105 protein-coding genes, 1 tRNA gene and 1 pseudogene (2 of these 107 cut by a window edge) are annotated in these 114,557 nt (G+C 71.1%); 63 read left to right on the forward strand and 44 right to left on the reverse strand.

Annotated features, from left to right (window positions below; all coding sequences use genetic code 11):
• Positions 1–1,261 carry the 5' portion of a hypothetical protein gene (locus tag ASC56_RS19090; protein WP_055492675.1) on the reverse strand. It extends 56 nt beyond the left edge of the window, so the window shows 1,261 of its 1,317 coding nt (coding positions 1–1,261); the start codon lies at positions 1,259–1,261; the stop codon falls past the left edge of the window.
• 226 nt (positions 1,262–1,487) lie between these two features.
• Here ASC56_RS19090 and ASC56_RS19095 point away from each other — a divergent pair, with 226 nt between their 5' ends.
• Genes ASC56_RS19095 through ASC56_RS19105 form a run of 3 tightly spaced genes read left to right on the forward strand, consistent with a single transcriptional unit; the run spans position 1,488 to position 4,527 of the window.
• Positions 1,488–2,252 (forward strand): SDR family oxidoreductase, encoded by a 765-nt coding sequence (locus ASC56_RS19095; RefSeq protein WP_055492676.1) that lies wholly within the window; start codon positions 1,488–1,490, stop codon positions 2,250–2,252.
• Positions 2,249–3,907 carry a class I adenylate-forming enzyme family protein gene (locus ASC56_RS19100; protein ID WP_055492990.1) on the forward strand — a complete coding sequence of 553 codons (1,659 nt, stop codon included), beginning with the start codon at positions 2,249–2,251 and terminating at the stop codon, positions 3,905–3,907. The genes ASC56_RS19095 and ASC56_RS19100 overlap by 4 nt, the downstream gene beginning before the upstream one ends.
• A 26-nt stretch (positions 3,908–3,933) precedes the next feature.
• Positions 3,934–4,527: a TetR/AcrR family transcriptional regulator gene (locus tag ASC56_RS19105; RefSeq protein ID WP_055492991.1), complete on the forward strand. Its 594-nt coding sequence runs from the start codon at positions 3,934–3,936 to the stop codon at positions 4,525–4,527.
• A 57-nt stretch (positions 4,528–4,584) separates the two neighbouring features.
• Here ASC56_RS19105 and ASC56_RS19110 read toward each other — a convergent pair whose 3' ends face one another.
• From ASC56_RS19110 to ASC56_RS19140, 7 genes are all read right to left on the reverse strand, one after another.
• Entirely contained in the window at positions 4,585–5,799 is a 1,215-nt protein-coding gene (locus tag ASC56_RS19110) for an acyl-CoA dehydrogenase family protein (protein WP_055492677.1), read from the reverse strand.
• A 6-nt stretch (positions 5,800–5,805) separates the two neighbouring features.
• Complete coding sequence (locus ASC56_RS19115) at positions 5,806–6,828, reverse strand: phosphotransferase family protein (protein ID WP_055492678.1); 1,023 nt, start codon at positions 6,826–6,828, stop codon at positions 5,806–5,808.
• A gap of 362 nt (positions 6,829–7,190) precedes the next feature.
• Positions 7,191–7,487, reverse strand: coding sequence for a hypothetical protein (locus tag ASC56_RS19120; protein ID WP_055492679.1), 297 nt, complete (start codon positions 7,485–7,487; stop codon positions 7,191–7,193).
• 136 nt (positions 7,488–7,623) lie between these two features.
• Positions 7,624–7,947 (reverse strand): DUF202 domain-containing protein, encoded by a 324-nt coding sequence (locus ASC56_RS19125; protein ID WP_055492680.1) that lies wholly within the window; start codon positions 7,945–7,947, stop codon positions 7,624–7,626.
• Positions 7,944–8,336, reverse strand: a complete 393-nt coding sequence (locus tag ASC56_RS19130) for a YidH family protein (RefSeq protein ID WP_055492681.1) — start codon at positions 8,334–8,336, stop codon at positions 7,944–7,946. Before ASC56_RS19130 ends, ASC56_RS19125 begins: the two co-directional genes overlap by 4 nt.
• A gap of 67 nt (positions 8,337–8,403) precedes the next feature.
• Positions 8,404–8,922 (reverse strand): NUDIX hydrolase, encoded by a 519-nt coding sequence (locus ASC56_RS19135; protein ID WP_055492992.1) that lies wholly within the window; start codon positions 8,920–8,922, stop codon positions 8,404–8,406.
• Positions 8,923–9,104: 182 nt separating this feature from the next.
• Complete coding sequence (locus ASC56_RS19140) at positions 9,105–9,998, reverse strand: DMT family transporter (RefSeq protein ID WP_055492682.1); 894 nt, start codon at positions 9,996–9,998, stop codon at positions 9,105–9,107.
• Between the two features lie 244 nt (positions 9,999–10,242).
• Here ASC56_RS19140 and ASC56_RS19145 point away from each other — a divergent pair, with 244 nt between their 5' ends.
• From ASC56_RS19145 to ASC56_RS19155, 3 genes are all read left to right on the forward strand, one after another.
• Positions 10,243–11,898, forward strand: a complete 1,656-nt coding sequence (locus tag ASC56_RS19145; protein ID WP_055492683.1) for an FAD-binding dehydrogenase — start codon at positions 10,243–10,245, stop codon at positions 11,896–11,898.
• 221 nt (positions 11,899–12,119) lie between these two features.
• Entirely contained in the window at positions 12,120–12,893 is a 774-nt protein-coding gene (locus ASC56_RS19150) for a molybdopterin-dependent oxidoreductase (RefSeq protein WP_055492684.1), read from the forward strand.
• The gene (locus tag ASC56_RS19155; RefSeq protein WP_055492685.1) at positions 12,877–13,509 is read left to right on the forward strand and encodes a cytochrome b/b6 domain-containing protein; all 633 of its coding nucleotides are present in this window, start codon (positions 12,877–12,879) and stop codon (positions 13,507–13,509) included. The genes ASC56_RS19150 and ASC56_RS19155 overlap by 17 nt, the downstream gene beginning before the upstream one ends.
• A gap of 184 nt (positions 13,510–13,693) precedes the next feature.
• Here ASC56_RS19155 and ASC56_RS19160 read toward each other — a convergent pair whose 3' ends face one another.
• From ASC56_RS19160 to ASC56_RS19175, 4 genes are all read right to left on the reverse strand, one after another.
• Positions 13,694–14,719 (reverse strand): L-idonate 5-dehydrogenase, encoded by a 1,026-nt coding sequence (locus ASC56_RS19160; RefSeq protein ID WP_055492686.1) that lies wholly within the window; start codon positions 14,717–14,719, stop codon positions 13,694–13,696.
• Positions 14,720–14,733: 14 nt separating this feature from the next.
• Positions 14,734–15,492 carry an SDR family oxidoreductase gene (locus tag ASC56_RS19165; RefSeq protein WP_055492687.1) on the reverse strand — a complete coding sequence of 253 codons (759 nt, stop codon included), beginning with the start codon at positions 15,490–15,492 and terminating at the stop codon, positions 14,734–14,736.
• Positions 15,493–15,502: 10 nt separating this feature from the next.
• A complete protein-coding gene (locus tag ASC56_RS19170) occupies positions 15,503–16,900 on the reverse strand; it encodes a GntP family permease (protein ID WP_055492688.1) in 1,398 nt (465 codons plus the stop codon).
• 226 nt (positions 16,901–17,126) lie between these two features.
• Positions 17,127–17,657, reverse strand: coding sequence for a gluconokinase (locus tag ASC56_RS19175; protein WP_055492689.1), 531 nt, complete (start codon positions 17,655–17,657; stop codon positions 17,127–17,129).
• A 130-nt stretch (positions 17,658–17,787) separates the two neighbouring features.
• On the opposite strand from ASC56_RS19175, the gene ASC56_RS19180 reads away from it, so the two are divergent.
• Positions 17,788–18,489: a FadR/GntR family transcriptional regulator gene (locus ASC56_RS19180; RefSeq protein WP_055492690.1), complete on the forward strand. Its 702-nt coding sequence runs from the start codon at positions 17,788–17,790 to the stop codon at positions 18,487–18,489.
• 181 nt (positions 18,490–18,670) lie between these two features.
• On the opposite strand, the gene ASC56_RS19185 is transcribed toward ASC56_RS19180, so the two are convergent.
• Positions 18,671–19,045 (reverse strand): YchJ family protein, encoded by a 375-nt coding sequence (locus ASC56_RS19185; RefSeq protein ID WP_055492691.1) that lies wholly within the window; start codon positions 19,043–19,045, stop codon positions 18,671–18,673.
• Positions 19,046–19,254: 209 nt separating this feature from the next.
• Between ASC56_RS19185 and ASC56_RS19190 the strand changes: the two genes are divergently transcribed.
• From ASC56_RS19190 to ASC56_RS19200, 3 genes are all read left to right on the forward strand, one after another.
• On the forward strand, positions 19,255–19,566 hold the full coding sequence (locus ASC56_RS19190) for a dsRBD fold-containing protein (RefSeq protein WP_055492692.1): 312 nt from the start codon (positions 19,255–19,257) through the stop codon (positions 19,564–19,566).
• A gap of 12 nt (positions 19,567–19,578) precedes the next feature.
• Positions 19,579–20,883 (forward strand): phosphoribosyltransferase family protein, encoded by a 1,305-nt coding sequence (locus tag ASC56_RS19195; RefSeq protein WP_055492693.1) that lies wholly within the window; start codon positions 19,579–19,581, stop codon positions 20,881–20,883.
• A gap of 71 nt (positions 20,884–20,954) precedes the next feature.
• Positions 20,955–22,085 carry a CapA family protein gene (locus ASC56_RS19200; protein WP_055492694.1) on the forward strand — a complete coding sequence of 377 codons (1,131 nt, stop codon included), beginning with the start codon at positions 20,955–20,957 and terminating at the stop codon, positions 22,083–22,085.
• 12 nt (positions 22,086–22,097) lie between these two features.
• Here ASC56_RS19200 and ASC56_RS19205 read toward each other — a convergent pair whose 3' ends face one another.
• Both ASC56_RS19205 and polX read right to left on the reverse strand, forming a co-directional pair.
• Positions 22,098–22,559: a DUF5709 domain-containing protein gene (locus ASC56_RS19205; RefSeq protein ID WP_055492695.1), complete on the reverse strand. Its 462-nt coding sequence runs from the start codon at positions 22,557–22,559 to the stop codon at positions 22,098–22,100.
• A gap of 102 nt (positions 22,560–22,661) precedes the next feature.
• Entirely contained in the window at positions 22,662–24,389 is a 1,728-nt protein-coding gene (gene polX, locus ASC56_RS19210; RefSeq protein WP_055492696.1) for a DNA polymerase/3'-5' exonuclease PolX, read from the reverse strand.
• Between the two features lie 132 nt (positions 24,390–24,521).
• Between polX and ASC56_RS43145 the strand changes: the two genes are divergently transcribed.
• The 4 genes from ASC56_RS43145 to ASC56_RS19230 all read left to right on the forward strand — a co-directional run bounded on the left by ASC56_RS43145 (position 24,522) and on the right by ASC56_RS19230 (position 26,741).
• Positions 24,522–24,809 carry an SDR family oxidoreductase gene (locus ASC56_RS43145; RefSeq protein ID WP_055492697.1) on the forward strand — a complete coding sequence of 96 codons (288 nt, stop codon included), beginning with the start codon at positions 24,522–24,524 and terminating at the stop codon, positions 24,807–24,809.
• Entirely contained in the window at positions 24,806–25,213 is a 408-nt protein-coding gene (locus ASC56_RS19220; protein ID WP_055492698.1) for a helix-turn-helix domain-containing protein, read from the forward strand. Before ASC56_RS43145 ends, ASC56_RS19220 begins: the two co-directional genes overlap by 4 nt.
• A 185-nt stretch (positions 25,214–25,398) precedes the next feature.
• On the forward strand, positions 25,399–25,812 hold the full coding sequence (locus ASC56_RS19225; RefSeq protein WP_055492699.1) for a DUF6640 family protein: 414 nt from the start codon (positions 25,399–25,401) through the stop codon (positions 25,810–25,812).
• A gap of 137 nt (positions 25,813–25,949) precedes the next feature.
• Positions 25,950–26,741, forward strand: a complete 792-nt coding sequence (locus ASC56_RS19230; RefSeq protein ID WP_055492700.1) for an alpha/beta fold hydrolase — start codon at positions 25,950–25,952, stop codon at positions 26,739–26,741.
• A 64-nt stretch (positions 26,742–26,805) separates the two neighbouring features.
• On the opposite strand, the gene ASC56_RS19235 is transcribed toward ASC56_RS19230, so the two are convergent.
• Positions 26,806–26,893 (reverse strand) — tRNA-Leu (locus ASC56_RS19235).
• Positions 26,894–27,080: 187 nt separating this feature from the next.
• Here ASC56_RS19235 and ASC56_RS19240 point away from each other — a divergent pair.
• The 3 genes from ASC56_RS19240 to ASC56_RS19250 all read left to right on the forward strand — a co-directional run bounded on the left by ASC56_RS19240 (position 27,081) and on the right by ASC56_RS19250 (position 29,891).
• Positions 27,081–28,406, forward strand: a complete 1,326-nt coding sequence (locus ASC56_RS19240) for a M20/M25/M40 family metallo-hydrolase (protein WP_055492701.1) — start codon at positions 27,081–27,083, stop codon at positions 28,404–28,406.
• Between the two features lie 254 nt (positions 28,407–28,660).
• Entirely contained in the window at positions 28,661–28,894 is a 234-nt protein-coding gene (chpH, locus tag ASC56_RS19245) for a chaplin ChpH (protein WP_055492702.1), read from the forward strand.
• 169 nt (positions 28,895–29,063) lie between these two features.
• Positions 29,064–29,891: a chaplin gene (locus ASC56_RS19250; protein ID WP_055492703.1), complete on the forward strand. Its 828-nt coding sequence runs from the start codon at positions 29,064–29,066 to the stop codon at positions 29,889–29,891.
• Positions 29,892–30,006: 115 nt separating this feature from the next.
• On the opposite strand, the gene ASC56_RS19255 is transcribed toward ASC56_RS19250, so the two are convergent.
• A complete protein-coding gene (locus tag ASC56_RS19255) occupies positions 30,007–30,195 on the reverse strand; it encodes a DUF5703 family protein (protein WP_005485166.1) in 189 nt (62 codons plus the stop codon).
• 47 nt (positions 30,196–30,242) lie between these two features.
• On the opposite strand from ASC56_RS19255, the gene ASC56_RS19260 reads away from it, so the two are divergent.
• Positions 30,243–30,932 (forward strand): hypothetical protein, encoded by a 690-nt coding sequence (locus ASC56_RS19260; protein WP_055492704.1) that lies wholly within the window; start codon positions 30,243–30,245, stop codon positions 30,930–30,932.
• Between the two features lie 135 nt (positions 30,933–31,067).
• Here ASC56_RS19260 and ASC56_RS19265 read toward each other — a convergent pair whose 3' ends face one another.
• Together ASC56_RS19265 and ASC56_RS19270 are read right to left on the reverse strand one after the other, a co-directional pair.
• Complete coding sequence (locus tag ASC56_RS19265; protein ID WP_055492705.1) at positions 31,068–33,392, reverse strand: helix-hairpin-helix domain-containing protein; 2,325 nt, start codon at positions 33,390–33,392, stop codon at positions 31,068–31,070.
• Positions 33,389–34,372: an aldo/keto reductase gene (locus ASC56_RS19270; protein ID WP_055492706.1), complete on the reverse strand. Its 984-nt coding sequence runs from the start codon at positions 34,370–34,372 to the stop codon at positions 33,389–33,391. Before ASC56_RS19270 ends, ASC56_RS19265 begins: the two co-directional genes overlap by 4 nt.
• Before the next feature lie 241 nt (positions 34,373–34,613).
• On the opposite strand from ASC56_RS19270, the gene ASC56_RS19275 reads away from it, so the two are divergent.
• Complete coding sequence (locus ASC56_RS19275) at positions 34,614–35,669, forward strand: LLM class F420-dependent oxidoreductase (protein WP_055492707.1); 1,056 nt, start codon at positions 34,614–34,616, stop codon at positions 35,667–35,669.
• Between the two features lie 214 nt (positions 35,670–35,883).
• Positions 35,884–36,672, forward strand: coding sequence for a hypothetical protein (locus tag ASC56_RS19280; RefSeq protein ID WP_055492708.1), 789 nt, complete (start codon positions 35,884–35,886; stop codon positions 36,670–36,672).
• Between the two features lie 42 nt (positions 36,673–36,714).
• Here ASC56_RS19280 and corA read toward each other — a convergent pair whose 3' ends face one another.
• A complete protein-coding gene (gene corA / locus ASC56_RS19285; RefSeq protein ID WP_055492709.1) occupies positions 36,715–37,713 on the reverse strand; it encodes a magnesium/cobalt transporter CorA in 999 nt (332 codons plus the stop codon).
• Between the two features lie 285 nt (positions 37,714–37,998).
• Here corA and ASC56_RS19290 point away from each other — a divergent pair, with 285 nt between their 5' ends.
• The 4 genes from ASC56_RS19290 to mshC all read left to right on the forward strand — a co-directional run bounded on the left by ASC56_RS19290 (position 37,999) and on the right by mshC (position 41,536).
• A complete protein-coding gene (locus ASC56_RS19290; RefSeq protein WP_055492710.1) occupies positions 37,999–38,682 on the forward strand; it encodes a histidine phosphatase family protein in 684 nt (227 codons plus the stop codon).
• Between the two features lie 109 nt (positions 38,683–38,791).
• Positions 38,792–39,382, forward strand: a complete 591-nt coding sequence (locus ASC56_RS19295) for a DUF3090 domain-containing protein (protein WP_055492711.1) — start codon at positions 38,792–38,794, stop codon at positions 39,380–39,382.
• Positions 39,346–40,164: an SCO1664 family protein gene (locus tag ASC56_RS19300; RefSeq protein WP_079102603.1), complete on the forward strand. Its 819-nt coding sequence runs from the start codon at positions 39,346–39,348 to the stop codon at positions 40,162–40,164. Before ASC56_RS19295 ends, ASC56_RS19300 begins: the two co-directional genes overlap by 37 nt.
• A 142-nt stretch (positions 40,165–40,306) precedes the next feature.
• Positions 40,307–41,536 carry a cysteine--1-D-myo-inosityl 2-amino-2-deoxy-alpha-D-glucopyranoside ligase gene (mshC, locus tag ASC56_RS19305; protein ID WP_055492713.1) on the forward strand — a complete coding sequence of 410 codons (1,230 nt, stop codon included), beginning with the start codon at positions 40,307–40,309 and terminating at the stop codon, positions 41,534–41,536.
• A 222-nt stretch (positions 41,537–41,758) separates the two neighbouring features.
• Here the strand turns inward: mshC and ASC56_RS19310 are convergent, their stop codons facing one another.
• The 8 genes from ASC56_RS19310 to ASC56_RS19345 all read right to left on the reverse strand — a co-directional run bounded on the left by ASC56_RS19310 (position 41,759) and on the right by ASC56_RS19345 (position 50,241).
• On the reverse strand, positions 41,759–42,733 hold the full coding sequence (locus ASC56_RS19310; protein ID WP_055492714.1) for a PAC2 family protein: 975 nt from the start codon (positions 42,731–42,733) through the stop codon (positions 41,759–41,761).
• A 180-nt stretch (positions 42,734–42,913) separates the two neighbouring features.
• Positions 42,914–43,585 carry a FadR/GntR family transcriptional regulator gene (locus ASC56_RS19315; RefSeq protein WP_055492715.1) on the reverse strand — a complete coding sequence of 224 codons (672 nt, stop codon included), beginning with the start codon at positions 43,583–43,585 and terminating at the stop codon, positions 42,914–42,916.
• An 83-nt stretch (positions 43,586–43,668) separates the two neighbouring features.
• Complete coding sequence (locus ASC56_RS42815; protein ID WP_055492716.1) at positions 43,669–44,049, reverse strand: hypothetical protein; 381 nt, start codon at positions 44,047–44,049, stop codon at positions 43,669–43,671.
• Entirely contained in the window at positions 44,046–44,798 is a 753-nt protein-coding gene (locus ASC56_RS19325) for a purine-nucleoside phosphorylase (RefSeq protein WP_055492717.1), read from the reverse strand. The genes ASC56_RS42815 and ASC56_RS19325 overlap by 4 nt, the downstream gene beginning before the upstream one ends.
• Before the next feature lie 195 nt (positions 44,799–44,993).
• Positions 44,994–46,601 carry a glycerol-3-phosphate dehydrogenase/oxidase gene (locus tag ASC56_RS19330; protein ID WP_055492718.1) on the reverse strand — a complete coding sequence of 536 codons (1,608 nt, stop codon included), beginning with the start codon at positions 46,599–46,601 and terminating at the stop codon, positions 44,994–44,996.
• 6 nt (positions 46,602–46,607) lie between these two features.
• A complete protein-coding gene (gene glpK / locus ASC56_RS19335; protein ID WP_055492719.1) occupies positions 46,608–48,146 on the reverse strand; it encodes a glycerol kinase GlpK in 1,539 nt (512 codons plus the stop codon).
• An 85-nt stretch (positions 48,147–48,231) separates the two neighbouring features.
• Positions 48,232–49,020: an MIP/aquaporin family protein gene (locus ASC56_RS19340; protein WP_055492720.1), complete on the reverse strand. Its 789-nt coding sequence runs from the start codon at positions 49,018–49,020 to the stop codon at positions 48,232–48,234.
• 456 nt (positions 49,021–49,476) lie between these two features.
• A complete protein-coding gene (locus tag ASC56_RS19345) occupies positions 49,477–50,241 on the reverse strand; it encodes an IclR family transcriptional regulator (RefSeq protein WP_055492721.1) in 765 nt (254 codons plus the stop codon).
• 266 nt (positions 50,242–50,507) lie between these two features.
• Here ASC56_RS19345 and metH point away from each other — a divergent pair, with 266 nt between their 5' ends.
• The 4 genes from metH (at position 50,508) to ASC56_RS19365 (ending at position 58,747) form a co-directional block, all read left to right on the forward strand.
• Complete coding sequence (gene metH, locus ASC56_RS19350; RefSeq protein WP_055492722.1) at positions 50,508–54,032, forward strand: methionine synthase; 3,525 nt, start codon at positions 50,508–50,510, stop codon at positions 54,030–54,032.
• Between the two features lie 245 nt (positions 54,033–54,277).
• The gene (locus ASC56_RS19355) at positions 54,278–54,979 is read left to right on the forward strand and encodes an HAD family phosphatase (protein WP_055492723.1); all 702 of its coding nucleotides are present in this window, start codon (positions 54,278–54,280) and stop codon (positions 54,977–54,979) included.
• Positions 54,980–55,398: 419 nt separating this feature from the next.
• The gene (locus tag ASC56_RS19360; protein WP_055492724.1) at positions 55,399–57,003 is read left to right on the forward strand and encodes an ABC transporter substrate-binding protein; all 1,605 of its coding nucleotides are present in this window, start codon (positions 55,399–55,401) and stop codon (positions 57,001–57,003) included.
• A 160-nt stretch (positions 57,004–57,163) separates the two neighbouring features.
• Complete coding sequence (locus tag ASC56_RS19365; RefSeq protein ID WP_055492993.1) at positions 57,164–58,747, forward strand: ABC transporter substrate-binding protein; 1,584 nt, start codon at positions 57,164–57,166, stop codon at positions 58,745–58,747.
• A 73-nt stretch (positions 58,748–58,820) separates the two neighbouring features.
• Here the strand turns inward: ASC56_RS19365 and ASC56_RS19370 are convergent, their stop codons facing one another.
• Together ASC56_RS19370 and ASC56_RS19375 are read right to left on the reverse strand one after the other, a co-directional pair.
• Positions 58,821–59,492: a response regulator transcription factor gene (locus ASC56_RS19370; protein WP_055492725.1), complete on the reverse strand. Its 672-nt coding sequence runs from the start codon at positions 59,490–59,492 to the stop codon at positions 58,821–58,823.
• Between the two features lie 14 nt (positions 59,493–59,506).
• On the reverse strand, positions 59,507–60,427 hold the full coding sequence (locus ASC56_RS19375; protein WP_055492726.1) for a RecB family exonuclease: 921 nt from the start codon (positions 60,425–60,427) through the stop codon (positions 59,507–59,509).
• Positions 60,428–60,655: 228 nt separating this feature from the next.
• Here ASC56_RS19375 and ASC56_RS19380 point away from each other — a divergent pair, with 228 nt between their 5' ends.
• The 3 genes from ASC56_RS19380 (at position 60,656) to ASC56_RS19390 (ending at position 63,914) form a co-directional block, all read left to right on the forward strand.
• Entirely contained in the window at positions 60,656–62,164 is a 1,509-nt protein-coding gene (locus ASC56_RS19380) for a site-2 protease family protein (protein ID WP_055492727.1), read from the forward strand.
• Positions 62,165–62,220: 56 nt separating this feature from the next.
• Complete coding sequence (locus tag ASC56_RS19385) at positions 62,221–63,123, forward strand: tRNA (adenine-N1)-methyltransferase (RefSeq protein WP_055492728.1); 903 nt, start codon at positions 62,221–62,223, stop codon at positions 63,121–63,123.
• Between the two features lie 215 nt (positions 63,124–63,338).
• The gene (locus ASC56_RS19390) at positions 63,339–63,914 is read left to right on the forward strand and encodes a hypothetical protein (protein ID WP_055492729.1); all 576 of its coding nucleotides are present in this window, start codon (positions 63,339–63,341) and stop codon (positions 63,912–63,914) included.
• A 114-nt stretch (positions 63,915–64,028) separates the two neighbouring features.
• Here the strand turns inward: ASC56_RS19390 and ASC56_RS19395 are convergent, their stop codons facing one another.
• Positions 64,029–64,334 (reverse strand): ferredoxin, encoded by a 306-nt coding sequence (locus ASC56_RS19395; protein WP_055492730.1) that lies wholly within the window; start codon positions 64,332–64,334, stop codon positions 64,029–64,031.
• A gap of 245 nt (positions 64,335–64,579) precedes the next feature.
• Here ASC56_RS19395 and arc point away from each other — a divergent pair, with 245 nt between their 5' ends.
• The 6 genes from arc to prcA all read left to right on the forward strand — a co-directional run bounded on the left by arc (position 64,580) and on the right by prcA (position 70,632).
• Positions 64,580–66,346 carry a proteasome ATPase gene (gene arc, locus ASC56_RS19400; protein WP_055492994.1) on the forward strand — a complete coding sequence of 589 codons (1,767 nt, stop codon included), beginning with the start codon at positions 64,580–64,582 and terminating at the stop codon, positions 66,344–66,346.
• A gap of 235 nt (positions 66,347–66,581) precedes the next feature.
• On the forward strand, positions 66,582–68,093 hold the full coding sequence (gene dop / locus ASC56_RS19405) for a depupylase/deamidase Dop (RefSeq protein WP_371330120.1): 1,512 nt from the start codon (positions 66,582–66,584) through the stop codon (positions 68,091–68,093).
• Between the two features lie 181 nt (positions 68,094–68,274).
• Positions 68,275–68,493 carry a ubiquitin-like protein Pup gene (locus ASC56_RS19410; protein WP_030744708.1) on the forward strand — a complete coding sequence of 73 codons (219 nt, stop codon included), beginning with the start codon at positions 68,275–68,277 and terminating at the stop codon, positions 68,491–68,493.
• Between the two features lie 137 nt (positions 68,494–68,630).
• Positions 68,631–69,011, forward strand: a complete 381-nt coding sequence (locus tag ASC56_RS38190; protein WP_234377004.1) for an endonuclease VII domain-containing protein — start codon at positions 68,631–68,633, stop codon at positions 69,009–69,011.
• Positions 68,963–69,808, forward strand: coding sequence for a proteasome subunit beta (gene prcB / locus ASC56_RS19415; protein ID WP_055492732.1), 846 nt, complete (start codon positions 68,963–68,965; stop codon positions 69,806–69,808). The genes ASC56_RS38190 and prcB overlap by 49 nt, the downstream gene beginning before the upstream one ends.
• A gap of 65 nt (positions 69,809–69,873) precedes the next feature.
• On the forward strand, positions 69,874–70,632 hold the full coding sequence (prcA, locus tag ASC56_RS19420) for a proteasome subunit alpha (RefSeq protein WP_055492733.1): 759 nt from the start codon (positions 69,874–69,876) through the stop codon (positions 70,630–70,632).
• 93 nt (positions 70,633–70,725) lie between these two features.
• On the opposite strand, the gene ASC56_RS19425 is transcribed toward prcA, so the two are convergent.
• Positions 70,726–71,742, reverse strand: coding sequence for a LacI family DNA-binding transcriptional regulator (locus ASC56_RS19425; RefSeq protein ID WP_055492734.1), 1,017 nt, complete (start codon positions 71,740–71,742; stop codon positions 70,726–70,728).
• A 149-nt stretch (positions 71,743–71,891) separates the two neighbouring features.
• Here ASC56_RS19425 and ASC56_RS19430 point away from each other — a divergent pair, with 149 nt between their 5' ends.
• From ASC56_RS19430 to ASC56_RS19480, 11 genes are all read left to right on the forward strand, one after another.
• Entirely contained in the window at positions 71,892–73,151 is a 1,260-nt protein-coding gene (locus ASC56_RS19430; protein ID WP_055492995.1) for an MFS transporter, read from the forward strand.
• A 9-nt stretch (positions 73,152–73,160) separates the two neighbouring features.
• Complete coding sequence (gene pafA, locus ASC56_RS19435; protein ID WP_004002535.1) at positions 73,161–74,522, forward strand: Pup--protein ligase; 1,362 nt, start codon at positions 73,161–73,163, stop codon at positions 74,520–74,522.
• Between the two features lie 128 nt (positions 74,523–74,650).
• Positions 74,651–75,655 (forward strand): FKBP-type peptidyl-prolyl cis-trans isomerase, encoded by a 1,005-nt coding sequence (locus tag ASC56_RS19440; protein ID WP_055492735.1) that lies wholly within the window; start codon positions 74,651–74,653, stop codon positions 75,653–75,655.
• Positions 75,656–75,725: 70 nt separating this feature from the next.
• Positions 75,726–76,097, forward strand: a complete 372-nt coding sequence (locus tag ASC56_RS19445; RefSeq protein WP_055492736.1) for an FKBP-type peptidyl-prolyl cis-trans isomerase — start codon at positions 75,726–75,728, stop codon at positions 76,095–76,097.
• A gap of 195 nt (positions 76,098–76,292) precedes the next feature.
• A complete protein-coding gene (locus ASC56_RS19450) occupies positions 76,293–77,246 on the forward strand; it encodes a YafY family protein (RefSeq protein WP_055492737.1) in 954 nt (317 codons plus the stop codon).
• 17 nt (positions 77,247–77,263) lie between these two features.
• A complete protein-coding gene (locus ASC56_RS19455; protein ID WP_055492738.1) occupies positions 77,264–78,292 on the forward strand; it encodes a YafY family protein in 1,029 nt (342 codons plus the stop codon).
• An 11-nt stretch (positions 78,293–78,303) separates the two neighbouring features.
• Positions 78,304–78,630: a hypothetical protein gene (locus ASC56_RS19460; RefSeq protein ID WP_055492739.1), complete on the forward strand. Its 327-nt coding sequence runs from the start codon at positions 78,304–78,306 to the stop codon at positions 78,628–78,630.
• 10 nt (positions 78,631–78,640) lie between these two features.
• Positions 78,641–78,835, forward strand: coding sequence for a hypothetical protein (locus ASC56_RS19465; RefSeq protein ID WP_055492740.1), 195 nt, complete (start codon positions 78,641–78,643; stop codon positions 78,833–78,835).
• A 292-nt stretch (positions 78,836–79,127) separates the two neighbouring features.
• Positions 79,128–79,409 carry a Sec-independent protein translocase subunit TatA gene (tatA, locus tag ASC56_RS19470; RefSeq protein ID WP_055492741.1) on the forward strand — a complete coding sequence of 94 codons (282 nt, stop codon included), beginning with the start codon at positions 79,128–79,130 and terminating at the stop codon, positions 79,407–79,409.
• 47 nt (positions 79,410–79,456) lie between these two features.
• A complete protein-coding gene (tatC, locus tag ASC56_RS19475) occupies positions 79,457–80,404 on the forward strand; it encodes a twin-arginine translocase subunit TatC (RefSeq protein ID WP_055492742.1) in 948 nt (315 codons plus the stop codon).
• A 90-nt stretch (positions 80,405–80,494) separates the two neighbouring features.
• The gene (locus tag ASC56_RS19480) at positions 80,495–83,347 is read left to right on the forward strand and encodes an RNA helicase (RefSeq protein WP_055492743.1); all 2,853 of its coding nucleotides are present in this window, start codon (positions 80,495–80,497) and stop codon (positions 83,345–83,347) included.
• A 73-nt stretch (positions 83,348–83,420) separates the two neighbouring features.
• Here the strand turns inward: ASC56_RS19480 and atzF are convergent, their stop codons facing one another.
• Genes atzF through ASC56_RS19500 form a run of 4 tightly spaced genes read right to left on the reverse strand, consistent with a single transcriptional unit; the run spans position 83,421 to position 90,100 of the window.
• Entirely contained in the window at positions 83,421–85,070 is a 1,650-nt protein-coding gene (atzF, locus tag ASC56_RS19485; protein WP_055492744.1) for an allophanate hydrolase, read from the reverse strand.
• A gap of 58 nt (positions 85,071–85,128) precedes the next feature.
• The gene (locus ASC56_RS19490) at positions 85,129–88,650 is read right to left on the reverse strand and encodes a 5-oxoprolinase/urea amidolyase family protein (protein ID WP_055492745.1); all 3,522 of its coding nucleotides are present in this window, start codon (positions 88,648–88,650) and stop codon (positions 85,129–85,131) included.
• The gene (locus ASC56_RS19495) at positions 88,647–89,279 is read right to left on the reverse strand and encodes an urea amidolyase associated protein UAAP2 (RefSeq protein WP_055492746.1); all 633 of its coding nucleotides are present in this window, start codon (positions 89,277–89,279) and stop codon (positions 88,647–88,649) included. Before ASC56_RS19495 ends, ASC56_RS19490 begins: the two co-directional genes overlap by 4 nt.
• Complete coding sequence (locus ASC56_RS19500; RefSeq protein ID WP_055492747.1) at positions 89,276–90,100, reverse strand: urea amidolyase associated protein UAAP1; 825 nt, start codon at positions 90,098–90,100, stop codon at positions 89,276–89,278. The genes ASC56_RS19495 and ASC56_RS19500 overlap by 4 nt, the downstream gene beginning before the upstream one ends.
• A gap of 283 nt (positions 90,101–90,383) precedes the next feature.
• Here ASC56_RS19500 and ASC56_RS19505 point away from each other — a divergent pair, with 283 nt between their 5' ends.
• The 6 genes and pseudogenes from ASC56_RS19505 to ASC56_RS19530 all read left to right on the forward strand — a co-directional run bounded on the left by ASC56_RS19505 (position 90,384) and on the right by ASC56_RS19530 (position 96,176).
• A complete protein-coding gene (locus ASC56_RS19505; RefSeq protein ID WP_055492748.1) occupies positions 90,384–91,010 on the forward strand; it encodes a TetR/AcrR family transcriptional regulator in 627 nt (208 codons plus the stop codon).
• A gap of 339 nt (positions 91,011–91,349) precedes the next feature.
• The gene (locus ASC56_RS19510) at positions 91,350–92,972 is read left to right on the forward strand and encodes an ATP-binding protein (protein ID WP_055492749.1); all 1,623 of its coding nucleotides are present in this window, start codon (positions 91,350–91,352) and stop codon (positions 92,970–92,972) included.
• Positions 92,969–93,376 (forward strand): roadblock/LC7 domain-containing protein, encoded by a 408-nt coding sequence (locus tag ASC56_RS19515; RefSeq protein WP_055492750.1) that lies wholly within the window; start codon positions 92,969–92,971, stop codon positions 93,374–93,376. Before ASC56_RS19510 ends, ASC56_RS19515 begins: the two co-directional genes overlap by 4 nt.
• 233 nt (positions 93,377–93,609) lie before the next feature.
• A pseudogene (locus ASC56_RS41990) lies at positions 93,610–93,951 on the forward strand (DUF742 domain-containing protein); the annotation flags it as partial.
• Positions 93,932–94,552, forward strand: a complete 621-nt coding sequence (locus ASC56_RS19525; protein WP_055492752.1) for an ATP/GTP-binding protein — start codon at positions 93,932–93,934, stop codon at positions 94,550–94,552. The pseudogene ASC56_RS41990 and the gene ASC56_RS19525, both read left to right, overlap by 20 nt.
• Positions 94,553–94,667: 115 nt before the next feature.
• Positions 94,668–96,176, forward strand: coding sequence for a cytochrome P450 (locus ASC56_RS19530; RefSeq protein WP_055492996.1), 1,509 nt, complete (start codon positions 94,668–94,670; stop codon positions 96,174–96,176).
• 13 nt (positions 96,177–96,189) lie between these two features.
• Here the strand turns inward: ASC56_RS19530 and ASC56_RS19535 are convergent, their stop codons facing one another.
• Together ASC56_RS19535 and ASC56_RS19540 are read right to left on the reverse strand one after the other, a co-directional pair.
• Positions 96,190–97,131 carry an RluA family pseudouridine synthase gene (locus ASC56_RS19535; RefSeq protein WP_055492753.1) on the reverse strand — a complete coding sequence of 314 codons (942 nt, stop codon included), beginning with the start codon at positions 97,129–97,131 and terminating at the stop codon, positions 96,190–96,192.
• A 57-nt stretch (positions 97,132–97,188) separates the two neighbouring features.
• A complete protein-coding gene (locus tag ASC56_RS19540; protein WP_055492754.1) occupies positions 97,189–97,551 on the reverse strand; it encodes a DUF5335 family protein in 363 nt (120 codons plus the stop codon).
• A 291-nt stretch (positions 97,552–97,842) separates the two neighbouring features.
• Here ASC56_RS19540 and ASC56_RS19545 point away from each other — a divergent pair, with 291 nt between their 5' ends.
• Positions 97,843–98,061, forward strand: coding sequence for a hypothetical protein (locus ASC56_RS19545; protein WP_055492755.1), 219 nt, complete (start codon positions 97,843–97,845; stop codon positions 98,059–98,061).
• A 278-nt stretch (positions 98,062–98,339) separates the two neighbouring features.
• Here ASC56_RS19545 and ASC56_RS19550 read toward each other — a convergent pair whose 3' ends face one another.
• Positions 98,340–98,543 carry a cold-shock protein gene (locus tag ASC56_RS19550; protein WP_055492756.1) on the reverse strand — a complete coding sequence of 68 codons (204 nt, stop codon included), beginning with the start codon at positions 98,541–98,543 and terminating at the stop codon, positions 98,340–98,342.
• Between the two features lie 686 nt (positions 98,544–99,229).
• Positions 99,230–100,789, reverse strand: coding sequence for an amino acid permease (locus tag ASC56_RS19555; protein ID WP_055492757.1), 1,560 nt, complete (start codon positions 100,787–100,789; stop codon positions 99,230–99,232).
• Between the two features lie 244 nt (positions 100,790–101,033).
• Between ASC56_RS19555 and ASC56_RS19560 the strand changes: the two genes are divergently transcribed.
• The 3 genes from ASC56_RS19560 (at position 101,034) to ASC56_RS19570 (ending at position 103,678) form a co-directional block, all read left to right on the forward strand.
• Positions 101,034–101,675 carry a PadR family transcriptional regulator gene (locus tag ASC56_RS19560; protein WP_055492997.1) on the forward strand — a complete coding sequence of 214 codons (642 nt, stop codon included), beginning with the start codon at positions 101,034–101,036 and terminating at the stop codon, positions 101,673–101,675.
• Between the two features lie 216 nt (positions 101,676–101,891).
• Positions 101,892–102,905: an ATP-binding cassette domain-containing protein gene (locus tag ASC56_RS19565; RefSeq protein ID WP_055492758.1), complete on the forward strand. Its 1,014-nt coding sequence runs from the start codon at positions 101,892–101,894 to the stop codon at positions 102,903–102,905.
• On the forward strand, positions 102,902–103,678 hold the full coding sequence (locus ASC56_RS19570; RefSeq protein ID WP_055492759.1) for an ABC transporter permease: 777 nt from the start codon (positions 102,902–102,904) through the stop codon (positions 103,676–103,678). Before ASC56_RS19565 ends, ASC56_RS19570 begins: the two co-directional genes overlap by 4 nt.
• A gap of 62 nt (positions 103,679–103,740) precedes the next feature.
• On the opposite strand, the gene ASC56_RS19575 is transcribed toward ASC56_RS19570, so the two are convergent.
• Together ASC56_RS19575 and ASC56_RS19580 are read right to left on the reverse strand one after the other, a co-directional pair.
• Positions 103,741–104,583: a siderophore-interacting protein gene (locus ASC56_RS19575; RefSeq protein WP_055492760.1), complete on the reverse strand. Its 843-nt coding sequence runs from the start codon at positions 104,581–104,583 to the stop codon at positions 103,741–103,743.
• 103 nt (positions 104,584–104,686) lie between these two features.
• On the reverse strand, positions 104,687–105,616 hold the full coding sequence (locus ASC56_RS19580; RefSeq protein WP_234377005.1) for a 5'-3' exonuclease: 930 nt from the start codon (positions 105,614–105,616) through the stop codon (positions 104,687–104,689).
• Positions 105,617–105,810: 194 nt separating this feature from the next.
• Here ASC56_RS19580 and ASC56_RS19585 point away from each other — a divergent pair, with 194 nt between their 5' ends.
• The 4 genes from ASC56_RS19585 to ASC56_RS19600 all read left to right on the forward strand — a co-directional run bounded on the left by ASC56_RS19585 (position 105,811) and on the right by ASC56_RS19600 (position 111,477).
• Positions 105,811–106,896: a glycine betaine/L-proline ABC transporter ATP-binding protein gene (locus ASC56_RS19585; protein WP_055492761.1), complete on the forward strand. Its 1,086-nt coding sequence runs from the start codon at positions 105,811–105,813 to the stop codon at positions 106,894–106,896.
• Positions 106,889–109,501, forward strand: a complete 2,613-nt coding sequence (locus ASC56_RS19590) for an ABC transporter permease/substrate binding protein (RefSeq protein WP_055492762.1) — start codon at positions 106,889–106,891, stop codon at positions 109,499–109,501. The genes ASC56_RS19585 and ASC56_RS19590 overlap by 8 nt, the downstream gene beginning before the upstream one ends.
• A gap of 530 nt (positions 109,502–110,031) precedes the next feature.
• On the forward strand, positions 110,032–110,607 hold the full coding sequence (locus ASC56_RS19595; RefSeq protein WP_055492763.1) for a helix-turn-helix domain-containing protein: 576 nt from the start codon (positions 110,032–110,034) through the stop codon (positions 110,605–110,607).
• Between the two features lie 147 nt (positions 110,608–110,754).
• Positions 110,755–111,477, forward strand: a complete 723-nt coding sequence (locus ASC56_RS19600) for a helical backbone metal receptor (RefSeq protein ID WP_055492764.1) — start codon at positions 110,755–110,757, stop codon at positions 111,475–111,477.
• Here ASC56_RS19600 and ASC56_RS19605 read toward each other — a convergent pair.
• On the reverse strand, positions 111,401–112,561 hold the full coding sequence (locus ASC56_RS19605) for a TDT family transporter (protein ID WP_055492765.1): 1,161 nt from the start codon (positions 112,559–112,561) through the stop codon (positions 111,401–111,403). The two genes, ASC56_RS19600 and ASC56_RS19605, sit on opposite strands and share 77 nt — an antisense overlap.
• A 70-nt stretch (positions 112,562–112,631) precedes the next feature.
• Here ASC56_RS19605 and ASC56_RS19610 point away from each other — a divergent pair, with 70 nt between their 5' ends.
• Entirely contained in the window at positions 112,632–113,555 is a 924-nt protein-coding gene (locus tag ASC56_RS19610; RefSeq protein WP_055492766.1) for a LysR family transcriptional regulator, read from the forward strand.
• Between the two features lie 351 nt (positions 113,556–113,906).
• Here ASC56_RS19610 and ASC56_RS19615 read toward each other — a convergent pair whose 3' ends face one another.
• Positions 113,907–114,557: the 3' portion of a gamma-glutamyl-gamma-aminobutyrate hydrolase family protein gene (locus ASC56_RS19615; protein WP_055492767.1), read on the reverse strand. It continues 39 nt past the right edge of the window; only the last 651 of its 690 coding nucleotides appear in the window; the start codon falls outside the window, past its right edge — the gene reads right to left on this strand; its stop codon occupies positions 113,907–113,909.

The following is a 114,557-nucleotide window of genomic DNA, read 5'->3' on the forward strand; positions in this document are numbered from 1 at the left end:
CGCTGTGCGCGCCCGAGGGCGGGTCGCCGTGGCAGACCACCGCGGCGGCGTCGATGTTGACGCAGCCGGACGTGGGCAAGGGGGAGACCAAGGCCTGTTGCAGGGACAGCGCGGTCGTGCCCGGCACCGCCTGCACCCCGTCGTGCCCCATGGCGCCCCACCGGACGCCCAGCAGCCCGCCGATGTCGAGGCCGGCGAACGAACGGTCGTCGTCGGCCATCCGCGAGGCCAGCGGGTACATCGTGCCCAGGGCGCTGTCGAAGCGGGAGTAGCAGCAGACGAGGGGACCGTCGACGCGGTTCTGCTGCCCCTGCAGAACACCGCCGGTGTGGTCGTCGTCGGGCACCCGGGCGGCGAACGCGTAGTGGGAGAAGGCCCCTTGGAGCAGGGTCACGGACTTCACCGTGCGCACTCCGGCGGGCAGCCCCCGCAGCGCGAACGACACCAGCCGCCCGCCGAAGCTGTGCCCCACCAGATGTACCCGCACGTCCGTCGCCGCGTTCGCGAGCCGTCCGATGGCCGGGCCGAGCCCGCGCTCACCGACCGTGCCGGCGCGCTGTTTCATCGCGTAGTACGTCGCCTGCCGCAGCAGCTCGCGGGCCCCGTCCCATGGGTTGGGCAGCGTGAACGACTCCTGGCCGCCCGGCGATTCCAGCCCGGCCAGCGCTTGCGCGAGGACTTGGCAAACCTCTGCGGCGGACCCGGTGAACATCGCGGGCTCGCTCTGGGGCACCCCCTCCGTCACCGTGTCCGCCGTGAACCGCGCCGGCCCTCCCGTCGGCACCACCTCGACGAGCCCCCGCACCAGCCGCCCGAACTCCTCCAACTCGGTCTGGCCGCCAGTGTGTCGATCCAGCATCAGGGCGATCCGGTCGATGACCGCCGCCCGGCCCGGAAAGGTCTTCAGCAGTGCCTGCCGGGTGTCCTTGTCGAGCGCCTGCCGCGGCGGCAGCTCGGCGACGACGGCACGCGGGAAGTCGGGGATCGGCTCGTCCGAGAACAGCATCGACGGCCAGATCACGCCGACGTAGCCGATCCTGGCCGCGGGTGCGAGCTGCGGAAACGGTGCGAAGAAGTGGCCGTAGAGACTGGTCGCTCCCGACCGGTCGTTGTTCCAGCCGTGTGCGAAGACGATCAGGTCACGGACGTCGTGCCGCGTGACCTCGGCGATCAGCCGGTCCCGCTCGGCGGCGTCCACGTCCCCGTCCGCGTCGAAGGTCAGCTCCCAGTAGGGACTCACGCTCATTGCCGATACCGCCATGACAGGCCCCCTTCGCCCCGAGGTCGAGTGCGCTGTGGGGCGCATCGTCCTGCCGGTGGGGGAGGTTGGCCATATGTCATGCCGCATCCGTACACGAGACCGGCGGAGTCCGTGACCGGGTCCATACCGAGGCAGCCTTCCCTCGCTACATACCGACTGGTTAGTCTGACGCTCGCAGCAGAGCCGACTGCAGCAGAGCCGATTCGCGTCGCGTCGAAGGAGACCGATGGTGGAAGCCGTGCAGGATGCGGGAGTGGTCGTCACCGGAGCGGGGGGCGGCATCGGAGCCGCGCTGGCCCGCCGCTTCGCCGCCGAGGGGGCCCGGGTCGTCGTCAACGACCTGGACGCCGGCCGGGCGCGGGCCGTGGCCGACGAGATCGGCGGCATCGCGGTCCCGGGCGACGCCTCCGCGATCGTGACCGAGGCGCGGGAGGCCCTCGGCGGCACGGTGGACGTCTACTGCGCCAACGCGGGCCTCGGCTCCGGCGGCACCGAGGCCGCCGACGAGGAGGTGTGGGCGCAGGCCTGGGACGTGAACGTCATGGCGCACGTACGGGCCGCCCGCGCGCTCCTGCCCGCCTGGCTGGAGCGCGGCCGGGGCCGGTTCGTCTCCACCGTCTCCGCCGCCGGACTGCTCACCATGATCGGCGCCGCCCCGTACAGCGTCACCAAGCACGGGGCCTACGCCTTCGCCGAGTGGCTCTCGCTGACGTACCGGCACCGCGGCCTCAAGGTCCACGCGATCTGTCCCCAGGGCGTGCGCACCGACATGCTGACCGCCTCCGGCAGCGCCGGTGATCTCGTGCTCGCACCCACCGCGATCGGGCCCGAGGACGTCGCCGACGCGCTCTTCAAGGGCATCGCGGAGGACCGGTTCCTGATCCTGCCGCACCCCGAGGCCGCCGCGTACTACCAGGCGCGCGCCACCGAGCCGGACCGCTGGCTGACCAATATGAACCACATCCAGCAGAAGTGGGAGGCGGTCCGGTGACCGCCTCCCGTTACGCCGCCAAGCCCTGGCTCGCCCTTCTCGACGACGCCCAGCGCGCCCCGATCAGCCCCGCCGAGTCCCTGGTGCACGCCCTGCGCGAGGCCCCCGCCGACCGCACCGCCCTCGCCTACTTCGACGGCCGGATCACCTACGCCGAACTGAACGAGCTGACCGACTCCGTCGCCGGGTACCTGGCCGCCCACGGCCTCCGGCGCGGCGACCGCGTCGCGATCCTGCTGCAGAACTCCCCGCACTTCGTGCTCGCCCTGCTCGGTGCCTGGAAGGCCGGCGCGACCGTCGTGCCCGTCAACCCGATGTACAAGTCGGGCGAGGTCACCCACATCCTCAAGGACGCGGACGTGACGGCCCTGGTCTGCTCCGACCGCGCCTGGGAGTCGTATCTGCGCCGGACGGCCGCCGGCTCGCCGGTCCGTATCGTGCTCACCGCCTGCGAACGGGACCTCCAGACCCGCGACGACACACGCGTACTGGCCTTCGAGCGGCTGCCGGTGGCCGCCGACGCCGACGATCTCGTGACCGTCGCCCGCCAGGGGGACAAGGCTCCCGAGGGCCGCGCCCCGAGCCCGTCCGACATCGCGCTGATCAGCTACACCTCGGGCACCAGCGGCACCCCCAAGGGGGCCACCAACACGCACGGCAACATCATGTACAACGCCGAGCGGCAGCGGACGGGCCTCGGCCTGCCCGAGGCGCCGGTCTACTTCGCGCTGGCGCCCCTGTTCCACATCACCGGGATGGTCTGCGAGCTCGGGGCCTGCCTCACCAGTGGGGGCACGCTCGTCCTGGCCTACCGCTTCGAGGCGGGCGTCGTCCTCGACGCGTTCGCCGAGCACCGGCCGCACTACACCGTGGGCCCGTCGACCGCCTTCATGGCGCTGGCCGCCCACCCGTCCGTCACACCCGACCACTTCGCCTCCTTCCGGATCATCTCCTCCGGCGGGGCCCCGCTGCCGCCCGCCCTGGTGGAGAGGTTCCGGTCCGGCTTCGGGCCGTACATCCGCAACGGGTACGGCCTCACCGAGTGCACCGCCCCCTGTGCCTCCGTGCCGCCCGGCCGGGAAGCCCCCGTGGACCCGGTCTCCGGGACGCTGGCCGTCGGCGTGCCGGGTCCCGACACGGTCGTGCGCATCGTCGACGACCAGGGCGCGGAGGTGCCGTTCGGCGAACAGGGCGAGATAGTCGTACGAGGTCCGCAGGTCGTCCCCGGCTACTGGCGGCGACCCGAGGCCACCGCGGAGACCTTCCCGGACGGCGAGCTGCGCACCGGCGACATCGGCTTCATGGACGAGCGGGGCTGGCTGTACGTCGTCGACCGCAAGAAGGACATGATCAACGCGTCCGGCTTCAAGGTGTGGCCGCGCGAGGTCGAGGACGTCCTGTACACCCACCCGGCGGTGCGCGAGGCGGCCGTGGTCGGGGTGCCGGACGGTTACCGCGGGGAGACCGTCAAGGCGTACATCAGCCTGCGGCCCGGCGCCGAGACGGACCCGGACGCGCTGGCCGCGTACTGCAAGGAGAGACTGGCCGCTTACAAATACCCCCGTCAGGTGGAGATCCTGCCCGACCTGCCGAAGACGGCGAGTGGGAAGATCCTCCGTCGGGAACTGCGATCCCGGTCGCAGCCGAGCCAGTAGACATCGAGGAAAGGCAGGTGGCGGCAGTGCCCAGAACGACGGACGGGGACGGTACGCCCGTCCCGCAGCGGCTGCTGGCCGCCGCCACCCGGCTCTTCGCCGATCAGGGGTACGACCGCACCTCCGTACAGGAGATCGTCGAGGCGGCCGGCGTCACCAAGGGCGCGCTGTACCACTACTTCGGGTCGAAGGACGATCTGCTGCACGAGGTGTACGCGCGTGTGCTGCGTGTGCAGCAGGAGCGCCTCGACGCCTTCGCGGACGCCGACGAGCCGGTCGAGAAGCGGCTGCGGGACGCGGCCGCGGACGTCGTCGTCACCACGATCGAGAACCTCGACGACGCGATGATCTTCTTCCGTTCCATGCACCATCTCAGCCCCGAGAAGAACAAGCAGGTACGGGCCGAACGACGGCGCTATCACGAGCGCTTCCGCGCCCTGATCGAGGAGGGCCAGAAGGCGGGCGTGTTCTCCTCCGCCACGCCCGCCGACCTGGTCGTCGACTACCACTTCGGCTCCGTGCACCATCTGTCGACGTGGTACCGCCCGGACGGGCCGCTCAGCCCCCAGCAGGTCGCCGACCACCTGGCGGACCTGCTGCTGCGCGCGCTGCGTCCGTAGCGGGTCGATGCACACGCGCAAGGGGCGGCCGCCGGTGCGGCCGCCCCTTGCCCAGGCTCAGAGGTACTTCTTCAGCTCCCGGCGCGCCAGCGACCGCTGGTGCACCTCGTCCGGACCGTCCGCGATCCTCAGCGTCCGGGCGCCCGCCCAGAGCTCGGCCAGCGGGAAGTCCTGGCTCACACCACCCGCGCCGTACAGCTGCACCGCCTTGTCGATGATGTCGACGACCGTTCGCGGAGTGGCGATCTTGATGGCCTGGATCTCGGTGTGGGCGCCCTTGTTGCCGACGGTGTCCATCATCCACGCGGTCTTCAGGACCAGCAGCCGCAGCTGCTCGACGGCCACGCGCGCGTCGGCGATCCAGTTGTGGACCACGCCCTGCTGGGCCAGCGGCTTGCCGAACGCCGCCCGGGTCACCGCCCGCCTGCACATCAGCTCGATCGCCCGCTCGGCCATGCCGATCAGACGCATGCAGTGGTGGATGCGCCCGGGGCCGAGACGGGCCTGGGCGATGGCGAAGCCGCCGCCCTCCTCGCCGATCAGGTTCGACAGCGGCACGCGCGCGTGGTCGAGGACCACCTCGGCATGACCGCCGTGATAGTGGTCCTCGTAGCCGTACACCTGCATCGCACGCCGGACGTGTACGCCGGGGGTGTCGCGCGGGACCAGCACCATGGACTGCTGACGGCGGATGTCGGACCCGTCCGGGTCCGTCTTGCCCATCACGATGAAGATCCTGCAGTCCGGGTTCATCGCCCCGGAGATGTACCACTTGCGGCCGGTGATGACGTACTCGTCGCCGTCCCGCTCGATGTGCGTGGTGATGTTGGTGGCGTCCGAGGAGGCCACCTCGGGCTCGGTCATCGCGAACGCCGAGCGGATCTCACCGGCGAGCAGGGGCTGGAGCCACTGCTTCTTCTGCCGCTCGTCGCCGAACTGCGCGAGCACCTCCATGTTGCCCGTGTCGGGCGCCGCACAGTTCAGCGCGGTGGGCGCCAGCTGCGGCGAGCGGCCGGTGATCTCGGCGAGCGGGGCGTACTGGAGGTTGGTGAGGCCCGCGCCATACTCGGAGTCCGGCAGGAAGAGGTTCCACAGGCCCTGCCGGCGGGCCTCGGCCTTCAGCTCCTCGACGATCGCGGGGGTGTCCCACGGCGAGGCGAGCTGCGCGCGCTGCTCGTGGGCGACGGCCTCCGCCGGGTAGACGTACTCGTCCATGAAGGTGAGCAGCTTGGCGCGCAGCTCCTCGGTGCGCGCGTCGAATGCGAAGTCCATGGCGGATCAGCCCTCCTGAAGGGTGGTCAGGCCGTGTTCGATGAAGACGGGCACCAGTTCGCCGATGCGGTCGAAGCCGGCACCGACCGTCTGGCCCAGCGTGTAGCGGTAGTGGATGCCCTCCAGGATCACGGCGAGCTTGAACCAGGCGAACGCCGTGTACCAGGGCACGGCCGTGACGTCACGCCCCGAGCGGGCGGCGTACCGGTGGATCAGCTCGGCCGGGTCCGGGTGCCCCGCGGCCGTGGCGGTGGTGGAGATGGGGGAGTCGGGCAGCCTGAGCGGCACGCTGTACATCACCAGCAGGCCCACGTCCGTGAGCGGGTCGCCGAGCGTGGACATCTCCCAGTCGAGGATGGCGGCGATCCGGTCGTCGTCGCCGAGCAGCACGTTGTCCAGGCGGTAGTCCCCGTGGATCACCGTGGGCGCGGGAGAGGCCGGCAGTTCGCGGCCGAGTGCCGCGTGCAGCTCGTCGATGCCGGGCAGCTCGCGGTTGCGGGACGCGTCCAACTGCTTGCCCCAGCGGCGCAGTTGACGGTCCAGGAAGCCCTCCGGGCGGCCGAAGTCCGCGAGCCCCACCTCGCCGGGGTCCACCGCGTGCAGCTCGACCAGCGTGTCCACCAGACCGAGGATCGCCTCCCTGGTGCGCTGCGGGCCGAGGGGGTCCAGCTGCTCGGCGGTGCGGTAGGGGGTGCCCTCGACGAAGTCCATCACGTAGAAGGGGGCGCCCAGCACCGAATCGTCCTCGCACAGCAGCACCGGACGCGGCACCGGAACGGCCGTCGGGTGGAGCGCACTGATCACCCGGTGCTCACGCTTCATGTCGTGCGCGGTGGCCAGGACGTGCCCGAGCGGGGGACGCCGTACGACCCACCGGTCGGTGCCGTCCGAGACGGCGTAGGTGAGGTTCGACCGCCCGCCCTCGATCAGCCGGCCGGTCAGGGGGCCGTTCACCAGTCCGGGCCGCTCGGTGTCGAGCAGGCCGCGCAGCCGGTCGAGATCGAGACCTGGCGGGTGGTCTGGGCTCATCGTTGCTCCTACGGGCATGGAAACAGGACCTGCCTCATGATGCCGACCGGTCGGTATGTCGTCCAGTGCGCGGAGCAAACGTGATCGGCGCCACCACGCCATCGTGGCGCCGATGTCCCGGGACGGCACGGCGGCGCGTCGCCGCCGTGCGCTGTGTTTCAGGCGTGGCTGACCATCATCTCGTCAGGCATGGCTGACCATCATCTCGCCGCCGTTCATCACGGCCATGTCCCGGAAGGGGGGAAGCGGATCGAGGGGCGCGCCCTCGGGCAGCCCGTCCAACTCGGCCTACACGCGGTGCAGATTGGCCACCAGCCGCTCGCTCTCGCGCAGCCGTGCTCGCCGCTGGTCGTCAGTGGTCGTCAGTGGTCGTCCCAGTGCCCCTCGTGCTCGGCGTGCCGATGCCCGTCGTGCAGATAGTCGACGTGGTCACCGTGCTGCACCCGGCGGTGGCCGCAGCCCTCGTCGTGGTGGTGGCCGTGCTCCTGGTGGGTGACGTGCTCACCGGGCTCGCACTCGTCCCAGTGGCCGCTGTGCTCGCGGTGCAGGTGCCCGTCGTGGGCGTAGTCGACGTGGTCCCCGTGGGGTACGGCGTCATGCCCGCAGGCCGGTCCGTGGCTGTGCTGGTGCGCGGTGTGTTCCTGGTGCGGCGTGCTCATGGCGCTCACCTTCGGGGGTGTCGTGCGATGACGGCTCAGGCTAACGGGATATATCGGTGCATTTCCGTTTCATTCAACCTGTGTACCATCCGGGTACCCCGAGTGCCTTCCGAGCGCCTTCAGCGCTTCAGCACCTTCAGAACAGCAGCGCCACCGCGCACACCGCAACCGCGGCCGTGCACAGGGCCGCGGCGGCGGCGTGGCGGGGTGCGAGGGGCGGCGGGCCGTCGGTGTCCCCGCCGGCCAGGGCGCGGATGCGCAGGTGGGCGAGGACCAGGAAGCCGAACCAGAGCAGGCCGCAGACGGCGACGACCGTGAAGCCCGCCGCCGTCCTCCCGTGCAGCGCCGCCTTCACCGCCAGCACGGAGGCGACGGTGCACGCAAGGGTCGTACGCCGCCATGCGAGCCGGGTGCGCTCCGGCTGGAGCCCCGGGTCGCGCGGCCGGTCCTGGTCGCTCATCCTTCCCAGCCGACGAGGACGACCGCGACCATGGCGATCGCCACCACCGCGACGGCGATGCCCAGCATCGCCGGGAAGCGGGACACGGGAAGGTCCTCGCCGCGCCGCATCGCCCGCTCGCAGCGGACCCAGTGGTTGACGGCCCGCAGCGAGCACAGCACCCCGGCGGCGAGCAGCGCGAGGGCGAGCCCGACACGCCAGGCCCAGCGCAGGTCCGGCAGGAACTGGTCCACGGCGAAGCCGCCGCCGATCAGCGCGAGCGCGGTGCGCAGCCATGCGAGAAAGGTGCGCTCGTTGGCCAGCGAGAAGCGGTAGTCGGGTGTACGGCCTTCCTGCCTGACTTCCTGGGGCGCGAACCACAGCCGGACGTTCCGTACGAATTCGCTCACGCCCAGGACCCTACCGGGCCGCTGTGCTCGGTTCGCCGCCGGGCGTCCGCGTGGGCCTCGGGGGCGGTCAGCCCGTGGACCGGCGGTAGGCCTTGAGCCGTTCGTACGCGGCGAGCCCGTCCGGGACCCACTCCCAGTCGGAAAGCCGGCGATCCACCTCGTCCTCCGTCAGGAAGTCGTGCCAGGCGACCTCCTCGGCCTGGGGACTGACGGGCAGGTCGCAGCGGACCTGGTAGACCGAGGACCACCAGGTCCGGGCGGCGCCGTCGTCGTACAGGAACTTGAACAGCGGCTCGGGGCGGGGCAGACCGCTGACGCCGAGTTCCTCCTCGGCCTCCCGCAGGGCGGCGTCGTCGTAGGTCTCGCCCGCGCCGACGACCCCGCCGACGAACATGTCGTACAGGGAGGGGAAGACCAGCTTGGTGTGGGTGCGGCGGTGCACGAAGACACGGCCCTCGGCGTCCCGCGCCTGGATGAACACGCACCGGTGGCGCAGCCCGCGCGCGTACGCCTCACCGCGCGGCGACTGGCCGACGACCCTGTCGTCCTCGTCCACGATGTCGAGAAGCTCATCAGCGGCACTCATGGAACCCATCCAAGCATTCCGGGTCCCCGGGCCCACCGCGCGGTCCCCGAAGCCCTACCGAAGTGGGCTGCGGCGGGGACCCGCGCTGGGCGGAGCTCCGGGGGCCCATGGCATCAGGCGACCGGTTGCGAGGTCGCGGCCCGGCGGTCGCTGACCCACCCCCGCCGCAGCGTCCCGAGCCCTCACCCAGGTTGCAGGTCCCGCTCGCGCTCGGGCTCCGACGATCCCCGCGGCATGGCCGGGTGCAGCCCGAGCAGCACGATGCCGAGGACGATCGCCGCCAGCCCCGCCGCCTCCCAGGCCAGCGCGCCCGTGTCGGTGCGAAGCCGGTCACCGAGGAAGCCCACCCCGCACAGGATTCCGGCCAGCGGCTGGGCCGCGGTCAGCGCGGGCAGGGACATCCGCAGCGGCGCAGTCTCGAAGGCGCTCTGCACCAGGATCAACCCGGTCACCCCGAGAGCCAGCACCCCGTACGGCTGCCAGCTGGTGAAGAACTCGGCCCAGCCCCCCTCCGTGAGCCGCTGCCCGCTCACCCGGGTCAGCGCGTCCTGCACGCCGTACAGCAGCCCCGCCGCAAGGCCCAGCAGCATCGGCCCGATGATCAGCCGTGACTTCTTCGCATACGTCGTCAGCAGCAGCGCGAGGCCGACCATCACACCGATGATCACCCAGTGCCGTACGGGATCCGTGATCGCGACGCCCCCTTGGGGCCTGCCCGCCACGATGAACGCCGTGACGCCACCGGCGAGCAGCGCCAGTCCGGCCCACCCCTGTCGGCCCAGGGACTGCTTGGTCTGGCGGCGGGACTCGGCCATCGCGAACAACAGGTTCGTGGCGACCAGCGGCTCCACCAGGGAGATCTCGCCGTGGGCCAGCGCGATGGCACTGAGGATCATGCCCGCCACCATCAGGCCGATACCGCCGAGCCAGCGAGGCATCTTCACCAGGTCCAGCAGCAGCCGGGGGGAGAGGAAGTCGCTCAGCGGTGCCTGCTGGGCGGCGTTCTGCTGCAGCACGAATCCGGTGCCCAGGCAGAAGGCCGCGCTGACGGCGAGAGCCAGAACCAGTACCGACACGCTGTACCTCAATGATTCAGCGGGGTCACGGGATGCGTATCACGCTGACTGTAACGCTCCCGTCTGTGACCCGCCCGCACTTGTCCGCTTCCCGGCAAGCCCCGGCCCGCAGCGGGCCACGTGAGTTCGCCGACGGCAACGAGTACCCGGAAACAGGCGGTTGACTCGGTCACTCTTCTGTCGAAGGATTCTGACCCGCCAGTAACAACATGGCGACGGGTAGTCGCGGCGAGAGGACGGGCGCATGGCCTACGACGCTGATGTCATCGTGATCGGGGCAGGCCTCGCCGGGCTCACGGCCACCGCGGAGCTGGTGGACGCCGGCCGCAAGGTGATCCTCCTCGACCAGGAGCCGGAGCAGTCGATGGGCGGCCAGGCGTTCTGGTCCTTCGGCGGCCTCTTCCTCGTCGACTCGCCCGAGCAGCGCCGGCTGCGGATCCGGGACAGCCATGCGCTCGCCCTCCAGGACTGGATGGGCACGGCCGCCTTCGACCGGCCCGAGGACCATTGGCCGCGCAAATGGGCGCAGGCGTACGTCGACTTCGCGGCCGGCGAGAAGCGGGCCTGGCTGCACGGGCAGGGCGTGCGCTTCTTCCCCGTGGTCGGCTGGGCCGAGCGCGGCGGCTACGACGCCACCGGGCACGGCAACTCCGTCCCGCGCTTCCACATCACCTGGGGCACCGGCCCCGGCGTCGTCGCACCCTTCGTGCGGCGGGTACGGGCCGGGGTCGCGCGGGGACTCGTCCAGCTGAGGTTCCGCCACCGGGTCACCGGCCTGACGCGCAGCGCGGGTTCCGTCGACACCGTCACCGGGGAGATCCTGGAGCCGTCGGACGTGTCGCGGGGCAGGGCCAGCAGCCGCGCGGTCACCGGCGCCTTCGAACTCGGGGCCCAGGCGGTGATCGTCACCACGGGCGGCATCGGCGGCAACCACGACCTGGTGCGCGCCCACTGGCCGCAGCGCCTCGGCACCGCGCCCGAGCGGATGGTCTCCGGCGTGCCCGCCCATGTCGACGGCAGGATGCTCGGTGTCGTCGAGGAGGCCGGCGCCCGGCTGATCAACCGCGACCGCATGTGGCACTACACCGAGGGCCTCCACAACTGGAACCCCATCTGGGACAACCACGGCATCCGCATCCTGCCGGGCCCGTCCTCCCTCTGGCTCGACGCGCGCGGACGGCGACTGCCCGTTCCGCTCTTCCCCGGCTTCGACACCCTCGGCACGCTCGAACACATCATGCGGACCGGGTACGACTACACATGGTTCGTGCTCGATCAGAAGATCATCGGCAAGGAGTTCGCGCTCTCCGGCTCCGAGCAGAACCCCGACCTGACCGGCAAGTCGGTCAGGGACGTCATAGGACGGGCCCGCGCGGATGTGCCCGGGCCGGTCAGGGCGTTCATGGACCATGGCGTCGACTTCGTCGTGGAGAAGGACCTGGGTGCGCTGGTGCGTGGTATGAACGCGCTCACCAAGGAGCCGCTCATCGACGAGGCCGAGCTCCGGCGCGAGATCGTCGCGCGTGACCGGGAGGTCCTCAACCCCTTCACCAAGGACCTCCAGGTGACGGCGATCCGCGGGGCCCGCAGGTTCCTCGGCGACCGGCTGATCCGTACCGCCGCCCCGCACCGCATCCTCGACCCCAAGGCCGGCCCGCTGATCGCGGTGCGCCTCAACATCCTCACCCGCAAGACGCTGGGCGGCCTGGAGACCGATCTCTCCTCCCGGGTGCTGACCGAGGGCGGCGATCCGCTGGCGGGCGTGTACGCGGCCGGGGAGGCGGCGGGCTTCGGCGGTGGCGGCGTGCACGGCTACCGCTCCCTCGAAGGCACCTTCCTCGGCGGCTGTCTGTTCTCGGGACGCACGGCAGGGCGGGCGGCGGCCGAGGCGGTCGGATAGCGCACCGGTCGGACCGTCGCGGACCGTGGCGCACGGGCGATCCGGCGGGAGACCGGGGCGGCGGCCCGGACGGCCGCCGCCCCGCCCCGCCCGTCCGATCCGTGGCACCGGGTGAGAGGGTTCCCGGATGAGAAGGGTTCCTGGGTGAGAAGTGGTTACGGAATCCTGACGGGCACCCGTCGCCCCTGGCACCGAGGGGCGGCGGGTGCTCGAATCATGCTGTGAACCCTGAACGACCCGAAGAGCGGGACGCGGCGCGGCCCGCGGACCGGGAGACGCCGGAGCCCTCGGCGAGCGGCACCCCGATCGGCCGCCGGCTCCTGCTGGGCACCCTGGGACTCGGCGCGCTCGGTGTCGTCGCCGCGCCCACGCTCCAGCGCGGTCTGGAGGCCTTCCTGGGCAGCGTCTCCGGCAAGGACCCGACGGGCCTGACCGGACTGCTGCCCAACGGCGGCGGCTTCCGCTACTACTCGGTGACCGCGTCCGTCCCGCGCCGGGACGAGAGGAGCTACCGCCTCACCGTGGACGGCCTCGTCGACCACCCGAAGACGTACACGCTCGCCGACCTGCGCGCCCTGCCCCAGACCCGGCTCGTGCACGACGTCCAGTGCGTCACGGGCTGGCGGGTGCCGAAGACGGCGTTCGAGGGTGTGAGGCTCGGCACGCTGCTGGACGCCGCGGGCGTCCGCTCCGCCGCGGGCGCCGTCCACTTCACCTGCTTCGACGGGGCGTACACCGAGAGCCTCACCCTCGAACAGGCGCGCCGCAGCGACGTCCTGGTGGCCTTGACGATGCAGGACAAGCCGGTCAGCCATGACCACGGCGGCCCGGTCCGCCTCTATGTCGCCCCCATGTACTTCTACAAGTCCGCGAAGTGGCTCTCCGGCATCACCGTCACCCGGAGCGTACGGCCCGGGTACTGGGAGGACCGCGGCTACGACGTGGACGCGTGGGTGGGCCGGTCGAACGGACGGGACGATGCACCCACGAGCTGACGCCGCACAGACCGTCTCCGCCCCCGCCCGGGTGCGGCGCTTCACCCGCGCCGAGCGCTGGGTGCACCGTGCCACGGCCGCGCTCATGGGCGTGTGCGTGGTCACCGCGGCCTGCCTGTACATCCCCACGTTCGCGGAACTGGTGGGGCGCCGTGAACTGGTGGTCACGGTCCACGAGTGGGCCGGACTGCTGCTCCCGGTCCCGGTCCTGACGGGCCTGGTCTCCCGCGCCTTCCGCGCCGACCTCGGGCACCTCAACCGCTGGGGGCCGCACGACCGGGTCTGGCTGGGTGCGGCCCTGCGCCGCGACCGTCGCCGAGCGTCCCGGCCCGCGGGCAAGTTCAACGCGGGCCAGAAGACGTACGCGGCCTGGATCGCGGGCGCCACCCTGGTGATGCTCGGCACGGGGCTGCTGATGTGGTTCACCCACCTCACCCCGCTGATGTGGCGCACCTCGGCGACCTTCGTGCACGACTGGCTCGCCCTGACGATCGGCGTGGTCGTCGCCGGTCACATCGGCATGGCCCTCGGCGACCCGGAGGCCCGGCAGGGCCTGCGGACCGGCCAGGTCAGCCGGGCCTGGGCGGAGCGGGAGCATCCGCTGTGGCGGCCGTAGCGGCCACGAGGCGGGCCGGCCCGGCCTCACCGTGCCCGTCGACGACGGCCCGGTCGGCCGCCGCGAGGCCCCCCGCAGCGGCCGCTCCTGGCGGCTGGCCGATGCCTGCGCCGCCTGCGCCGCGGCCACCAGCGTCCACGCCGTGTGCCATGACGGCCGGACTCCTGGCCGGGCGCCCCGGTAGTCAGGCCCCGAAGTCCAGCAGCACCTTGCAGGACCGGCCCCGGTCCGCCGCCAGCGCGAACGCCGACTCGGCCTCCCGGACCGGTACCACCGCGCTGACCAGCGCGTCCAACGCGGGCTCGGCCGCGAGCAGCTCGATCGCAGCGTCGAACTCCCCGTCGAACCGGAACGCCCCGCGCAGCTCGATCTCGCGGCTCACCACCAGGTTCCCGGGGAAGGGACTCCGCCCCGGCGGCAACATGCCGAGCTGGACCACGACCCCGCCCCGCCGCACCAGCCGCAGACAGGTGTCGAGCCCGGCGGCGACCCCGGACGCCTCCACCGCCACGTCGACCTCGCCGGGCCACCCGGTGTCGTGCGGGTCGTCCGCCCGTACGAGCGTGTCCGCGCCCGCCGCCGCGGCGAACCGCAGCGCCCGGGGCAGGAGGTCCGTGACCGTCACCGAAGCCGCGCCCGCGGCCTTCGCGGCCGCCACCACGAGACAGCCGATCGGCCCGGCGCCGGTCACCAGCACATGCCGCCCGGCCACCTCACCGGCACGTCGCACCGCGTGCATGGCCACCGCCAACGGCTCGGCGAGCGCGGCCCGGCGCGGTTCGAGGCCGTCCGGCAGCTGTCGCAGCTGCTCGGCGGGTACGGTCACCTGGGTCGCGAACCCGCCCTGGACGTGCGGGAAGCGGGCCGCGCTGCCGAGGTAGCGGGTGTCCCGGCACACGTTCCGCCGACCGCCCGCGCACTCCGGGCACACCCCGCAGGGAGTGGCCGGGTGCACGGCGACAGCGGTGCCGACGGACGGACCTGACGTACCGTCGCCGTAGGAGACGACCGTCCCCACCACCTCGTGGCCGAGCACCATCGGCTCCTCGAGCCGGAAGTCGCCGACCCGGCCGTGCCGCCAGTAGTGCAGATCCGAGCCGCACACCCCGCCGTAGCGGACGGCGACCAGCGCCTGCCCCGGCCCGGGCTGTGGAACCGGCCGCTCCTCGACCCGCAGGTCGCCCGGACCGTGGATCACACATCCCAGCATCGCCAAGTCCCTTCCTACAGCACGCTCGTCATGCCGCCGTCGACGTACAGCACCTGCCCGCCGACGAAGTCCGCCGCGGGGGAGGCGAGGAACAGCAGCCCGCCGACCAGGTCGTCCGTTCGGCCCCAGCGCCCGGCCGGGGTGCGCCGCCGCACCCAGGCGCTGAACTCCTCGTCGTCGACGAGCGGCCGGGTCAGCTCGGTCTCGATGTAGCCGGGACCGAGCCCGTTGACCTGCACACCGTGCGGGCCCCAGTCCGCGCACATGCCCTTGGTGAGCATCTTCAGGGCGCCCTTGGTCGCCGCGTAGGGGGCGATGCCGGGACGGACCACCTCGCTCTGCAGCGAGCAGATGTTGATGATCTTCCCGTGCCCGCGTTCCGTCATCCGCCGGGCCGCCGCACGGCCGACCAGGAACGCGCTGGTGAGGTTGGTGTCCAGGATGCGGTGCCAGTCGGAGTCGGTGAACTCCAGCAGCGGGGCGCGCAGTTGCATCCCCGCGTTGTTGACCAGGATGTCCAGTGGACCGACCCGCTCCTCGACATCCGCGATGCCGGCTGCGACCGAGGGGCCGTCGGTCACGTCGAAGACGGCCGTGTGCACGTCCCCGGGCAGTTCCGTGGCCGCCTTGGCGAGCCGTTCGGTGTCGCGTCCGTTGAGGACCACCGTGCAGCCGGCTTCCAGCAGACCGTGGGCGAGCGCGAGCCCGATGCCCCGGCTGGAGCCGGTCACCAGCGCCGTACGGCCGCGGATGTCGAAGAGAGGGTGGCTCACTTCCGTCCTCCTAGATCACGAGCGACAGCAGCAGGACCAGGCCCCCGGCGACCACGGAGATGATGCACTCCATGACCGACCAGGTCTTCAGGTTCTGGCCGACGCTGAGCCCGAAGTACTCCTTCACCAGCCAGAATCCGGCGTCGTTGACATGGCTCAGGAACAGCGATCCGGCGCCGATGGCCAGCACCAGCAGGGCCGTGTGGGTGGTCGACATGTCGGCCGCGAGCGGCGCGACCAGACCGGCGGCCGAGACGGTGGCCACGGTCGCGGAACCGGTCGCCAGCCGGATCGCCACCGCGATCAGCCAGGCCAGCAGCAGCGCGGGGATCGACCAGTTCTTGGACATGTCCAGGACCATGTGGCCGACGCCGCAGTCGATCAGCGTCTGCTTGAAGCCGCCGCCTGCACCGACGATGAGCAGGATGCCCGCGATGGGCGCGAGTCCCTTCTCGACGGTCGCCGTGATCCGCTCCTTGCTGAACCCGGCCGGACGGCCGAGCGTGAAGATGCCGACGATCACGGCCGCGAGCAGGGCTATCAGCGGGGAGCCGATCACGTCGAAGACCCGCTGCACCTGGTCCTTCGGGTTGTCGACGACGATGTCCACCAGCGCCTTGGACAGCATCAGAACGACCGGCAGCAGCACGGTGGCCAGGGTGGCACCGAAGCCGGGGCGCCGCTCGAGCTCCTCGGAGGCACGGGGAGGGAGCATCCGCTCGGGGACCGGGGCGTCCACCCAGCGGGCCGCGACCTTGGAGAAGAGCGGACCGGCGATGATCACCGTCGGGATGGCGACCAGCACGCCGAGCGCCAGCGTCACACCGAGGTTGGCCTTGACGGCGTCGATGGCGACCAGCGGGCCGGGGTGCGGGGGAATCAGACCGTGCATCACGGACAGGCCCGCGAGCGCCGGGATGCCGATGCGCATCAGGTTGTAGTTGCCGCGCTTGGCGACCATCAGTACGACCGGGATCAGCAGCACGATGCCGACCTCGAAGAACAGCGGCAGACCGATCACGGAGGCGATCAGCACCATCGCCCACGGCATCGCACGGCCTCCCGCCTTGGCGAGGATCGTGTCCACGATCTGGTCCGCGCCGCCGGAGTCCGCGAGCAGCTTGCCGAGGACCGCGCCCAGCGCGATGAGGACGCCCACACCGGCGACGGTCGAGCCGAGCCCGGTGGTGAAGCTGAGGATCGCCTTGTCCAGCGGCGCCCCGGCGAACGCGCCGAGGGCGAGCGAGCCGATGGTCAGGGCCAGGAAGGCGTGGAGCTTGAACTTGGTGATGAGCAGCACGATGACGGCGATGCCCGCCAGTACCGCGATGCCCAGTTGAGCGTGGCCCGCCGAAGTGATCGGTGCGACGGTGTCCGCTGCCAGCATCTCGACGCTGAGTCTGGTCACGGGGGTTCCCTAGGGTGAGGAGAGGAACTCTCGGTTTCGGGTGAGGAGACCCCCGGCACGACGGCCCCTGGGGAGGGGGTCCGCCGCGAGAGCCGGGGGGCGTTGCGGGGTGCCGGCGCCTACGGGGAGGGCCGGGGTATTCGGTGCCGGCGCCTACGGGGAGGGCCGGGGTACTGCGGGGTCGGCGCCTACGGCGAGGGCCGGTGGCTGTCGCTGCGGCCGAGGCCTAGCGCGCAGGCCGGGCGGGGGACCGCTCGAGGTTGCGCAGGGCGTCCATGGCGCGCGCGGTGATCTCCTCGGGGCTGCCCGAGACGTCCACCGCCACCCCCGCCTCGTCCGGCTCCAGCGGCTGGAGCGTGGCGAACTGGGAGTCCAGCAGTGCCGTGGGCATGAAGTGCCCCTGCCGGTGCGTCATACGGTCCTCGATGAGCGTGCGGTCGCCCGTGAGGTGCACGAAGACCACGTCGGGAGCCACGGCCCGCAGACGGTCGCGGTACGCCCGCTTCAGCGCCGAGCTGCTGACCACCCCGCCGAGCCCCGCCCGCCCGTTCGCCCAGGCGCCGATGGCGTCGAGCCAGGGCCACCGGTCCTCGTCCGTGAGCGGGGTACCGGCCGACATCTTGGCGATGTTGGCCGGGGGGTGGAAGTCGTCGCCCTCGGCGTACGGAACGCCGAGCCGGGCCGCAAGCAGGGGACCGATCGTGGTCTTGCCCGTGCCCGCGACGCCCATGACCACGACGACGTGGGGGGTACTCATCGCTTCCTCGCTGTCTTCGTCGACATCTGGTGTCGACGTCACTGAAACCGATTAGGTACGACCAATTCAAGACTCTGTGACAAATAAGTCTGACTTTTTCGCCCGGTGACCCGCCTCGTACGCTGAGTGCATGACCACACCGGGCCGGGGGCTGCACGGCCGTGTACTGGACACCCTCGGCCCCGCGATCACCGCGGGCGAGTACCCGCCTGGCAGCGTGCTGCGCACCGACGAACTCGCCCAGCACTTCGAGGTGTCACGCTCCGTCATGCGCGAGGCGGTGCGCGTGCTGGAATCGATGCATCTGGTGGAGTCCCGCCGCCGGGTGGGCGTGACGGTCCGCCCCAGGTCGGAGTGGAACGTCTACGATCCCCAGGTCATCCGGTGGCGCCTGGCCGGCGCCGACCGCCCGCACCAACTGCGCTCGCTGACCGTGCTGCGCTCGGCGGTCGAACCGGTGGCCGCGGGCCTGGCAGCGCGCAACGCCACGCCCGAACAGTGCGCCGAACTCACCGAGTGCGCACTGGGCATGGTCGCGAACTCACGCGGCCACAAGCTGGAGGCCTATCTGTTCCACGACGTGGCCTTCCACCGGGTGATCCTGAACGCGTCGGGCAACGAGATGTTCGCCCGCCTCGGGGACGTCGTCGCGGAGGTCCTCTCGGGCCGCACCCACCACGACGTCATGTTCGAGGACCCCGACCCGGCCGCGGTCACCCTGCACGTCCAGGTCGCCGAGGCCGTACGGGAGGGCGACGCGGCCCGCGCGGAGGAACTGACCCGCGAGATCACCGTCGGGGCACTGCACGAACTGGACATCCTGGCGCCGTAGCCACAGGCCCCACACCCCCCGCCGACCGGCGAGGCCCGCCGGTCGAGGACGAGTCGGGTCGGGGAGCGCGGGTCGGTCGGGCGTCGGCTGTTGGTCTCGGGCACCCGGTCGGTCGGGGAGCGCGGGTCGGTGGCGCGTCGGCTGTTGGTCGACGGCGCCCCGGTCGGTCGGCGAAGCCTCCTCAGGCGAGGAGGCTCCCGTCGACGTACACCCAGGCCCCGTCGAGCCGTTCGAACCGGCTGCGCTCCTGCAGGGTGCCGCCCCGGTAGGAGGCCCGGAAGGTCACCGTTCCCGTGGCGTGGAAGGCGGATCCGTCCGTCGTCTCCAGCACCTCCAGCCCCGTCCAGCGCATCCCGGGGTCGAGGTCGAGCCGCGCGGGCCGGGTGCGCGGATGCCAGGTGCGCAGCAGATACCCCGCGTCCCGCTTCACGAACGCGCTGTATCGCGACCGCATGAGCGCCTCGGCGGTCGGCGCGAGGGAGGTACCCGAGTGGAAACGGCCGCAGCACTTCTCGTACGCCTCGGGCAGCCCGCACGGGCAGGAACGCGTGGTCATGACCGCTATTCTGCCCGCTCCGCCGAGGCTCCCGCGCGGGCCCGGGGCGGGACGCCCGCCGCCCGTCATCGCGGGCGCGCCCCGGGGCCGTTGGCGCCGTGCGGCACGCGCCCATCGGAGTCACAGTGGAAGGGACCGGAGCCACCGCGGCCAGGGGCCGCGCACGCCCGTGTCCCGTGGCCTCGCGCTGGCGTCAGGAGGAACCGAAGATGACTCGAGCCGTCGGCGACCGGCCTCCGTCCGGCAAGGAGTGGAGGCTGAACCTGTATCTGTCCGAACACGACCCGGCCACCACGGCCCGGGTGGTCCTGGACACCGGCGACAACGTGCTGGAGAGCTGTGCGGAGGCCCACCGCAGCCCGTACGACGTGGCGGTGCCGGAGATCGGCGACGAACTCGCCGCCGGACGCGCGCTGATCTCACTGGGCCGGGAGCTGCTCCGCAGCGCCGCCGATGACATCGCGGCGGCCGGGGCCTCGGAAGAGCCCGCGCCCGTCGCCCTCTGGTCACCTCAGGAGTGAGGAGGCCCCATCGTGGTCTTCACGGATCGTCTCGAAGCGGGACGGCAGTTGGGCGCACGCCTGCGCCACCTCGGGGGCGAGGACGTCGTGGTGCTGGGCCTGCCCAGGGGAGGGGTTCCGGTCGCCGCGGAGGTCGCCGACGCGCTCGACGCGCCGCTGGACGTCTGCCTGGTCCGCAAACTGGGCGTGCCCTTCCAGCCGGAACTGGGCATGGGGGCGCTCGGCGAGGACGGCGTACGGGTGATCAACGACGAGGTGGTGCGCCGGGCCCGGGTCACGGAGGAGGAACTGGCCCAGGTCGAGGAACGCGAGCGCGAGGTTCTGGAGCGAAGGGGCCGGCGCTACCGGGGTGAGCGGGAGCCGGTCGCCGTCGCGGGGCGGACCGTGGTGGTGGTCGACGACGGGGTGGCCACCGGGTCGACCGCGCGGGCGGCCTGCCGGATCGCGCGGGTCCGGGGAGCGGACCGGATCGTGCTGGCGGTCCCCGTCGCGCCCTGGGACTGGACCGAGCGGCTGGGCGACGAGGCCGACGACCTGGTCAGCCTGGACACGCCGCGGGACTTCTACGCGGTGGGCCAGTTCTACGCCGACTTCTCGGAGGTCGACGACGAGGAGGTCGCCGCCTGTCTGCGACGTGCGGCGAACCGTCCCCACGGATCCGCCGCCACCGGGACCCCGGACCCAGAGGTGGAGATCCTGGCCGGTGGCGTGCGGCTGGGTGGACGGCTGACCGTGCCCGAGGGCGCGGCCGGGATCGTGGTCATCGCGCACGGCGGCGGCAGCGGCCGCCACAGCCCGCGCAACCGGTTCATGGCCGACGCGCTGCACCGGGCCGGGCTCGGCACGCTGCTGCTCGACCTGCTCACCGAGGAGGAGGAGCGGGACCGGGCCACCGTGCTCGACGCGGGTCTGCTGGCCGGACGGCTCACCGACGCCACCCGCCGGCTGCGTCGACATCCCGCGGCCGAGGGAGTGCCGATCGGTTACCACGGAGCCGGCACCGGCGCGGCCGCCGCCCTGTGGGCCGCCGCGGAACCGGAGGCCCGCATCGCAGCGGTCGTCTCGTGCGGCGACAGGCCCGATCCGGCCGGGCCGCGGCTGCCCGCGGTGACCGCCCCCACACTGCTCATCGCCGGGAGCGCCGACCCGGTCGTACTCGACCTCAACCGGCAGGCGCAGGCCCGGCTGCGCTGCGAGAACCGGCTCGCGATCGTCCCCGGCGCCACGCACCTGTTCGAGGAGCCCGGCGCACTGGAGGCGGTGACCGAACTGGCCCGCGACTGGTTCACCGACCACATGGCCCCCGCCCACGTGTAGCGGCGGGAAGCCGCGCAGCCGCCGTGCGAAGATCCTTCCCCCGCACCCCGCTTCCGCCTTAGCTTGGGAGGGTGCACCACGGCGTGGTCACCCTGTTCCTCGGCGGTGACGTCATGCTCGGCCGGGGCGTCGACCAGATCCTTCCGCACCCGGGTGACCCGGCGCTGCGCGAGACGTACGTCCACGACGCCCGGGCCTATGTCGGCCTGGCCGAGGCCGCGAACGGGCCGATCCCCCGGCCGGTCGACTTCCGCTGGCCCTGGGGCGAGGCGCTGCCGGTCCTGGACGAGGCCTCGCCCGACGTGCGGGTGATCAATCTGGAGACCGCCGTCACCCGGCAGGGGCACTTCGCACCCGGCAAGGGCGTCCACTACCGGATGAACCCGGCCAACCTGCCGTGCCTGGCCGCGGTTCGCCCGGACGTCTGCGTGCTGGCCAACAACCACGTGCTCGACTTCGGCCGGCGGGGCCTCGACGAGACGCTCGACTCCCTGGTCGCGGCGGGGCTGCGGACGGCCGGGGCGGGCCGGGACGCGGTCGCGGCGAGGCGGGCGGCGATCGTCCCCGTGGGCGCGGGCGGACGGGTACTGGTGTTCTCCTGCGGAATGCCGTCCAGCGGCATTCCCGAGGACTGGGCCGCCACCGAGGAGCGGTCCGGCGTCGACTACGTCCCGGAGCCGTCCGTGGCCGCCGCGGCGGCTCTCGCCGACCGCTTGCGCCAGGTGAAGCGCCCGGGCGACATCGCCGTCGTCTCGGTCCACTGGGGCTCCAACTGGGGTTACGGCGTCTCCCGCGCCGAGGTCCGCTTCGCCCGCGCACTCGTCGACGCGGGCGCGGACATCGTGCACGGCCACTCCTCGCACCACCCGCGTCCCCTGGAGGCGTACCAGGGCAAACTCATCCTGTACGGCTGCGGTGACCTCGTGGACGACTACGAGGGCATCGGCGGTTACGAGCGGTACCGGGACGACCTGCGGCCGCTGTACCTGGTCTCGGTCGAGCGGGAGACCGGCCGGCTGGCCGGCGTCCGGATCGTCCCCCTGCAGGCCCGCAGGATGCGGCTGGAGCACGCGTCGGCCGAGGACGCCGGGTGGCTGCGCGACGCGCTCGACAGGGTCAGCCGGGACTTCGCCACCCGCGTCGTCCAGGAGCCCGACGGCACGCTCTCGGTCCGGGCCCTGCGCCAGGGGCAGCACACCTGACCCGACGGCGCATCACCGCTGTGCAGCCTCCTCGTCGTTCTCGGGAACGACGTGCACGGCCGCCTCCTCGGCCGTCCGGGCACCGCTGTCGATTCCCACATCGCTCGCGAGGAGTCCCGCGTCGGTGTCGGCGTGAGCGCCCTCGTCGGGGGCGACCAGCCGGCCGGCCTCCCGGCCGCCGACCTCCTCGTCCCTCGGTTCACCCTCGGCGTCGACCATGTCCCCGATCCCGTCACCCCCCGGACCCGGCTCCTCCGGTACCTCCCGGGCCAGCCGCTCGTCGAGCGTCTCGCCCGCGCGCTGCTCGGCCGCGGTGGTGCCCCGTTCGTCCACGGCCAACGGCTTCTCGGGCGGCGAGTAACCCTCCTCCGAGGGCTCGGCACCGCGATCCTCCAGGGTGTCCTGGGATTCGAGCGGACCGGCGTCCTCCAGCACCTCTTCATCGCCCTGGGGCTGGTAGACCTCGTCACCCATGCTGCTCTCGGTCACTTGCGCACCGCCTCACGTATTCGGTCCCAGACGTACCCACGACACCCGCCGGGTCTCCGGTCCTTCGCGCGGCAAACGCGAGCCGCCTCACGCTGCCCTGCCCTTGGAGAGGAACCGGCGCAGGCGGCGCAGGGGCCAGGCGTTGATGACGTCGTCCGGGGTGAGCCAGCCGCGTTGCGCGGTGCCGACGCCGTAGCGCAGCTGGTCGAGGTGGAGGACCGAGTGCGCGTCGGTGTTCACGGCGAACTTCGCCCCGTGCTCCCTGGCGCGCAGGATGTCCTCGTCGCGCAGATCGAGCCGGTCCGGCTGGGCGTTGATCTCCAGCGCGGTTCCGGTGCGGGCGCAGACGGCGAACACCTCGTCCCAGTCGGCGTCCACCCCCTGGCGTTTGCCGATCAGGCGGGTGGTCGGATGGCCGATGACGTTGACGTACGGGTTCTCGCAGGCTCGCACGAGCCGCCTGGTCATCGCCTTCCGGTCCAGGTCGAAGTGGGAGTGCAGGGAGGCCACGCAGATGTCGAAGCCGGCGAGGAACTCATCGGGCCAGTCCACCTCCCCCTCGGGGCCGATGTTGAGCTCGGTACCGTGCAGCAGCCGCATACCCTGGTGCGCGCCGTCCAGCGCCCTCAGCTGCTCCCGCTGGGCGAGGATCTTCTCGTCGGTCATGCGCTGCATGTACAGGTTGGGCGCGTGGTCGGTGACCGCGTAGTACGCGTAGCCGCGTTCGGCGGCGGTCGCCACCATCGTCTCCAACGGCGCGAGCCCGTCGGTCAGGTCCGTGTGCGTGTGCAGGTCGCCGCGGATGCTGCGCTCGGTCACCACGTCGGGAAGCTCGCCGCGCAGGGCGGCCTCGATCTCCCCCCGGTCCTCCCGCAGCGTCGGCGGGATCCACGGCAGGCCCAGCCGGGCGTACACCTCCTCCTCGGTGCGGGAGGCGACCGACTCCCCGCTGTCCGCGTCGAACAGGCCGTACTCGGACAGCTTCAGTCCCTGGCGGACGGCGATGGTCCGGGTGCGGATGTTGTGCGCCTTGGAACCGGTGAAGTACTGCAGCCCGGCGCCCCATGAATCCTGCGGCAGTACCCGCAGATCGACCTGGACGCCCCTGGTGGTGCGGATGGACGTCTTCTTCGGGCCGTGGGCGATCACCTCGGCGGTGGACGGCAGCGCCTCCAGCGCCTCCATGAAGGGGGCAGACCGCTTCGCCGCGACGAGGACGTCGATGTCGCCGACGGTCTCCTTCATACGACGCAGGGAGCCGGCGTAGGTGCAGCGCTTGCAGCCGGTCACCTGGGACAGCTCGGCGACGATCTCCTCGGCGGTCTCGAGGGCCAGATGCAGCGGGATGCGGCCGCCCGCCTGCTGCATCAGGGCGATGCCGTGCAGGATGTTCTCCTGCGTCTTCTCGCCGAAGCCCTTCAGATCGTGCAGCGCGTCCGCCTCGATGGCGGCGGCGAGTTCGTTGACCGACGAGATGTGCAGGTCCTCGTAGAGCCGCATCGCCTTCTTGGGGCCGAGCGTCGGAATGGTGATCAGCTCCCGCACTCCGGCGGGGATCTTCGCCCGGCGTTCCTCGACCGCCGTGACGGAGCCGGTGCGCAGATACTCGATCACCTTGTCGGCGATCGACTTCCCCACGTTCGGGATCTCCCGCAGCCCCTCGGCGTCCAGCCGGGAGATGTCGGCGGGATGGCCGCCGATCGCACGCGCGGCCTTCTCGTAGGCGCGCACCTTGAACGCGTCGCCTCCCGTGATCGCGATGAGGTCCGCGTACTCCTGAAGGAGCGCCTCGACCTCTTCGTTGGGCCGGGCCACACCTCCGAGTCTAGGCACGAAGAGCGGGCGGTGCCGGTCGGCGGGCACCACCGTCCGCTGAAGGGATTCGTGGAGGTCGGCTGGTCTGGGCGCCGTCCTCGAACCCGGCACCGACTTCGCCGGGAGCGGCCGATGACCACCACCGGCACCACTCCGGTCATCGGCGCCACCGGCACTACCGGCAGCCGCACCGCCGCGCAGCTGACAGCCGTCGGCCACCGCGTCAAGGCCGCCGGCGCCGTCGAATCCGTTGTGCGACAGACCACGCCCGGCCAGTCTCCGCCGCACCTCGGCCCGCTGCTCGGGCGTCGACTTCGCCGACAGGCTCTTCGGCAGCACCACCACTTCCCGCCAAAGCACGTGATGACCAAGCGAGTTGACGGCACCGAGACCCCTTGGAAGATACTGTCGGTGGGATGACATCAGCCCGCACCGCAACCGTCACCGGGCCCAGCCGTCAGCAGCCCCCCGACCCCTGCCCGGTGTCGCCGCTCATCGACATCGTGTTCAGCCGCTGGACGACACCGATCCTTTGGCTGCTCCAGCACGAGGGACCGATGCGCTTCAACGAACTGCGCGAGCGTCTCGGCACGGTCACCGCGAAAACACTCACCGAGCGCCTTCGCCAGTTGGAACGCGATGGCCTGCTCACCCGGACTCACCATCCGCAGGTCCCGCCCCGTGTCGACTACGAGATCACTGACCTCGGCATGTCCCTCAGCCCCATATTCCGGTTGCTGGTCGAGTGGTCCAACGACAACATGCCGCTCGTGCGCAGCGCTCAGCAGCACTACGACGGCTCCGGCCGCCCGCGGCCGTCGTGACCCGTCCCCACGGCACCGCCGGATCGCGGCCGTGCCGCGCCTGAGCGTCGACGGTTTCGCCTAGGAACCCGAGCGCGAGCCGACGTAACGTCGGCTACGCGTTCGCAGGAGGCCCCGGCGGACGCATCGGACTGCCCGGTGGGACGGCCCAGGGTGCGCCCCGGGCAGTGAGGGGGGGAAGCGTCATGCCCAGGAGCCAGGGCCGGTTGGGGATCGGGAAGGTCCTGATCTCACTGGTGGCGGTCGAAACGGCCGTAGGGCCATACAAGTTCGACTGGGACGAGACCCACATCCACAACCCGGCGTGGCCGCCGCATGCCAAGTTCCACAACGCGCAGACGATGAGCATGGGCGGCGCGCTCGGCGGCGCGAGCCTGTGGCACCTGTGGAAAGGCTCCGGCGACACACGCGAGGCACTCGACGCCGCCGCCATCAGCGCGGCCTTGTACTGGGTCACCAACATCTCCGCGCTGTTCCACCCCGGGTCCAAAGCCGTGGACCCGCCCGGCACCGCCAGGTTCCCGCAGGCCAAGTTCGCTTTGCCCTCGCTTGCCCTCGTGGCGCTCGGCTATCTCCTGGAACGGCGACGGCTCGGTTGACCCGCTTCGCCGGCCACCACGCGTGCTTACGCGGCGGCTACGGAGCCGCACAGACGTGGCCGCCGGCTTGCCGAGGTCCTCGTAGCAGCGCAGGGCCCCAGGGACCCACAGGCGATGTGACAGATCGAAAGGACGACATGGCAAACGACATCGGGGACGGCGACAGCGCGGCACGGCCGCCGCTCGTCCTCGTTCACGGCAACCCGGAGAACGCCGCGGTGTGGGGGCCGGTACTCAAGGTGCTGGACCGTGACGATGTGTTCACACTGTCCCCGCCGGGGTTCGGGATGCCCCTGCCCAGTGGCTTCGAGGCCACCGTGGCCGGCTATCGCGAATGGCTGGTGTCACGGTTGGAGGCGTTCGGACGCCCAGTGGACCTCGTGGGACATGACTGGGGCGGCGCGCACGTGGTGCAGGTGGCCATGCACCGTCCCGACCTGATCCGCAGCTGGGTCTCGGACACGATGCAGCTGTTCGCCCCGGACTACGTCTGGCACCCGTTGGCGCAGGTGTGGCAGCAGGAGGGGGCCGGTGAAACCTCGGTGGCGGAGCTCTTCGGCGGCACCTTCGAACAGAGGATGGCCGTCGTGAAAGGCATGGGCATCAGCGGACCCGTCGCCGAGCGCCTCGCCGCCGGCTTTGACGAAGAGCTCGGCCGGGCTGTGCTGTCCCTGCTGCGCTCGGCCGCCCAACCGGTGATGGCCGAGGTCGGAAGAGGTCTCGCGCGGGCCCGTCAGCGGCCTGGGCTTGCCCTGGTCCCTACTGCCGACCCCAACGGGACACTGGCCATGCATCAGTGGTCGGCGCAACGGGCCGGCGCGGACATCGCCCTCCTCGAGGGGGTGGTGCACTGGTGGCCGGAGACGGATCCGCGCCCCGCGGTCGAGGCGATGACACGGTTCTGGGCCGGTCTGCCTCACCACGGCTGATCTTGGTCACGCCACTGCCCAGAAAAGCAGAAAACCCCAGGTGAACTGGGGTCTCAGCTGGTGCTGGTGTCCGAGGGGGGACTTGAACCCCCACGCCCGATAAAGGGCACTAGCACCTCAAGCTAGCGCGTCTGCCATTCCGCCACCCGGACCAGGTGTCTGCCGTGCGGGGCTCCCCCCGCGGCGACGGACGAAACATTACCAGGCTTTCGGGGGCGTTCGATCACACCCCGTTCCGGCGTGAACGGTGTGTGACGGGCCGGGAGCTGCCTTGGGGTGCGCCGGGGGTCGGAGAGAGGATGAGGGGAACCACCAGCAGTGACAGCGGGAGGAAGCAGCGTGATCGAGACGGGCACGGCCGATGACGTCACCGGCGAGGACGAGGTCGTGGACCTCTGTCGCGAGCTGATCCAGATCGACACCAGCAACTACGGCGACCACTCCGGGCCCGGGGAGCGCAGGGCCGCCGAGTACGTCGCCGAGAAGCTGGCCGAGGTGGGGCTCGAACCGCAGATCTTCGAGTCGCACAAGGGGCGTGCCTCCACGGTGGCCCGCATCGAGGGCGAGGACCCCTCGCGGCCCGCGCTGCTGATCCACGGGCACACCGACGTCGTACCGGCCAACGCGGACGACTGGACGCACCACCCGTTCTCCGGCGAGGTCGCCGACGGATGCGTGTGGGGGCGTGGCGCGGTCGACATGAAGGACATGGACGCCATGACGCTGGCCGTCGTGCGTGACCGGCTGCGCAGCGGGCGCAGGCCGCCGCGCGACATCGTCCTCGCCTTCCTCGCCGACGAGGAGGCCGGCGGGACGTACGGCGCCCGGTACCTCGTGGACAACCACCCGGGCCTCTTCGAGGGCGTCACCGAGGCGATCAGCGAGGTGGGCGGGTTCTCGTTCACGGTGAACGAGCAGCGGCGGCTCTATCTGATCCAGACGGCCGAGAAGGGCATGCACTGGATGAAGCTGACCGTGGCCGGCACGGCGGGGCACGGTTCGATGATCCACCGGGACAACGCGATCACCGAGCTGTCCGAGGCCGTCGCGCGGCTCGGGCGGCACAGGTTCCCGGTGCGGGTCACCAAGACCACGCGGGCCTTCCTCGACGAACTCGGGGACGCGCTCGGCGCCGAGCTGGACCCGGAGGACATGGAGGCGACCCTGGCCAAGCTCGGGGGGATCGCCAAGCTCATCGGCGCGACCCTGAGCAACACGGCCAACCCCACGCAGCTGAACGCCGGTTACAAGGTGAACGTCATTCCCTCGGAGGCCACCGCGCACGTCGACGGGCGTTTCCTGCCCGGCTTCGAGGAGGAGTTCCTCGCCGACCTCGACCGGATCCTCGGGCCCCATGTGCGGCGTGAGGACGTGCACGCCGACAAGGCCGTCGAGACGACCTTCGACGGGGCGCTCGTGGAGGCGATGCAGTCCGCGCTGCAGGCCGAGGACCCGGCCGCGAAGGCGATCCCGTACATGCTCTCCGGCGGGACGGACGCCAAGTCCTTCGACGACCTGGGCATCCGGGGCTTCGGCTTCGCGCCGCTGAAGCTGCCGCCGGAGCTGGACTTCGCGGGCATGTTCCACGGCGTCGACGAGCGGGTGCCGGTGGACGGGCTCAAGTTCGGCGTACGCGTCCTCGACCGGTTCATCGACGCGTCCTGAGTGCCGTGACGCGTCCTGAGTGCCATGACGCGTCCCTCGTGCCTGCGACGCGTCCTGAGTGTCGGCCGACGGTCCCCAACTACCGTCGGTCCGTCCTGATTTGGGTGCTGAAACGACACTCCACTAATCGTCAGCACGTACGGGGGCCGATCAGGACGAGTGAATGCGACCATAAGCTCGTAGCTCCATTACTCCCTCCTCGTTACACGTGGTGCGGTCCGAGGCTTGGATCGCTTTGCCAACAAGGAGGAATAATGATCAAGAAGGTCGTCGCTGCTGCGGCTGCCACCGGTGGTCTGGTTCTGGCCGGCGCGGGTCTGGCCGTGGCCGACTCCGGTGCCCAGGGTGCCGCCGTGCACTCCCCGGGCATTGTCTCCGGCAATGTCATCCAGGCTCCGGTGCACGTGCCGGTGAACGTCTGCGGCAACACGATCTCGGTGATCGGGCTGCTGAACCCCGCCTTCGGCAACACCTGCATCAACAAGTGATGTTGTGCCTCACCCCGTGAGGGGCCTCACCCCACGAGGGTCTGAGTCCGTCGGCCCCGGAGTGCGTGCCATGTGCTCCGGGGCCGATCGGTTCCTCTCCGCGTCCGCGCCCCGAGCGCGCGGACGCGTTCCAGAAGGTCCACGACAAGGTCGAAGGCAGGAATCAGCAATGCGACAGGTCACCCGCAAGGGCCTGATGACCGTGGCGGCCGCGACCGGCGTCCTCGCCGTCACCGGCGGCTACGCGCACGCCGACTCGGGTGCGCACGGATCGGCCGCCGGCTCGCCCGGCGTGCTGTCGGGCAACACGCTGCAGGTGCCCGTGCACGCCCCGGTGAACGTCTGCGGCAACACCGTGAACGTAATCGGGCTGCTCAACCCGGCAGCGGGCAACACATGCGCCAACACGGGCGGTAGCCACGCCGGGGGTGGAGGCGGCGGCTCCCACGCGAGCGGACACACCAGTGGCTCGCACGGTGTCGGCTCCGGCAACACCGTGCAGGTGCCGGTGGACGTGCCGGTCAACGTCTGCGGCAACTCCGTCAACGTAATCGGCCTCGGCAACGCGGCCGCCGGCAACGACTGTGCCAACGCCCCCGGCGGCGGCCACTCGACGACCCCGCCCGGCGGCGGCCACGGCACGCCCCCGCCCGGCGGCGGCCACGGCACGCCCCCTCCGGGCGGCGGTCATGGGACGCCCCCCGGCGGTGGCCATAGCACCCCCCCGGGTGGCGGCCATGGCACGCCTCCCGGCACGCCCCACCAGCCGGGACATCCCGCTCACCCGGGGCACCCCGGCACTCCGCGGCAGCCGGGCGGCGGTGGCACCACCAACCACGCCGGTCACTTGGGTGCGCAGTCCGTCACCCAGCGTGTGGGCGCCGCGCAGCTCGCCCACACCGGGAGCGAGCTGCCGCTCGGTGTGCTGATGCCGGTCGGCGCGGGCGCACTGCTCGGCGGAGCGCTCCTCTACCGGAGGGCGCGCGCGGGCGCGTAACCGCTTCGGACCATCGTGTGAGCGCGCTCCAGGCCGTTGTCACACGGAGCGTGACGCCCGCACAACGGGTCGGGCCCCGCACCGGCGGGGCCCGACCCGATTCCGTCATCCGCGCTCACCAGGTGGCGCGCACCTGGCGAATGATCCGCCGGCGCAACCGCACCCTGCGGCTGCCGTCGCGCAGCAGACTCAGGCGGTCCAACTCCCAGTGTCCGTACTCGGCATGGTCCGTCAGCAGACGTGTGGCGTCCTTGCGGGAGACCCCGCGAGGCACGTACACGTCGACAAATTCGTATTCCGGCATCGCATCTATTGTGCGGGCTGGGGCCCGGTACGGATAGCGTCTGCACTATGTCTGATGCTGCGCAGCCCACCGCTGCCGAGGTACGCGCCGCCGCCGAGGCGGTCAAGACCGCACTCGACCGCCACCTGGCCGCGGTCGAGCGCAGGACGGGTGAGGACGACCCGGCCGTCTACGAGGCGTTCAACGAGCTGGCCGCCGCGGCCGAGGAGTACGACGAGCTGCTCTACGACCGCTACGACGAGGTCACACCCTTCGAGATCCCCGGTGCGGAGGAGGCGCTGCCGCCGTACACGGGCCCCGAGGAACCGAACGCGCTGAGCGTGCTGATCCGCCGGGACTACGCGGTGGTGGAGCCGCAGCGGCTGCTGGCGCAGGCGCAGCGCGTGGAGGCCGCGGACGAGGAGGCCGTCCTGGAGTCGTCGGCCGGTACGGTCCACGGCGCGCTCGGTGTCCTCTTCGGAGAGTTCGAACCGGACGAGATCGCCTCCCGGCACAAGGAGTTCGGCCTGGAGGAGGGTGACTCCACGCTATGGGTGACGGCCACGGACGAACCGGCGGAGCCGGGCGAATGGCTGGAGGCTCCGTTCGAACAGGTGGATCCGCAGCGCGTCGTCTGCCGCTTCGACGTCAGCGCGGTCTTCGACGACCAGTCGGACGAAGACCTGGAGGAGGACCTCGGGCCCGATCCGGAGCTGGACGAGGACGAGGACCTGGAGCCACTGGACGCGGACCGCTAGGGCCCTTCTGAAGCCTGGGAGATCCGTCTAGAGCCGGAAGGTCCTGGTACCTCTGCTACGAGGACCTTCCGGCGCCTTGCGATCGCACGCACCAGACGCCGCGAGCTGATCGGACACCCATTCTGTTCGGAGCCCTCAGCCGGTGGGCGGGACCTGGGTTCCCAGGAGCAGCGGCAGGCGGGTCGTCCGCGGCTTGGGCGGGACCTCGGCCACCGCGCGCGGCAGTGCCTGCTCCACCCCGTGCACGACGGACAGATGGCGGACCGCCCGGCCGAAGGCCGTGTACACCCAGGGCCGGGAGAGGGCCGGTGCGGCGTCCCCGGGCAGCACCACGACCACCGCGGGCCACCGCTGACCCACCGCCTGGTGCGCGGTCAGCGCCCAGCCGTGCCGCACGGACTGCTCCACCCGCTCCTTCGGTACGACGACGGGGGCGCCCGCACACTCCAGGTGCAGCCCCTCGGCGTCCGCCGTCACGACGCGGCCCGGCAGCGTACGGCCGGGGGCGGGGGAGTAGGCGATCCGGTCGCCGGGATCGAATCCCCCGAAGCGGCCGGGGCCGGGGTTCAGCCGCTCCTTGAGCGCCGCGTTCAGCGCGCGGGTGCCCGCCGCGCCGCCATGGCCCGGCGTGATCACCTGGGTCTGCTGCGCGGCGATGCCGATCGCGCGCGGCACGGAGTCCGCGACCAGCTGCACGGTCCGGTGCACCGCCTCCCCGGCGTCCCGCACCGGCACGATCACCACCTCCTTGCCCGGCGTCTCGACCTGCGGAAGCTCACCGATGCCGATCGCGGAGACCAGCTCGCCGATCGGACCGGGGTCGGGCGTCCGTGACGCGATCTGCGGACAGGCACGGGCGGCGAGCAGATCGGCGAACACCCGCCCGGGACCGGCCGACCACAGGACCCCCGGGTCGCCGCTCAGCACCAGGCGGGCGCCGTCGGGCAGTGCCTCGACGAGCAGCGCCGCCGTCTCGACATCCAGCTGGGGCGCGTCCAGCACGATGAGCAGATCGAGATCCAGCGCACCCTCCGCGTCCCGGCCGGGCCCCTCGGCGCCGGACAGCAGGCCCGGCACCGTCGCGAGCGCCGGATGTGACCGCTCCGCGGGGGGCTGCGGCAGACCGCACCGGGCGAGCAGCGCGGCGAACTCGTCGCGCCCGGCCGGGCCGTGCGTGGCGGCCCAGGCACGCAGTCCGAGCCCGCGCGCCGCGGACAGCAGCGCGGCCGGCTCGGCATGCGATGCCTCCCCGCCGGTGTGGAGCACCAGGCCGTGGCCCGCGACCGCGCGGATCAGCTCCGCGGCGGAGCCGCCCGCCGAACCGGCCGCGCGCTCCCAGTCCTCGGCCGGACCGTCCTCCTTCGGCAGGGAGTTGATCAGCCGGGCCAGTCCGTCGGCGAGGCTCTCCTCCGCCAGTGCGTACCGCTCCAGGCCGATCAGGACGCGGACCGGGCGCTCCTCGTCCCCGGCCTCGTCCTCGCCGCCGTGGTCACCCGGTGCCGTCGGCTCCAGGGCGTCCTGGAAGACGAGGGCCTCGCCCTCCGCGATCGTGCTCTGCACGGCCGCACCGGGGTCCGGCACGGAGCGCTGCGCGAGCGCGGCCTCCAGAGCGGGGACCTCCAGCGCGGTGTGCCCGGCCAGGGCCGCCTGCTCCAGCAGCCAGACCGTCACCGCACGGGCCCGTCGCTCGTCGTCCGGGCGGCACTCCGCGCCGAGCAGCGCGCGAGCGAAGCCATCGGCCTGCTCGGGCCGCACCCCGACGATCCGCAGCAACTGCCAGGGGTCCGCGCGCAGCCGCGCGTCGGCACCCTCGCCGAGTGCCGTGGTGACCTGGGGTGCGAGGCCGTCGGGCGCGCCGCCCTCGGCCAGGACGGCCCGCACGGCCGCGACGGCCTCCGCGGCGGGGGCCGTCGCGGCCGCCGGAGGTGCCGGGGGCAGTGGACGCCGCACGGGCTCGGGGGTGGGCCGGCGCGGCGCGGGCGCCGGCTCGCTGAAGGCGCTCGACACCGGCTTCTCACCGCTCTCCACGGCCCGCACGGCCGCGAGCAGGTCGGCAGCCTTCCCGCTGAGCTTCCCGCCGGCCTCGATCGGCCCCTGCTTCTCGGCCTTCCGCCGCTCGATCCGCTCCCGCTCGATCTGCTGAGCGGCCAGCTCCGCCTCGGCCTCGGACCTCTGGGCCGGGGTGCCCTCGCCCTCTCCAGTTCCGTCCTCGGGGTCCGGCGCTGCGGAGGTGTCGTCGAGCGCGGTGCCGTCGGCCGGTGTCCCCTCGGGCTCCCCGGTCCCGGGTGTCTCGTCCCCCGAACCCTCGACGGACGCCGCGCCCGGCTCCCCGGCGGCTCCGCCACCGTCCCCGGCCCGACCAGCGTCCGGGGTCCCGGCCGCGTCCCTGCGGGTCCCGGACTCGTCGGCCGGTTCGCCCGGCCGGGATGCCGTCTCCGTGGTCTCCGGGTCCGTGGTCACAGCGTGCTCCAGTGGTGATCGGGATAGCGGTGCACCGGGGCGGACACATCGTCCAGCGCCCGACAGATCTCGTCAGGAAGACTAAGCGCCTCCACTGACAATGCCGCCGTGAGCTGTGATGCGTTGCGCGCACCGACGATCGGCGCCACCACGCCAGGGCGGTCGCGGACCCAGGCCAGCGCCACCTGCAGCGGTGTCGTGGCGAGCCCGTCGGCGGCCGTCTGCACCGCGTCGACGATGCTGCTCGCCGCGTCGTCGAGGTAGGGAGCGACGAACGGGGCCATGTGCTCCGACGCCCCGCGCGAGTCGGCCGGCGTGGCGTTGCGGTACTTGCCCGTCAGCACGCCCCGGCCCAGGGGCGAGGACGGCAGCAGCCCCACCCCCAGGTCCAGCGCCGCCGGCAGCACCTCGCGCTCCACGCCGCGCTGCAGCAGTGAGTACTCCATCTGCGTACTGGCGATGCGGGTGCGTACGCCCGGTGCCGCGAGCTGCCACGTCGCCGCCTTCGCGAGCTGCCAGCCGCAGAAGTTGGACACGCCCGCGTACCGCGCCCGGCCGCTGCTGACCGCCAGGTCGAGCGCCTGCAGGGTCTCCTCCAGCGGGGTGTCGGGGTCGAAGGCGTGAACGTGCCACAGGTCGACGTGGTCCGTGCCGAGGCGGGCGAGCGAGGCGTCCAGCGCGGCCAGCAGATGGCCGCGCGAACCGTCGAAGCGGCGGTCGGGGTCGGGCACGCTTCCCGCCTTGGTCGAGATCACCAGGTCACGGCGCGGCACCAGCCCGTCCATGAGCCGCCCGAGCAGGTATTCGGCCTCCCCGTCCCCGTACACATCCGCCGAGTCGACGAGGGTGCCGCCCGCCTCCCAGAACACCTTCAACTGGTCCGCGGCGTCGTGCTCGTCCGTGTCGCGTCCCCACGTCAGCGTGCCGAGTCCGATCCGGGACACACGAAGGCCGGTACGGCCGAGATGCCTCTGCTCCATGGACGCCGAGATTACGGCCTGAACTTGCCTCGTGGGGGGCCTGTGGACAACCGATTTCCCCACCCCGCACGTGAGTTCCCGCCGCGGGCCCGGGCGGCGCGGTGCCGGACCCCGGCGTCGGCCGGGCGCCCCTCTCCTCGGCACACCCGTGCCGCCCCGGCGGCCCCCTGCCCGCGGCCACGCCCGTCGGCTAGTGTCTCCCCCCACAAGGGACGTTACTGATCGGTAAGGGGAATCGGCCATGCAGCTCGGGATCAACCTCGGCTACTGGGGCGCCGGAATGGACGCGGACAACCTCGCCGTGGCCCAGGAGGCCGACCGGCTCGGGTACGCGGTGTGCTGGGCCGCCGAGGCCTACGGCTCCGACGCGGCCACCGTGCTCACCTGGGTCGCCGCCCAGACCGAACGCATCGACGTCGGCTCCGCCATCTTCCAGATCCCGGCCCGTCAGCCCGCGATGACCGCGATGACCGCCGCCACCCTCGACTCGCTCTCCGGCGGCCGCTTCCGCCTCGGCCTCGGCGTCTCGGGTCCGCAGGTCTCCGAGGGCTGGTACGGGGTCAAGTTCGACAAGCCGCTGGCCCGCACCCGGGAGTACGTGGAGATCGTACGCAAGGCGATGACGCGCGAGCGGCTGTCCTACGAGGGCGAGCACTGGACCCTCCCGCTGCCCGACGGGCCCGGCAAGCCGATCAAGCTGACCGTGCACCCCCAGCGCGAGCACATCCCGCTCTACATCGCCGCGATCGGCCCGAAGAACCTGGAGCAGACGGGCGAGATCGCCGACGGGGCGCTGCTCATCTTCCCCTCGGCCGACCACCTCGAAGAGACCGCGATCAGGCATCTGCGCGCCGGACGCGAGAAGGCCGGCAAGACCCTCGACGGCTTCGACGTCTGCCCCACCCTCCCGCTCGCCCTCGGCGACGACAAGGACGTGACCGCGCTCGCCGACACCTTCCGCCCCTACACCGCCCTGTACGTGGGCGGCATGGGCAGCCGCAGGCAGAACTTCTACAACCAGCTCGCCCAGCGCATGGGGTACGAGGAGGCGGCCGCCGACATCCAGGACAGGTACCTGTCCGGGGACAAGCAGGGCGCCGCGGCCGCGGTCCCGCACGAGCTGATCGACCGGACGACCCTGCTGGGCTCCGTGGACCGCATCGCCGACCGGATGAAGGCCTACGCGGCGGCGGGCGTCACCACGCTCACGCTGGCGCCCGCGGGCTTCACGCTGGAAGAGCGGATCGCCGCGCTCCGGGCCGGATCCGACGCCCTGGAGCGGGCCGGGCTCGCGTAACACGAGCCCAGGTTCCCCGCGGCCGTGGTGGGGGCTCGGGGGTCTTCCCCGCCACGGCCGTCACGGGGAACAACGCGCCGGGCGCCGCGCGGTTACGCCCCCTCGCAAGCCCGGTGGTCCTCCGTTCGGCGCAGCCGTCCCTCGCAGCTGTTGCAGCACCTCCGTGACCGCATTTGACTCGTCCTTTGCGGGATCCCGCAGAGAGGTGGGCGCGATGCTTTCGGCCAGGAGTCTGTTCCAGGAGATCCTCGACAACGACGAGGCCTTCCGCCTGTTCTGCTCGATCGCGGCCGGCGGGGAGGCGCAGGGCGGCTGGGAGAACGGTCGGATCGCCGCGCTCGTGCCGGCGAGCGAACGCGAGCTCGCTCCCAAGATCAGCCGCCACGGAGCGGACGAGGACAAGCACGGACGGATCTTCAACGCCCTGCTGAAGAAGCGCGGCCTCGAACCCGTCGCGGTCCCTCCCGAGACCGACTACACGATGCTTCTGGAGCGGCGGGGCATCGGTCTCGCGCACGAGAAGCTCAAGGCCGACCGGCCGCTCACGGTGCGGGACGTCATCACGTATCTGGCGCACAGCCGGGTCACCGAACAGCGCGCCTGCGAACAGATGCTGATGCTCCGGAAGTACTTCGCCGACCACCCGGACGTCGGCAGGGCCGTCCTCGTGATCTCCCGCGACGAGGACAACCACCTCGCCTACACCCACGAGGAACTGCTGCGCTTCGCGGCCGCGGGTCAGGCCCGGTTCATCCATACGACGCTGCGCGAGTGCGCGCTGGCCGAGATCCGCATCCACCGGGACGTCAGCCTCGCGGTCATGGCCCGTATGGCGCGCATCCTCGGCTGGTCGGCAGCCAGGTCGGCGCTGCTCGCAGCCGGCATCCACGCCATGTACGCCTACGAGCGGCTGGTGGGCTGGCGGCGGATGGTGACCCTGGAGATGCCGCGGCGGCGCAACGCCCTCGGCGGGCCCGCCACCCCCGCGCCCGAGGTCGCCTGAACCGCCCCACGCGCGCGTGCGGGCGGCGGAGGCGAACCACGCCTACGTCCAGCCGCGCCGCTTGAACAGCCGGTACAGCAGGACCTCCAGTCCCGCCATCGCCAGGATCACGACCGGGTACGACCACATCCAGTGCAGCTCCGGCATGTGGTCGAAGTTCATGCCGTAGATCCCGGCGATCATCGTGGGGATCGCGGCCATCGCCGCCCACGCCGAGATCTTCCGCATGTCGTCGTTCTGCTGGACGCTCATCTGTGCCAGATGCGCCGAGAGGATGTCGGAGACCAGCCGGTCCAGGCTCTCCACGGACTCGTTCACGCGGGTCAGATGGTCGTGGACGTCACGGAAGAAGGGGCGCGACTTCTCCTGCACGAACGGCACGGGCGTGCCCAGCGTCCCCTGCCCCGCCAGCCTGGCCAGCGGCGGCGCCAGCGGGACCGTCGCCCGCCGGAACTCCAGGATCTGCCGCTTGAACGTGTAGATCCGCGACGCCGTGTTCCGCGAGCCGCCACCGGAGGGCGAGAAGACCTCCGCCTCCAGCTCCTCCAGGTCGGTCCCCAGCTCGGTCGCCACGTCCAGGTACTGGTCGACGATGGAGTCCGCGATCGAGTACAGCACCCCCGTCGGCCCGTGCCGCAGCATCTCCGGCTGCTCCTCCAGGTGACGGCGTACGGACCCGAGCGGCATGTCCTCGCCGTGGCGCACGGTGACAACGAAGGAGTCGCCGAGGAAGAGCATCAGCTCGCCGGCGGAGACGGTGTCGCTGTGCGGTTCGTACGACACCGGCTTGAGCACCATGAACAGCGAGTCGTCGTACACCTCCAGCTTGGGCCGCTGATGTGCCTTCAGCGCGTCCTCCACCGCCAGCGGATGGAGCCCGAACTCCTCGGTGACCAGATCGAACTCCTTCTCCGTCGGCTCGTACAGGCCGATCCACAAGAAGGAGTCCGAGGAGGCACGCGCCTCGGCCAGGGCGTCGGAGAGATCCTCCGGGCCCTCGGTCCGCCGTCCGTCGCGGTAGATGGCACAGTCGATGATCACGGTGCGTATTCTCCTGTCAGCCGTCCGGCCACCTGCCGGTTGATCTTCGCCGGTCCCGCACGCCCGGCGGGAGCCACTCGCCCCGCCCCGGTCGCCGGGTGTCCCTTCAGGGGTCCTTGCACTATGAGCGCCCGATGAGGTCGCCTGGTCCGGTGCCGTGCATCGCAAGGCGCCGACGAGCCCTTGCAGCGGAGCTACCAGGGCTTTTCGGCAACGCGGCGAGGTGCGGTGCCGGACCACGCGACCCGGGCGGGCACAGTGCAAGGACCCCTTAGGCTGGGCGTCATGCCCACGTTGATCCTCGTCCGGCACGGACGCTCCACCGCCAACACCGCGGGACTCCTCGCCGGCTGGACGCCCGGCGTCGCCCTCGACGAACGGGGCGCCGCGCAGGCGGCGGCGCTGCCCGCGAGGCTCGCCGAGCTGCCGATCGCCGAGGTCGTCACCAGCCCCCTGCAGCGCTGCCTGGAGACCGTCCAGCCGCTGCTCGACGCCCGCGGACTGCGCGCGCACAGCGACGAACGGATCGGCGAGTGCCACTACGGCGACTGGTCCGGCCGCAAGCTCGCCGAGCTGAAGGACGAGCCGTTGATGGAGGTCGTCCAGGCGCATCCGTCGGCGGCCGCGTTCCCCGGCGGCGAGTCCATGCGGTCCATGTACAGCCGGGCCGCGGAGGCGGTACGCGAGTGGAACGCGCGCGTGGAGCGCGACCACGGCCCCGACGCCGTGTACCTCATGTGCTCGCACGGCGACATCATCAAGTCTCTTGTCGCGGACGCGCTCGGACTGCATCTCGACCTCTTCCAGCGGATCTCCGTGGAACCGTGTTCCATCACCGCGATCCGTTACACCCGGCTGCGGCCATTTCTCGTTCGTCTCGGCGACACCGGCGATTTCTCCTCGCTCGTGCCGCGTGCGGAACCCTCCGGTTCGGACGCCACGGTCGGGGGCGGTGCGGGCGCACCGTGATCGTCGGCCGCAGTAGGGTGAAGCGATCGAACGAGCGCAGTAGTTGTCAGCAACCGAAGCGGACCGGCGCGGACGGCCGGTCCCGATCCCGATCCAATGGAGACAGGACGTGTCCCGTCAGGTGTTCCTCTACGACCCCCCGGACCGTTTCGTGGCCGGTACGGTCGGGCTGCCCGGGCGCCGTACCTTCTTCCTGCAGGCCTCGGCCGGACCCCGGGTGACCAGCGTGGCGCTGGAGAAGACCCAGGTCGCGGCGCTCGCCGAGCGCATGGACGAGCTTCTCGACGAGGTGGTGCGCCGCAGTGGCGGCAGCGCCGCCGTTCCCGCCGTGGCCCCCACCGAGATCGCCGACACGGCTCCACTGGAAACCCCGATCGAGGAGGAGTTCCGCGTCGGCACCATGGCCCTGGCCTGGGACGGCGAGGAGCAGCGCATGATCGTCGAGGCCCAGGCCCTCGTCGAACTGGACGCCGATTCCGAGGAGGATCTCGCCGAGGCCGAGGAGCGGCTGCTGCAGGACGAGGAGAACGGTCCGCCGATGCTCCGGGTCCGGCTCACCGGCGCGCAGGCGCGGGCCTTCGCCAAGCGCGCCCTCGACGTCGTCAACGCGGGGCGGCCCCCCTGCCCGCTGTGCAGCCTCCCGCTCGACCCGGAAGGACACGTATGTCCGCGCCAGAACGGATACCGCCGCGGAGCGTGACCACGGCCGAACTGCTCGCCGAGGGCGAGCTGACCGTGCGCGGGCGCATCCGCGACGCCTCCAACGCGGCGCTGTACTGCACGGTGCGATACGACGGGCGGGAAGCCGCCTGCATCTACAAGCCGATCGCCGGTGAACGGCCCCTGTGGGACTTCCCCGACGGGACGCTCGCCCAGCGCGAGGTCGCCGCCTACGAGGTGTCCGAGGCGACCGGCTGGGGCCTGGTGCCGCCCACCGTGCTGCGCGACGGCCCGTACGGCCAGGGCATGTGCCAGCTGTGGATCCAGGAGCAGCCGGACGGTGAACTGCTCGCCCTCGTGGACGGTGAGGAACCGGAGGACGGCTGGAAGGCCATCGGCTTCGCCGACATCGGTGGCGGCAGGACCGCCCTGCTCGTGCACGCCGACGACGAGCGGCTGCGGCGGATGGCCGTCCTGGACGCGGTCATCAACAACGCCGACCGCAAGGGCGGCCATCTGCTGCCCACCGACGAGGGGCGCCTGTACGGCATCGACCACGGCGTCACCTTCAACACCGAGAACAAGCTGCGCACGCTGCTGTGGGGGTGGGCCGGGGAGCCCCTGACGGGGGAGGCGGTCGAGGTGCTCAAGGGCCTGCGGGAGGCCCTGAGGAAGGGCGGGGCTCTGGCCGAGCGGCTGGCCGGCCTGCTCACCCCCGTCGAGGTCGACGCCACCCGCAAGCGGATCGGCGCGCTCCTTGAGTCGGGCAGGCACCCGGAACCGAGCGGGGAGTGGCCGGCGATTCCGTGGCCCCCCGTGTGACCGGTGCCTGTTCATGTGTGCGGCCGGTGGTCTGCCCACCGGTCGCCACTGCACACCGGAGGCCATCGCGCAAGAGTGCCTTCTTCGTCATCCGGCCCGGTCCGGTTCGAAGACGGAACTTGCGGCCGGTTAGGCTCATGACATGCATGCCTGGCCCGCTTCCGAGGTCCCCGCCCTGCCTGGTCAGGGCCGCGACCTGAGGATCCACGACACCGCGACCGGCGGCCTGGTCACCCTCGCCCCCGGTCCCGTCGCCCGCATCTACGTCTGCGGCATCACCCCGTACGACGCGACCCACATGGGTCATGCGGCGACCTACAACGCGTTCGACCTCGTTCAGCGCGTGTGGCTCGACACCAAGCGGCAGGTGCACTACGTCCAGAACGTCACCGACGTCGACGACCCTCTCCTGGAGCGCGCGCAGCGCGACGACATCGACTGGGTGGCCCTCGCCGAGCGGGAGACCGCCCTCTTCCGCGAGGACATGACCGCGCTGCGGATGCTGCCCCCGCAGCACTACATAGGCGCCGTGGAGGCCATACCCGGTATCGTCCCGCTGGTCGAACGGCTGCGGGACGCGGGCGCCGCGTACGAACTCGACGGTGACGTCTACTTCTCCGTGGAGTCAGACCCGCATTTCGGCCAGGTCTCGCATCTGGACGCCGCCGCGATGCGCCTGCTGTCCGCCGAGCGCGGTGGCGACCCGGACCGCCCGGGCAAGAAGAACCCGGTCGACCCCATGCTCTGGATGGCCGCCCGCCCGGGCGAGCCCAGCTGGGACGGGGGTTCCCTGGGCCGTGGCCGGCCCGGCTGGCACATCGAGTGCGTGGCCATCGCCCTCGATCACCTGGGCATGGGCTTCGACGTGCAGGGCGGCGGCTCCGATCTCGCCTTCCCGCACCACGAGATGGGTGCCTCGCACGCGCAGGTGCTGACCGGCGAATACCCGATGGCCAAGGCGTACGTCCACGCCGGCATGGTCGCCCTGGACGGCGAGAAGATGTCCAAGTCCAAGGGCAACCTCGTCTTCGTGTCCCGGCTCCGGCGCGACGGCGTCGACCCGGCCGCCATCCGGCTCGCGCTGCTCGCGCACCACTACCGGTCCGACTGGGAGTGGACCGACCAGGTCCTCCGGGACGCCGTGGCCCGGCTCGACCGCTGGCGCTCCGCCGTCTCCCGGCCCGACGGCCCGCCCGCTGAGGCGGTCGTCGAGGAGATCCGCGACGCCCTCGCGAACGATCTGGACGCACCGGCCGCGCTCGCCGCGGTCGACCGCTGGGCCGCGCTCCAGCAGGAGAGCGGCGGTACGGACACGGGCGCACCCGGTGTCGTGTCGCGTGCCGTGGACGCGCTGCTCGGCGTGGCCCTCTGAGCACCGCTGAGCGGCGCCGGGCAGACCGTACCGGCCCCGGCGCCGCTCAGCGCCCTTCCCTCAGGTGGCGGTGTTCTTCCGCAGGGGCACCGGCAGTTGGCCGCTCCGCCGGTCAACTGCCCCTGCCCGTACGGCACACACCGTGCGGCGACGGGAGCCCGGTGCCGGACGACGCGTCAACCGGAAGGACCGAGGGCGGTGCGCCCCTGCGCACCGCCCTCGTCACTCCTCCGAGGAGTCCTCGTCCTCGCCGCCCGGCTTCGGCGGCTTCGGCGGCCGGGTCCGACCGCTCGGGTTGTCCCGCCGGTAGGAGCCGCCGTCGCCACCGTCCGCCGTGGCGTGCCCGCCCGGCGGGCCGACGTCCCGCCGGCGCAGATAGCGCTCGAACTCGCGGGCGATCGCCTCGCCCGACGCCTCCGGCAGTTCGGCGGTGTCCCGGGCCTCCTCCAGCGTCTGCACGTACTCGGCGACCTCGCTGTCCTCGGCGGCCAGCTGGTCCACGCCCAACTGCCAGGCGCGCGCGTCCTCCGGCAGTTCGCCCAGCGGGATGCGCAGGTCGAGCAGGTCCTCCAGGCGGTTCAGCAGGGCCAGCGTGGCCTTCGGGTTGGGCGGCTGCGACACGTAGTGCGGGACCGCCGCCCACAGCGAGACGGCCGGAACGCCCGCGTGCGTGCACGCCTCCTGCAGGACGCCCACGATGCCCGTGGGGCCTTCGTACTTGGTCTCCTCCAGGTCCATCCGGCGGGCCAGGTCCGGGTCGGACGTGGTCCCGCTGATCGGGACCGGACGCGTGTGCGGGGTGTCGCCGAGCAGGGCGCCCAGGATCACCACGAGCTCCACCCCGAGCTCGTGGGCGAAGCCCAGCAGCTCGTTGCAGAACGAACGCCAGCGCATCGACGGTTCGATGCCGCGGACCAGTACCAGGTCGCGGGGCTTCTCGCCGCCGACGCGGACCACCGAGAGCCGGGTCGTGGGCCAGGTGATCTTGCGGACCCCGGCCTCCATGAACACAGTGGGGCGGTTCACCTGGAAGTCGTAGTAGTCCTCGGCGTCCAGGGCCGCGAACACCTCGCCCTTCCACTCCCTGTCCAGATGCGCGACCGCGGTGGAGGCGGCGTCGCCGGCATCGTTCCAGCCCTCGAACGCGGCCACCATGACCGGGTCGATCAGCTCGGGAACCCCCTCGAGCTCGATCACCCAGCGCCTCCTTCCGACGTGCCCTCGCGTACGTCCCAACCTTACGGCGTGCGACGGGGGCGCCCGCAGCCCCCTTGCACGGGGCAGTGAACGGATGACTGCCCCGTCCGGGGCCCTCGAACACCCATGATCGCCGACCTGGGCCACCCCACCCCTCAGGTGGTCCACACCTCCGATGGATCAGAGGGTCGAGCGCAGCCACTGCTCCACCGACGCGATGTGCACGGTGGCCCACGAACGGGCCGCCTCCGCGTCGCGGTCGCGCAGCGCGCCGAGGATCGCCCGGTGCTCGCGCAGGGTGCGGCCGACCGCGTCCTGTTGGGTCAGGCCGCGCCAGATCCGGGCCCGGGTGGTGGGTCCGGACAGCCCGTCGAGCAGGGAGCACAGCACCGAGTTGCCGGAACTCTGCACGATGCCACGGTGGAACTCCAGATCGCAGGCGACCAGCTCCTCCACCGACGGTTCAGGACCCAGCCCGTCCAACTGGGCCGTCAGCCCGTCCAGTTGCCGGTCGCTGATCCGGGAGGCCGCCATGCCCGTCGCGGCCGGCTCCAGGATGCGCCGCACGGCGAGGAACTCCAGCACGGTGTCGTCGCGGTGGAAGTCCACGACGAAACTCAGCGCCTCCAGCAGGAGCTGGGGGTCGAGGCTGGTGACATACGTCCCGTCGCCCTGCCGAACGTCCAGGATGCGGATCAGCGACAGGGCACGCACCGCCTCGCGCAGGGAGTTGCGGGACAGCCCGAGCTCGGCGGCGAGTTCGCTCTCCCTGGGCAGTCGATCGCCGGGACGCAGCGCGCCGGAGACGATCATTCCCTTGATCTTCTCGATCGCCTCGTCGGTGACTGCCATGGCGGCCCTCCTGCTGCTCAGACATCCGATGTCTCAGCCCATTATGGGGTTCAGTGGGCTGAACGGGTGCGGGAATCCCGATGTCAGCCCGGGAAACCGTCCCCGAACGCGCTCGTGGGCCCGCCCGTGTCATGGGCTCGGGCCAGGGCCTCCGACTCCGCCACCGCCGCCGCCTGGTCGAGCGTCGTCAACACCCGCTCCCGCATCAGGATCCGGCCGTCGACGAGCGTGTCCGGCACCTTCCCCCGGGTACGCCGCGTACGCGAGCGTGGACCACACGTCGTGCCCTCCGCGTCGATGTCCTCGTCCGCCGTGTACCGGGGCCGCGGCGCCGCCGCCGGGCCCTCCGCCGGGTTCCCCCCCCCGTCGCGGACGGCGACGGCCCCGTCCGATACGACGGTTCCGGCGTCGTCGACCGTCAGGACGTCACCGCCGTGAACCAGCAGATCGATGCGCTGCCTCACGCGGCGTGCTCCTCCGCCAGCAGCCGCAGCGCCTCCAGGGAGACCACCGCACCGCGCCGCACGCCCCGGGCGACGACGTCCCGGTGCGGGTCGTACCCGCCCGTGGCCTGCTCGTCGACGAGTTCGTCGGCGTTGGCGCCGTCCACGACGAGCACACCCCCGGCGACCAGGCCGCGCAGCGAGGCGGTCACCAGCAGCGCGGACAGCTCCATCTCGATCGCCGCGAGACCCGCCCCGTCGTACGCGTTCAGCGGGATCAGTCCGGGCTGGAAGGCCGCCCGGGTCCACACGATCCCCCGGTGGTGCGCCGCGCCCGCCTCGCGGGCCGCGCGCTGGAGGGCGAAGACCGCCTCGGGCGCGGCCACGGCGGGGTACTCGGGCGGCAGCAACTGCTGGGTGACACCGTCGTCGCGCACGGCCGCCTCGGCGATCACCAGGTCGCCGTCGCCGATCTCCGGCTTCATCGCGCCCGCCGTGCCGAAGCGCAGAAGCGTGCGGACCCCCGCGTCCGCCAGTTCCTGGAAGAGCAGGATCGCGCCCGGCGCGCCCACCCCGTGCGAGGCCACCGTCACCGGCAGGCCCTCCCAGCTGCCGCTGAACACCCGGTACTCCCGGTGGTGGGAGACCTCCGCGGCACCCTGGAGCAGCGCGGCGACGGCCGCCGCGCGCGCCGGGTCACCGACCACGACGGCGCGCGGGGGCAGTCCCGTGCGGGGGATGCGGGTGACGGGCGACAGGTCCTGCGTCATGAGGCGGACTCCAGTGGGTCGGATACGGCGACGGGGGCGAACCGCCGTCAGGCAGAACCGTACGCAGCTCGAAGTCCCCTGCCTCCGCGCCCTTCCCGATGACCAACTCGACCCGGCCCCGCGAGATCTGGTCCGGCGTCGCGTACACGAAAGGGGCGGCTTCCCGCGGAAGCCGCCCCTTCGACCCGGTGGGTGCTACTTCTTGTCGAGCAGGTCCTGCACCTTGCCGCGCACCTCGTCCGTGGCGAGCCCGCGGATCGTCAGGGTGGTACGGCGGCGCAGCACGTCGTCCGCCGTCTCGGCCCACTCGTGGTCCCGGGCGTAGACGACCTGCGCCCAGATCTCCGGGGCGTCCGGGTGGACGCGCTCGCCCAGCTGCGGGTCCTCGTTGGCCAGCCGTGCGATGTCGAAGGCCAGCGAGCCGTAGTGGGTCGCCAGGTGCTTGGCGGTGTCGGGCGCCATGCGCGGGCCGGGCGCCGGGCCGTCCACGACCAGGCGGTGGGCGATCGCGCGCGGGTTGGCGATGCCCGGCAGCGGCAGCCTCTTCGGCAGCGAGGCGATCGGCTCGAAGTCGTCGCCGAGCGGGCGGCCCGGCAGCGACTCCAGCTTCTGCATGACCGTACGGCCGATGTGCCGGAAGGTGGTCCACTTGCCGCCCGCGACGGACAGCATGCCGCCCCTGCCCTCGGTGACGACGGTCTCCCGCTTGGCCTTGGCGGTGTCGCCGGGGCCGCCCGGCAGCACCCGCAGACCGGCGAAGGCGTAGGTGATCAGTTCCCGCCGCAGCTGCTGGTCGCGGACCGAGAACGCGGCCTCGTCGAGGATCTGGGCGGTGTCCTTCTCGTTGACCGCGACCTCGGCCGGGTCGCCCTCGTACTCCTCGTCGGTGGTGCCGAGCAGAAGCATGTCCTCCCAGGGGAGGGCGAAGGTGATGCGGTACTTGTCGATCGGCGTCGCCAGCGCCGCCCGCCAGGGGGAGGTGCGCTTGAGCACCAGGTGCACACCCTTGGACAGGCGTATGGAGGGCGCCGCGTTCGGGTCCTCCAGCCGGCGCAGGTGGTCCACCCACGGCCCGGTCGCGTTCAGCACCAGCCGCGCGTCGACGCCGAACTCGTCACCGGAGAGCCGGTCCTTCAGCTCGGCACCGGTGACCCGGCCCCGGGTGAAGCGCAGACCGGTGACCTCGGCGTGGTTCAGGACGGCCGCGCCCGCCTCGACGGCCGCGCGGACCGTCATCAGCGCCATGCGCGCGTCGTTCATCTGGTCGTCGCCGTACACGGCCACGGCCTTGAGGTTCTCGGTGCGCAGCTCCGGCACGTCCTGCTGGGCCTTGGCCGGCGACAGCAGATGGCCCACGCCGTCACCGAACGCCGACAGCGCGGAGTAGGCGAAGACGCCCGCCCCGAGCTTCGCCGCGCCGTGCGGCCCGCCCTTGTACACGGGGAGGTAGAAGGTGAGCGGGTTCGCCAGATGGGGGGCCACCTGGCGGGAGACCGCACGGCGCTCGAAGTGGTTCTCCGCCACCAGCTTCACCGCGCCGGTCTGCAGGTAGCGCAGACCGCCGTGGAGCAGCTTCGAGGAGGCGGAGGAGGTGGCGCCGGCGAAGTCGCCGGCGTCCACCAGGGCCACCCGCAGGCCCGACTGCGCGGCGTGCCAGGCCGTGGAGATGCCCAGGATCCCGCCGCCGATCACCAGGAGGTCGTATGTCGCCTTGGACAGCTGCTCCCGGGTCTCGGCGCGGCTCGGGTTGGAGCCGTGGGCCGGGTGAGTCCCCAGAGCCGGGACACTCTGCAGGGTGGTCATTGCGAATTACTCCTCGTCTTCGATCCAGCCCATGGTCCGCTCGACGGCCTTGAGCCAGCTCTTGTACTCACGGTCGCGGGTCTCCGCGTCCATGTGGGGCGTCCACTCGGCGGCCCGGCGCCAGTTGGCACGCAGGTCGTCGGTGCTGGTCCAGAAGCCGACGGCGAGACCGGCGGCGTAGGCGGCGCCGAGGCAGGTGGTCTCGGCGACCATCGGGCGCACCACCGGCGCGTCCAGGACGTCCGAGAGCGTCTGCATCAGCAGGTTGTTGGAGGTCATGCCGCCGTCGACCTTGAGTGTCGACAGCTCGACGCCCGAGTCCTTGGTCATGGCGTCGGCGACATCGCGGGTCTGCCAGGCGGTGGCCTCCAGGACGGCGCGCGCGAGGTGCGCCTTGGTGACGTACCGGGTCAGACCGGCGAGCACACCGCGGGCGTCGGAGCGCCAGTACGGGGCGAACAGACCGGAGAAGGCCGGCACGAAGTAGGCACCGCCGTTGTCCTCGACCGTGAGCGCCAGGGTCTCGATCTCGGCGGCGGTCTTGATCAGGCCCATCTGGTCGCGCATCCACTGCACCAGGGAGCCGGTGACCGCGATGGAACCCTCCAGGGCGTAGACCGGCTTCTGGTCGCCGATCTGGTAGCCGACCGTGGTCAGCAGGCCCGAGTAGGAGTTGATGATCTTCTCACCGGTGTTCATCACCATGAAGGTGCCGGTGCCGTAGGTGGACTTGGTCTCGCCCTCGGAGAAGCAGGTCTGGCCGAACAGGGCCGCCTGCTGGTCGCCGAGCGCGGACGCCACCGGGATGCCGCCGAGCAGGTCGCCGAGGCGTCCGCCGGTGATCTCGCCGTACACCTCGGCGGAGGAGCGGATCTCCGGCAGCACCGCCTTCGGCACGCCGATGGACTCGCAGATCTTGTCGTCCCACTGCATCGTGTGCAGGTTCATCAGCAGGGTGCGGGAGGCGTTGGTGACATCGGTGACGTGGTGGCCGCCGTTGACACCGCCGGTCAGGTTCCAGATGACCCAGGTGTCCATGGTGCCGAAGAGGATGTCGCCCGCCTCGGCGCGCTCGCGCAGGCCCTCGATGTTGTCGAGCAGCCAGCGGGCCTTGGGACCGGCGAAGTAGGAGGCCAGCGGCAGACCGGTCTCGCGGCGGAAGCGGTCCTGGCCCACGTTGCGGCCGAGTTCCTTGCAGAGCGCGTCGGTACGCGTGTCCTGCCAGACGATGGCGTTGTGGACGGGCTCACCGGTGTTCTTGTCCCACAGCACGGTGGTCTCGCGCTGGTTGGTGATGCCGATGGCCTTGATGTCGTCCCGGGTGATGCCGGCCTTCTCGATGGCGCCGGAGACGACCTCCTGGACGTTGGTCCAGATCTCGGTGGCGTTGTGCTCGACCCAGCCCGGCCTGGGGAAGATCTGCTCGTGCTCCTTCTGGTCGACGGAGACGATGCGGCCGTCCCGGTCGAAGACGATGCAGCGCGAGGAGGTCGTGCCCTGGTCGATCGCTGCGATGAAGGGGCCGGCGGTGTGTGCGTCGGTCACGGTGTGCTCCTGAAGTTCCGTGGATAAGAGGGGCGGTCTTTACGGCGCGGTGCTGACAGGCGGTGCCTGGGGAAGCTCAGTGTCCTCAAGCAAAGGCGACGTTGTAGATGCCTGCGGCGATCGCCGCGCCGATCAGCGGACCGGCGACGGGGATCCAGGCGTAGCCCCAGTCGGAACCGCCCTTGTTGGGCAGCGGGAGGAGGGCGTGCACGATGCGCGGACCGAGGTCACGGGCCGGGTTGATCGCATAGCCGGTCGGGCCGCCCAGCGAGAGACCGATGGAGACGACCACGAGTGAGGTGATCAGGGCGCCCAGGGTGCCGAGGCCGTTGCCCTTGTCGTTGAGACCCTGTGTGAGGACCGCCAGCACCAGCACGATGGTGCCGACGATCTCCGTGGCGAGGTTCTGCACCGCGTTCCGGATCTCGGGACCGGTGGAGAAGATGCCGAGCACCGGCCCGGCCTGCGCCTCCTGGGCCTCCACGGCCTTGGTGTCCTGCGCCCCGGGGCCCCCGACGATCTCTCTGTCGGTGAGGTGGGCGTGGAACTGGCCGTAGTAGGCGACCCAGACCAGAGCCGCACCGATCATGGCGCCGAGCAACTGTCCGGCCCAGTAGACCGGGACGTTGCTCCACTCGCCGCTCTTGATGGCGAGTGCGAGTGTCACGGCCGGGTTGAGGTGGGCACCGGAGAGCGGTGCCGAGGTGTAAACCGCCGTCAGGACGGCGAAACCCCACCCGAAGGTGATGGCGAGCCAGCCGGCGTTACGGGCCTTCGAGGCCTTCAGCGTCACGGCGGCGCACACGCCGCCGCCCAGCAGGATGAGTATGGCGGTACCGATGGTCTCGCCGATGAAGATGTCGGAGCTGGACACCCGCGACTCCTTTGTCCTTCGTCCAGGGGAAGGCGAACCCCGGGTCCCTCCGGTGGTTCGTGCCCTCGGGGGTGAGAGCGATTGCCGGCCCTTGGCGTTGTCACACTCTAGCGCGTATTGCCGGTAGTTGTTCGACAATGCCGACCGATGGACGGGAGTCTCGCTTCCGGTTCGGCGCGTCGTCAAGAGTTCGGTTATCGAATGCAGGATCGTTATTGATCGCTCTGGGTTATCGATCTTGTGGCGCGTGCGTCGCGCGTGCTCCCCGCGCCCGAGCAGGCACGTTTCGTGTTCGGGTGCTGATGCGGAGGCGGTGTGCCCCCCGGCGTCGTCACGGGGCGTCACCCCGGTCGCGGGCACACGAAGGGGCCGGCACGTCGCCGTACCGGCCGATGGCCGTCGGGGGCGGTGTCGAACAGCGCGGTGGGCCGCCCGATCCCTCCGGGTGTACGAGGCTCAGAACCGCCCGGCGCCCAGGTCCCGCGACACCGCGCGGGCGCAGTCGCGGACCGCCGCGATCAGTTCGGGACGCAGCTCCCCGTCCTGGCACACACGCTCCACCGCGCCGGTGATGCCCACGGCGCCCACGGGCATCCGCCGCCGGTCGTGGATGGGCGCGGCGACCGAGGCGACGCCGGTCCACGTCTCCTCGACGTCGGCCGCGTACCCGCGCGCGCGGGTGAGATCGAGGAGGTGCTCGAAGTCCTCCGCCTCGCAGACGGTCCGGTCGGTGAACGGCTTGCGGTCGGCCTCCAGCACCTCGCTGTGCGCCACCGGGTCGTACGCCGACAGCACCTTGCCGAGGGCCGTGGAGTGCAGCGGCTGCATGGCCCCGATCTCCAGGACCTGCCGGCTGTCGTCGGGCCGGAAGACGTGGTGCACGATCAGCACGCCCTGCTGGTGCAGCACCCCCAGATAGACGCTCTCCCCGCTGGAGCGGGCCAGGTCGTCCGTCCATACCAGGGCGCGCGCCCGCAGCTCGTGCACATCGAGGTAGGTCGTCCCCAGGCGCAGCAGCTCGGCCCCGAGCTGATAGCGGCCCGAGGCCGCCTCCTGCTCCACGAACCCCTCCTGCTGGAGAGTGCGGAGTATGCCGTGGGCCGTGCCCTTCGCAAGGCCCAGTGACGAGGCGATGTCCGACAGGCCGAGCCGCCGCTCGCCGCCCGCGAGCAGCCGCAGCATCGCGGCCGCCCGTTCGAGCGACTGGATGTTCCGTGCCATCGCCGTCCTGCCTCCGTCCTTCGACCGTCCACCGACGCTGTCTACCGCCGTTCGGCAATGCCGAACACTACCGGTCGTCGCCGACCTCCCGCTAATGGGCGGTCGCCATCCGTTCCACCGGAATCGCCGCGCCGGTCATATGAGGCACGCCCGTCCGTCCCGTGGACGCCCCTGACCGCACGGCGCGCTCCGGGCTACCCTGGCCGCGTGCGCCTTCCATGGGAAGCGCAAAGCCGACAGCCGTCGCACTCCAGGGAGCATCTTCCATGGCCTCGTTGCCGAACCCGTCCCTTTCGTCCGCCGCCACCGACAGCAGGACCCGAACCGAAGCACTCCGGGAAGCCCTCGCCACCCGTGTCGTGGTGGCCGACGGCGCCATGGGCACGATGCTCCAGGCCCAGGACCCGACGCTGGACGACTTCGAGGGCCTCGAGGGCTGCAACGAGATCCTGAACGTCACCCGGCCCGACATCGTCCGCTCCGTCCACGAGGCGTACTTCTCCGTGGGTGTCGACTGCGTGGAGACGAACACCTTCGGGGCCAACCACGCGGCCATGGCCGAGTACGAGATCGCCGACCGCGTCCACGAGCTGTCCGAGGCCGGTGCCCGGATCGCCCGCGAGGTGGCGGACGCGTTCGTCGCCGACGACGGCCGGCAGCGCTGGGTCCTCGGCTCGATCGGCCCCGGCACCAAGCTGCCCACCCTCGGCCACGTCGGCTACACCACCATCCGCGACGGCTTCCAGGCCAACGCGGAGGGCCTGCTGGCCGGCGGCGCGGACGCGCTGATCGTCGAGACCACCCAGGACCTGCTGCAGACGAAGGCCTCCATCCTGGGTGCCCGGCGCGCCATGGAGGCCACCGGCATCGAGGTGCCCCTGCTGTGCTCGATGGCGTTCGAGACCACCGGCACCATGCTGCTCGGCTCCGAGATCGGCGCCGCGCTCACCGCCCTGGAGCCGCTCGGCATCGACATGATCGGCCTGAACTGCTCGACCGGCCCCGCCGAGATGAGCGAGCACCTGCGCTACCTCACGCGCCACTCCCGTATCCCGCTGCTGTGCATGCCGAACGCCGGCCTGCCCGTCCTCACCAAGGACGGCGCGCACTTCCCCCTGGGCCCCGAGGGCCTGGCCGACGCCCAGGAGAACTTCGTCCGCGACTACGGGCTCTCCCTCGTCGGCGGCTGCTGCGGCACCACGCCCGAGCATCTGCGCCAGGTCGTCGAGCGCGTCCGCGACCTGACCCCGGTCGAGCGTCGCCCGCAGCCGGAGCCCGGCGCCGCCTCCCTCTACCAGACCGTGCCCTTCCGCCAGGACACCTCGTACCTGGCGATCGGCGAGCGCACCAACGCCAACGGCTCGAAGAAGTTCCGCGAGGCCATGCTGGACGGCCGCTGGGACGACTGCGTGGAGATGGCCCGCGAGCAGATCCGCGAGGGCGCCCACATGCTCGACCTGTGCGTCGACTACGTGGGCCGCGACGGCGTCGCCGACATGGAGAAGCTGGCCGGCCGCTTCGCCACCGCCTCCACGCTCCCGATCGTCCTCGACTCCACCGAAGTCGACGTCATTCAGGCCGGGTTGGAGAAGCTCGGCGGACGCGCCGTCATCAACTCCGTCAACTACGAGGACGGCGACGGGCCCGAGTCCCGCTTCACGAAGGTGACCCGGCTCGCCAGGGAGCACGGCGCCGCGCTGATCGCGCTGACCATCGACGAGGAGGGCCAGGCCCGTACCCCCGAGAAGAAGGTGGAGATCGCCGAGCGGCTCATCGCCGACCTGACCGGCAACTGGGGCATCCACGAGGAGGACATCCTCATCGACACCCTGACCTTCACCATCTGCACCGGTCAGGAGGAGTCCCGCAAGGACGGCATCGCCACCATCGAGGCGATCCGCGAGCTGAAGAGGCGTCACCCCGACGTGCAGACCACGCTGGGTCTGTCGAACATCTCCTTCGGCCTCAACCCGGCCGCCCGCATCCTGCTCAACTCCGTCTTCCTGGACGAATGCGTCAAGGCCGGGCTCGACTCGGCGATCGTCCACGCCTCCAAGATCCTGCCGATCGCGCGCTTCGACGAGGAGCAGGTCACCACGGCCCTCGATCTGATCTACGACCGCCGCACCGAGGACTACGACCCGCTGCAGAAGCTCATGGCGCTGTTCGAGGGCGCCACCGCCAAGTCCCTGAAGGCCGGCAAGGCCGAGGAACTGGTCGCGCTGCCGCTGGAGGAGCGCCTCAAGCGGCGCATCATCGACGGCGAGAAGAACGGCCTGGAGGCCGACCTCGACGAGGCCCTGCTGACGCGCCAGGCCCTCGACATCGTCAACGACACCCTGCTGGACGGCATGAAGGTCGTCGGCGAGCTGTTCGGCTCCGGCCAGATGCAGCTGCCGTTCGTGCTCCAGTCCGCAGAGGTCATGAAGACCGCGGTCGCCTACCTCGAACCACACATGGAGAAGACCGACGAGGCCGGCAAGGGCACCATCGTCCTGGCCACCGTGCGCGGCGACGTGCACGACATCGGCAAGAACCTCGTCGACATCATCCTGTCCAACAACGGCTACAACGTCGTCAACCTCGGCATCAAGCAGCCGGTCTCCGCGATCCTCGACGCCGCCGACGAGCACCGGGCCGACGTCATCGGCATGTCCGGGCTCCTGGTCAAGTCCACGGTGATCATGAAGGAGAACCTGGAGGAGCTCAACCAGCGGGGCCTGGCCGCCACCTACCCGGTCATCCTCGGCGGCGCGGCCCTGACCCGGGCCTACGTCGAACAGGACCTGCACGAGCTGTACGAGGGCGAGGTCCGCTACGCCCGGGACGCCTTCGAGGGCCTGCGTCTCATGGACGCGCTCATCGGGGTCAAGCGGGGCGTGCCCGGGGCCAAGCTGCCCGAGCTGAGGCAGCGCCGGGTGCGGGCCGCCGCCGTCGAGATCGAGGAGCGGCCCGAGGAGGGCCACGTCCGCTCGGACGTCGTCACCGACAACCCGGTACCCACGCCGCCCTTCTGGGGCACCCGCGTGGTCAAGGGCATCCCGCTCAAGGAGTACGCCTCCTGGCTGGACGAGGGCGCGCTGTTCAAGGGCCAGTGGGGCCTCAAGCAGGCGCGCACGGGCGAGGGGCCGACATACGAGGAACTGGTCGAGACCGAGGGCCGGCCCCGGCTGCGCGGCCTGCTCGACCGGCTCCAGACCGAGAACCTCCTCGAAGCGGCCGTCGTCTACGGCTACTTCCCGTGCGTGTCCAAGGACGACGACCTGATCGTCCTGGACGAAGAGGGCAACGAGCGCACCCGGTTCACCTTCCCGCGCCAGCGCCGCGGCCGCCGGCTGTGTCTGGCCGACTTCTTCCGCCCGGAGGAGTCCGGCGAGAAGGACGTCGTCGGCCTCCAGGTCGTCACCGTCGGATCCCGGATCGGCGCGGAGACGGCCCGGCTGTTCGAGTCGAACTCCTACCGCGACTACCTCGAACTGCACGGCCTGTCCGTGCAGCTGGCGGAGGCGCTCGCCGAGTACTGGCACGCGCGCGTGCGCTCCGAGCTGGGCTTCGCCGGCGAGGACCCGGCCGACATCGAGGACATGTTCGCCCTCAAGTACCGCGGCGCCCGCTTCTCGCTCGGCTACGGCGCCTGCCCCGACCTGGAGGACCGCGCGAAGATCGCCCGGCTGCTCGAACCGGAGCGGATCGGCGTCCAGCTCTCCGAGGAGTTCCAGCTCCACCCCGAGCAGTCCACGGACGCCATCGTGATCCACCACCCGGAGGCCAAGTACTTCAACGCCCGGTAGCGCACGCTCACGGGCCGTGGACGGGGCGCGGAGCGCAGGGGCGGGGCGTACGGGCCGCCACCCGGTCCACTTCGACGTACGGGGCCTCGTGGGTCCGTGTCAGAGCCGCGCCCCGTACGCCCGCGGGCCGGTGCTTCCGTACCGAGAGGCACTTCGCCCACCGGCGACGTACACTGGTCGGTCCACCGCAGGCCGGTTCCCTCCGTGGGAGCCGGCCTGGTCGTCCCCTCAAGGAGGTACGCCGGATGACCACCACGGTCCCCGCGCTCGGAACCCGTACGGCCGAAGGCTCAGCCCTGCAGGCCGTGCTCCTGGACATGGACGGCACCCTGGTGGACACCGAGGGGTTCTGGTGGGACGTCGAGGTCGAGGTCTTCGCCGCCCTCGGCCATGCGCTCGACGACTCATGGCGCCATGTCGTGGTCGGCGGCCCCATGACGCGCAGTGCCGGCTTCCTGATCGAGGCCACCGGCGCCGACATCACCCTCGACGAGCTCACCGTGCTGCTCAACGACGGGTTCGAGGACCGTATCGACCGCAGACTGCCCCTGATGCCGGGCGCCGCCCGGCTCTTGGCCGAACTGGCGGCGCACGAGATCCCCACCGCCCTGGTGTCCGCGTCGCACCGGCGCATCATCGACCGCATCCTGGCCTCGATCGGGCCCCAGTACTTCTCCCTGACCGTCGCGGGCGACGAGGTGGAGCGCACCAAGCCGTTCCCGGACCCGTACCTGCTGGCGGCCAAGGGCCTCGACGCGGAACCCACCCGGTGCGCGGTCGTCGAGGACACGGCGACCGGTGTCGCGGCCGCCGAGGCCGCGGGCTGCCGAGTGGTCGCCGTCCCGTCCGTCGCCCCGATCGCACCCGCCGCCGGCCGCACCGTCGTGACGTCACTGGAAGAGGTCGACCTGCCATTTCTCCAGGGTTTGATGACGGAAATGCGATAGCCGTTCACCCAGCGTGCGCCTTGAATGGATGGATTACCGGAGGCTGTCCGGACGAATGAATTAATACCGGGCCGCCCGACCGAATTACGTTGCCCCCGTCCAAGTTGACCGTGTGACGTTCGCCACATGCGCGGGGGTCGACAGAAGGTATGGCGTGTGCTGTTCCACCCCATTCGGGCGACCCTGGCGCGCCCTTGTGTCCCGATTGGTGAGACGCTGCACGAATCCTTCCCGGGACGGCTTTCCGGTGCGTCCACGGCTGGTTTCGCAGCGTGATGGGGACTCAACTCCGGTAGTCGTGAGCCCTCCTGCAGGCGCGGACTAATCTCATCGCGAGAACATCGCCACATCCCCGTGATCCCTCGCACCACCCATGCTTGCCGGGTACACGGACTCAACAGCTCTGGAGAAACTCGAGCATGAACCGCAAGACTTTGGTGCTGCCGGCCGTCGCCGGTCTGCTCACCCCCGTCCTCGCTGCCTGTGGAGGGTCCAGCAGCGGGGGCAAGAGCGGTGACGCCATCGTCGTCGGCACCACCGACCGGTTCACCGCCTCCAGCGAAGCCCCCGCGCCCGTCGACCCGGCGTACGCCTACGACGTGGGCACCTGGAACATCCTCCGGCAGACCGTGCAGACGCTGATGGTCCAGCCCCGCGGCGACGGCTCGCCCGAGCCGGAGGCCGCCGAGAGCTGCGGCTTCACCGACACCGGCAACGAGCGCTACGCCTGCAAGCTGCGCAAGGACCTCAAGTTCTCCAACGGCGACCCGGTGACCGCGGCCGCCGTGAAGTTCTCCATCGACCGTGCCCGCGCCATCAAGGCCGACAGCGGTGTCTTCGCCCTGCTGTCCACCATCGACACCGTCGAGACGCAGGGTGACAACGAGGTCGTCTTCCACCTCAAGACGGCGGACGCGACCTTCCCGTTCAAGCTGTCGACGCCGGTCGCCGGCATCGTCAACCCCAAGGACTACGAGAAGAACAAGCTCCGCAACGGCTTCCAGGTCGACGGCTCCGGCCCGTACACCATGCAGGCCGAGGTCAAGAACAACGAGCTGGTCAAGGCGACCTTCACCAAGAACCCCAACTACCAGGGGCTGCTGGCGCCGAAGAACAACACGGTGCAGCTTGAGTCGTTCGCGGACGCCGACGCCATGAGCGCCGCGCTGGACAAGGGCGACATCGACGTCATGACCCGCACGATGTCCCCTGACCAGATCCGCAAGCTCCAGAACAAGACCAGCAGCAACGTCAACCTGGTCGACATGCCGGGCCTCGAAATCCGCTACCTGGCCTTCAACACCGACGCCCCGACGGTCAAGACCAAGGCCGTCCGCCAGGCCATGGCGCAGATCGTCGACCGCGCCGCGCTGGTCGCCAAGGTCTACGGCACCCAGGCAGAGCCCCTGTACTCGCTCGTCCCGGCCACGATCACCGGCCACTCCAACTCGTTCTTCAACAAGTACGGCGACCCCAGCGTGGCCAAGGCCCGCACACTCCTGTCCAAGGCCGGCATCACCGCCCCGGTCAAGCTGACGCTGCACTACACGACCGACCACTACGGCCCGGCCACCCCCAAGGAGTTCGAGGTGCTGAAGCAGCAGCTCAACGACAGCGGGCTGTTCGACGTCAGCGTCCAGGGCACCACCTGGGACAAGTTCCGCCCGGCCGAGCAGAAGGGCCAGTACGACGTCTACGGCATGGGCTGGTTCCCGGACTTCCCCGACGCCGACAACTACCTGGCGCCGTTCCTCGACAAGGACAACTTCCTCGGCTCGCCGTACGCCAACACCGAGGTCCGCAACACCCTGATCCCGCAGTCGCGCCGGGCGGCCGACCGCCTCACCGCGTCCAAGAGCCTCGCCGACATCCAGGACATCGTCGCCGAGGACGTGCCGATCCTCCCGCTGTGGCAGGGCAAGCAGTACGTGGCGACCCGCGACAACATCACGGGAAGCGAGTACGCGATGAACTCCTCCTCCACGCTGCAGCTGTGGGAGCTCAGCCGCGGCGTGGGCGGCTGACCGGCCACGCCGTAGGCCGCGACCGGCCACTGCGAAGGCCCCCGGGCACCCGGCCCGGGGGCCTCGCCGCATTCGCGGTACGATCCGGAGGCTTCCGCACGCCCCCTGGACACGCGGAGTCCGGGGGTCAGACGAGAACCCGAAGACAAGGCACATGCACGTGAAGATGCGCACCCAGTGGCCGGTCCTGTCCGTCGCGACCGGGTTGGCCGCAGGCCTGCTCACCGGATGCGGCAGTCCGACGGGCGACTCCGGAGGCACCGGCCCCTCCGTCGTGATGGGGATGTCCGACGACATCCTGGCCACCGACCCCGCCTCCGGCTACGACCCAGGGTCCTGGCTGCTGTTCAACAACGTCTTCCAATCCCTGCTCAGCTTCCCCAAGGGCGGCACGGAACCCGTGCCCGAGGCCGCCCGGGAGTGCACGTTCACGGACACACAGACCAAGGTCTACTCGTGCACGCTCAAGGACGGGCTGAAGTTCAGCAACGGTGACCCGCTCACCTCGCAGGACGTCAAGTTCTCCTTCGACCGCATGCTGAAGATCAACGACTCCGCCGGTCCCGCGATCATGTTCCCCATGCTCGGCTCGGTGGAGACACCCGACGCGAAGAACGTCGTCTTCAAGCTGAAGTACGCCGACGCCACCTTCCCCAGCAAGATAGCCTCCGGCGCCGGCTCGATCGTCGACCACAACGTCTACCCGGCCGACGCGTTGCGCAAGGACGGCCAGGCGGTCGGCTCCGGCCCCTACAAGCTGGACTCGTTCGGCAAGGACAAGGCCGTCTTCTCGGTCAACTCCAACTACCAGGGCACCGCCAAGGCACACAACTCCGGCGTCACCCTGAAGCTCTTCCACGGCGACCAGTCCGCCCTGAAGAGCGCCCTCCTCGACCAGCAGGTCGACGTCGCCTACCGTGGCCTCGCCGCCGCCGACATCGCCGACATCGACAACAACACCTCCACCGGCAAGGGCATCGAAGCCGTCGAGGGCTCCAGCGCCGAAGTCCAGCACCTGGTCTTCAACATGGCCGACCCGGTGGCCGGCAAGCTCGGTGTTCGCAAGGCCATCGCCTATCTCCTCGACCGCGACGCCCTCGTCAGCAAGGTGTACAACAACACGGCGACCCCGCTCTACTCGATCATCCCGGCCGGTATCACCGCCCACGACACGGCCTTCTTCGACACCTACGGGGCCCGTCCCTCGAAGCCCAAGGCGGCTGCCGCGCTGCGCGCCGAGGGCATCACCGGCAAGGTGAAGCTGACCCTGTGGTCCACCCCCTCGCGCTACGGCCCCGCCACCGACGAGGAGTTCAAGACGATCGCCCAGCAGCTCAACGACAGCGGGCTGTTCGACGCCACCGTCAAGTCCGTCGCCTTCGACCAGTACGAGAAGGACATCGCGGCGGGCAAGTACGGCGTCTACGTCAAGGGCTGGGTCCCCGACTACCCGGACCCCGACAACTTCACGGCCCCGTTCTTCGGCAAGGGCAACGTGCTGGACAACCACTACGTCAACAGCACGATCACCGGCGAGCTCATCCCCAAGACGGCCGCCCAGAGCGACCGTTCGTCGACCGACAAGGACTACGGCAGGCTCCAGGACATCGTCGCCCAGGAGGTGCCGATGATCCCGGTATGGCAGGCCAAGCAGTACGCCCTCCGCCGGGACAACGTCTACGGCCTTGAGTACTGCCTCGACGCCTCGACGGTGTTCCGGTTCTGGGAGATCAGCAAGGGCTGACCGGGACCGTGCCGAGCACGGAGGGCGCCCCTCCGAAGAAGGGGCGCCCTCCGGGCGTGACGAGGTCGCGGAGCTACTGTGCGCCCGGGCGCACCAGCCCGCTCTCGTACGCGTACACCGCCGCCTGCACCCGGTCCCGCAGCCCCAGCTTCGTCAGCACATGACCGACGTGCGTCTTGACCGTGGTCTCGCTGACGAACAGGTCGGCGGCGATCTCCGCGTTGGACAGCCCGCGCGCCACCAGCTTCAGCACCTCCACCTCGCGCTCGGTGAGGGTGTGCAGCGTGTCCGGAACCGGCTCCTCGCCGGACGGCAGATGCCCCGCGTACTTGTCGAGCAGCCGGCGCGTGATGCTCGGAGCGAGCATCGCCTCGCCCCCCGCGACCACCCGGATCGCCTGCACCAGCTCATCGGCCGGGGCATCCTTGAGGAGGAAGCCGCTGGCACCGGCGCGCAGCGCCTCCACCACGTACTCGTCGAGGTCGAAGGTGGTCAGCACGAGCACCTTCGCCGGGCCGTCCCGGCCGGGCCCGGTGATCTGCCGGGTCGCCTCCACCCCGTCCATCCGGGGCATGCGGATGTCCATCAGAACCACATCGGGCTGCAGGGCACGCACCTGATCGAGCGCCTGGAGGCCGTCTCCGGCCTCGCCGACGACCGCGATGTCCTGCTCCGCCTCCAGGATCATCCGGAAGCCCGTACGCAGCAGCGGCTGGTCGTCGACCAGTAGGACGCGGATGGCCACGTAACTCTCCTTCGCTAGTCCGGCCCCATTCTGCCCTGCTCGTCGCGGCCCGATTCGGGTGCCTTGACAGGCACGGGCTCGGCCGATCGCACCGGCAGCGGATACGGCGGGGGAGTGCCGCCGAATTCCGGACAGACCGCCTGGTGGTCGCACCAGCCGCACAGCTTGGTGGGGCGTGGTCGCCAGTCACCCGTCTGCGTCGCCAGCCGGATCGCGTCCCACAGCGCCAGCAGCTTGCGCTCCACACGCTCCAGATCGGCGAGGACCGGGTCGTACGTCAACACGTCTCCGCTGCCGAGGTACACGAGCTGCAGCCGCCGGGGGACGACGCCCTTCAGCCGCCACACCACCAGGGCGTAGAACTTCATCTGGAACAGCGCGCCCTCGGCGTACTCCGGCCGGGGCGCCTTGCCCGTCTTGTAGTCGACGATCCGCACCTCACCCGTGGGCGCCACATCGACACGGTCGATGATCCCGCGCAGCTTCAGCCCCGACTCCAGCTCCGCCTCCACGAACAGCTCGCGCTCGGCGGGCTCCAGCCGACTCGGGTCCTCCAGGGAGAACCAGCGCTCGACGAGCCGCTCCGCCTCGCCGAGCCAGCGGGCCAGCCGCTCACCCTCCGGATCGTCCGCGAACAGCTCCACGACCTCAGGCCTGCTCTCCCGCAGCCGGTCCCACTGGCCGGGGATGAGGGACTTGGCCCGGGGCGCGGTCCGCTCGACGGCCGGTACGTCGAAGAGCCGCTCCAAGACCGCGTGCACCAGCGTGCCCCGGGTCGCGGCCTCGCTCGGCTTCTCGGGCAGCCTGTCGATCACCCGGAAGCGGTAGAGCAGCGGACACTGCATGAAGTCACCGGCGCGCGAGGGCGAAAGGGACTCCGGAGGCGCGGCGGCCACGGCGGACGGCACGGCAGCGCCGTCGGAGCTGGTTTCCATGACCACAGACCATACGGCCCGCCACTGACAGTGACCCAGCCGCGGCCGGGGCGCCTGCGGTACGGCGGCCGGTCGGATGGGACGGCGGGCAGAACAGTCGGTGGGACGGCGGGCAGAACAGAGGGGGTGCCGGGGCGGAACACGACGCGACGGCCGCATACCATCGACCCCAGACCCTCCCACCCGGCACGACCGGGGCCGGGGAGACGCTTCGAACGAGGGGACATCGTGGACGAGAGCGGCGGGAGCGGACAGCCGCGCTCCGGCAACGACGGGGCGACCGACCGCGAAACGGCCCCCGAGGCACGACCCGGGTCCCGCGAGGAACCGGTGGACCCCGGCCCCGTACCCGAGCGCGAAGGGGACGAGAAGCCCCAGGGGACGGAGGACTCGGGGGGCTCACCCGAGGGCTCAGCCGAGGAGGGCGCACAGCCCCCTGCGGGCCGTGAGGAGCAGCCGGGGCGTGCGACAGCCCACGACCCCGTCGACACCCCGCCGGCCGGTCGGCCCGCCGTCACCGCCCCGCCCCGGGGCCATGCCGACTCCGTCACCGCCGGCAAGGGGCGGCCCCCGCGGCGTCCCAGGGAGCCCGGTGGCGGCATCCTCATGGGGCGCCCCTTCGGGGTTCCCGTCTACGTCGCCCCCAGCTGGTTCCTCGTCGCCGCCCTCATCACCTGGGTGTTCGGCGGCCAGCTCGACCGGGTACTGCCCGGCCTCGGCCCCGCCCGCTATCTCGTCTCCCTCTTCTTCGCGGTCGCCTTCTACGCCTCCGTCCTCGTCCACGAGCTGGCCCACACCGTCGCCGCCCTCCGCTTCAAGCTGCCGGTGCGCCGCATCCAGCTCCAGTTCTTCGGCGGCGTCTCCGAGATCGAGAAGGAGGCCGAAACCCCCGGCCGGGAGTTCGTCCTCGCCTTCGTCGGGCCCCTGCTCTCCCTCGTCCTCGCGGGGATCTTCTACCTCGCCCTCCAGGCCGTCGAGCCCGACACCGTCCCCGGCGTCCTGCTGGCCGGCCTGATGATCTCCAACCTCATCGTGGCCGTGTTCAACCTGCTCCCCGGCCTGCCCCTCGACGGCGGCCGTATGCTCCGCGCCGTCGTCTGGAAGATCACCGGCAGACCGATGAGCGGCACCATCGCCGCCGCGTGGGTCGGCCGCGCCCTCGCCCTCACCGTCCTGATCGGCCTCCCGCTGCTCACCCGGTCCGGCGCCCTCGGCACCACCGCCGAGGACAACGTCGGCATGGACACCCTCACCGACGCCCTGCTCGCCGCCATCCTCGCCGCGATCATCTGGACCGGCGCCGGCAACAGCCTCCGCACGGCCCGCCTGCGCGAGCACCTCCCCGAACTGCGCGCCCGCACCCTCACCCGCCGCGCGGTCCCGGTCGAGACCGACACCCCGCTCTCCGAAGCCCTCCGCCGCGCCAACGACGTCGGCGCCCGCGCCCTCGTCGTCGTCGACGCCCACGGCGAACCCCTCTCCCTCGTCCGCGAGGCCGCCATCGTCGGCGTACCGGAACACCGCCGCCCCTGGGTCGCCGTCAGCGGCCTCGCCCAGGAACTCACCGACGGTATGCGCGTCTCCGCGGAACTCGGGGGCGAAGACCTCCTCGACGTCCTGCGGGCCACCCCCGCCACCGAGTACCTCGTCGTCGAGGAGACCGGCGAGATCTACGGCGTCCTGTCCGCCGCTGACGTCGAACGCGCCTTCGTGAAGGCCATGGCCCGCCCCAGCTGAACCCCGGCCCCCGCCACCTGGTCGGCGGCCCCTCCGTCGACCGGTAGGCTGGTCACATGTCCGAACCGACCGGTGCCGCCCGCCGTCGCGGGCCCTTCAAGGTCGGGGACCAGGTTCAGCTGACCGACCCCAAGGGCCGCCACTACACGTTCACGCTCGAAGCGGGGAAGAACTTCCACACCCACAAGGGTTCCTTCCCGCACGACGAGCTGATCGGCGCTCCCGAGGGCAGCGTTGTCCGCACCACCGGTAACGTCGCCTACCTCGCGCTGCGCCCCCTGCTCCCCGACTACGTCCTGTCCATGCCCCGCGGGGCAGCCGTCGTCTACCCCAAGGACGCGGGGCAGATCCTCGCCTTCGCCGACATCTTCCCCGGCGCCCGCGTCGTGGAGGCCGGCGTCGGCTCCGGCTCCCTCAGCAGCTTCCTGCTGCGGGCCATCGGCGACCAGGGCATGCTGCACAGCTACGAGCGCCGCGCGGACTTCGCCGAGATCGCCCAGCAGAACGTGGAACGCTACTTCGGCGGCCCGCACCCCGCCTGGCAGCTCACCGTCGGCGACCTCCAGGACAACCTGAGCGACACCGACGTCGACCGCGTCATCCTCGACATGCTCGCCCCCTGGGAATGCCTGGAAGCCGTCTCCAAGGCGCTCGTCCCCGGCGGCATCCTCTGCTGCTACGTGGCGACCACCACCCAGCTCGCCCGCACCGTCGAGTCCATCCGCGAGATCGGCTGCTTCAACGAGCCGACCTCCTGGGAGACGATGATCCGCAACTGGCACATCGAGGGCCTGGCCGTCCGTCCCGACCACCGGATGATCGGCCACACCGGCTTCCTGCTCACCGCGCGACGCCTCGCCGACGGCGTCGAGCCGCCCATGCGCCGCCGCCGGCCCGCCAAGGGCGCCTACGGCGAGGACTACGCCGGCCCCAACGCCGACGGAGGCGCCGGCCGCTGACCCGGCCCCGCACCCGGCCCAACGCAGCAGCGCCGTGGCCGAGTTCCCGGAAACACCCCGGAACTCGGCCACGGCGCTCCTGCGTTGAGGCCCGATAGCACGCCGGAACCCCAAGCGCCGCCGGAAGTGCGCACCCGCCGTTCCCCCGCACTGTGACGTGTGGCACGATGCGGGGCACCCCCACCGGCACAGCTCTCACAGGAGATACTTCTCGCGTGCAGCACCCCGCCGTTCCGGAACTCGCTCACACCACCGCCCGACCCATCCACTGGGTCGCCACGGCCACCGCAATCTCCGGCGTGATCGCCCTGTCCTCCGTGCTGCAGCCCGGCTCCGCGACGGCGGCCCAGCCCCAGGCCGAGACCAAGGCGGCCCCCGCCGCCCCAGCACCCCCCGACCCGGCCAAGGCCGACTTCCCGCTCGACTGCGGCCCCACCAAGATCCTCGTCGCGAAGAAGGCCATCGGCGACCTCGACGGCGACGGCCACCCCGAGACCGTCGCCGTCGTCCACTGCGACGCGAGCATGGGCACCCCGCCCGACGGCGTCTACGTCCTCACCCAGAACCCGGGCGCCCCCGGTCCCCGTGTGGTCGCCACCCTCGTCAACCCCAAGGACCGTCTCACCGTCACCGACTTCACCGTCCGCGACGCCACCGTCACCGCAACCCTCCTCGGCTACTCCTCGACCGACGTACCGAGTTGCTGCCCCGATGTGAGGAGCCCCGTCAAGTGGCAGTGGAAGGGTGGCGTGTTCATCCGCTCCACACCCTCCGGCGCACGCACCGTCTGACCCACGCTTCACATGCCGGCCCCCGCGGCGCACCACGCCTCGGGGGCGCATGCGTCTGTTGAGCAACCCCGGTGTGAGAAACCAGACACCGAATGACGGAAGGTGGTCGTACGATCACTCCGCGTCCGGTCCGTAGACCTCCACGCTGTCCGAAACTCGACGCACATGGATGCACTCGCCGGGACACTCCCGAGCCGAATCCACCACATCCGTGAGAAGCGGCAGCGGTACGGGCGTTGCGGCCCCCTTGGCCTGCAACAGCTCGTCGTCCGGGCCCTTCACGTAGGCCAGGCCGTCGATGTCCAGCTCGAAGACCTCGGGCGCGTACTGGGCGCAGATGCCGTCGCCGGTACACAGATCCTGGTCGATCCAGACCTCCAGCGCCTCGCCGTCGACTCCGGCCTGCTGCTGCACGGTCATCTCCCCTGCCGATTGCTGCGCAGAGCGGCCCGGGAATCCGGCCAGCTCTGACGGGTGTTGAACACCCCGACCCTACCTTCGGCCGCTTCCCAATCATGTTCGGTGGGTATTCCCCTGGCGTGAGGGAGAGCGCAAGGGTGAAGATCGGACACACCTCGACAGTCTTTGTGATCTAGGGGTTTCAATCGACACCCACCCAGGTAGGGTCTGGAAGCGTCCAGCTCCCCTTGGAGGAGGTGAGGACCGTGGCAGCCCACGACGACGACATGAACCGCGGCATCCGCCCGGGACGAGGGTCCGAAGACCCGGCCGGGCAGATCGCCTACCTTGAGCAGGAGATCGCCGTCCTGCGACGCAAGCTCGCCGACTCTCCGCGACACACGAGGATTCTCGAAGAGCGGATCGTCGAGCTGCAGACCAACCTGGCCGGCGTGTCCGCACAGAACGAGCGGCTCGCCAACACGCTCCGTGAGGCCCGGGACCAGATCGTGGCCCTCAAGGAGGAGGTCGACCGGCTCGCACAGCCGCCGGCCGGCTTCGGTGTCTTCCTGCAGGCGAACGAGGACGGCACGGCCGACATCTTCACCGGAGGCCGCAAGCTCCGGGTGAACGTCAGCCCCAGCGTGGAGCTCGACGAGCTCCGCCGCGGCCAGGAACTGATGCTCAACGAGGCGCTCAACGTGGTCGAGGCCATGGAGTACGAGCGGGTCGGGGACATCGTCACCCTCAAGGAAGTCCTGGAGGACGGCGAGCGCGCCCTGGTACTCGGGCACACCGACGAGGAACGGGTGGTACGGCTCGCCGAGCCGCTGCTGGACGTCACCATCCGCCCCGGCGACGCCCTCCTGCTCGAACCCCGCTCCGGCTACGTCTACGAAGTCGTACCGAAGAGCGAGGTCGAGGAACTCGTCCTCGAAGAGGTACCCGACATCGGCTACGAGCAGATCGGCGGACTCGCGGGCCAGATCGAGGCCATCCGCGACGCGGTCGAGCTCCCGTACCTCTACCCCGACCTGTTCAAGGAGCACGAACTGCGGCCGCCCAAGGGCGTCCTGCTCTACGGGCCCCCCGGATGCGGGAAGACGCTCATCGCCAAGGCCGTGGCCAACTCCCTGGCCAAGAAGGTCGCCGAAGTCACCGGCCTGGCCGCGGGCAAGAGCTTCTTCCTCAACATCAAGGGCCCCGAGCTGCTGAACAAGTACGTCGGCGAGACCGAGCGGCAGATCCGCCTCGTCTTCCAGCGCGCCCGCGAGAAGGCCAGCGAGGGCACCCCCGTCATCGTCTTCTTCGACGAGATGGAATCCCTCTTCCGCACCCGCGGCTCCGGCGTCAGCTCGGACGTGGAGAACACCATCGTCCCCCAGCTGCTCGCCGAGATCGACGGCGTCGAAGGCCTGCAGAACGTGGTGGTCATCGGCGCCTCCAACCGCGAGGACATGATCGACCCCGCCATCCTGCGGCCCGGCCGCCTCGATGTGAAGATCAAGATCGAACGTCCGGACGCCGAAGCGGCCAAGGACATCTTCGGGAAGTACCTCACCGAGAGGCTTCCGCTGCACGCCGAAGACGTCAGCGAGCACGGAGGCGACAAGGCGGCCACCGTCCACGGCATGATCCAGACCGCCGTGGAACAGATGTACGCCGAGTCCGACGAGAACCGCTTCCTGGAGGTCACCTACGCCAATGGCGACAAGGAAGTCCTCTACTTCAAGGACTTCAACTCCGGCGCCATGATCGAGAACATCGTCGGCCGCGCCAAGAAGATGGCGATCAAGGACTTCCTCGAACACAACCAGAAGGGCCTCAGGGTCTCCCACCTCCTCCAGGCGTGCGTGGACGAGTTCAAGGAGAACGAGGACCTGCCCAACACCACGAACCCGGACGACTGGGCCCGGATCTCCGGCAAGAAGGGCGAACGGATCGTGTACATCCGTACCCTCATCACCGGAAAGCAGGGCGCGGACACCGGACGCTCCATCGACACGGTGGCGAACACCGGTCAGTACCTGTAAAAGGCGGGGCGGCTGCGGGTGCCCTCACCGGGGTACCCGCAGCCGCCTGCTTTTCAGGCCACGGCTGGAGCACAGCAATGACGCAAATGATCTCCCCACCAGCGCAAAGGCGTTCTAGGCTCTTTCGTACCGCCGCGTCGCGCCGTGCGGGGACGGGCACCGCACGCGCACCGGAGTACCAGCGGTATCTGAGCGCCGCCCCCGACCGAGGGCGCCGCCGGGCAAGGAGGGCCGCATGACCGTACGGCGAGTAATGGGCATCGAGACGGAGTACGGCATCTCCGTCCCCGGCCACCCCAATGCCAATGCCATGCTCACCTCGTCCCAGATCGTCAACGCCTACGCGGCGGCGATGCACCGGGCCCGGCGGGCCCGCTGGGACTTCGAGGAGGAGAACCCGCTGCGGGACGCGCGAGGCTTCGACCTCGCCCGCGAGGCCGCCGACGCCAGCCAGCTCACCGACGAGGACATCGGCCTCGCCAACGTGATCCTCACCAACGGCGCACGGCTCTACGTCGACCACGCACACCCCGAGTACAGCGCGCCCGAGGTCACCAACCCCCGCGATGCCGTCCTCTGGGACAAGGCCGGCGAGCGGATCATGGCCGAGGCCGCAGAACGTGCCGCCCAGCTCCCCGGCGCCCAACCGATCCACCTCTACAAGAACAACACCGACAACAAGGGCGCCTCCTACGGCACGCACGAGAACTACCTGATGAAGCGGGAGACCCCGTTCTCGGACATCGTGCGCCACCTCACGCCCTTCTTCGTCTCCCGCCCCGTCTTCGCCGGAGCGGGCCGCGTCGGCATCGGTCAGGACGGGCACGAACACGGCTTCCAGCTCAGCCAGCGCGCCGACTACTTCGAGGTCGAGGTGGGCCTGGAGACGACGCTGAAGCGCCCGATCATCAACACCCGGGACGAGCCGCACGCCGACGCCGAGAAGTACCGGCGACTGCACGTCATCATCGGTGACGCCAACCTGTCCGAAATCTCGACGTACCTGAAGCTGGGCACCACCGCCCTCGTCCTCTCCATGATCGAGGACGGCTTCATCGCCGTCGACCTCGCCGTCGACCAGCCCGTACGCACCCTCCACCAGGTCTCCCACGACCCCACCCTGAAGCGACTGGTCACCCTCCGCAGCGGCCGGACCCTCACCGCGGTCCAGCTCCAGATGGAGTACTACGAGCTGTCGCGCAAATACGTGGAGGAGCGGTTCGGAGCCGATGCCGACGACCAGACGAAGGACGTCCTCGCCCGCTGGGAAGACACGCTGAACCGCCTGGAGCGTGACCCCATGAGCCTCGCCGGCGAACTGGACTGGGTCGCCAAACGAGAGCTCATGGAGGGCTACCGGCGCCGTGACGGCCTCGACTGGGACGCCGCCCGCCTTCACCTGGTCGACCTCCAGTACGCCGACGTACGCGCCGAGAAGGGCCTCTACAACCGTCTGGTGGCCCGCGGCCGCATGAAGCGCCTCCTGGACGAGACCGACGTCGAACGGGCCCGTACGAAGCCGCCGGAGGACACCCGCGCGTACTTCCGCGGCCGCTGCCTGGAGCAGTACGCCGACGACGTCGCCGCGGCCTCCTGGGACTCGGTGATCTTCGACCTGCCGGGCCGGGACTCGCTCCAGCGCGTGCCAACCCTGGAACCGCTTCGCGGAACGCGTAATCACGTCAAGGAGCTCCTGGACCGCTGCCGCACGGCGGAGGACCTGGTCAGGGTCCTGTCCGGGGGCTGAGCGGACGCCAGGGACCGTCCCGGCGGACAGGGTGTAAATCCCGGCGGCCGGGAATCATCGAGGTGCGCCCCGTACGTTGGAGTAACTGCGGGGCCGATGTCGGATCCGGCTTGTAGGGTCTGATCATCACCGATCGGCAGGAATGCCGACCATGTCGGGCGAACTGAGCGGGGTGAGGGTTATGGCGACCAAGGACACCGGCGGCGGACAGCAGAAGGCCACGCGCTCCACGGAGGAGGTCGAGGAGCAGGCGCAGGACGCGCAGGCTCAGGGGGACCTCAAGGAGCGGCACGAGAAACTGAGTGACGACGTGGACTCCGTCCTCGACGAAATCGATGACGTACTCGAGGAGAACGCCGAGGATTTCGTGAGGTCCTTCGTGCAAAAGGGTGGACAGTAGGGGCTAGGTGGTCACTTCTCCTTCGAACTGAAGGTGGCGGGGGATTGGGAGTGGCTGACGAGCCGTCCACGAAGCGATGCAGAGGTGGCGAGAGGGCGTTGCCCTTCCCGCTCTCGCTCGGGACAAGAATCGGCGCGATGGCCTGCAGGTGCGGCGCCGGGAGTGCGTGGCGAAGTACAGCGCTGCCCATTGCCGGCGCCGCCTGCAAGGCGCCCCGGGCCGTTCGGGGCCGCCGGGACCATCTGAAGCGTCGATACGGCATCGCCGAAGCCGAGCGCGACGAGTTGATCGCCTCCCGAGGGGGCGTCTGCCGCACATGTCCGTCGGCTTCGGCTGCACATGTGGATCACTGCCATGGGACGGGTAGGGTCCGTGGCGTACTGTGCTTCAGCTGCAATGCCGCACTGGGGCAGTTCAAGGATCGGCCCGAGGTCATGAGGCGGGCTGCTGCATACGTGGAAGGAATCGCGTGGAAGCCAACACTCGTAGCACCGGGCGTCTGCCAGCTGCCTTCCTGACGCCTGGGTCGTCGTCCTTCATGGACTTCCTGTCGGAGCACCAGCCCAAGCTGCTGCCCGGCAACCGGCAGCTGCCCCCCACCCAGGGCGTGATCGAGGCCCCGCACGGCACCACCATCGTGGCCGTCACGTTCCCCGGCGGCGTGGTGCTCGCCGGTGACCGGCGGGCGACCATGGGCAATGTCATCGCGCAGCGGGACATCGAGAAGGTGTTCCCGACGGACGAGTACTCGGCCGTCGGCATCGCCGGCACGGCGGGCCTCGCCGTGGAGATGGTGAAGCTGTTCCAGCTGGAGCTGGAGCACTTCGAGAAGGTCGAGGGCGCCCAGCTCTCCCTGGAGGGCAAGGCGAACCGCCTGTCGACCATGATCCGTTCCAACCTGGCCATGGCCATGCAGGGCCTGGCCGTGGTCCCGCTCTTCGCCGGTTACGACGTGGACCGCGACAGGGGCCGTATCTTCTCCTACGACGTGACGGGCGGCCGCTCCGAGGAGCATGGGTACGCGGCCACGGGCTCCGGCTCGATCTTCGCGCGCGGGTCCATGAAGAAGCTCTACCGTGAGGACCTGACCGAGGAACAGGCCGCGACCCTGGTGGTCCAGGCCCTGTACGACGCGGCAGACGACGACTCGGCGACCGGTGGTCCCGATCCCGCCCGCCGGATCTACCCGATCGTCACAGTGATCACCGAGGACGGTTACCGCCGGCTCACCGAGGACGAGGCCGCCGAGACCGCCCAGGCGGTCCTGCAGAACCGTCTGCAGCAGCCGGACGGCCCGAGGGCCGCCCTGCTCTGACGGCGAGCGAGCCCGGTTCTTGGCAAGGTGATCGAGTGACTTCGACAGAAAGGGACGGATAACCGGTGTCGACGCCGTTCTATGTCTCCCCCCAGCAGGCCATGGCCGACCGGGCGGAGTACGCCCGCAAGGGCATCGCGCGCGGCCGCAGCCTGGTCGTGATGCAGTACGCCGACGGCATCGTGTTCGTCGGTGAGAACCCGTCCCGTGCGTTGCACAAGTTCAGTGAGATCTACGACCGGATCGGCTTCGCGGCCGCCGGTAAGTACAACGAGTACGAGAACCTTCGCATCGGCGGTGTCCGTTACGCGGATCTGCGGGGGTACACGTACGACCGTGGCGATGTGACCGCCCGCGGTCTCGCCAACGTCTACGCACAGACGCTGGGCACGATCTTCTCCAGTGCGGCCGAGAAGCCGTACGAGGTGGAGCTGGTGGTCGCCGAGGTGGGGGAGACCCCGGAGGGCGACCAGATCTACCGTCTGCCGCACGACGGTTCGATCGTGGACGAGCACGGTTCGGTCGCGGTGGGTGGCAATGCGGAGCAGATCAGCAGCTTCCTCGACCAGCGTCATCGCGACGGAATGACCCTGGCCGAGGCCCTCAAGCTTGCGGTGCAGGCGCTGTCCCGTGACACGAACGGCAGTGAGCGGGAGATCCCCGCGGAGCGCCTGGAGGTCGCGGTGCTGGATCGTACGCGTCCGCAGCAGCGCAAGTTCAAGCGGATCGTCGGCCGTCAGCTGGCGCGTCTGCTGCAGGCGGGCGGTGCGACCACCGCTGCGGAGGCGGAGGCCGAGGCGGAGGGCTCCGAGGACGAGGAGTGACCGTCGGTTCCGCTTCGTGAGGCGCCGGGCGCCTCACACGCACCATGCCGCGCGCCCCGCCCGTGTTCCGGGCGGGGCGCGCGGCGTTGTGTGTCAGGGGCCCGGGGGCGCCGTGGAGCCGCGCACGACCAGTTCGACGGGGATGTCGCCCTGCTCGGTTGCGCGGCCCTCCAGGACGGCGAGGAGGGCTCGCATGCCGCGTTCGCCGAACAGTTCGGCGTCGAGACGGACGGTCGTCAGTTCGGGGTCGAGGGCGGTGGCGAGGGCCAGGTCGTCGACGCCGGTGACGGAGAGGTCGTCGGGGATGCGCAGTCCGAGGCGTCGTGCCGCCTTGTAGGCGCCCGCGGCGAGCTTGTCGTCGTCGCACACGAGGGCGGTGGGCCGGGGGGCTCCCGCGGTGGCGAGGGCGGCTTCGGCGGCGGCGCGGGCGTCCTCGATGGAGATGGGCGCGCGGGTGGTGCGGAGGCTGGTGCCGGGGGTGCTGGCGAGGCGTGCGGCGAGTTCGCGTGCTCGTATCTCGAAGGTCCAGGAGGGGACGTCGGCGGCGAGGTGGAGGACGTGGCGGTGGCCGAGGGCGAGGAGGTGGTCGGCCACCTGCCGTGTGCCGTCCGCGATGTCCAGGTTGACGGTTGCGGCGCCCAGGCTGCCTTCGGGGTCGCTGTCCAGCATGACCAGGGGGAGCTGGTCGCCGTGGATCGCGGTGAGCGCGTCCGCGGCCATGGAGGAGGCGATCACGCCGTCGAGCGCCGCTTGTGCGGAGTGGAAGGGGTCCCTGGCGGGGCCGATGCCTTCGGGTGAGGGGTAGAGGACGACGCCGAAGCCGTGTTCGGCGGCGACGCGGGCCGCGCCGGTGTAGACGCCCGCGAAGAACTCGGTGGTGAGGGCGGGGACCACGAGGAGGACGGTGCGGGTGCGGCCGAGGCGGAGGTTGCGGGCGGCGAGGTTGGGCCGGTAGCCGAGTTCGCGTGCGGCCTGCCGGACGCGTTCGGCCGTGGTCTCGGAGACGCGTCCGCGCCACTTGTCGCCGAGGACGAGTGACACCGCGGCCTGGGAGACCCCGGCGGCCTCGGCGACGTCGCGGCTGGTGGGGCGGGTGCTACCTCGTGCCACCGTGGACCTGCTCTCGTGCCACCGTCGGCCTGCTCTCGTCTGGACTCGCGGACAGCGCACATGGTACGTATGACCGGGGACGTTATACGTACAACTTGGCTACCTGGCCCACGGGCGGACGACGGAGAAGCAGTCGGGAAGGGATGGACATGGCCGCCGGATACCTGGAGATCCTCAGGGTGAGGCACGCCGCGCGCCTGCTCGCCGGGACGCTCGTGGGACGGCTGCCGAGCGCGACGGCGGCGATCGCCGTGGTGCTGTTCGTGCGCGCCGAGGGCGGCACGTACAGCCTGGCCGGGGCGCTCGCCGCGGTGTACGGGGTGGCCAACGCCGTGGGGCAGCCGCTGCTGGGCCGGCTCGTCGACCTGTACGGCCAGCCGCGCGTTCAGTTGCCGGCCGCGCTCGTCTCCGCGCTGGCCATGACGGTCTTCGCCCTGACGGGCGTGGAGCCGCTCGTGGTGGCGTACGCCGCCATGGTGGTCGCGGGGCTGTTCACGCCGCCCCTCGAGGGCGGTCTGCGTGCCCTGTGGCCGGTCGTGCTGCGCCGGGAGGAGCAGGTGCACACGGCGTACGCGATGGACGCGGTCGCCCAGGAGGTGATGTTCACGGTGGGGCCGTTGCTGGTGACCGTGTGTGCGTCGCTGTGGTCCGCCGGTGCCGCGCTCGTCCTGCTGAACGTCATCGGTGTGCTGGGGGCGCTGTCGGTGGTGCTCTCGCCGCCCTCGCGCGACTGGCGCTCGGCGCCGCGCGAGGCACACTGGCTGGGGGCCCTGCGTTCGCCGGGGCTCCTGGCGCTTCTGGGCTCGTTCCTGTTCGTCGGGATCGCGCTGGGCTCCATCACGGTCGCGGCGGTGTCGTACGCCGACGGGCACGGCGGTGACGCGGTGTACGGCTGGCTGATGGCCGCGCTGGGGCTGGGCGCCCTGGTCGGGGGCGCCGGGTACGGGTCTCGGCAGTGGGCCGGCGCGCCGGAGCGGCGACTGCGTGTGCTGGTGGGTCTTCTGGCGGTGTGTTATCTGCCGCTGACGGCGATGCCGGGTGCGGTCGCCATGGTGCTGCTCACGGCCCTCGCGGGGGTCTTCCTGGCGCCCTGTATCGCGTGTGCGTTCATCATCGTGGACCGGCACGCCCCGAGCGGCACGGTCACGGAGGCGTTCTCCTGGCTGGTGACGACGTTCACCGTGGGGGCGTCGGTGGGGACGGGGCTGGCGGGGCCGGTCGTACAGGCGGGCGGGGCCCGGTGGGGCTTCGCGGTACCGGGGGCCGCCGGGGCGGTGTCCCTGCTGGTCCTGCTGGTGACCGGGCGGGTCCTCGCAGCTCCCGCCGGGGGTGCGGTGGTTGCGGCTTCACCGGAAAATGATCCAAACCGTGCTGTCGAACCCCGTTTCAGCTCAGGGGATCGGGCGTAATGTTCAGTCATGGACCGCCGCATTTTCGGGCTGGAGAACGAGTACGGCGTCACGTGCACGTTCAGGGGACAGCGCCGTCTGTCGCCTGACGAGGTGGCGCGGTACCTCTTCCGCCGTGTCGTGTCATGGGGCCGCAGCAGCAATGTCTTTCTGCGGAACGGGGCCCGCCTCTATCTCGACGTGGGCTCACATCCGGAATATGCGACACCCGAATGTGACAATGTGATCGAACTGGTCACCCACGACAAGGCCGGCGAGCGCATTCTGGAGGGCCTCCTGGTCGATGCCGAACGTCGCCTGCACGAGGAGGGAATCGCGGGTGACGTCTACCTCTTCAAGAACAACACCGACTCGGCGGGCAACTCCTACGGCTGCCACGAGAACTATCTGGTGGCGCGGCACGGGGAGTTCTCGCGGCTCGCGGACATCCTGATTCCGTTCCTCGTCACGCGGCAACTGCTCTGCGGTGCCGGCAAGGTGCTGCAGACCCCGCGCGGTGCCGTCTACTGCGTGAGCCAGCGGGCCGAGCACATCTGGGAGGGCGTCAGCTCGGCGACCACGCGCTCCCGGCCCATCATCAACACGCGCGACGAGCCGCACGCGGACGCCGAGCGCTACCGCCGTCTGCACGTGATCGTCGGCGACTCGAACATGTCCGAGACGACCATGCTGCTGAAGGTCGGCGCCACGGATCTGGTGCTGCGCATGATCGAGGCGGGCACGGTGATGCGTGACCTCACCCTGGAGAACCCGATCCGGGCGATCCGGGAGGTCAGCCACGACATCACGGGCCGCCGCAAGGTGCGCCTGGCCAGCGGGCGCGAGGCCTCCGCGCTGGAGGTGCAGCGGGAGTACTACGAGAAGGCCGTGGACTTCTGCGAGCGCCGCGGTATCCGCACCGGCACCGTGGAGCAGGTCCTGGAGCTGTGGGGCCGCACGCTGGAGGCGATCGAGTCCGAGGACCTGGACCGGATCGGTACCGAGATCGACTGGGTGATGAAGTACAAGCTCATCGAGCGGTACCGCGCCAAGCACAACATGACGATGTCGCATCCGCGGGTCGCGCAGATAGACCTCGCCTACCACGACATCCACCGTCGTCGTGGTCTGTACTACCTGCTAGAGAAGAAGGGCCAAGCCGCCCGCATCTGCAACGACTTGAAGATCTTCGAGGGCAAGTCGGTGCCTCCGCAGACCACTCGGGCACGGCTGCGTGGCGACTTCATCCGGCGGGCCCAGGAACAGCGCCGTGATTTCACGGTCGACTGGGTGCATCTCAAGCTCAACGACCAGGCTCAGCGGACCGTGTTGTGCAAGGATCCGTTCCGTTCGGTCGACGACCGGGTGGAGAAGCTGATCGCCGGAATGTGAGGCACGCGTTCCCCCGCATATCGCCGGAACGCAACGCGGGCGCCGTATGTTTGCCGTACGGCGCCCTTCTCACGCCGTAGAGTTGCGCGCACGCCATCCGTCAAGATCGACCGATACGAGGCTCCATCGTGCGCCGACGCTCCCTCTTCCTAGCCGCCGTGCCCGCCGGACTGGTCACGCTCGCCGCATGCGGCGACAACAAGTCCGGCAAGGGCGCGTCCGGGACCAGTTCGTCCCCCGCCGCTCCGGCCACGTCCGCCGCCCCGCCGCCGAAGATCGTCGACGGACCACTGCCGGCGATCACCGCCGGCACCAAGTTCGGCGAGAAGCCGACCGTGGCCAAGGGCAGCGGTTCCCCGTCGAAGGACCTGGCGGTGAAGACGGTGATCGCCGGCAACGGCCAGACGGTCGCGGAGAACGACTACATCCAGGCGCACTACCTGGGCCAGGTCTGGGACACGGCGAAGGTCTTCGACAACTCCTACGACCGCAAGACGCCCCTGCTGATCCAGTTGGCCCGGGGCGGCATCATCGACGGCTGGCGGTATGCCCTCCAGGGGAAGAAGGCCGGCAGCCGGGTGGAGATGGCCGTACCCCCGACCTGGGGCTACGGCCCGCAGGGCAACCCCCAGGCGGGCATCAAGGGGACCGACACGCTGGTGTTCGTGGTGGACGTCCAGAAGACGTTCAACTCCAAGAGCTCCGCCAAGGGCAAGGTCGTTCCGCAGACCAACGCCGACCTGCCGAAGGTCGGCACCAACACCGACGGCAAGGCCCCGTCCATCGAGGTGCCGAAGACGAAGGCCCCGACGGGCCTGGTCGCGAACTACGTGATCGAGGGCGACGGGGACAAGGTCGCCGCGGACAGCACCGTCCTGGTGCAGTACAAGGGCGTGCTGTGGGACACCGGCAAGGAGTTCGACTCCACGTACAGCCGCGGTCAGCTCACCTCGTTCTCGCTGCAGCAGGTCGTCAAGGGCTGGGCCCAGGGCCTGACCGGCAAGAAGGTGGGCAGCCGTGTGCTCATCGTGGTCCCGCCGAAGCTGGGGTACGGCGACAACCCGCCCGCCGGCAGCGGTATCAAGAAGGACTCCACGCTGGTCTTCTCCGTGGACATCCTGGCGAAGATGTAACCCTCGCGGGTATGTGAGAGTGTCGGTCTTGCCGCAATGGCCGTAACAAGAACAACCAGGAGCTTTTGACGTGAGCATCGAGAAGCCCGAGATCGACTTCCCGGGCGGCGAGCCCCCGGCCGACCTCGAGATCAAGGACATCTGGGCGGGCGACGGCCCGGAGGCCAAGGCGGGCGACACCGTCTCCGTCCACTACGTCGGCGTCTCCTTCTCCACCGGTGAGGAGTTCGACGCGTCCTGGAACCGTGGTACGCCGCTGAAATTCCAGCTCGGCGTGGGCCAGGTCATCCCGGGCTGGGACCGAGGCGTCCAGGGCATGAAGGTCGGCGGCCGCCGCCAGCTGATCATTCCCCCGCACCTGGCCTACGGCGACCGTGGCGCCGGCGGCCGCATCAAGCCCGGTGAGACGCTGATCTTCGTCTGCGACCTGGTCGGGGTCTGATCCGAGACCGGTCACCGGTACCGGATCCGGCCGCGCGCCGGGCGGCTGTTCGCTGCCGCGCATCCGGCGGGATCCGACCGTAATCGATCAGCTGGGGCCCATGCCTGTACGGGCATGGGCCCTCGGCTTTGCCACGACACGCGCGGGCGGTACGGTCGTCGATCGTAAGCACCATAGGGGAGGCGAAGGGCGTCGATGGCCATTGCCAAGGCCGAGCGGCTGATGAACCTGGCGCTGTGTCTGCTCGGGACGCGGCGGCCGCTCAGCAAGCGCGAGCTGCGCGAGTCCATCGAGGCCTATCTGGAAGCCGGCTCCCCCGACTCCTTCAATCGCATGTTCGAGCGGGACAAGGACGACCTGCGCGAGCTGGGCCTGGTCATCGAGACCGTGGAGAACCTGGACGGCGAGGTCGGCTATCTCGCCCGCCGCGACAGCAACCGCCTGCCGCCCATCACCCTGGACGCCGAGGAGGCCGCCGCCCTGGGGCTGGCCGCCAAGGTGTGGCAGCAGGCGCGGCTCGCCGGCGCCGCCAGCGGTGCCCTGCAGAAGCTGCGCGCCGCGGGCCTGCCCGAGGACGTGGACCCGTACGAGGCCCATGGCGCCCTGGAGCCGCGCATCCCCGTGCACGAGGCCGCCTTCGAGCCGCTCATGCTGGCCTGCCGTGACCGCCGCCCCGTCGTCTTCGAGTACCGCAAGGCCACCGCCGCCCGGCCCGAACCGCGCACGGTCGAGCCGTGGGCTCTGGAGTGCTGGCGCGGTCACTGGTACCTGGCCGGCTGGGACCGCGACCGGGGCGCGGAGCGTGTCTTCCGGCTGTCCCGGATCACCGGCAAGGTGCGCAGCCGGGGCGGCAGCTTCACCGCCGAGGTGCCCGACGTGGTCACGGTCCGTGAGACCGTCGCGGGCTGGGCGGGGGAGATCGCCGACCGCACGGCCCGGATCCGGCTGCGCACGGGCGCGGGGTACCCCCTTCGGGCGAAGGCCACCGCCGCACGGGAACTGGGTGACGGCTGGGACGAGTTGGAGATCCCGTACGGGCACGGTCTCGACGCCTGGCTGGTCGAGTTCGGGCCCGACGTGGTGGTCCTGGAGCCGGCCGAGCTGCGGGCCGACGTGGTGGACCGGCTGCGTGCCGTGGCCAAGGGCTGAGAGGGAGACGTAGGACAGTGGCAGGCAAACCGGCCAGGCCCGCGAGCGCCATCGACCAGACCCGGCGCATGCTGTCCCTGGTGACGTATCTGCGGGAGCGTCCCGGCGCCCGCGTGGCGGACGTCGCCAGGGCCTTCGGGATCACCGAGGACGAACTGGTCTCGGACCTCGACGTGCTGCCCATGTGCGGCACCAGCTTCCGCGGTGGCGATCTGCTCGACATCGACACCGACGGCGAGCACATCTGGTGGCACAACCCGGCCGCCCTGGGCGAGGACGCGGCGGAGCCCCTGCGCCTGGCGGCCGACGAGGCCACCGCGCTGCTGGTGGCGGCGCGGGCCGTCGCGACGCTGCCGGGCCTGCGGGAGAGCGACCGGCAGGCGTTGCTGCGCGCCACCACCAAGGTGGAGACCGCGGCCGGCGAGGCCGCGGGGGCCAGCTCCCGCTTCTCGGTGACCTTCGAGTCCGAGGGCGGCGTCTTCGCGGACGTCGACCGGGCGATCTCCGAGCGCCGCCGTCTGTGGATCCGCTACTACTCGCCGGCCCGGGACGAGGTCACCGAGCGCGAGATCGACCCGATCCGGCTGGTCAGCGTCGGCCACACGTATGTGGAGGCGTGGTGCCGCCGCTCGGAGGCGCGCCGTACCTTCCGGCTCGACCGGGTCGCCGAGATCCGGATCCTGGACGAGCCGTCGGCGCCGCCGGAGATCGAGCCGCGGGACCTGTCCGAGGGGCTCGTCCAGCCCGCCGCCGAGGACCCCGAGGTGGTCGTCGAGGTCGGTCCGGGCGGCCGCTGGGTCGCCGAGTACTACCCGCACGACAGCGCCGATGAGCTGCCGGACGGCGGGTTGCGTATCACCTTGCGGACTCCGGAGCCGGCCTCGCTGCGACGGCTGGCGCTTCGGCTCGGGCGCGACGGCCGGATCGTGTCGCCGCCGGACCTCGCGGACAGCGCCCGCCGGGCGGCCCGCGAGGCGCTGGCGGCGTACGACGGGCCGGAAGGAGTCGAGGACGGGCTGTACGACAGGCAGGAGCAGGGGCTGTGAGCAGGTCGGCGATGTCTGGTGCGTCGGGGCGGTCGGGTGTGCCGGCCGGTGCGCCGCAGACGCCCGGGGCCGCGGAGATGACGGTGCGGACCGCGTTCGCGGGCATGCGGCGGGTGGCCGAAGTGGTGTTCAGGGCCGGCTGCCCGGACTGCCGGGCGCGCTTCGAACTCGGCGCGAGCGCGCTGCGGCTGGCCGTCGGCGCCACCAGCAAGACCACCTTCTACTCGTTCACCTGCCCCGAGTGCGGTGCGTCCGTCCGCAAGCCGGCCGGGGAGCGCATCGTCGAACTCCTCACCGGGGGCGGGGTGCGGACCCTGCGTCTGCACTCGACCCTCTAGGCTCGGCGTCATGGTCTGGCCGATGCTCGCGATCGCCCTGGGGTTCCTGGGGCTCGCCGTTCTGGGTGTGTTCGCCGTCCGGGTCTTCCTGGAGGCACAGCGCCTCGGGCGGCAGGTGTCGGACTCCGCCCGCCGTATCAACCGTGCCGCGGAGGACCTGGAACGGGCGGCCGTGGGCGCCGCACGGGCCGCCGAGCGGATATGAGCCGTTCACCGTCGTGGGGGTGGACTGCGGGCGGAAGGTGCATGCGCTGTGCGTCCCCCCCCATGGGGGCACAATGAGTCACTTCTGCCTGTCTCCTCCCCTCTGCGGACAGGTACCCTGCTGATCGCGGTCCGGAGAGCGAGGCGCGGTCCGCAGAAGCGGGAGTACGCACAGGGATTGCCCCGCGTTCACCCCTGAGCGTTACGATCGCTGGACGATGGTCGGACAAATGTCCGACTGATCGGACAGCAGCACCCCCACCCACGCCGCCTCGGTGAGAAGGTAAAGACTTATGTTCGGAAGGCTCGGAGCTCCCGAGATCATTCTCATCCTCGTCGTCATCTTCCTGCTGTTCGGCGCGAAGAAGCTTCCGGACATGGCGCGCTCCCTCGGCAAGTCCGCCCGCATCCTCAAGAGCGAGGCCAAGGCGATGAAGGAGGAGGGCAAGCCGTCCACGCCGGCCGGCCCCCCGCAGGACGAGCAGTCCCCGGCCCAGCGCACGATCCAGGCCGCGCCCGGCGACGTGACCAGCTCCCGCCCGGTCAACGAGCCGACGGACACGACCCAGCGCTGACGCAAGGACCGGAACTCCCGGTTCACTGCACGAGATGAGGATGTGGGTTGCTGAAGTCTGCCCGCAAGAAGGAGAAGGATCCCGAGGGGCGGATGCCTCTTGTGGAGCACCTTCGTGAGCTGCGCAACCGGCTCGGGAAGGCCGTCCTGGCCATTGTGATCGGCGGGATCGTCGCCGCCGTCTACTACCAGGACATCATCAACTTCCTTACCCACCCGATCCAGCAGGCGGTGGGATGCTCCAAGCCCTTCACGGAGCTGGCCAAGCAGAGCAAGGGAGCCTGCGGCAACATCACGATGTCGGGCCTCATGGGTCCGTTCACGCTGATGATCAAGGTGTCGCTGACCGGCGGTGTGGTGATCGCGAGCCCCGTCTGGCTCTACCAGCTCTGGGCCTTCATCGCGCCGGGGCTGCACAAGCACGAGAAGCGATACTCGATGGCCTTCGTCGCGGCCGGCTTCCCCCTGTTCATGGCGGGCGCCTGGTTCTCGTACCACGTGCTGCCCGCGGCGGCCAGCGTGCTGATCGACTTCACGCCCCAGGGCGCGGTCAACCTGCTTCCGCTGGACGACCTGCTGGACCTCGTGACCCGCATGGTGCTCGTCTTCGGTCTCTCCTTCGAGCTGCCGCTGCTGCTGGTCATGCTCAATCTGACCGGGATGATCAGCGGCCGCAGGATGCTGGGCTGGTGGCGCGGCATGATCATGGGCGTCACGATCTTCGCCGCCTTCGCCACCCCGACGGTCGACCCGGTGTCGATGCTCTCGCTCGCCGCCCCGATCGTCCTGCTGTACTTCGTGGCCGTCGGATTCGCGATCCTGAACGACAAGCGCAGGGCGAGGGCCGCGGACGACTCCGACCCCGACGAGGCGTCCGACCTGGACCTCACGCCGCAGGACATCGGCGAGGTCGAGGCGGTGCCGGTGCCTCGCGCGCTCCCGGAGCAGAGCGGCTCGGGACATGACCGGGTGAACGGTTACGACGACGTGACGTGAGCCGGCGGACACCCGTGGTGCTGTGACCAGGCCGGGTGGGCCCCACCGAGGACATCGGTGGGGCCCACTGCCGTCGGTCCGATCCGGATAATGATCGTCCTGATGTCAGTGGGTCCCGGTACGCTCGAAAGTACGATGACAGAAGAGCTCTCACCGGCCGAGCGATACGTGGCAGCCCGCAAGCGTGCTGCCGAGCAGGCCACCGCGCTCGCTTCCTTCCGCGAGATGTACGACTTCGACCTCGACCCCTTCCAGATCGAGGCGTGTCAGGCGCTCGAGGCGGGGAAGGGCGTGCTCGTGGCCGCGCCCACCGGTTCCGGCAAGACGATCGTCGGCGAGTTCGCCGTCCATCTCGCCCTCGGGCAGGGCAAGAAGTGCTTCTACACGACACCCATCAAGGCACTGTCGAACCAGAAGTACGCCGACCTGTGCCGCCGCTACGGCGCGGACAAGGTCGGCCTCCTCACCGGCGACAACAGCGTCAACTCCGACGCCCCGATCGTCGTGATGACCACCGAGGTCCTGCGGAACATGCTGTACGCGGGCTCGGGGACCCTCCTCGGCCTCGGTTATGTGGTCATGGACGAGGTGCACTACCTCTCCGACCGCTTCCGCGGCGCCGTCTGGGAGGAAGTGATCATCCATCTGCCCGAGTCGGTCACACTGGTGTCACTGTCGGCGACCGTGTCGAACGCGGAGGAGTTCGGCGACTGGCTCGACACGGTCCGCGGCGACACCGAGGTGATCGTCTCGGAGCACCGGCCCGTGCCGCTGTTCCAGCATGTGCTGGCGGGCCGCCGGATGTACGACCTGTTCGAGGAGGGCGAAGGCCACAAGAAGGCCGTCAACCCCGACCTCACACGCCTGGCCCGGATGGAGGCCACCCGCCCGTCGTACCAGGACCGCAGGCGTGGCCGCGCCATGCGCGAGGCCGACCGCGAACGGGAGCGCAGAGAGCGCGCCCGGGTGTGGACGCCGGGCCGTCCCGAGGTCATCGAGCGTCTCGACGCCGAGGGCCTGCTGCCCGCGATCACGTTCATCTTCAGCCGCGCCGCCTGCGAGGCCGCCGTCCAGCAGTGCCTGTACGCCGGCCTCAGGCTCAACGACGAGGAGGAGCGGGAACAGGTGCGCGCCCTCGTCGAGGAGCGTACGGCGTCCATCCCCACCGAGGACCTGCACGTCCTGGGCTACTACGAGTGGCTGGAGGGCCTGGAGCGCGGCATCGCCGCCCACCACGCGGGCATGCTGCCGACGTTCAAGGAGGTCGTCGAGGAGCTCTTCGTCCGGGGCCTGGTGAAGGCCGTGTTCGCGACCGAGACCCTGGCGCTCGGCATCAACATGCCCGCGCGCTCCGTGGTGCTGGAGAAGCTCGTCAAGTGGAACGGCGAGCAGCACGCCGACATCACCCCCGGCGAGTACACCCAGCTGACCGGCCGCGCCGGCCGGCGCGGCATCGACGTCGAGGGCCACGCGGTGGTGCTGTGGCAGCGCGGCATGAGCCCCGAGCACCTCGCGGGCCTGGCGGGCACCCGCACGTATCCGCTGCGCTCCAGCTTCAAGCCGTCGTACAACATGGCCGTGAACCTGGTCGAGCAGTTCGGCCGGCACCGCTCCCGCGAGCTGCTGGAGACGTCCTTCGCGCAGTTCCAGGCGGACAAGTCGGTCGTCGGGATATCACGCCAGGTGCAGCGCAACGAAGAGGGGCTGGCCGGCTACAAGGAGGCCATGACCTGCCACCTCGGCGACTTCGAGGAGTACGCCCGGCTGCGCCGCGAACTGAAGGACCGTGAGACGGAACTGGTCCGGCAGGGCGCGGCGCAGCGCCGCGCGGAGGCCGCCGTCGCCCTGGAGAAGCTCAAGCCCGGTGACGTCATCCACGTCCCCACCGGCAAGTACGCGGGCCTGGCGCTGGTCCTCGACCCCGGTCTGCCCGCAGGCCGTTCCAACGGCCACCGGGGCTTCGAGCACCACGACGGTCCGCGCCCGCTGGTCCTGACCGCCGAGCGGCAGGTCAAGCGGCTGGCGTCCATCGACTTCCCGGTGCCCGTCGAGGCGCTGGAGCGGATGCGCATCCCGAAGTCGTTCAACCCGCGCTCGCCGCAGTCCCGTCGCGACCTCGCCTCCGCGCTGCGCACCAAGGCCGGGCACATCCCGCCGGAGCGGCACCGCAAGAGGCGGTCCGCCGCGGCCGACGACCGGGAGATCGCCCGGCTGCGGACGGCGCTGCGCGCCCACCCCTGCCACGGGTGCAACGACCGGGAGGACCACGCCCGTTGGGCCGAGCGCTACCACCGGCTGCTGCGCGACACCTCGCAGCTGGAGCGCCGTATCGAGGGTCGTACGAACACCATCGCCCGCACCTTCGACCGCATCGTCGCGCTGCTCACCGAGCTGGACTATCTCCGCGGCAACGAGGTGACGGAGCACGGAAAGCGCCTCGCGCGGCTGTACGGCGAACTGGACCTGCTGGCCAGTGAGTGCCTGCGTGCCGGTGTCTGGGAGGGCCTCGCCCCGCCCGAACTGGCCGCGTGCGTCTCGGCGTTGGTCTACGAGGCCCGGGTCGGCGACGACGCGATGGCGCCGAAGCTGCCGTCCGGCAAAGCGAAGGACTCGCTGGGCGAGATGGTGCGCATCTGGGGCCGGCTGGACGCCCTGGAGGAGGACTTCCGGATCACCCAGACCGAGGGGGTCGGCCAGCGCGAGCCCGACCTCGGCTTCGCCTGGGCCGCGTACATGTGGGCCAGCGGCAAGGGCCTCGACGAGGTCCTGCGCGAGACGGAGATGCCCGCCGGCGACTTCGTCCGCTGGACCAAGCAGGTCATCGACGTCCTTGGCCAGATCGCGGCGGCGGCTCCCGCGGAGGGCTCGACCGTGGCCAAGAACGCCCGCAAAGCGGTCGATGAGCTGCTGCGCGGGGTGGTCGCCTACTCGTCGGTGGGTTGATCGCCGTCGGGGCGTGCGGGTTGTGTCTGGTTGCCAGGGCAGTTCCCCGCGCCCCTTGCGGCTGCTGTCCTCCTCAACGATCCAGGTACGCCCGCCAGCCCCCGTACCCCGTGATGTCCTCGGCGTCCGTCAGGGCTCCGGGCTCGCACAGGAACCCGGGGACGCGGCTGCCGTCGGCCAGTTCCACGCTGCCCAGGGCCATCGGCCGGGGGAGTGCGGCCAGCAGACGGCCCAGGCCCTCGGCGGGCAGCCACCACACCTCCGTCTCGATCGCCGCGCCGCCCGCGCCCACGTGGACCAGGCCCGGCTTGGGCGGGTCGGTCGGCAGGGCGTGCAGGCGGTAGGCCGGGGCGGTGGTGGTCGTGCGGTCCAACCGGGCGCCCAGGGCGAGCAGTTGGGGGTTGAGGGGCTGACCCGACAGATGGGCGCCGACCACCGCGATCCGCGTCTCGGGCGTCAGCGCACTGGCTACCCGGGCCAGCCGTTCGTCGGTGAACGCCGGGCCGATCAGCATCACGCCGAAGGGCAGCCCGCCCACCTCGCCCGCGGGGACGGCCACGGCGGCCAGATCGAAGAGGTTGGTGGAGTTGGTGAAGCGGCCCAGGCGTGCGTTGGCGCCCAGCGGGTCGGCGGCGACCTCGGCGAGGGTGGGGTGGCCCGGAGTGGTGGGGAGCAACAGCGCGTCGGCGTCGGCCAGTTCGGCCAGGGCCCGGTCGCGCAGGGCGGCTAGCCGTTCCTGGTCGGCGAAGAGCCGGTGGGCCGGGATGTCGCGGGCGCGGGTGATGATGCCGGCGACGGTGGGGTCCAGACCCGCGCCGCCCTCGGCGATCAACTTGTCGACAAAGCTCCCGACCGCCGTGTAGCGCTCGGCGACGAAGGCGCCCTCGTACAGCATCCCGGCGGCCTCGGTGAAGGGGGTGAGGTCGATGGTCCGCAGCTCGGCGCCCGCGCGGGCGAACCGCGCGACGGCGGCCTCGAACGCCTCGGCCCAGCCCTCGTCCAGTTCGCCGAGCTGGGCCAGGGGCGGGAGGGCGATGCGCCAAGGCCCCGGGAGGCGTGGCGCGAGCGGTACGAGAGCACGGCCGGGCGGGGACGCCATGTGTGCGAGGGCCTGCTCGGCCTCCGGCAGCGTTCGGGCGAACACCGTGACGCAGTCGATCGAGGCGCAGGCGGGGACGACACCGGTGCTGGGGACGAGACCGCGGGTGGGCTTGAGGCCGACGACGCCGTTGAAGGCGGCCGGGACCCGGCCCGAGCCCGCGGTGTCGGTACCGAGGGCGAGGTCGACGATGTCGAGGGCCACCGCCACGGCCGAGCCGGAGCTGGAACCGCCGCTGACCCGTTGCGGGTCGTGGGCGTTGCGGACCGCGCCGTAGGGGGAGCGGGTGCCCACCAGGCCCGTGGCGAACTGGTCGAGGTTGGTGGTGCCGAGCGCGACCGCTCCGGCCGCGCGGAGGCGGGCGACGGCCGGGGCGTCGGCCTCCGGCCGGTAGGCGTAGGCCGGGCAGCCGGCCGTGGTCCTCAGGCCGTGGACGTCGATGTTGCCCTTGGCGGCGAAGAGCCGACCGGCGAGGGGGAGGTGCTCGCTCGCGGCCAGGCGGGCGTCGATGGCCTGGGCTTCCTCTTCGACCTCTGCCCGGGGGCGAAGGTCGATCCAGATCTCTGGACGGTCCACGGCTTCGATGCGGTTGTATGCGCGGCGGACTCTGTTCAACGCGGACATCGGTGCTCCAGGGCTGGGGATGGTTCGGGTGCCGGGTGCCGGGTGCCGGGCCGTCGGGTCACGGAACCGTCGATTCCGCCGGAGCGAGGACGAGCAACGCGGTGCCCGCCTCCACCTGGTCGCCCGGCTTCGCCAGGAGCTCGGTCACCACCCCGTCCATCGGCGCGTGCACCTTCGACTCCATCTTCATCGCCTCCAGGGTCAGCAGCGGCCGGCCCGCCGTGACCCGGTCCCCCTCTCGCACGTTCAGCTGCCACACCGACGCAGCGAACTCCGCCTCCACCAGCCGGCCGCCCACCGGGACCGCCACTCGCGCCGTCGGCGGTGCCGGGGTGGTCGCCGCCTGCGCCCGGGCGAACTCGCCGGCTGCCTCCCAGGCGTCGCGTTCCGCCGCGAAGGCGGTGCCCTGGCGGGACCTGAACCGGGCGATCGAGTCGGCGTTGTCGGCCAGGAACGCCTCGTACTCCGCAAGGGAGAACACGCCCTCCTCGCTCCGCGGTACGAAGCGCCCCGAGGTGATGTCCGCGCGCAGTTCCAGCAGTTCCTCCGCGGTCACCGGGTACCACTTGATGCGGTCGAAGAAGCGCAGCAACCATGGCGAGCCCGGCTCGAACGCGCCCCGCTGCTGCCAGCCCGACCACACCTGTGTCGTGCGGCCCACGAACTGGTAGCCGCCGGGGCCCTCCATGCCGTAGACGCACAGGTAGGCCCCGCCGATGCCGACCGAGTTCTCGGCGGTCCAGGTGCGTGCCGGGTTGTACTTCGTCGTCACCAGGCGGTGGCGCGGGTCCAGGGGAGTGGCCACGGGGGCGCCCAGATACACATCGCCCAGACCCAGGACCAGGTACTCCGCGTCGAAGACCGTGCGGTGGACGTCCGCCACCGACTCCAGGCCGTTGACACGGCGGATGAACTCGATGTTCCAGGGGCACCAGGGCGCGTCGTCGCGGACGCCCGCCATGTAGCGGGTGATGGCCTCACGGGTGGCCGGGTCGTCCCAGGAGAGGGGGAGATGGACCGTGCGGGACGGTACGACCAGCTGGTCGGTGGGCGGGAGCGCCGTGGCCAACTCCCGGACGACCGTGAGCAGTTCCGACTGCGGTCGACGCTTCGGGTCGGCCTGGATCTGCAGGGAGCGGATGCCCGGCGTCAGGTCCGTGACGCCGTCCAGGCAGGCCTCTCCCACCGCCTCCATCAGCGCGTGCACCCGCATCCGCAGCGCCAGGTCCAGCCGCATCGGCCCGAACTCGACCAGCAGGTTGTCGTCGCCGCTGCGCCGGTACGTCACGTCGCCGTCCCGGGCCAGCACTCCGCCGTCCACGATCGCGGGCCGCGGCGCGCCGTCGTCGGCCAGCGGCGCGAAGCGGACCGTGTCGCCCGGGCGCAGCTGACCGAGCTTCCAGCGCTCCCGGGTGGCCACCGTCGCCGGGCAGACGAACCCGCCGAGCGAGGGACCGTCCGGGCCGAGCAGCACCGGCATGTCGCCCGTGTAGTCGACGGCACCGACCGAGTACGGGGTGTCATGGATGTTGGACGGGTGCAGGCCCGCCTCGCCGCCGTCCGAGCGGGCCCAGCGCGGCTTGGGGCCGACCAGTCGTACGCCTGTCCGGGCCGAGTTGAAGTGGACCTTCCACTCGGCGCCGTAGAAGTCGTGGATGTCGTCCTCGGTGAAGAACTCCGGTGCCGCGTGCGGGCCCTCCAGTGCTCCGAGCAGCCAGGACGAGGTGAAGGCCGGCCGGTCGGCCGCCGGCACCGGGGCGCCCGTGGTCACCGTGCCGCCGTGCAGGACGTCGCCCGTGCGCAGCGCCCGGCCGCCGTGCCCGCCGAACCGGCCCAGGGTGAAGGTGGCGGCGCTGCCGAGGTAGGCGGGCACGTCCAGGCCGCCCGCGAAGAGCACATATGTGCGCAGACCGTGCGTCTGTGGTGCGCCGATCTCCAGGACGGCGCCCGCGGGCACCGTCACCGGCTCCCACTGGGCGACCGGAGTGCCGTCCACCGTGACCGGCGCCGGGGCGCCCGTGACACACACGGTCGTGGCGTGGGTGAACCGCAGCGTCGGCCCCTGGAGCGTGCACTCCAGGCCGGGCGCGCCCTCCGGGTTCCCCAGTGCACGGTTGCCGAGCCGGAAGGAGAGGTCGTCCATCGGGCCGCACGGAGGCACGCCCACCTGCCAGTAGCCGGTGCGGCCCGGCCAGTCCTGGACGGTGGTGAGGGTTCCGGCCGAGACGGCCTCGATGCGCGGCGTCGGGTCGGTGACGGAGACGAGGGTCGCCGTGGAGTGCGCGGCCGAGCGGACGTCCGGGTCCGCGAGTGCCGCCCGCACCAGCCCCAGGTTGGTCTCGATGCCGTCCACCCGGGTCCGGGCGAGGGCGTCGTCCAGCCGTCGGAGCGCGTGCGCCCGGTCGGGACCGTGGGCGATCACCTTGGCGAGCAGGGGGTCGTACGAGGTCGTGACCTCCGTGCCCGTCTCGACCCAGCCGTCGACGCGCACGCCTTGCGGGAACTCGACGCGGGTCAGCAGGCCCGCGCTGGGCCGGTGGTCGCGTGAGGGGTCCTCGGCGTAGAGGCGGGCCTCGACGGCATGGCCGCGGGGCGGGCCCGGCTGCCGGACCACGTCCTCGTCGCCGCGGGCCAGCCGCAGCATCCAGGCGACGAGGTCGACCCCGTAGATCTCCTCGGTGACCGGATGCTCCACCTGCAGACGGGTGTTGACCTCCAGGAAGTACGCCTCCTCGCGGGCCGCGTCGTACACGAACTCGACGGTGCCGGCGGAGCGGTATCCGACCGACGCGCACAAGTCGCCTGCCGCCGCCGTCAGTCGCTCGCGCACGTGCGACGGCAGTCCCGGCGCCGGTGCCTCCTCGACCACCTTCTGGTTGCGGCGCTGGAGGGAGCAGTCGCGGTCGCCGAAGGTGACGACACGGCCGTGCCCGTCGCCGAAGACCTGTACCTCGACATGGCGGGCGTTCTCGACGAGCCGTTCCAGGAAGACCCCGGCGGAGGAGAACGAGGCGGCGGCGACGCGCTGCACCCGCTCCCAGGCCTCTGCCAGCTCCTCGGCGGAGCGACATGCCGACATACCGATGCCGCCGCCCCCGCCCGTCGCCTTGAGCATCACGGGATAGCCGATCCCGGCTGCCCGGCGCAGCGCCTCGTCCAGGGAGGCGAGCAGACCGGTTCCCGGCGCGAGCGGCACACCCGCCGCCCGGGCCGCCGCCCGCGCCGTGTGCTTCGCGCCGAACAGCTCCAGCTGCTCGGGCGTCGGGCCCACGAACACGATCCCGGCGTCCTCGCAGCGGCGCGCGAACGCCGCGTCCTCGGACAGGAAGCCGTAGCCGGGGTGGATCGCGCCGGCGCCCGTGTCCTTGGCGGCCTTCAGCACCAGGTCCGGGTCGAGGTACGACTCCTTGGCCGCCGCCGGACCGAGCCGTACGGCCTGGTCGGCGAGGCGGACGTGGGGCGCCGAGCGGTCCGGGTCGGAGTACACCGCGACCGTGCGCAGACCGAGCTCGCGGGCGGTGCGGATGATGCGGACGGCTATCTCGCCCCGGTTGGCGACCAGCAGGGTGTCGACGCTCATACGGCGTCCCCGCGGTCCGTCGTCCCGGCGATCGTCATCTCCACGGCGGTCGGCTCGAAGCCGTTGCACGGGTTGTTGATCTGGGGGCAGTTGGAGACCAGGACCAGCACGTCGCGTTCGGCGCGCAGGGTCAGCGAGAGGCCGGGGCCGGAGATGCCGTCGACGATGCCGAGGGTGCCGTCCTTCTCGACGGGCACGTTCATGTACCAGTTGACGTTCGAGACGAGGTCGCGCTTGCCGAGTCCGTACTTGGCGCCCTCCGCCAGGAAGTTGTCGACGCAGGCGTGCTGCGACCAGGTGTGGTGGCCGTACCGCAGCGTGTTGGACTCCTTGGAACAGGCGCCGCCGACCGTGTCGTGCCGGCCGACGTCGTCCGCGACGACCGTCATCAGCGGTGTGTGCTCGTTGGAGAGCAGTACGCTGCCCGTGGTGAGGAAGATGTTCCCCTGCGCGTGGATGGTGTCGGGCGCGCTGTAGCGGACGGACGTGTCGTGGGCGTCGTACACCAGGAAGTCGACGGCCTGGTTGCCCCGCAGGTCGGTGATGGTCAGGGTCTCGTGGGCCCGGACGAGCGACGACCAGGCGGCGCGTGCGGGTACGACGGTCTTCCTCGTGGCTGTCGTGCTCATGCGTGCCCCCTCGCGGCAAGGAATTCGGCGGTGTTCAGGAAGGCGCGGCGGCCCTCCGGGGTGGCCTCCCACAGCGGGTCGCCCGGACGTGTCGCCTCCGCGCGCCGGGCGAGGACCTCCAGGGGGGTGCAGAGGTAGTCGGGACGCGGGTCGGCGGGGTGCGGGACGTTCGCCAGGAGCACGGTGACGTCCTGCTCGGCGCGCAGGGTGACGACCGCGCCCGGGCCGGCCGAGCCCGTGAAGTCGAGGGTGCCGTCCTCGCCGACCTCCACGCCCTGGAAGAACGAGAGGGAGGGCGGCAGATCGCGTGGCTGAAGGCCGTTCTTGGCGGCGGCCAGCTTGAACAGCTCGCGGCCCGCGGGAGATGCGGACTGGGGGGTGCCGTCCCCGTAGCGCTCCGTGTTGCGTACGAGTGTGGAGGTACCGCACAGCGCGTCGTGCCGGCCGGAGGTGTCGGCGACGATCGACGCGAGGACGCGGCCCTGGTCGGACAGGAGCAGCTGCCCCTCGCCGAGGTAGGCGTTCCACTGCACCTTGACCGTGTCGGCGACGTTCAGCCGCTCCCAGGGGCGGTCGGCCGCGTACAGCAGGAGATGGGCGCAGGCGTCGCCGCGCAGGTCCGTGAGCCGCAGTTCGGTGCCGCGGGCCAGCACCCGGTGGGTGTAGTTGCCGCCCGCCACGGTCTCCGCCCAGACCAGGTGCCCCGCCTCGGGGGGCGGCATGGGCCAGGCACTCGCGGGCACGACGGGCATGGCCTCGGCCTGGGTGCCCTCCTGTGCCCGGGCGTGGTCGCGGGCTCCGTGGGTGGTCGCTGTCGCCATCGCGGGACCTCCGGGTGATCCGGTCGCTGCTGTGCCTGCTTCTGCCGTGTCTGTTCCTGCTGCGCGTGTGTCTGTTCCTGCTGCGCTTGTTTCTGTCGCGCGACAGAAATTAGGCGGGGGTGGGGTCGCTGCCGTGTCCCGGGTGTTGCCGCTCGGTTACCGACCCCTCACCGGGGGCGTCGTGGGGCGGGAGGGGGATCGAGGTTCGGCCTGCCCGGGCGGGGATCGTCCGGGGTGCCCGCGTCGAGATCGCCGTACGCCGCCATGTGCGAGGATCGAACGCATGGGAACCGGTGGTGGGCGGCGGGTGGGCAGGCCGCGGGTGGCGCAGCGGCCCGACAGTGGGCTGTCCCCACGTGACGAACTCCTCACGGCCGCAGCCGAGTTGTTCACGACCCATGGGTATGCCGCCACCACCACGCGGGCGGTGGCCGAGCGGGCCGGTATGCGGCAGGCGTCCATGTACCACTACGTCTCCGGCAAGGAGGAGCTGCTCGCCGAGCTGCTGGAGTCCACCGTCACGCCCTCCCTCGCCTGTGCGCGCGAGTTGCTCGCCGACGACGCCACCCCGGCCGAGGCCCGGCTGTGGGAGCTGTGCCGCACCGACGTGGAGCTGCTCTGCGGCGGCCCGCACAACCTCGGCGGTCTCTATCTGCTGCCCGAGGTCCGCTCCGAGCGCTTCGCCGGCTTCCATGCCGTACGTGCCGAACTCAAGGACGCCTACCGGCAGTTGCTCGCCGCCACCCGGGCGGGTGGCGCGCTCGCCAAGGGGGAGCTGGATCTGCGGACGGATCTGGTCTTCGGTCTGATCGAGGGGGTCATCCTCGTCCACCGCTCCGACCCGGAGCGTCCGGTCTCCGTCTTCGCCGAAGCGACGGCGGACGCGGCGCTGCGCATCACGGGATCCTGACGGTCACTCAACTGCCCGTTGGCACAGGGGGATTCACCTGCAAGGGCAGTGGGCATCGGACGACTGTTCGCTGTGACCCACAGTGTTCGAACGCGGGCGCAGCGTGTAAATCCGCTGAGCGTACTCCTGCCCCAGTGGGCGTTTCAGGTGCTTGCGGAATATGACGCGGCGATGATCCGGTCGGACTAAGCTCGCCCGCGGCGCACCGAGTTGAGTTGTATTCGCGCGCCTGTTCCCAAACGTACCGAAGATCCTATTGATTCCTCATTCGATCCGGTACCTGCCCCGCTTCTCTTCCGCAAGCACCCCTGATCCAGCCGATTCGTCTCAGAGGCATACATGGTCAGTGTTCAATCGCCCCCAGGTGGCCGTGAACTTCCCTACGCGCGCGAGCTGTTGCTGCCCGCCATACTGATGGGCGCGGCGACAGGGGCCGCCGTCGCGGCGGTGCCGGAGCCGGCCCGGATCGCCGTCGGCTGGTGCGGAGCCATCGCCACGGTCCTGGTGACAGCCGTCGCGGCGGTGGCGGCACGGCGCGGCCGCGCCCTCCGTGCGCTGCGCGCCGACTTCGCGCAGCGCACCGCCTATCTGGAACAGCGCATCGCCTCCCAGGACGACGACCTCGAGTACTTCCGCACGGAGGTCCTGTCCAGGACGCTCCATGTGCTGCGCGGCGGAGTCTCCCCCTCCGAGGTGATCCGCACGGTCATCGACGCCAGCCCCCAGTTCCGCGGGATTCCCCACCCCCAGCGCCAGTTGCTGCGCACCCTGCTCCAGATCGTCGACCGCGAGATCGCGATGCGCGACTCCTCGCAGCGCGCCTTCGTCAACATCGCCCGCCGCGTCCAGGCCATCGTGCACCAGCAGGCCAAGGAACTCAGGGAGATGGAGGAGGACCACGGCCGCAACCCCGAGGTCTTCGACGACCTGCTGCGCATCGACCACGGCACCGCGCTGATCGGCCGCCTCGCCGACTCCATCGCCGTCATCGGCGGCGGCCGCCCGGGCCGCCAGTGGCCCAAGCCCGTACCGCTCTACAGCGTGCTGCGCGGCGCGATGTCCCGCATCCTGGAGTACCGCCGCATCGACCTCGACTCCATCGCCAAGGTCAACATCAAGGGCACCTCGGTCGAACCGATCATCCACGCCGCGGCCGAACTCCTCGACAACGCCACGCGCTACTCGCCGCCCCAGACCAGGGTGCACGTCACCGCCACCGAGGTGCAGACCGGTATCGCCGTCGAGATCGAGGACGGCGGCATCAGCCTCGGCGAGGAGAGCCGGGCCAAGGTCGAGAAGATGCTCGCCGACGCCCAGGCGGGCGTGGACGTGCAGAAGCTCGGCGAGGCTCCCCGTCTCGGCCTCGCCGTCGTCGGGCGTCTGTCGTCGATGTTCAACATGCACGTCTCGCTGCGGAAGTCCGCCTACGGGGGTGTGCGCGCCATCCTCGTCATTCCCAACGACATGCTGACCACCGAGCCCGCGCCCGGATTCGCCCACGGCATCGGTGCCACCTCCGTGCCGACCCTGGACAACGACGGGGTCGCGGGCCCCGCCCGCCGGCCGAAGAAGCGCCGCCCGACCACCGGGCCCCGCATCCCGCAGCAGCTCGCCATGGAGGACGACGTCCCCGTGGTCACCGAGTGGACGGCGGGCGGCCTGCCGCAGCGCCGCAGCCGGGTGAAGATCCCGCTCAGCCAGCGCCTCGCGGAGGCCGCCGCCGCGGAGGCCGCCGCCCAGGCCGTCGAGGCCGCGACACACGCCCCCTGGCGGCCCGAACCCGAACCGGAGAAGGAGGAGCACGCCCCCGGCCTCTGGGTCGAGGCGTTCATGAACGGGCTCAAGGCCGACCCGGACCCCAACGCCTTCTCCGCCGGACCTCCGGCCGACGACCCGCACGCATTCACCAGGACCGACGACCCGGCCCCTGCCGAGGCCGACGACAAGGGGAACCTCAAGTGATCCAGCAGCGAGGCAACTTCGACTGGTTGCTGAAGGAGCTCGCGGACGGAGTACCGGGCGTCCACCAGATCGTGGTGCTCTCCGCCGACGGCCTGCGCATCGCCCGCTACGGCGGTGATCCGGACGCCGCCGACCGCGTCGCTGCGGCCTGCGCGGGACTGCAGAGCCTGGCCGGGGCGGTAGCGGCCGAGATCCCGCACAGCGACGGCCGGATGCACATGGTGATCATCGAGATCGACGGAGGCTACTTCTACATGATGGCGGCCGGTCCCAACGCGTACCTCGCCGTGCTCGCCGACACCGTCGCGGAGGCCGGCCTGATGAGCAACCGCATGCGCGATCTCGTCCTTCGCATCGGCTCCCATCTGACCAGTCCGCCGCGGCGCGACGGGCAGACCGTATGACTCCTCCGCAACGCCGCAGGCGCTACCCCACACAGCAGCCCCCACCCGAGCCCGTCGTCCTCGACGGCGGGACGGTCCCCGACAGCGGGAAGGCCCCGGACGGCGGGACGGTCCTCGATGGCGGGACGGCCTTCGACGGCGGGAAGGCCCCGGACGGCGGGACGGCCTTCGACGGCGGGACAGCCCTCGATGGCGGGACGGCCTCCGACGGCGGGACGGCCCTCGATGGCGGGAAGGAGGGCGAGGCGAACAACCCCGAGCGGCTGTACATCCTCACCGGCGCGGCCGACGGCGGCGAGCGGGCCCCCATCGACCTGGTCACCCTGATCGTGGCCGGCGCCGATCCCCCGCCCACCGCCACGCCGGAGCAGTCGGCGCTGCTCCGGCTCTGCCGAGCCCCCCTGTCCGTGGCCGAGATCTCGGCCTACCTCAGTCTGCCGTGCAGTGTGGTGACCGTCCTGCTCACCGACCTGCTGGCGGCCGAACTGGTCCAGGCGCGCGCCCCGATCGTCCGGCAGGCGGTGCCCGACCGTTCCCTTCTCGAAGCGGTGATGCATGGACTTCAACGGCTCTGACATCGTCCCCGGACCACGGACCGAGGACCACCTGCCGCACACGGCGCAGGCCGCGGTCAAGATCGTGATCGTGGGTGGCTTCGGGGTCGGCAAGACGACCATGGTCGGTTCCGTCAGCGAGATCAGGCCGCTGACGACCGAGGAGACCATGACACAGGCAGGCATCGGCGTCGACGACAACTACGGCTCCGACAGCAAGACGGCCACCACCGTGGCCATGGACTTCGGCCGGATCAGCATCACCGAGCAGCTGGTGCTGTACCTGTTCGGCACCCCGGGCCAGGAGCGCTTCTGGTTCCTGTGGAACGGCCTGTTCGAGGGCGCGCTCGGGGCGGTCGTCCTGCTCGACACCCGCCGCCTTGAGGTCAGCTTCGATGTCATCGGCCGACTGGAGGAGCGCGGCGTGCCCTTCGTCGTCGCCGTCAACTCCTTCCCGGACGGGCCCCGTTACCCCATCGAGGAGCTCCGCGCGGCACTGGACCTGCCCATCGAGATCCCGATCATCGAGTGCGACGCGCGCCGCCGGGCCTCCAGCCGTGACGTTCTGATGACGCTGATGCGCTTCCTGCACGCCCTGGCGATGACACGCGCCCCCGTCTGACCGGCCACGCACCACTACACACCCGCCACGCACCCTGCCGTACCCGTCCCTGCCCCATTCCTGTCCCGTCCCCATGCCCAGACACCGGATCCACCTCAGTTTCGGAGCGATCACCGTGACGCCTGAATCCCACTCCCCGACCGGCACGGACCTCACCGGATCGCACGACCCGGCCCCCGTCCCGCCGCCCGGCTGTCCGGCCCACGGCCGCGGCCCGGGCGGAGCACACCGGCTGTACGGTCCCGATGCGGAGGACCTGAAGGCCCTGTACGAGAAGCTGCGCGCCGAACACGGAGCCGTGGCCCCCGTGCTGCTCCACGACGACGTACCGATGTGGGTGGTGCTCGGCCACACCGAGAACCTGCACATGGTGCGGTCTCCCGCCCACTTCACCCGGGACAGCCGTATCTGGACCCCGCTGTCGTCCGGCCAGGTCAAGCCCGACCACCCGCTGATGCCGCACATCGCCTGGCAGCCCATCTGCTCCCACGCCGAGGGCGACGAGCACCTGCGGCTGCGCGGCGCGGTCACCGGCGCCATGTCGACCATCGACTACCGGGGGCTGCGCCGGTACATCAACCGCGCGACGCAGGCCCTCGTCAACCGGTTCTGCGAGGAGGGCCGGGCGGACCTGGTCTCCCAGTTCGCCGATCACCTCCCGATGGCGGTGATGTGCGAGGTCCTCGGCATGGCCGACGAGTACGGCGACCGGATCGTGCACGCCGCGCGCGACATGCTCAAGGGAACCGAGACCGCGATCGCCAGCAACCAGTACATCGTGGACGCCCTGACCCGGCTCACCGCCGCCCGCCGGGCCCAGCCCGAGGACGACTTCACCAGTCACCTCATCAACCACCCGGCCCGGCTCACCGACGACGAGATCAGGGAGCATCTGCGTCTGGTCCTGATCGCCGCCTACGAGGCCACGGCCAACCTGCTCGCCAACGTGCTGCGCGTGGTGCTCACCGATCCGCGCTTCCGGGCCCAGCTCAACGGCGGGCAGATGACGGTGCCCGAGGCGGTCGAGCAGTCACTGTGGGACGAGCCGCCGTTCAGCAGCATTCTGGGCTACTTCGCCAAGCAGGACACGGAGCTGGGCGGCCGGCGCATCCGCAGGGGCGACGGCCTGCTGCTGGGCATCGCGCCCGGCAACGTCGACCCGCGCGTGCGGCCCGACCTCTCCGCCGGTATGCAGGGCAACCGCTCCCATCTGGCCTTCGGCGGCGGCTCGCACGAGTGCCCGGGGCAGGACATCGGCCGCGCCATCGCGGACACCGGCGTCGACGCGTTGCTGATGCGGCTGCCGGACATCGAGCTGGACTGCGCGGAGGACGAGCTGCGCTGGACGGGGTCCATCGCGTCACGGCACCTGGTGGAGCTGCCGGTGCGGTTCGAGCCCAGGGCGCGGCAGGAGGTGACGCCGCAACCGGCTCTCGGGCCGATGCCGCAGCAGCGCCCCGGGTGGCTGATCACGACGCCCGCGCCCGTGGCCACCGATCCGGTGGTCGCCCCGCCCGCGCCGGCGTACCCCGCCGCCCCGCCGGCTTCCCCGGAGCCGGCCGCCGGGCCCGGCCGCCGTCCCGGCCCCTGGCGGCGGCTGCTGCGGTGGTGGCGGGGCGACTGAGCCGCTGAGACCCCTAACCGGCCCACGCGTCGTACGCCGACCACGCCTGGAGCAGCCGCCCGCTGACGAAACGGTGCGCGCGTCCCGTGACCGGATCGGTGAACTCCAGCATCCGTGCCAGCAGTTGGAGCGGGCGCCGGAAGTCACCGGCCGGAACGGGGCCTGTCACCACCGGATAGAGTGGATCGCCGAGGATGGGCAGCCCCAACTTGTCCATGTGCACGCGCAGTTGATGGGTCTGCCCGGTGCGCGGGAGCAGCCGGTAGCGGCCGCGCCCGGCGCGGTGCTCCAGCAGCTCTATCCGGCTGACCGCGTTGGGCTCGCCCGGCACCTCACGGGCCGTCATGACCCCGCGCTCCTTCACGATCCGGCTGTGCACGGTGGTCGGCAGGGGCACCTCGGGGTTGTACGGGGCGACGGCCTCGTACTCCTTGGTGACCCGTCGGTCGCGGAACAGCGACTGATAGGTGCCGCGTTCCTCGGGCCGCACGGTGAACAGCACCAGCCCGGCGGTGAGCCGGTCCAGCCGGTGGGCGGCGGTCAGCGTCGGGATGTCCAGGTCGCGCCGCAGCCGGGCGAGGGCGGTCTCGGCGACATGCCTGCCGCGCGGGGTGGTGGCGAGGAAGTGCGGCTTGTCGGCGACGACGATGTGCTCGTCGCGATACACCACCTCCACCGGGTACGGCACACGGACCTCGTCGGGCAGTGCACGGTGGAACCACACGTACATGCCGGGTACGTACGCCGTGTCGCGCGCGAGGGGCCGCCCGTCCGCCCCGACGATCAGCCCCGCCTCCAGCATCCCGTCGATCACCCCGTCCCCGGCCGCGAGCCGCGCCACGAGGTGGTCCCGCACGGTGGCCCACTCCTGCCCGAACGGCAACCGCACCCGCACCGGATCCACCCCGTCGCGCTGGGGGAGGGGAGGGGGCGGGATCCGGGTCTTGCGTCGCATCACGGCCAAGCGTACGAGGTGCCGTGACGGCCGCGGGCGGGAGGCGGGGCCCGGGAGTCAGGATCCCGTGCCGGACTCCTCCGGGTAGAACGTGATCAGGGTGGCGGTGCCGTCCTTGTCGACGATCCGAATCGCCGGCTCGGGGACGCCCTGCGGGGCGACATCGATCTCCTTGGGGTTCTGCACCATGTGCCGTAGGACGACCGGGTAGCGCGAGGACTGCCCGCCGACGGCGACGATCACCACGTCGTCCTTCGGGTCGTAGGCCTCGTAGGCGAAGGGCAGTCTCTCGGCTTCGTGCTGGTGCCCGATCTCCGGGTCCAGTATTTCGATGGTGACGAGCTCCCCCTCGTGCTCTTCGGTGATCTGGTCGAGGGCGGTCTGCCATGTCTTGCGGTCGAGCGTTCCGGTGTCGGCCATCGTCGGTGCTCCCTCGGCTGGTGCGGATCCGTTCTCCCTACGACGGTCGCCGCAGCCCTCCTCGACTGCCTCGGCCTGGCAGGTCGAGGCGCGCCGTCGCGCTGGACCTGCCGGGACGAACGGCCGGACGGAACTGACGAACCGGCCGGAGGCGGGCTGGCGAGCGGGTACCTCGAACCCCACCTCAGGGCGCTGCGAGGACGGGGCCTCGCTGCTCGTGGCGTGAGGCACTCCTACCCGGCCGGCTGATCACGGGATGCGGGCCGTTGCGCGGCGGGTGACGCTGGGGGCATGGCCGAGCCCAAGGTGATCGTTTCGCCGCCGCTACCGAAAGGCGGCCGACAGGTGCTTGTGGGGGACGAGGTCCTCGGCACCGCTTACTCCCTCCATGAGCTGACTGTGTACCTGCAGCGGGCTGGCCTGGAGGGCGTGGATGAGCTGGATGTGGCCATGTCGCCGCTGATCGAGTGGCATGGGGGCGGGCCCGAAGTGTGGCCGGCGACGGAATGACGCGAACCGCACTCCCCTGACGGCACCCCGCGATGGGGCGGGTCCTTGTGCCCGAGTCGGGAAGTTCCTCCCGGCGAGTGCGCATCGCGAGCTTGGCGAGGCGATCGGCGAGCTTGCCGACGCCGCACGCGCCTACGGCGGCCGCCCGTCTCGGCGGGCACTGCCTGGGTAGCCACAGCACAACGCCCCGCCACCCAGACCGCACAAGGCTGGGGGCGAGGCGATGGCCGACGCACACCCGGCCGGTGGATGCACTGGCCGGGGCTTCTTGTGCGTTGTCAGGCGGGCCGGATGTGCTCCGCCTGGGGGCCCTTCTGGCCCTGCGTGATGTCGAATGTCACCTTCTGGCCTTCCTGCAACTCCCGGAAGCCCTGGGCGTCGATGTTCGAGTAGTGGGCGAAGACGTCGGGGCCGCCGCCGTCCTGCTCGATGAAGCCGAAGCCCTTTTCCGCGTTGAACCACTTCACAGTGCCTGTAGCCATGTGCCTGTCTCCTTCGAGGGGACTTGTGCCGGACCGCGCACCGTGCGGGATCCGGAGGTGAGCGCCCTGGTCCGGAGAGGCGTTGAACAGCAAAAACGCCCGTGACTGCGATCACGGGCGAACGGGACTTCGGAACCACGACTGCTGATCACGACGCTACACCGACTGGTGACTCTCGACCACTGGAACACGGAGTTGGCCTCGCAGGCTGCGTTCGCCACCACTCAGATCCCGAGGCCGGCGAAGGCAGGAGCAGGCGCAGCAGGCTCGTCATCCCGCACCCGGATGCGGTGAAGGCGCTCATCGAGGCTGCGCCGGCCCGTTACCAAGCGCTCGTGCGGCTCGCCGCTCGAGCGGCCTACGGCAGGGGGAGTATTTCTGCCTCCCAGGACGGCGTCGACGCCGAGCGGGCCGTCGTCGAGGCGAGCCGGCAGTTGCTGACGCCCGACAAGGGCCCGCAGTACATCGGCCCATCGAAGACCGCCGAGAGCTACTGGGAAGTCCCCTCGGCTCCGTCCGCGCCGGCGGCGGTCGAGGAGCACAAGCGGGAGTTTCCCGTGGTGGGCGTGCACCGCTGGACAAGTACACGGGCCCCTGGCCCACCGCCGAGGACACCACGGCGGCGGCCATCGAATCGGCACTCGGCACAGCGACCGACGCCGCCGCGGATGTGACGGCCGGGGCGATCAGGCTGACTCTGCAGCGACTCCCGAAGGTAGCCCTTCCGGAGCAGTGTGCCCCCGTTGTGCCCTCGCAGCCCGGTACAGCCAGCCTCCAAGTACCGTGACCAGCAAGAACTCCAGCGTGAACCACTGGAAGTACCAGTGCCCGCCCGTCGGGTCGTACACCGCCGCGCGGGGCCAGGCCAGGTTGACGGTCATGAGGAGGCCGTAGAGGAGGGCGAGCGCGTTGACCGGGGCGCCCCAGCGGCCCAGGGAGAAGAGCGGTGCGCCCGTCTCGTCCGTGCCTCCGGCGGGGAACTCGCCGCGCAGGCGCCGTACCAGCAGGGGTCCCGTCACCATCGCGTACGCCAGGTACAGCATCACGATGCAGGTGGTGCCGATGGCCAGGAAGGCGTCCGGGGACGCGAAGTTGAGCAGCAGCAGGGCCGCGGCGAGGACGCCCACCACCAGGGCCGGGGCGGTCGGCATGCCTGTGCGCGGGTTGACGCGGGCGAGTCGCCGCGCGAACGGCAGTTGCCCGTCGCGGGCCATGGAGAACAGCATCCGGCAGGCCGCCGTCTGGATCGCGAGGGTCGCCACCGCGATCGCCACCACCACGTCGGCGAGCAGCACCCGGCCGACACCGTCGCCGAGGCTGCTGGTCAGGACGTAGCTCAGGCCGTCGGTGCCGAGGTGGCCGTCCGTCAGGCTGGGCGCGGCCAGGATCCCGCCGAGGATGATCAGCCCGCCGAGCAGGCCCGCCGCGCCGAGGGCGGTGAGGATCGTGCGCGGTGCGGTGCGGCGCGGGTTGTGGGTCTCCTCGCTCATCTCCCCGGCGCTGTCGAAGCCGATCATCACGTACGCCGCCGTGAACGAGCCCACGAGCAGCGCGCCGAACAGGCCGCCCGTGCCGGAGCCGGTGTGGAAGGTGATGCCGGGGGAGCGCTCGGAGTGGGTGAGCAGCAGCACGGCGATCAGGCAGGCGCCGATGATCTCGGCGGTGACACCCACCCGGTTGATCGCGGACATCACGCGGTTGTCGAGGACGTTCACGACCGTGGTGAGCACCAGCAGGATCACGCCGAGGACCGCCGCGTTCGCGGCACCCGTCGCGGAGGTGGGTGACGGGTCGCCGCCGACCAGCTGGAAGCCCGACCAGAGCGGCGGCATGACCATCTGCAGGGCGAGCGCCGCCGCCGCGACCACCACGATCTGCCCGATCACCATGATCCAGCCGGCGAACCAGCCGAAGGCGACGTTCGACAGCCGCGAGGACCACTGGTAGATGGCGCCCGAGAGCGGATAGCGCGCGGCCAGCTCCGCGAAGCACGCGGCCACCAGCAACTGGCCCACCAGCACCACGGGCCAGGTCCAGAAGAAGACCGGGCCTCCGAAGGCGTACCCGAACGCGAAGAACTGGAAGACGGTCGTCAGCACGGAGATGAAGGAGAACCCGGCCGCGAAGGACGCGTACCGGCCCAGGCTGCGGTGCAGTTCCTGGCGGTAGCCGAACTCCGCGAGGTCGGCGGCCCCCTCGGGCCGTGGCGGGTCGGGGCGGATGTCGGCGGGGGCGGTGCTCGTCATGGCGCAACCTGCTTTCGCACTGCGGCGCGAGAGTTCCTGTCGGGCGACAGAAATGCCTGTCGGGCGACCGAACGTAGGGAGGCCCTGTTTCGCCGGCGTCACACGGCCGTGTCCGGTGCGGGCCCAACTCCTCACGGCCTTGTGGATCCGTCGCAGACGCGATACATCGTGTCTATTGACGGGCATCGGGAGCTCGCGATATGTTCGGCACCGGATATTCGGAAGCGAGGTGATCGTCGTGGCGATGAAGCGCCGCAAGCTCGGCAACCCCCTGGCGCTCGCCGTGATGGCGACCCTCTGTCAGAAGCCGATGCATCCGTACGAGATCGCCCAGACCCTGCGCCGTCAGGGCAAGGACATCAGCACGAAGATCAACTACGGTTCGCTCTACACCGTCGTGCAGAACCTGGAGAAGCACGGCTTCGTGGAGGTCACCGAGGTCGAGCGGCAGGGCAACCGTCCCGAGCGCACGATCTACGGGCTCACCGACGCCGGGCGCCAGGAGATGACCGAGTGGATCTCCGACCTGATGGCCGTCCCGGTCAAGGAGTTCCCGATCTTCGAAACGGCTCTCTCGCTGATGGGGGTGCTGCATCCCGACGAGGTCGTGCGGCTGCTCGAGGAGCGGCTGAAGAACCTGGAGGTGCAGGCGGCGAGCGCGCGGGGGGCGCTGGAGAAGCTGTACGAGACGCTCCCGCGGCTCTTCCTGGTGGAGGCCGAGTACCAGCTGCACATGGTCGAGGCGCAGGCGCAGTGGGTGCGCGGCTTCCTGGAGGAGATCGAGAAGGGCTCCCTGCCCGGCGTCGACGGATGGCGGCGGTTCCATGACACGGGGGAGATGCCCCCCGAGTTCCAGGACTGGGAGGCGCCCGACACCGAGACGTGAACAGACCCTGGCCGGGCTGTTGCAGCAGCCCTGCCAGGGTCTCGAACCCCGAGCTGAATCCGCCGTGAGGCACATCCAGGCGATCGAGATACGGCACACCCAGGATAGCCCGGCGCTCTTCACGCGGATCAGTCGTCAATCCGCTCATCCGGAGGACGGTCCCGTCCGCATACCGCGGACCGGCCGTCGTCCGCTGTCCACAGGAGAGCAGTAGTCATGACCACCCGTGCGCCCGCGGTCGAGGCGCGTCAGCTGATCAAGACCTATCCGGGAGACGTCACCGCCCTCAGCGGTATGGACGTCACCGTCGAACAGGGCACCGTCTTCGGCCTGCTGGGGCCGAACGGCGCCGGCAAGTCCACCACCGTCAAGATCCTCACCACCCTGGCCCGCCCGGACTCCGGCACCGCCGCCGTCGCGGGCCACGACGTGCTGCGGCACCCCGACCTGGTGCGCCGCGCGATCGGTGTCGTCGCCCAGAGCTCCGGCGCCGACCCGGTCGCTACGGGCCGCGAGAACCTCCAGCTCCAGGCCAGGCTCCACGGGTTGAGGGGATCCTCGCTCAACGCCCGCGTCGACGAGCTGCTGGAGCGCTTCGACCTCGCCGACGCCGCCGGGCGCCAGGTCAAGGGCTACTCGGGCGGCATGCGGCGCCGCCTGGACGTGGCGCTCGGTCTCGTCCACCGCCCCGAGGTGCTCTTCCTCGACGAGCCCACCACCGGGCTGGACCCGGAGGCACGCACCGCGATGTGGGACGAGATCGCCCGCCTCGCCGGCGACGAGGGCCTGACCATCCTGCTCACCACGCACCACCTCGAAGAGGCCGACCGGCTCGCCGAGCGCATCGCGATCGTCGACCGCGGCCGCGTCGTGGTGGAGGGCACACCGGACGCCCTGAAGGGCGAACTGCGGGGCGACGCCGTCCATATGGAGCTGCGCGAGACGGTCGGCGAGGCCGGACGCACGCTGCTGCGGGGCGCCCTCGGTTCGCTGCCGGGCGTGCACGAGGTGCTGTTCGACGGGCGCCGCGTCAGCGTCCGTGCCGACGACGGGGCGGCCGCCATGCCCGCGTTGCTCGGAGCACTGGAGCGCGCCGGGGTCGCGGTCGCCACCGCGACCGTCGCCCGTCCCTCGCTCGACGACGTCTACCTCCGTTACGCGGGCCGTCGTTACTCCGAGGTCGAAGCCGAGAGCGTCGACGGCCTCGTCCTCGCCGGAGGTGTGCGATGAGCAGTGCCGTCTCCCAGACCTGGTACATGACCCAGCGTCAGCTCGTGGTCTTCGCCCGGCAGCCCGCGTACGCGATCATCACCCTGATCCAGCCGGTGATCTGGCTGTTCCTCTTCGGCAACCTCTTCAAGAAGGTCGTCGAACTGGGCGGCTTCGGGACGACCTCCTATCTGGACTACCTCGTGCCGGGCGTGGTCGTGATGAGCGCGCTCAGCTCCAACATGTGGGCGGGCATGAGTACGCTCGACGAGATCCAACGGGGCACGCTCAACCGCTTCCTGACCACCCCGGTGAGCCGGGCGGCGCTGATGAACGGCAACGTCGTCAACAACGCCCTGATCACGGCCCTGCAGTCGCTGATCATCGTGCTGCTCGGCCTGCTGGGTGGCGCGGACTACCCCGGCGGGGTCGGAGGTGTCGCGGTCCTGATCATCGCCGCGGTGCTGCTCGGCACCGTCTTCGGGGCGCTGTCCAACGCGCTGGGCATGCTGGTGCGGGAGCGGGAGTCGATCATCGGGATCAACACCTTCCTGCTGCTCCCGCTGACGTTCCTGTCCTCGGCCTTCATGGCGCCGTCCCAGATGCCCTCGTGGATGCGGCACATCGCCGACTTCAACCCGCTCAACTGGGCGATGACCGCGGGCCGTTCGGCGATGTCCGGGCATCCCGACTGGGGCGTGGTGGCCGGCCGGGGTGGTGCGCTGCTGGCGCTGGCGGTCGTCGCGGTGTGGCTGTCGATCCGGACGTTCCGCTCGTACCAGCGGTCGGTGTGACCTCCACACGGCGAAGCGGCGGCACCTCGGCGGTGCCGCCGCTCCCGGCGTCCTAGGGGGTCCTAGGCGGCGCTCGCGCCCTCCTGCTCGGCCTCGATGCGCGCGTTCCATTCCCGCTTCGACGCCTGCCAGCCGTCCTCGTTGTGGCCGAGGCGCCAGTAGCCGGAGATCGAGATGTCCTCGCGCGGGACCTGGTGTTCGACGCGCAGCATCCGGCGCAGCTCCTTCACGAAGCCGGCCTCGCCGTGGACGAAGGCGTGCATCCGGCCCTCCGGGAACGGGAGCGATCGCACGGCCTCGACCAGTGCCTGGCCGATCGGCCGGTCCCCGCGGTGCAGCCAGACCACCTCGACATCGGAGTCGATCTTCTGCTCCTCCTCGGGCCCCGCGACCTCCACGAAGGCGTGGGCCCGGGCGCCGTCGGGCAACGCCTCCAGCGCGGCGGCGATCGCGGGCAGCGCGCTCTCGTCACCGGCGAGCAGATGCCAGTCGGCGCTCGCGTCCGGGGCGTAGGCGCCGCCAGGACCCATGAAGCGCACGGTCTCGCCCGGCTGGACGCGCACCGCCCACGGTCCGGCCAGGCCCTCGTCGCCGTGGATCACGAAGTCCAGTGTCAGCTCGCGGTGTTCGGGATCCCAGGCACGCACGGTGTACGTCCGCGTCACCGGCCACTGGTCGCGCGGGAACTCCTCACGGATCCGCTGCATGTCGAAGGGCTCGGGATAGGTGACGCCCTCGGGCGAGAAGAGCAGTTTCACATAGTGGTCGGTGCAGGTGCCCATCATGAAGTCGGCCAGACCCTCGCCGCCCAGTACCACGCGCTGCATGTGCGGAGTCAGCCGCTCCGTGCGGATGACCTGCGCCGAGTGGGTCTTGCGAGCCCTGCCTTCCGGGCGCTCTGCCATGACGGCCTCCCCAGTTCCCCTTGCTTAGGTTTACCTAAGTTAGCATCTCCTGCCCGTTGACACCTCTCCCATGAAGAGTTCATGACCACGCCTGACCGGAATGTCACATCCGCAGGGTGGTGAGCAGTCGCTGCAGGGATCCGCCCAGTCCCCAGCGGGCCGCCAGGTCCTCCAGAGCCGCCGGGTCGCGCGGCGCGCGGGGCAGCGTGGTGTCCACCTCCGGCAGCGGTACGTCGTCGGCGACCCGTACGACCTTGGGCGCGAGTGCCACGTACGGCCGTGCCTCGTCGAGCCTCCTGCGCTGCGCCGGCGAGAGCTTCGCGCTGGGGTCGTCGACCGCGGCCATGATCCCCGCCAGGTCCCCGAACTCGGCGAGCAGCTTCGCGGCCGTCTTCTCGCCGATGCCCGAAACCCCCGGCAGCCCGTCGCTCGGGTCACCGCGCAGCAGGGCCAGATCCGCGTAACCCGGGCCGTCGACGCCGTACTTCTCGCGCAGGAACGCCTCGTCGGTGAGCTGAAGCGAGCCGACGCCCTTGAGTGGATACAGCACCCGCACCCCGCGCGCGTCGTCGACCAGCTGGTACAGGTCGCGGTCGCCGGTGACGATGTCGACCGGGCCCTTCGCGCGCGCCGTGAACGTGCCGATCACGTCGTCGGCCTCGTACCCCGCCACTCCCACACGCGCGATGCCCAGCGCGTCCAGGACGTCCTCGATGACCGGCACCTGGGGGGAGAGCGTGTCCGGTACCGCCTCCTCGTCCGGGCCCGCCTCGTGCTCCTCGGCCACACGGTGGGCCTTGTAGGAGGGGATCAGCTGGACGCGCCAGTGCGGGCGCCAGTCCGCGTCCATGCAGGCGACCAGGTCGTCCGGGTGGTGGTCCCGGACCAGGCGGTCGATGAATTCGAGCAGCCCCCGTACGGCGTTCACGGGCGTGCCGTCCGGGGCCTTCACCGAATCCGGGACGCCGAAGTAGGCGCGGAAGTAGAGCGAGGCGGTGTCGAGGAGCATCAGGCGTCGGGTCACCTTCCGCATCATGCCGCACGGCACCGACAGCGACCCGCCGGCGCCGGGCGGACGCCCCTCGCGTAGCACCCGTGAACGACTTGTGAAGCGCGGAACTCCTGCGTTTGCCCTGGGCAAACGGGGGCAGGCGCGCCTCGGAGCGATGCTGGTTGCAAGTTCAACGGTTTGCGGCGGCTCGGAGGCTTAGAGAACGAGAGGTACCTGTGTCATCCAGGCTTGAGGCCGAGCACCTCTACAAGGTGTTCGGCAGACGACCGGACGAGGTGGTGGAACGGCTCCGGCGGGGCGCCGACCGTGAGGAACTGCGCGGCGACGGCACCACGGCCGCCGTGATCGACGCCTCCTTCACCGTGGACCCGGGCGAGATCTTCGTTGTCATGGGCCTGTCCGGATCCGGCAAGTCCACGCTGCTGCGCATGCTCAACGGGCTGCTGGAGCCGACCGCCGGGCATGTGCGCTTCGACGGCCAGGACCTCACCGCGCTCGGCCCCCGTGAGCTGCGCGAGGTCCGGTCGCGGAAGATCAGTATGGTCTTCCAGCACTTCGCGCTCTTCCCGCACCGCAGCGTCCGCGAGAACGCCGCCTACGGTCTGGAAGTGCAGGGCGTGCCCCGCGCCGAGCGCCTCAGGCGCGCCGACGAGGCGCTCGCCCTGTGCGGCCTGGCCGGCTGGGAGAAGTCCTGGCCCGACGAGCTGTCCGGCGGTATGCAACAGCGGGTCGGCCTGGCCCGGGCACTCGCCACGGACGCCGATCTGCTGCTGATGGACGAGTCGTTCAGCGCACTCGACCCGCTGATCCGGCGGGACATGCAGGACCAGCTCCTGCAGCTGCAGAAGACCCTGAGGAAGACCATCGTCTTCATCACGCACGACCTCAACGAGGCCATGCGCCTGGGCGACCGCATCGCCGTGATGCGCGACGGCCGCATCGTGCAGACCGGCACCGCCGAGGACATCCTGATGCGGCCGGCCGACGACTACGTGGCCTCCTTCACCCAGGACGTCGACCGCTCCCGTGTGCTGACCGCGGGCGCCGTGATGGACACCGACGTCCGTGGCGACGAGGCCGACTGCGACTGCCCGACCGCGACGCCGGACACGCCCTTCGCGGAGCTGTGCGCGATCAGCGCCGGTCTCACGCACCCGCTCGCGGTGCTCGACGCGCACCGCACACTCGTGGGCGTCGTGCCCAGGCAGCGCCTCCTCGGGTTCCTCGGTGACCGGGCGGACGAGCCCACGCCCTGCGCCTCCCCGAAGGACAAGGCCGGGCAGGTGAGCGCCGGTGCCTAGGATCCCGTTCGGCGACTGGGTCAACTCCGCGGTCGACTGGCTGCTCCACCACATGGCCTGGCTGTTCGACTTCTGCAAGACCGTCTTCCAGGGCGCCTTCGACGGCATCAGCGCCGTCCTCCAGGCCCCCGAGCCGCTGCTCCTCGCGGGCATCTTCGCCGTGATCGCGTTCTGGCTGCGCGGCACGTCCGCCGGTGTCCTCACCCTCGTGGGATTCGCCTTCATCGACTCCCTCGGTCTGTGGGACGACGCGATGGTGACCCTGTCACTCGTCCTCGTGGCGACGATCATCGCGCTCGTCGTGTCCGTGCCCGTGGGCATCTGGGCGGCCCGCTCCACCCGGGTCAGCGGAATCGTCCGGCCGGTGCTCGACTTCATGCAGACGCTGCCCGCGATGATCTACCTGATCCCGGCGATCCTGTTCTTCGGCACCGGCGCCCCCGCGGGCATCGTGGCCACCCTGATCTTCGCCCTCGCGCCCGGCGTCCGCATGACCGAGCTGGGCATCCGTCAGGTCGACAAGGAACTGGTCGAGGCGGCCGAGGCCTTCGGCACCACCCCGCGTGACACCCTGCTGCGCGTCCAGCTGCCGCTCGCCCTGCCCACCGTCATGGCAGGCGTCAACCAGGTGATCATGCTGGGTCTGTCCATGGCGGCCATCGCGGGCATGGTCGGCACCGGCGGGCTCGGCGGTGACGTGAACGAGGCCATCGGCCAGCTCAACGTGGGACTCGGCTCCGAGGCCGGCGTCGCCATCGTCATCCTCGCGATCTATCTCGACCGCATGACCAGCGCCCTGGGCACCCAGGTCTCCCCGCTGGGCCGGCGCACCGCCGCCCGGCTGCGCGCCGCGCAGGGGCTGAAGATCTGGTCGTACCGTCCCCGGCCCGCCGTGGCCGTGATCGGTGTGGTCGTGCTCGCGCTGGTCGCCGGTGGCATGGGCCTCTTCGGCAGTGCCGGCAAGGCCGCCACCGCGGCCGACGCCCAGAGCGTCGGCGCGGGCAAGAAGGTCACCATCGGCTACATTCCGTGGGACGAGGGGGTCGCCTCCACCTACCTCTGGAAGGAGATCCTGGAGCGGCGCGGATTCCACGTTGACGTCAAGCAGTTGGACGCCGGACCGCTCTACACCTCGCTCGCCCAGGGTGACATCGACTTCGAGACCGACTCCTGGCTGCCCACCACGCACGAGCAGTACTGGAAGAAATACGGCAGCCGGCTCGACGACCTGGGCTCCTGGTACGGCCCGACGTCGCTGGAGCTGAGCGTGCCCTCGTACATGAAGGGCGTCGACTCCCTGGCGGATCTCAAGGGGAAGGCAGCCGCGTTCGGCGGGAAGATCACCGGCATCGAGTCCAGCGCCGGTGAGATGAGCCTGCTCAAGAGCACCGTCCTCAAGCGGTACGGCCTCGACAAGGAGTACAAGGTCGTCGACAGCTCCACGCCCGCGATGCTGGCCGAGCTGAAGCGCGCCTACGCCCAGAAGCAGCCCATCGTCGTCACGCTGTGGTCGCCGCACTGGGCGTACGACGACTACGACCTGAAGAAGCTCAAGGACCCGCAGGGCGCCTGGGGCAAGGGCGATGCGGTGCACACCCTCGCCCGCAAGGGCTTCGCCCGGGACAACCCCCTGGTCGGCTCCTGGCTCAAGGACTTCCGGCTGGACGAGAAGCAGCTCACCAGCCTGGAGGCCGAGATCAACAAGGCCGGGAAGGGCAGGCAGCAGGACGCCGTGCGCGACTGGCTGAAGAACCACCCCGCCCTCGTCGACAAGCTCGCCCCGGTCCGGAAGCCGGCCGGCAGCCCGGCCGAGGCCAGGCGCGCGCTGAACGTCGCCTGGTTCCCCTGGGACGAGGACGTGGCCGTCACCTATCTGTGGAAGAACGCCCTGGAGCGGCGCGGCTACCGCCTGAACCTGAAGCAGATGGACGTCGGCCCGGTCTACACGGGCCTGGCGGGCGGCGACCTCGACCTCAACTTCGACGCGTGGCTGCCGTATGCGCAGCAGAACTACTGGGACAGGAGCAAGGACAACCTCAGGGACCTGGGCACCTGGTACCGGCCGACGTCCCTGGAGATCGCCGTGCCCTCCTACGTCAAGGACGTCAGGTCGCTCGCGGACCTCAAGGGCAGGGCGAGCACCTTCGGCGGCAGGATCATCGGCATCGAGCCGGGTACCGGTGAGATGAACCTCCTCAAGACCAAGGTCCTGCCCGGCTACGGCCTCGACAAGGAGTACAAGGTCGTCGACGGCTCCACGCCGGCCATGCTGGCCGAGCTGAAGCGCGCCTGTGCCAAGAAGGAGCCGGTCGCCGTCGTCCTGTGGTCGCCGCACTGGGCCTACAGCGAGTACCCGCTCACCAAGCTGAAGGACGACAGGAAGCTGTTCGGCGAGGGCAACACGATCCGCACCATCTCCAGCCGCACCTTCCCGGACCGGTTCCCGCAACTCACGAAGTGGATCAAGAGCTTCAGGATGAGCGAGGCCGAACTGGGCAGCCTGGAGAGCGAGATCAAGAACCTGGGTCAGGGTCATGAGGAGGCCGCCGTGGCCGCGTGGGCGAAGCGGCACCCGGACGTGCTGGAGCGGATGACGCCGCAGTAGTCCGCCGGTGGGGCGCGCTCCGCGACCTGGCGTTACGAGAACGCTCCACGAGAAGGATCCGGACAACCCGATCGGGTGCGCGGCCACGCCGATCCCCGCTCTCCGCCGGCCGGGGGCGCCGAACACCGTTTCGGCGCCGCGAGCCCTGTGTGCTGTTCGGCGGCACCGCCCCACCCGATCGCCGTGCCGGGCCATACCGCCCGACCCGCCCTCCGCGCCCCTCGGGCCCCGGCGCCTGTGGCCCGCTCGGGACTGCGCCCGGCAGCCGCTCCCATGCCCCCTGGTCAGCTCTTTCTTCACACCCTAGGGTGGCGTGCGCGGGGAGGCGGGGCGGCTCGTCCGGTGGCGCGAACCGTGACCCTCACCACTCTTGTATATGACACCGATGTGACGGGCGCATGAAACGGTTTGCCGAACATGCGTAGGGTGCAGACAACTCAACAGAAGCAGTGCACCGATGAACCATCGGGCAGCGGCGGCGCGCCCGCCGGGCAGCAGCGGACCGACGAGCGAGGGAGGGAGCCGGAGCGATGGGCGACCACAAAGAACAGCCCCTTCGGGTGGGCGCGGCCGTCCGGCGACGGCGCCGGGCGCTGGAGCTCACCCTCGCCGTCGTGGCCGAGCGCAGCGGTCTGTCGGTCCCGTTCCTGAGCCAGGTCGAGAACGAGCGGGCGCGCCCGAGCCGGCCCTCCCTGGAGCGGATCGCCGACGCCCTCGGCACCACCGCCGTGGATCTGCTCGCGGCGGCGGACCCGGCGTGCAGCGTGGACGTCCTGCGCGCGGACGACGAAGCGGTGCCCCCGGGGCAGGCGCGGGTGCGGCCCCTGGTGCGCGGTCACCACCAACTGCATGCGATGGAGTTCATCGGGGATCACGACGAGGGACGTGAATTCCAGCACCGCAACGACGAGTTGATGTACGTCGTCGAGGGCGGTGTCGAGGTCGAGGCGGAGGGCCGGGCGCACCGGCTCGGGCGCGGCGACACGCTCTATCTGAGCGGGGGAGTGCGCCACCGCTGGCGGGCGACCGTGCCGGACACCCGGGTGATCGTGGTCGCGGTCGCGGACCACGTCGAGGCGGTCGAGGACCCCTCCGGCAGGCGTTGACCCGGTGGGCCTGGGCCCCTCGCCGTCTGCCGGCGCCTCACCCGGCTGACCGTGACGGGGGCAGCCATTCGGGTGCCGCCCGGGAATACTGATCGACATGACTGGCAACCGCGGTCCGCTGACCGCCATCCGGCCCCGGCGGACGTGATGCGCGTCGTCTCGCTCGTGCCGTCGTTGACCGAGGCCGTCGCCGCGTCCGTGCCGGGTGTGCTGGTCGGCGCGACCGACTGGTGCAGCCATCCGGCGGACCTCGACGTCGTCCGGATCGGCGGTACCAAGAACCCCGAGGTCGAGCGGATCGCAGGGCTCGCCCCCGACCTGGTCCTCGCCAATGAGGAGGAGAACCGCGGGCCGGACCTCGCCGCCCTGCGCGAGGCGGGCCTGGAGGTCCTGGTCACCGAGGTGCGGACCGTGCCGCAGGCCTTTCGCGAACTGGAGCGGGTCGTGGCCGCGTGCGGGGCGTCCGGCCGGCCGGGCTGGCTCGACGAGGCCCGGGCCGCCTGGTCGGGGCTGCCGATGCCGGAGCGTCGTACGACCGCCGTCGTCCCCGTCTGGCGACGGCCCTGGATGGTGCTGGGCCGGGACACCTTCGCGGGGGACGTCCTGGCCCGGCTCGGCGTGGACAACGTGTATGCGACCCACCCGGACCGCTATCCGCGCATCCCGCTGGAGGAACTGCGCGACGCGGCCCTGGACCTCGTGGTGCTGCCCGACGAGCCCTACCGCTTCACGGCCGAGGACGGCCCGGAGGCCTTCGCGGGCATGCCGTGCGCACTGGTCGGCGGGCGCCATCTCACCTGGTACGGACCGTCGTTGACCGAGGCGCCACGCGTCCTCGCCCAGGCGCTGCGAGCAACTCACCGCCGATGACTCCCCGAACCGTACGGACGGCGGCGACGGCCCACGCGGTGACCAGCAGCACGTACAGGCCGGCCGCGAGCCCGTCGAGGGCCGCGAGCCCGGTGCGCCGGGCCAGCGCCTCGGCGCCGGTGACACAGGTGCCGACCGGGAACGTGAACGCCCACCAGGTCATCGCGAACCCCATGCCCCGCCGCCGGGCCCGCATCACCAGCGCGGCGGCGAGCGCCAGCCACAGCAGGGCGAAGCCCAGCACCGGAACGCCGTAGAGCACGGCGAGGACACCGAAGCCCTGGGCGTACGGGGCCGGTACCACGCCCGGTGCGACGTCCGCCGAGGCGCCGACGGCGGTGGTGGACTGGCCCAGCGGGCCCAGGACCAGGAACAGGGTCGGGGTCAGGGCGAGCGGCAGCGGGCCCGCGCTGATCAGCCGGGCGAGGATCAGCGGCAGCATCACGAGCGTGGCCAGCAGGCCGGCCCCGAACAGCGCGGAGCAGGCGAGCAGCAGGGTCTCCCGGGGCTGACCGGCGGGCAGGTGCGGGACCAGCAGCGGGCCCTGGGCCGCCGAGACCATGGGGGCGACCAGGGGCAGCAGCCAGACGGGGGTGGCGTCACCGGGCTCGATGCGGTGCCGGGCGATCATCAGATACGGCACGGCGACGGCGGCGAACAGACCGACGACGGTGCCGGCGGTGAAGAGGACGGCGTCCAGGGCGACGGCCGGGCCCGTTCCGGTCCAGTCGCTTCCCACGGCCAGGCCGCCGCCGCCCACGGCCAGCAGGGCCATGGCGAGGCAGCCGTGGAAGGGGGCCAGGGCGGGGTCCAGAAGATGGGCGCGGGCCTGGTCGCGGTGGTGGATCCAATGCAGGGCGCGAGCGGCGAGGAGGGCCATGAGCGCGGCCGCCGCGAGCGCCCAGACCGCCGCGCAGCCGGTCCGCAGCCCGGGTAGGCGCGCCGCGCCGGGCAGACCGGCGCCGGCCGTCGCCACGATCGCGGTGCCCATGACGGCGGCGTACCAGTTCGGGCCGAGGTGCCGGACCGCGGGGGCGCGTCGTGGGTGGGCGGCGAGCGGGAGGGGCTGGGCTGCGGTGACCATGAGAGCACGGTCCCGCCGGGAGGCCGTCCTCACCAGGGATGTCGTCTCTATGAGGGCATAAGCTGTGCTTATGAGCGAGGGTGAGGGCGGGATACCTGCGCCGGCGGGGCTGGCGCACCGGGTGCCGGATCTCGGTGCGCTGGAGTTGCTGCTGTCCGTGGCCCGGCTGGGCAGTCTGGGGCGGGCGGCGCGGGAGATGGGGATCACCCAGCCCGCGGCCAGCAGCCGTATCCGGTCGATGGAGCGGCAGCTGGGTGTGGCGCTGGTCGACCGCTCACCGCGGGGCTCGCGGCTGACCGACGCGGGGGCGCTGGTCACGGACTGGGCGCGGCGGATCGTGGAGGCGGCGGAGGCGTTCGACGCCGGGGCGCAGGCGCTGCGCGGCCGGCGCGACTCACGGCTGCGGGTGGCCGCGAGCATGACGATCGCGGAGTACCTGCTGCCCGGCTGGCTGATCGCCCTGCGCGCCCAGCGGCCGGACACGGCGGTGTCACTGCTGGCCGGGAACTCGGCGGCGGTCGCGGAGCGCCTGCTCGCGGACGAGGCGGACCTGGGCTTCGTGGAAGGTCTGTCCGTGCCCGCGGGGCTGGACGCCGCGGTCGTCGCCCATGACCGTCTGATCGTGGTGACGGCACCGGGGCATCCCTGGGCGCGGCGCCGTGGCACGCTCTCGGCGGGGGAACTGGCGTCGACTCCGCTCATCCTCCGGGAGGAGGGCTCGGGTACGCGTCAGGTGCTGGACGCGGCCCTGGGCGGCCTGGCCCGTCCCCTGCTCGAACTGTCCTCGACGACGGCGGTCAAGGCGTCCGCGGTGAGCGGCGCGGGCCCCGCGGTCCTGAGCGAACTTGCCGTGAGAGAGGAGCTCGCGGCCCGCCGACTGGTGAGCGTGCCGGTCGAGGGCGTACCGCTGGACCGAGCGCTACGGGCGGTATGGCGCACGGGCCACCGCCCGACCGGACCGGGAAGAGATCTGCTGGGGCTGACACGGGCGTAGGGGGTCAGGGGGCCGGCGCACAGAGACGGAGGCTCGGCGCGACGGCGGAGACGGGGGCGGCGGGGCGGCGGGGGTGTGTGCGTGCGGTCGTGGGTGCGGCGGGGGCGTGTGCGTGCGGTCGTGGGTGCGGCCTGGGTGGTCAGCGGTCGCAAGGGCGGGGCGTGGCTGGTCGGCGGGGGCGAGGGGACGCGCAGCCGGCCTCGCGGAGGCGAGGAGACGGCGTGGCTGGTCGGCGGCCGGCAGGCGGCGGCGCGCGTGTGCGTGGCGTCGTCGGTGCGGTGGGTCCAGGGTGCTTAGGGATCCTTGCACTATGCCCGCCCGGGTCGCGTGCGCTCATAGTGCAAGGATCCCTTAGCCGGTGGTCGCGGCCCGGACCAGTGCCCTCATCACCCGGACGTCCTCTCCCATCTCCGGATGCCACTGGACGCCCAGCACCCAGTCGGCGGACGGGAGTTCGATGGCCTCCACCGTGCCGTCCGCCGCGTACGCCGACGGGACGAGGCCCTCGCCGAGGCGGTCCACGGTCTGGTGGTGGTAGGTCGGTACGGACGTCTCCTCCGGGACGGCCCCGGCGTACCGGGTGCCGGGCACCGGCTTGACCGGGTGGCGGCCGAAGACCCCCACGACCTCCGCGTGCCCGTCGATGTGCTGCACGAGCGTGCCGCCGAGGGCGACGTTCAGCAACTGCATGCCGCGGCAGATGCCGAGCAGCGGCGTGCCGGACGCCAGCGCGGCCTCGATCAGGGCCAGTTCCCAGGCATCCCGCTCGGGCGCCGGAGGGCCGGTCCGCGGGGAGCGCTCCGCGCCGTAGCGGGACGGGTCGACGTCCGGGCCGCCGGCGATCACCACGCCGTCCAGCCGGGCCACCGTCGCCGCGGCATGCGCCGGATCATCCGGCGGCAGCATCGCGGCGAGCCCGCCGGCCCGCTGCACCAGCCGGGGGTAGCCCGCCGGCAACAGCGCCGCCTCCAGCTCCCAGACGCCCCAGCGCGTCGCGGCCTC

The organism is Streptomyces sp. TP-A0356 (assembly GCF_001417775.1).
Lineage (GTDB): Bacteria > Actinomycetota > Actinomycetes > Streptomycetales > Streptomycetaceae > Streptomyces.

Coding starts and splice junctions, on each gene's coding strand:
- ASC56_RS19185 (WP_055492691.1), bottom strand. CDS start 19,045: ATGACCACGCGTTCCTGCCCGTGCGGGCTGCCCGAGGCGTACGAGAAG.
- ASC56_RS19205 (WP_055492695.1), bottom strand. CDS start 22,559: ATGGGTGACGAGGTCTACCAGCCCCAGGGCGATGAAGAGGTGCTGGAG.
- ASC56_RS19180 (WP_055492690.1), top strand. CDS start 17,788: ATGACCACACCGGGCCGGGGGCTGCACGGCCGTGTACTGGACACCCTC.
- ASC56_RS38190 (WP_234377004.1), top strand. CDS start 68,631: ATGGCCTGCAGGTGCGGCGCCGGGAGTGCGTGGCGAAGTACAGCGCTG.
- ASC56_RS19595 (WP_055492763.1), top strand. CDS start 110,032: ATGGGCGACCACAAAGAACAGCCCCTTCGGGTGGGCGCGGCCGTCCGG.
- ASC56_RS19490 (WP_055492745.1), bottom strand. CDS start 88,650: ATGAGCGTCGACACCCTGCTGGTCGCCAACCGGGGCGAGATAGCCGTC.
- ASC56_RS43145 (WP_055492697.1), top strand. CDS start 24,522: ATGACCACCACCGGCACCACTCCGGTCATCGGCGCCACCGGCACTACC.
- ASC56_RS19495 (WP_055492746.1), bottom strand. CDS start 89,279: ATGAGCACGACAGCCACGAGGAAGACCGTCGTACCCGCACGCGCCGCC.
- pafA (WP_004002535.1), top strand. CDS start 73,161: ATGGACCGCCGCATTTTCGGGCTGGAGAACGAGTACGGCGTCACGTGC.
- tatA (WP_055492741.1), top strand. CDS start 79,128: ATGTTCGGAAGGCTCGGAGCTCCCGAGATCATTCTCATCCTCGTCGTC.
- ASC56_RS19300 (WP_079102603.1), top strand. CDS start 39,346: ATGTCCGCGCCAGAACGGATACCGCCGCGGAGCGTGACCACGGCCGAA.
- ASC56_RS19355 (WP_055492723.1), top strand. CDS start 54,278: ATGACCACCACGGTCCCCGCGCTCGGAACCCGTACGGCCGAAGGCTCA.
- ASC56_RS19230 (WP_055492700.1), top strand. CDS start 25,950: ATGGCAAACGACATCGGGGACGGCGACAGCGCGGCACGGCCGCCGCTC.
- ASC56_RS19095 (WP_055492676.1), top strand. CDS start 1,488: ATGGTGGAAGCCGTGCAGGATGCGGGAGTGGTCGTCACCGGAGCGGGG.
- ASC56_RS19465 (WP_055492740.1), top strand. CDS start 78,641: ATGGTCTGGCCGATGCTCGCGATCGCCCTGGGGTTCCTGGGGCTCGCC.
- ASC56_RS19575 (WP_055492760.1), bottom strand. CDS start 104,583: ATGGCAGAGCGCCCGGAAGGCAGGGCTCGCAAGACCCACTCGGCGCAG.
- ASC56_RS19385 (WP_055492728.1), top strand. CDS start 62,221: ATGTCCGAACCGACCGGTGCCGCCCGCCGTCGCGGGCCCTTCAAGGTC.
- ASC56_RS19275 (WP_055492707.1), top strand. CDS start 34,614: ATGCAGCTCGGGATCAACCTCGGCTACTGGGGCGCCGGAATGGACGCG.
- ASC56_RS19565 (WP_055492758.1), top strand. CDS start 101,892: ATGACCACCCGTGCGCCCGCGGTCGAGGCGCGTCAGCTGATCAAGACC.
- ASC56_RS19600 (WP_055492764.1), top strand. CDS start 110,755: ATGCGCGTCGTCTCGCTCGTGCCGTCGTTGACCGAGGCCGTCGCCGCG.
- ASC56_RS19500 (WP_055492747.1), bottom strand. CDS start 90,100: ATGGCGACAGCGACCACCCACGGAGCCCGCGACCACGCCCGGGCACAG.
- ASC56_RS19510 (WP_055492749.1), top strand. CDS start 91,350: ATGGTCAGTGTTCAATCGCCCCCAGGTGGCCGTGAACTTCCCTACGCG.
- ASC56_RS19260 (WP_055492704.1), top strand. CDS start 30,243: ATGTCTGATGCTGCGCAGCCCACCGCTGCCGAGGTACGCGCCGCCGCC.
- ASC56_RS19160 (WP_055492686.1), bottom strand. CDS start 14,719: ATGCTGGGATGTGTGATCCACGGTCCGGGCGACCTGCGGGTCGAGGAG.
- ASC56_RS19410 (WP_030744708.1), top strand. CDS start 68,275: ATGGCGACCAAGGACACCGGCGGCGGACAGCAGAAGGCCACGCGCTCC.
- ASC56_RS19605 (WP_055492765.1), bottom strand. CDS start 112,561: ATGGTCACCGCAGCCCAGCCCCTCCCGCTCGCCGCCCACCCACGACGC.
- ASC56_RS19480 (WP_055492743.1), top strand. CDS start 80,495: ATGATCGTCCTGATGTCAGTGGGTCCCGGTACGCTCGAAAGTACGATG.
- ASC56_RS19125 (WP_055492680.1), bottom strand. CDS start 7,947: ATGAGCGACCAGGACCGGCCGCGCGACCCGGGGCTCCAGCCGGAGCGC.
- ASC56_RS19580 (WP_234377005.1), bottom strand. CDS start 105,616: ATGCGGAAGGTGACCCGACGCCTGATGCTCCTCGACACCGCCTCGCTC.
- ASC56_RS19610 (WP_055492766.1), top strand. CDS start 112,632: ATGAGCGAGGGTGAGGGCGGGATACCTGCGCCGGCGGGGCTGGCGCAC.
- ASC56_RS19115 (WP_055492678.1), bottom strand. CDS start 6,828: ATGAGCCCAGACCACCCGCCAGGTCTCGATCTCGACCGGCTGCGCGGC.
- ASC56_RS19145 (WP_055492683.1), top strand. CDS start 10,243: ATGGCCTACGACGCTGATGTCATCGTGATCGGGGCAGGCCTCGCCGGG.
- ASC56_RS19560 (WP_055492997.1), top strand. CDS start 101,034: ATGAAGCGCCGCAAGCTCGGCAACCCCCTGGCGCTCGCCGTGATGGCG.
- ASC56_RS19325 (WP_055492717.1), bottom strand. CDS start 44,798: ATGACGCAGGACCTGTCGCCCGTCACCCGCATCCCCCGCACGGGACTG.
- ASC56_RS19220 (WP_055492698.1), top strand. CDS start 24,806: ATGACATCAGCCCGCACCGCAACCGTCACCGGGCCCAGCCGTCAGCAG.
- ASC56_RS19550 (WP_055492756.1), bottom strand. CDS start 98,543: ATGGCTACAGGCACTGTGAAGTGGTTCAACGCGGAAAAGGGCTTCGGC.
- ASC56_RS19135 (WP_055492992.1), bottom strand. CDS start 8,922: ATGAGTGCCGCTGATGAGCTTCTCGACATCGTGGACGAGGACGACAGG.
- ASC56_RS19450 (WP_055492737.1), top strand. CDS start 76,293: ATGGCCATTGCCAAGGCCGAGCGGCTGATGAACCTGGCGCTGTGTCTG.
- ASC56_RS19525 (WP_055492752.1), top strand. CDS start 93,932: ATGGACTTCAACGGCTCTGACATCGTCCCCGGACCACGGACCGAGGAC.
- ASC56_RS19395 (WP_055492730.1), bottom strand. CDS start 64,334: ATGACCGTGCAGCAGCAGGCCGGAGTCGACGGCGAGGCGCTGGAGGTC.
- ASC56_RS19155 (WP_055492685.1), top strand. CDS start 12,877: ATGCACCCACGAGCTGACGCCGCACAGACCGTCTCCGCCCCCGCCCGG.
- ASC56_RS19460 (WP_055492739.1), top strand. CDS start 78,304: ATGTCTGGTGCGTCGGGGCGGTCGGGTGTGCCGGCCGGTGCGCCGCAG.
- atzF (WP_055492744.1), bottom strand. CDS start 85,070: ATGTCCGCGTTGAACAGAGTCCGCCGCGCATACAACCGCATCGAAGCC.
- ASC56_RS19270 (WP_055492706.1), bottom strand. CDS start 34,372: ATGGAGCAGAGGCATCTCGGCCGTACCGGCCTTCGTGTGTCCCGGATC.
- ASC56_RS19570 (WP_055492759.1), top strand. CDS start 102,902: ATGAGCAGTGCCGTCTCCCAGACCTGGTACATGACCCAGCGTCAGCTC.
- chpH (WP_055492702.1), top strand. CDS start 28,661: ATGATCAAGAAGGTCGTCGCTGCTGCGGCTGCCACCGGTGGTCTGGTT.
- ASC56_RS19225 (WP_055492699.1), top strand. CDS start 25,399: ATGCCCAGGAGCCAGGGCCGGTTGGGGATCGGGAAGGTCCTGATCTCA.
- mshC (WP_055492713.1), top strand. CDS start 40,307: ATGCATGCCTGGCCCGCTTCCGAGGTCCCCGCCCTGCCTGGTCAGGGC.
- ASC56_RS19540 (WP_055492754.1), bottom strand. CDS start 97,551: ATGGCCGACACCGGAACGCTCGACCGCAAGACATGGCAGACCGCCCTC.
- ASC56_RS19280 (WP_055492708.1), top strand. CDS start 35,884: ATGCTTTCGGCCAGGAGTCTGTTCCAGGAGATCCTCGACAACGACGAG.
- dop (WP_371330120.1), top strand. CDS start 66,582: ATGACCGTACGGCGAGTAATGGGCATCGAGACGGAGTACGGCATCTCC.
- ASC56_RS19555 (WP_055492757.1), bottom strand. CDS start 100,789: ATGACGAGCACCGCCCCCGCCGACATCCGCCCCGACCCGCCACGGCCC.
- ASC56_RS19535 (WP_055492753.1), bottom strand. CDS start 97,131: ATGCGACGCAAGACCCGGATCCCGCCCCCTCCCCTCCCCCAGCGCGAC.
- ASC56_RS19120 (WP_055492679.1), bottom strand. CDS start 7,487: ATGAGCACGCCGCACCAGGAACACACCGCGCACCAGCACAGCCACGGA.
- ASC56_RS19345 (WP_055492721.1), bottom strand. CDS start 50,241: ATGGCACGGAACATCCAGTCGCTCGAACGGGCGGCCGCGATGCTGCGG.
- ASC56_RS19505 (WP_055492748.1), top strand. CDS start 90,384: ATGGGAACCGGTGGTGGGCGGCGGGTGGGCAGGCCGCGGGTGGCGCAG.
- ASC56_RS19175 (WP_055492689.1), bottom strand. CDS start 17,657: ATGAGTACCCCCCACGTCGTCGTGGTCATGGGCGTCGCGGGCACGGGC.
- metH (WP_055492722.1), top strand. CDS start 50,508: ATGGCCTCGTTGCCGAACCCGTCCCTTTCGTCCGCCGCCACCGACAGC.
- ASC56_RS19545 (WP_055492755.1), top strand. CDS start 97,843: ATGGCCGAGCCCAAGGTGATCGTTTCGCCGCCGCTACCGAAAGGCGGC.
- ASC56_RS19190 (WP_055492692.1), top strand. CDS start 19,255: ATGACTCGAGCCGTCGGCGACCGGCCTCCGTCCGGCAAGGAGTGGAGG.
- ASC56_RS19360 (WP_055492724.1), top strand. CDS start 55,399: ATGAACCGCAAGACTTTGGTGCTGCCGGCCGTCGCCGGTCTGCTCACC.
- ASC56_RS19315 (WP_055492715.1), bottom strand. CDS start 43,585: ATGGCAGTCACCGACGAGGCGATCGAGAAGATCAAGGGAATGATCGTC.
- ASC56_RS19430 (WP_055492995.1), top strand. CDS start 71,892: ATGGCCGCCGGATACCTGGAGATCCTCAGGGTGAGGCACGCCGCGCGC.
- ASC56_RS19290 (WP_055492710.1), top strand. CDS start 37,999: ATGCCCACGTTGATCCTCGTCCGGCACGGACGCTCCACCGCCAACACC.
- ASC56_RS19250 (WP_055492703.1), top strand. CDS start 29,064: ATGCGACAGGTCACCCGCAAGGGCCTGATGACCGTGGCGGCCGCGACC.
- ASC56_RS19375 (WP_055492726.1), bottom strand. CDS start 60,427: ATGGAAACCAGCTCCGACGGCGCTGCCGTGCCGTCCGCCGTGGCCGCC.
- ASC56_RS19330 (WP_055492718.1), bottom strand. CDS start 46,601: ATGACCACCCTGCAGAGTGTCCCGGCTCTGGGGACTCACCCGGCCCAC.
- ASC56_RS19110 (WP_055492677.1), bottom strand. CDS start 5,799: ATGGACTTCGCATTCGACGCGCGCACCGAGGAGCTGCGCGCCAAGCTG.
- ASC56_RS19255 (WP_005485166.1), bottom strand. CDS start 30,195: ATGCCGGAATACGAATTTGTCGACGTGTACGTGCCTCGCGGGGTCTCC.